This window comes from Vibrio sp. 1557, assembly GCF_033340175.1.
GTDB classification, from domain to species: Bacteria; Pseudomonadota; Gammaproteobacteria; order Enterobacterales; family Vibrionaceae; genus Vibrio; species Vibrio alginolyticus.
In genome coordinates this window covers 229571-344913 of the sequence record NZ_JAWOVZ010000001.1, presented here as the reverse complement: position 1 = coordinate 344913, position 115343 = coordinate 229571, and the positions used below count along the sequence as shown (strand labels likewise).

General features: G+C 44.1%; 108 protein-coding genes, 3 pseudogenes and 2 riboswitches (2 of these 113 running past the window's edge). Of the genes and pseudogenes, 55 read left to right on the top strand and 56 right to left on the bottom strand.

From position 1 onward, the window contains the following. The 4 genes from phaC to R7070_RS01655 form a co-directional block, all read right to left on the bottom strand. Positions 1 to 1146, bottom strand: partial view of a class I poly(R)-hydroxyalkanoic acid synthase gene (phaC, locus tag R7070_RS01670; protein ID WP_205461078.1) — the 5' portion only. Its footprint begins 630 nt before the window's first position; 1146 of the gene's 1776 nt are visible here — the first part of the coding sequence; it begins with the start codon at positions 1144 to 1146; the stop codon falls past the left edge of the window. Between the two features lie 66 nt (positions 1147 to 1212). Further along, positions 1213 to 1560 carry a phasin family protein gene (locus R7070_RS01665; RefSeq protein ID WP_005373550.1) on the bottom strand — a complete coding sequence of 116 codons (348 nt, stop codon included), beginning with the start codon at positions 1558 to 1560 and terminating at the stop codon, positions 1213 to 1215. A gap of 44 nt (positions 1561 to 1604) precedes the next feature. Then, the gene (locus R7070_RS01660; RefSeq protein WP_053349411.1) at positions 1605 to 2813 is read right to left on the bottom strand and encodes an acetyl-CoA C-acetyltransferase; all 1209 of its coding nucleotides are present in this window, start codon (positions 2811 to 2813) and stop codon (positions 1605 to 1607) included. Between the two features lie 12 nt (positions 2814 to 2825). Continuing rightward, the gene (locus tag R7070_RS01655; protein ID WP_005373555.1) at positions 2826 to 3566 is read right to left on the bottom strand and encodes an SDR family oxidoreductase; all 741 of its coding nucleotides are present in this window, start codon (positions 3564 to 3566) and stop codon (positions 2826 to 2828) included. A gap of 739 nt (positions 3567 to 4305) precedes the next feature. Between R7070_RS01655 and R7070_RS01650 the strand changes: the two genes are divergently transcribed. Next, complete coding sequence (locus tag R7070_RS01650) at positions 4306 to 4926, top strand: LysE family translocator (RefSeq protein ID WP_021035942.1); 621 nt, start codon at positions 4306 to 4308, stop codon at positions 4924 to 4926. A 15-nt stretch (positions 4927 to 4941) separates the two neighbouring features. Further along, positions 4942 to 5208 carry a hypothetical protein gene (locus R7070_RS01645; protein WP_005373566.1) on the top strand — a complete coding sequence of 89 codons (267 nt, stop codon included), beginning with the start codon at positions 4942 to 4944 and terminating at the stop codon, positions 5206 to 5208. A gap of 58 nt (positions 5209 to 5266) precedes the next feature. Here the strand turns inward: R7070_RS01645 and secF are convergent, their stop codons facing one another. The 4 genes from secF to R7070_RS01625 all read right to left on the bottom strand — a co-directional run bounded on the left by secF (position 5267) and on the right by R7070_RS01625 (position 9491). After that, positions 5267 to 6169, bottom strand: coding sequence for a protein translocase subunit SecF (gene secF, locus R7070_RS01640; protein WP_005373567.1), 903 nt, complete (start codon positions 6167 to 6169; stop codon positions 5267 to 5269). A 2-nt stretch (positions 6170 to 6171) separates the two neighbouring features. Continuing rightward, positions 6172 to 8010, bottom strand: a complete 1839-nt coding sequence (gene secD / locus R7070_RS01635) for a protein translocase subunit SecD (protein ID WP_005373570.1) — start codon at positions 8008 to 8010, stop codon at positions 6172 to 6174. A gap of 164 nt (positions 8011 to 8174) precedes the next feature. Next, the gene (locus R7070_RS01630; RefSeq protein WP_005373572.1) at positions 8175 to 8654 is read right to left on the bottom strand and encodes a hypothetical protein; all 480 of its coding nucleotides are present in this window, start codon (positions 8652 to 8654) and stop codon (positions 8175 to 8177) included. Between the two features lie 168 nt (positions 8655 to 8822). Beyond that, positions 8823 to 9491 carry an SH3 domain-containing protein gene (locus tag R7070_RS01625; protein WP_318141075.1) on the bottom strand — a complete coding sequence of 223 codons (669 nt, stop codon included), beginning with the start codon at positions 9489 to 9491 and terminating at the stop codon, positions 8823 to 8825. A 103-nt stretch (positions 9492 to 9594) separates the two neighbouring features. Here R7070_RS01625 and R7070_RS01620 point away from each other — a divergent pair, with 103 nt between their 5' ends. After that, the gene (locus R7070_RS01620) at positions 9595 to 10143 is read left to right on the top strand and encodes an ATPase (protein WP_256900110.1); all 549 of its coding nucleotides are present in this window, start codon (positions 9595 to 9597) and stop codon (positions 10141 to 10143) included. Positions 10144 to 10659: 516 nt separating this feature from the next. On the opposite strand, the gene R7070_RS01610 is transcribed toward R7070_RS01620, so the two are convergent. Beyond that, on the bottom strand, positions 10660 to 11283 hold the full coding sequence (locus R7070_RS01610; protein WP_170893131.1) for a class I SAM-dependent methyltransferase: 624 nt from the start codon (positions 11281 to 11283) through the stop codon (positions 10660 to 10662). A 5-nt stretch (positions 11284 to 11288) separates the two neighbouring features. Beyond that, positions 11289 to 11744 carry an Lrp/AsnC family transcriptional regulator gene (locus tag R7070_RS01605; protein ID WP_005373581.1) on the bottom strand — a complete coding sequence of 152 codons (456 nt, stop codon included), beginning with the start codon at positions 11742 to 11744 and terminating at the stop codon, positions 11289 to 11291. A gap of 148 nt (positions 11745 to 11892) precedes the next feature. Between R7070_RS01605 and R7070_RS01600 the strand changes: the two genes are divergently transcribed. Further along, positions 11893 to 12819 carry a DMT family transporter gene (locus R7070_RS01600; RefSeq protein WP_053307237.1) on the top strand — a complete coding sequence of 309 codons (927 nt, stop codon included), beginning with the start codon at positions 11893 to 11895 and terminating at the stop codon, positions 12817 to 12819. A 94-nt stretch (positions 12820 to 12913) separates the two neighbouring features. Beyond that, positions 12914 to 13576 (top strand): flagellar brake protein, encoded by a 663-nt coding sequence (locus R7070_RS01595; protein WP_213891466.1) that lies wholly within the window; start codon positions 12914 to 12916, stop codon positions 13574 to 13576. Positions 13577 to 13578: 2 nt separating this feature from the next. Here the strand turns inward: R7070_RS01595 and R7070_RS01590 are convergent, their stop codons facing one another. The 8 genes from R7070_RS01590 to R7070_RS01555 all read right to left on the bottom strand — a co-directional run bounded on the left by R7070_RS01590 (position 13579) and on the right by R7070_RS01555 (position 21841). Next, complete coding sequence (locus tag R7070_RS01590) at positions 13579 to 14616, bottom strand: DUF2955 domain-containing protein (RefSeq protein WP_017635179.1); 1038 nt, start codon at positions 14614 to 14616, stop codon at positions 13579 to 13581. Positions 14617 to 14628: 12 nt separating this feature from the next. Next, the gene (locus R7070_RS01585) at positions 14629 to 15687 is read right to left on the bottom strand and encodes an HlyD family secretion protein (RefSeq protein ID WP_017635178.1); all 1059 of its coding nucleotides are present in this window, start codon (positions 15685 to 15687) and stop codon (positions 14629 to 14631) included. A 35-nt stretch (positions 15688 to 15722) separates the two neighbouring features. Next, positions 15723 to 16178 carry a transcriptional regulator SlyA gene (gene slyA, locus R7070_RS01580; protein WP_005373589.1) on the bottom strand — a complete coding sequence of 152 codons (456 nt, stop codon included), beginning with the start codon at positions 16176 to 16178 and terminating at the stop codon, positions 15723 to 15725. Between the two features lie 304 nt (positions 16179 to 16482). Beyond that, on the bottom strand, positions 16483 to 19059 hold the full coding sequence (gene luxQ / locus R7070_RS01575; protein WP_054577765.1) for a quorum-sensing autoinducer 2 sensor kinase/phosphatase LuxQ: 2577 nt from the start codon (positions 19057 to 19059) through the stop codon (positions 16483 to 16485). Beyond that, the gene (locus tag R7070_RS01570; protein WP_005385634.1) at positions 19059 to 20156 is read right to left on the bottom strand and encodes an autoinducer 2-binding periplasmic protein LuxP; all 1098 of its coding nucleotides are present in this window, start codon (positions 20154 to 20156) and stop codon (positions 19059 to 19061) included. Before R7070_RS01570 ends, luxQ begins: the two co-directional genes overlap by 1 nt. Before the next feature lie 330 nt (positions 20157 to 20486). Continuing rightward, a complete protein-coding gene (locus tag R7070_RS01565) occupies positions 20487 to 20804 on the bottom strand; it encodes a GIY-YIG nuclease family protein (protein ID WP_053349265.1) in 318 nt (105 codons plus the stop codon). Beyond that, entirely contained in the window at positions 20801 to 21451 is a 651-nt protein-coding gene (locus R7070_RS01560) for a YceH family protein (protein WP_318141074.1), read from the bottom strand. Before R7070_RS01560 ends, R7070_RS01565 begins: the two co-directional genes overlap by 4 nt. A 165-nt stretch (positions 21452 to 21616) precedes the next feature. Beyond that, the gene (locus R7070_RS01555) at positions 21617 to 21841 is read right to left on the bottom strand and encodes a hypothetical protein (protein ID WP_005385630.1); all 225 of its coding nucleotides are present in this window, start codon (positions 21839 to 21841) and stop codon (positions 21617 to 21619) included. A 220-nt stretch (positions 21842 to 22061) separates the two neighbouring features. Between R7070_RS01555 and R7070_RS01550 the strand changes: the two genes are divergently transcribed. Both R7070_RS01550 and R7070_RS01545 read left to right on the top strand, forming a co-directional pair. After that, a complete protein-coding gene (locus R7070_RS01550; RefSeq protein ID WP_005373603.1) occupies positions 22062 to 22376 on the top strand; it encodes a DUF496 family protein in 315 nt (104 codons plus the stop codon). Positions 22377 to 22497: 121 nt separating this feature from the next. After that, positions 22498 to 23841 carry an MATE family efflux transporter gene (locus R7070_RS01545; RefSeq protein ID WP_017635172.1) on the top strand — a complete coding sequence of 448 codons (1344 nt, stop codon included), beginning with the start codon at positions 22498 to 22500 and terminating at the stop codon, positions 23839 to 23841. 68 nt (positions 23842 to 23909) lie between these two features. Here R7070_RS01545 and R7070_RS01540 read toward each other — a convergent pair whose 3' ends face one another. Next, a complete protein-coding gene (locus R7070_RS01540; RefSeq protein WP_167416150.1) occupies positions 23910 to 26546 on the bottom strand; it encodes an ATP-binding protein in 2637 nt (878 codons plus the stop codon). A 614-nt stretch (positions 26547 to 27160) separates the two neighbouring features. Here R7070_RS01540 and R7070_RS01535 point away from each other — a divergent pair. Then, positions 27161 to 28594: a glyceraldehyde-3-phosphate dehydrogenase gene (locus R7070_RS01535; RefSeq protein ID WP_025767937.1), complete on the top strand. Its 1434-nt coding sequence runs from the start codon at positions 27161 to 27163 to the stop codon at positions 28592 to 28594. A gap of 240 nt (positions 28595 to 28834) precedes the next feature. Continuing rightward, on the top strand, positions 28835 to 29056 hold the full coding sequence (locus tag R7070_RS01530; RefSeq protein WP_005373607.1) for a hypothetical protein: 222 nt from the start codon (positions 28835 to 28837) through the stop codon (positions 29054 to 29056). A 125-nt stretch (positions 29057 to 29181) separates the two neighbouring features. On the opposite strand, the gene R7070_RS01525 is transcribed toward R7070_RS01530, so the two are convergent. The 4 genes from R7070_RS01525 to R7070_RS01510 form a co-directional block, all read right to left on the bottom strand. After that, the gene (locus R7070_RS01525) at positions 29182 to 29511 is read right to left on the bottom strand and encodes a hypothetical protein (protein WP_005373609.1); all 330 of its coding nucleotides are present in this window, start codon (positions 29509 to 29511) and stop codon (positions 29182 to 29184) included. A 329-nt stretch (positions 29512 to 29840) separates the two neighbouring features. After that, positions 29841 to 30455, bottom strand: coding sequence for a LysE family translocator (locus tag R7070_RS01520; RefSeq protein ID WP_005373611.1), 615 nt, complete (start codon positions 30453 to 30455; stop codon positions 29841 to 29843). Positions 30456 to 30564: 109 nt separating this feature from the next. Continuing rightward, entirely contained in the window at positions 30565 to 31479 is a 915-nt protein-coding gene (locus R7070_RS01515; RefSeq protein ID WP_017819875.1) for a LysR family transcriptional regulator, read from the bottom strand. Positions 31480 to 31519: 40 nt separating this feature from the next. Beyond that, a complete protein-coding gene (locus tag R7070_RS01510) occupies positions 31520 to 31975 on the bottom strand; it encodes an Lrp/AsnC family transcriptional regulator (RefSeq protein ID WP_005373615.1) in 456 nt (151 codons plus the stop codon). Positions 31976 to 32302: 327 nt separating this feature from the next. Here R7070_RS01510 and yjeH point away from each other — a divergent pair, with 327 nt between their 5' ends. Beyond that, the gene (yjeH, locus tag R7070_RS01505; RefSeq protein WP_005373616.1) at positions 32303 to 33565 is read left to right on the top strand and encodes an L-methionine/branched-chain amino acid transporter; all 1263 of its coding nucleotides are present in this window, start codon (positions 32303 to 32305) and stop codon (positions 33563 to 33565) included. On the opposite strand, the gene R7070_RS01500 is transcribed toward yjeH, so the two are convergent. Next, positions 33566 to 35011, bottom strand: coding sequence for a PLP-dependent aminotransferase family protein (locus R7070_RS01500; protein WP_213915846.1), 1446 nt, complete (start codon positions 35009 to 35011; stop codon positions 33566 to 33568). A gap of 100 nt (positions 35012 to 35111) precedes the next feature. On the opposite strand from R7070_RS01500, the gene R7070_RS01495 reads away from it, so the two are divergent. After that, entirely contained in the window at positions 35112 to 35768 is a 657-nt protein-coding gene (locus tag R7070_RS01495) for a pyridoxamine 5'-phosphate oxidase family protein (protein WP_064369367.1), read from the top strand. On the opposite strand, the gene R7070_RS01490 is transcribed toward R7070_RS01495, so the two are convergent. Continuing rightward, on the bottom strand, positions 35749 to 37071 hold the full coding sequence (locus R7070_RS01490) for an ATP-binding protein (protein ID WP_256900386.1): 1323 nt from the start codon (positions 37069 to 37071) through the stop codon (positions 35749 to 35751). The two genes, R7070_RS01495 and R7070_RS01490, sit on opposite strands and share 20 nt — an antisense overlap. Before the next feature lie 3 nt (positions 37072 to 37074). After that, on the bottom strand, positions 37075 to 37767 hold the full coding sequence (locus tag R7070_RS01485) for a response regulator transcription factor (protein WP_005373624.1): 693 nt from the start codon (positions 37765 to 37767) through the stop codon (positions 37075 to 37077). 366 nt (positions 37768 to 38133) lie between these two features. On the opposite strand from R7070_RS01485, the gene R7070_RS01480 reads away from it, so the two are divergent. Both R7070_RS01480 and R7070_RS01475 read left to right on the top strand, forming a co-directional pair. Continuing rightward, positions 38134 to 39675 carry a hypothetical protein gene (locus R7070_RS01480; protein WP_031777160.1) on the top strand — a complete coding sequence of 514 codons (1542 nt, stop codon included), beginning with the start codon at positions 38134 to 38136 and terminating at the stop codon, positions 39673 to 39675. Positions 39676 to 39687: 12 nt separating this feature from the next. Continuing rightward, the gene (locus R7070_RS01475; protein WP_031778833.1) at positions 39688 to 40377 is read left to right on the top strand and encodes a hypothetical protein; all 690 of its coding nucleotides are present in this window, start codon (positions 39688 to 39690) and stop codon (positions 40375 to 40377) included. 91 nt (positions 40378 to 40468) lie between these two features. Here R7070_RS01475 and R7070_RS01470 read toward each other — a convergent pair whose 3' ends face one another. Beyond that, complete coding sequence (locus R7070_RS01470; RefSeq protein WP_053304538.1) at positions 40469 to 41470, bottom strand: AraC family transcriptional regulator; 1002 nt, start codon at positions 41468 to 41470, stop codon at positions 40469 to 40471. Positions 41471 to 41577: 107 nt separating this feature from the next. Between R7070_RS01470 and R7070_RS01465 the strand changes: the two genes are divergently transcribed. The 14 genes from R7070_RS01465 (at position 41578) to R7070_RS01400 (ending at position 56240) form a co-directional block, all read left to right on the top strand. Beyond that, on the top strand, positions 41578 to 41904 hold the full coding sequence (locus R7070_RS01465; RefSeq protein ID WP_017635162.1) for an MFS transporter: 327 nt from the start codon (positions 41578 to 41580) through the stop codon (positions 41902 to 41904). Continuing rightward, on the top strand, positions 41904 to 43127 hold the full coding sequence (locus R7070_RS01460; RefSeq protein ID WP_064354863.1) for an HlyD family secretion protein: 1224 nt from the start codon (positions 41904 to 41906) through the stop codon (positions 43125 to 43127). Before R7070_RS01465 ends, R7070_RS01460 begins: the two co-directional genes overlap by 1 nt. A 101-nt stretch (positions 43128 to 43228) precedes the next feature. Beyond that, on the top strand, positions 43229 to 44551 hold the full coding sequence (locus tag R7070_RS01455) for an ABC1 kinase family protein (RefSeq protein ID WP_256900385.1): 1323 nt from the start codon (positions 43229 to 43231) through the stop codon (positions 44549 to 44551). A 112-nt stretch (positions 44552 to 44663) separates the two neighbouring features. Further along, complete coding sequence (locus R7070_RS01450; protein ID WP_132937197.1) at positions 44664 to 46010, top strand: magnesium transporter; 1347 nt, start codon at positions 44664 to 44666, stop codon at positions 46008 to 46010. 805 nt (positions 46011 to 46815) lie between these two features. Then, entirely contained in the window at positions 46816 to 48054 is a 1239-nt protein-coding gene (gene codB / locus R7070_RS01445; RefSeq protein WP_256900384.1) for a cytosine permease, read from the top strand. Between the two features lie 9 nt (positions 48055 to 48063). Beyond that, a complete protein-coding gene (locus R7070_RS01440) occupies positions 48064 to 49341 on the top strand; it encodes a cytosine deaminase (protein WP_318141073.1) in 1278 nt (425 codons plus the stop codon). Between the two features lie 248 nt (positions 49342 to 49589). Then, a complete protein-coding gene (locus R7070_RS01435; protein ID WP_017819864.1) occupies positions 49590 to 50228 on the top strand; it encodes an HD domain-containing protein in 639 nt (212 codons plus the stop codon). Next, entirely contained in the window at positions 50229 to 50987 is a 759-nt protein-coding gene (locus R7070_RS01430) for a helix-turn-helix domain-containing protein (RefSeq protein ID WP_256900383.1), read from the top strand. 146 nt (positions 50988 to 51133) lie between these two features. Beyond that, a complete protein-coding gene (locus R7070_RS01425; protein WP_256900382.1) occupies positions 51134 to 52987 on the top strand; it encodes an MFS transporter in 1854 nt (617 codons plus the stop codon). Positions 52988 to 53104: 117 nt separating this feature from the next. Next, a complete protein-coding gene (locus tag R7070_RS01420; protein WP_005373653.1) occupies positions 53105 to 53722 on the top strand; it encodes a hypothetical protein in 618 nt (205 codons plus the stop codon). A 104-nt stretch (positions 53723 to 53826) separates the two neighbouring features. After that, positions 53827 to 53967, top strand: a riboswitch (FMN riboswitch). Between the two features lie 114 nt (positions 53968 to 54081). Beyond that, the gene (gene ribB, locus R7070_RS01415; protein ID WP_005373655.1) at positions 54082 to 54738 is read left to right on the top strand and encodes a 3,4-dihydroxy-2-butanone-4-phosphate synthase; all 657 of its coding nucleotides are present in this window, start codon (positions 54082 to 54084) and stop codon (positions 54736 to 54738) included. Positions 54739 to 54842: 104 nt separating this feature from the next. Then, positions 54843 to 55388 (top strand): glutathione peroxidase, encoded by a 546-nt coding sequence (locus tag R7070_RS01410; protein WP_025767949.1) that lies wholly within the window; start codon positions 54843 to 54845, stop codon positions 55386 to 55388. Between the two features lie 10 nt (positions 55389 to 55398). Beyond that, positions 55399 to 55842, top strand: a complete 444-nt coding sequence (locus R7070_RS01405) for a DUF3429 domain-containing protein (RefSeq protein WP_005396352.1) — start codon at positions 55399 to 55401, stop codon at positions 55840 to 55842. A gap of 152 nt (positions 55843 to 55994) precedes the next feature. Next, positions 55995 to 56240: a hypothetical protein gene (locus tag R7070_RS01400; protein ID WP_256900381.1), complete on the top strand. Its 246-nt coding sequence runs from the start codon at positions 55995 to 55997 to the stop codon at positions 56238 to 56240. Positions 56241 to 56310: 70 nt separating this feature from the next. Here R7070_RS01400 and R7070_RS01395 read toward each other — a convergent pair whose 3' ends face one another. Continuing rightward, positions 56311 to 56910 (bottom strand): thiol:disulfide interchange protein DsbA/DsbL, encoded by a 600-nt coding sequence (locus R7070_RS01395; protein WP_005373667.1) that lies wholly within the window; start codon positions 56908 to 56910, stop codon positions 56311 to 56313. Between the two features lie 83 nt (positions 56911 to 56993). Continuing rightward, positions 56994 to 57374, bottom strand: coding sequence for a hypothetical protein (locus R7070_RS01390; protein ID WP_033906356.1), 381 nt, complete (start codon positions 57372 to 57374; stop codon positions 56994 to 56996). A gap of 278 nt (positions 57375 to 57652) precedes the next feature. Between R7070_RS01390 and R7070_RS01385 the strand changes: the two genes are divergently transcribed. The 10 genes from R7070_RS01385 (at position 57653) to R7070_RS01340 (ending at position 66684) form a co-directional block, all read left to right on the top strand. Continuing rightward, entirely contained in the window at positions 57653 to 57949 is a 297-nt protein-coding gene (locus tag R7070_RS01385; RefSeq protein WP_053349287.1) for an isoamylase early set domain-containing protein, read from the top strand. Between the two features lie 213 nt (positions 57950 to 58162). After that, positions 58163 to 58876 (top strand): response regulator, encoded by a 714-nt coding sequence (locus tag R7070_RS01380; protein WP_005373673.1) that lies wholly within the window; start codon positions 58163 to 58165, stop codon positions 58874 to 58876. Then, on the top strand, positions 58876 to 60174 hold the full coding sequence (locus R7070_RS01375; protein ID WP_042522686.1) for an ATP-binding protein: 1299 nt from the start codon (positions 58876 to 58878) through the stop codon (positions 60172 to 60174). Before R7070_RS01380 ends, R7070_RS01375 begins: the two co-directional genes overlap by 1 nt. 119 nt (positions 60175 to 60293) lie before the next feature. Next, complete coding sequence (locus tag R7070_RS01370) at positions 60294 to 60686, top strand: glycine zipper family protein (RefSeq protein WP_005373677.1); 393 nt, start codon at positions 60294 to 60296, stop codon at positions 60684 to 60686. A 160-nt stretch (positions 60687 to 60846) separates the two neighbouring features. Then, the gene (locus R7070_RS01365; protein WP_005385571.1) at positions 60847 to 61170 is read left to right on the top strand and encodes a diacylglycerol kinase; all 324 of its coding nucleotides are present in this window, start codon (positions 60847 to 60849) and stop codon (positions 61168 to 61170) included. 21 nt (positions 61171 to 61191) lie between these two features. Then, positions 61192 to 62847 carry a phosphoethanolamine transferase gene (locus R7070_RS01360; protein ID WP_256900379.1) on the top strand — a complete coding sequence of 552 codons (1656 nt, stop codon included), beginning with the start codon at positions 61192 to 61194 and terminating at the stop codon, positions 62845 to 62847. 123 nt (positions 62848 to 62970) lie between these two features. After that, a complete protein-coding gene (locus tag R7070_RS01355) occupies positions 62971 to 63903 on the top strand; it encodes a Gfo/Idh/MocA family protein (RefSeq protein WP_104980478.1) in 933 nt (310 codons plus the stop codon). Positions 63904 to 64121: 218 nt separating this feature from the next. Then, entirely contained in the window at positions 64122 to 64553 is a 432-nt protein-coding gene (locus R7070_RS01350; RefSeq protein ID WP_005373685.1) for a YccF domain-containing protein, read from the top strand. Positions 64554 to 65239: 686 nt separating this feature from the next. Next, entirely contained in the window at positions 65240 to 65578 is a 339-nt protein-coding gene (locus tag R7070_RS01345) for a hypothetical protein (protein ID WP_017635147.1), read from the top strand. Positions 65579 to 65835: 257 nt separating this feature from the next. Further along, entirely contained in the window at positions 65836 to 66684 is an 849-nt protein-coding gene (locus R7070_RS01340) for a patatin family protein (RefSeq protein ID WP_025767954.1), read from the top strand. Between the two features lie 142 nt (positions 66685 to 66826). On the opposite strand, the gene R7070_RS01335 is transcribed toward R7070_RS01340, so the two are convergent. Next, a complete protein-coding gene (locus tag R7070_RS01335) occupies positions 66827 to 67675 on the bottom strand; it encodes a pirin family protein (RefSeq protein ID WP_017635146.1) in 849 nt (282 codons plus the stop codon). 401 nt (positions 67676 to 68076) lie between these two features. Here R7070_RS01335 and R7070_RS01330 point away from each other — a divergent pair, with 401 nt between their 5' ends. The 5 genes from R7070_RS01330 (at position 68077) to R7070_RS01310 (ending at position 70970) form a co-directional block, all read left to right on the top strand. Further along, complete coding sequence (locus R7070_RS01330) at positions 68077 to 68286, top strand: cold-shock protein (RefSeq protein ID WP_005373691.1); 210 nt, start codon at positions 68077 to 68079, stop codon at positions 68284 to 68286. Positions 68287 to 68526: 240 nt separating this feature from the next. Then, positions 68527 to 68736 (top strand): hypothetical protein, encoded by a 210-nt coding sequence (locus tag R7070_RS01325; RefSeq protein WP_005373692.1) that lies wholly within the window; start codon positions 68527 to 68529, stop codon positions 68734 to 68736. Between the two features lie 50 nt (positions 68737 to 68786). Then, positions 68787 to 68927 (top strand): PA3496 family putative envelope integrity protein, encoded by a 141-nt coding sequence (locus tag R7070_RS01320; protein ID WP_005373694.1) that lies wholly within the window; start codon positions 68787 to 68789, stop codon positions 68925 to 68927. A 237-nt stretch (positions 68928 to 69164) separates the two neighbouring features. Further along, positions 69165 to 69264: riboswitch (purine riboswitch) on the top strand. 89 nt (positions 69265 to 69353) lie between these two features. After that, a complete protein-coding gene (locus R7070_RS01315) occupies positions 69354 to 70370 on the top strand; it encodes an adenosine deaminase (protein WP_017819853.1) in 1017 nt (338 codons plus the stop codon). Positions 70371 to 70496: 126 nt separating this feature from the next. Further along, complete coding sequence (locus R7070_RS01310) at positions 70497 to 70970, top strand: peroxiredoxin (RefSeq protein ID WP_005373699.1); 474 nt, start codon at positions 70497 to 70499, stop codon at positions 70968 to 70970. 49 nt (positions 70971 to 71019) lie between these two features. Here R7070_RS01310 and R7070_RS01305 read toward each other — a convergent pair whose 3' ends face one another. From R7070_RS01305 to yghU, 3 genes are all read right to left on the bottom strand, one after another. Next, entirely contained in the window at positions 71020 to 71427 is a 408-nt protein-coding gene (locus tag R7070_RS01305) for an SPOR domain-containing protein (protein ID WP_005373701.1), read from the bottom strand. A gap of 211 nt (positions 71428 to 71638) precedes the next feature. Then, positions 71639 to 72808: a D-alanyl-D-alanine carboxypeptidase family protein gene (locus tag R7070_RS01300; protein ID WP_053304564.1), complete on the bottom strand. Its 1170-nt coding sequence runs from the start codon at positions 72806 to 72808 to the stop codon at positions 71639 to 71641. 1183 nt (positions 72809 to 73991) lie between these two features. Continuing rightward, complete coding sequence (gene yghU / locus R7070_RS01295) at positions 73992 to 74849, bottom strand: glutathione-dependent disulfide-bond oxidoreductase (protein ID WP_005373705.1); 858 nt, start codon at positions 74847 to 74849, stop codon at positions 73992 to 73994. A 253-nt stretch (positions 74850 to 75102) separates the two neighbouring features. On the opposite strand from yghU, the pseudogene R7070_RS01290 reads away from it, so the two are divergent. After that, a pseudogene (locus R7070_RS01290) lies at positions 75103 to 75222 on the top strand (dihydrofolate reductase); the annotation flags it as partial. A gap of 64 nt (positions 75223 to 75286) precedes the next feature. Here the strand turns inward: R7070_RS01290 and R7070_RS01285 are convergent. The 3 genes from R7070_RS01285 to R7070_RS01275 form a co-directional block, all read right to left on the bottom strand. After that, positions 75287 to 76741, bottom strand: a complete 1455-nt coding sequence (locus R7070_RS01285) for a sucrose-6-phosphate hydrolase (protein ID WP_065275169.1) — start codon at positions 76739 to 76741, stop codon at positions 75287 to 75289. A 31-nt stretch (positions 76742 to 76772) separates the two neighbouring features. Beyond that, positions 76773 to 77696, bottom strand: coding sequence for an aminoimidazole riboside kinase (locus R7070_RS01280; protein WP_065275168.1), 924 nt, complete (start codon positions 77694 to 77696; stop codon positions 76773 to 76775). Between the two features lie 165 nt (positions 77697 to 77861). Beyond that, positions 77862 to 79301 carry a sucrose-specific PTS transporter subunit IIBC gene (locus R7070_RS01275; RefSeq protein WP_085569165.1) on the bottom strand — a complete coding sequence of 480 codons (1440 nt, stop codon included), beginning with the start codon at positions 79299 to 79301 and terminating at the stop codon, positions 77862 to 77864. Between the two features lie 235 nt (positions 79302 to 79536). On the opposite strand from R7070_RS01275, the gene R7070_RS01270 reads away from it, so the two are divergent. Beyond that, positions 79537 to 80523 carry a LacI family DNA-binding transcriptional regulator gene (locus R7070_RS01270; protein ID WP_017819847.1) on the top strand — a complete coding sequence of 329 codons (987 nt, stop codon included), beginning with the start codon at positions 79537 to 79539 and terminating at the stop codon, positions 80521 to 80523. Positions 80524 to 80586: 63 nt separating this feature from the next. Here R7070_RS01270 and R7070_RS01265 read toward each other — a convergent pair whose 3' ends face one another. The 5 genes and pseudogenes from R7070_RS01265 to R7070_RS01245 form a co-directional block, all read right to left on the bottom strand. Beyond that, a complete protein-coding gene (locus R7070_RS01265; RefSeq protein ID WP_031777226.1) occupies positions 80587 to 81960 on the bottom strand; it encodes a carbohydrate porin in 1374 nt (457 codons plus the stop codon). Between the two features lie 740 nt (positions 81961 to 82700). Then, positions 82701 to 83579 carry an alpha/beta hydrolase gene (locus tag R7070_RS01260; RefSeq protein ID WP_017819845.1) on the bottom strand — a complete coding sequence of 293 codons (879 nt, stop codon included), beginning with the start codon at positions 83577 to 83579 and terminating at the stop codon, positions 82701 to 82703. 32 nt (positions 83580 to 83611) lie between these two features. After that, positions 83612 to 85555 (bottom strand): TonB-dependent receptor domain-containing protein, encoded by a 1944-nt coding sequence (locus R7070_RS01255; RefSeq protein ID WP_033906196.1) that lies wholly within the window; start codon positions 85553 to 85555, stop codon positions 83612 to 83614. 151 nt (positions 85556 to 85706) lie between these two features. Continuing rightward, positions 85707 to 86660 (bottom strand): LysR family transcriptional regulator, encoded by a 954-nt coding sequence (locus R7070_RS01250; protein ID WP_017819843.1) that lies wholly within the window; start codon positions 86658 to 86660, stop codon positions 85707 to 85709. 253 nt (positions 86661 to 86913) lie between these two features. After that, positions 86914 to 87183 (bottom strand): annotated as a pseudogene (locus tag R7070_RS01245) (transposase); the annotation flags it as partial. Between the two features lie 399 nt (positions 87184 to 87582). Here R7070_RS01245 and R7070_RS01240 point away from each other — a divergent pair. Further along, positions 87583 to 89187, top strand: a complete 1605-nt coding sequence (locus R7070_RS01240) for a S8 family peptidase (RefSeq protein ID WP_017819842.1) — start codon at positions 87583 to 87585, stop codon at positions 89185 to 89187. Between the two features lie 260 nt (positions 89188 to 89447). Here the strand turns inward: R7070_RS01240 and fabG are convergent, their stop codons facing one another. The 4 genes from fabG to R7070_RS01220 form a co-directional block, all read right to left on the bottom strand. Next, complete coding sequence (gene fabG, locus R7070_RS01235; RefSeq protein ID WP_017633598.1) at positions 89448 to 90167, bottom strand: 3-oxoacyl-ACP reductase FabG; 720 nt, start codon at positions 90165 to 90167, stop codon at positions 89448 to 89450. Positions 90168 to 90467: 300 nt separating this feature from the next. After that, positions 90468 to 91262: a metal ABC transporter permease gene (locus tag R7070_RS01230; protein WP_017819841.1), complete on the bottom strand. Its 795-nt coding sequence runs from the start codon at positions 91260 to 91262 to the stop codon at positions 90468 to 90470. Between the two features lie 3 nt (positions 91263 to 91265). Beyond that, a complete protein-coding gene (locus R7070_RS01225; RefSeq protein ID WP_017819840.1) occupies positions 91266 to 92192 on the bottom strand; it encodes a metal ABC transporter solute-binding protein, Zn/Mn family in 927 nt (308 codons plus the stop codon). Then, positions 92182 to 93324, bottom strand: coding sequence for a hypothetical protein (locus R7070_RS01220; protein ID WP_017819839.1), 1143 nt, complete (start codon positions 93322 to 93324; stop codon positions 92182 to 92184). Before R7070_RS01220 ends, R7070_RS01225 begins: the two co-directional genes overlap by 11 nt. 208 nt (positions 93325 to 93532) lie before the next feature. Between R7070_RS01220 and R7070_RS01215 the strand changes: the two genes are divergently transcribed. Next, positions 93533 to 94204 (top strand): cupin domain-containing protein, encoded by a 672-nt coding sequence (locus tag R7070_RS01215; RefSeq protein WP_017819838.1) that lies wholly within the window; start codon positions 93533 to 93535, stop codon positions 94202 to 94204. A 73-nt stretch (positions 94205 to 94277) separates the two neighbouring features. Here R7070_RS01215 and R7070_RS01210 read toward each other — a convergent pair whose 3' ends face one another. After that, entirely contained in the window at positions 94278 to 94517 is a 240-nt protein-coding gene (locus R7070_RS01210) for a YdcH family protein (protein WP_005373737.1), read from the bottom strand. 228 nt (positions 94518 to 94745) lie between these two features. On the opposite strand from R7070_RS01210, the gene R7070_RS01205 reads away from it, so the two are divergent. Beyond that, positions 94746 to 95549: an SDR family NAD(P)-dependent oxidoreductase gene (locus tag R7070_RS01205; protein WP_025767963.1), complete on the top strand. Its 804-nt coding sequence runs from the start codon at positions 94746 to 94748 to the stop codon at positions 95547 to 95549. A gap of 77 nt (positions 95550 to 95626) precedes the next feature. On the opposite strand, the gene R7070_RS01200 is transcribed toward R7070_RS01205, so the two are convergent. Beyond that, positions 95627 to 96529 carry a LysR family transcriptional regulator gene (locus tag R7070_RS01200; protein ID WP_017819836.1) on the bottom strand — a complete coding sequence of 301 codons (903 nt, stop codon included), beginning with the start codon at positions 96527 to 96529 and terminating at the stop codon, positions 95627 to 95629. Between the two features lie 80 nt (positions 96530 to 96609). Continuing rightward, a complete protein-coding gene (locus R7070_RS01195; protein ID WP_064369384.1) occupies positions 96610 to 97479 on the bottom strand; it encodes a GyrI-like domain-containing protein in 870 nt (289 codons plus the stop codon). A gap of 124 nt (positions 97480 to 97603) precedes the next feature. On the opposite strand from R7070_RS01195, the gene R7070_RS01190 reads away from it, so the two are divergent. Together R7070_RS01190 and R7070_RS01185 are read left to right on the top strand one after the other, a co-directional pair. Then, on the top strand, positions 97604 to 98752 hold the full coding sequence (locus R7070_RS01190; protein WP_085569169.1) for a PLP-dependent aminotransferase family protein: 1149 nt from the start codon (positions 97604 to 97606) through the stop codon (positions 98750 to 98752). Between the two features lie 410 nt (positions 98753 to 99162). After that, positions 99163 to 100191: a hypothetical protein gene (locus R7070_RS01185; RefSeq protein WP_256900376.1), complete on the top strand. Its 1029-nt coding sequence runs from the start codon at positions 99163 to 99165 to the stop codon at positions 100189 to 100191. Positions 100192 to 100270: 79 nt separating this feature from the next. Here R7070_RS01185 and R7070_RS01180 read toward each other — a convergent pair whose 3' ends face one another. After that, positions 100271 to 100597: a DUF4156 domain-containing protein gene (locus R7070_RS01180; RefSeq protein WP_025767966.1), complete on the bottom strand. Its 327-nt coding sequence runs from the start codon at positions 100595 to 100597 to the stop codon at positions 100271 to 100273. A 226-nt stretch (positions 100598 to 100823) separates the two neighbouring features. On the opposite strand from R7070_RS01180, the gene R7070_RS01175 reads away from it, so the two are divergent. After that, the gene (locus R7070_RS01175) at positions 100824 to 101534 is read left to right on the top strand and encodes a biotin/lipoate A/B protein ligase family protein (protein ID WP_053349299.1); all 711 of its coding nucleotides are present in this window, start codon (positions 100824 to 100826) and stop codon (positions 101532 to 101534) included. 59 nt (positions 101535 to 101593) lie between these two features. Here R7070_RS01175 and R7070_RS01170 read toward each other — a convergent pair. Next, positions 101594 to 101671 (bottom strand): annotated as a pseudogene (locus tag R7070_RS01170) (VOC family protein); the annotation flags it as partial. Positions 101672 to 101819: 148 nt separating this feature from the next. On the opposite strand from R7070_RS01170, the gene R7070_RS01165 reads away from it, so the two are divergent. Then, on the top strand, positions 101820 to 103388 hold the full coding sequence (locus R7070_RS01165) for a DEAD/DEAH box helicase (protein ID WP_053349302.1): 1569 nt from the start codon (positions 101820 to 101822) through the stop codon (positions 103386 to 103388). Between the two features lie 105 nt (positions 103389 to 103493). On the opposite strand, the gene R7070_RS01160 is transcribed toward R7070_RS01165, so the two are convergent. Further along, entirely contained in the window at positions 103494 to 106373 is a 2880-nt protein-coding gene (locus R7070_RS01160) for an amylo-alpha-1,6-glucosidase (protein WP_256900375.1), read from the bottom strand. Between the two features lie 220 nt (positions 106374 to 106593). Here R7070_RS01160 and R7070_RS01155 point away from each other — a divergent pair, with 220 nt between their 5' ends. Further along, positions 106594 to 107505 carry a LysR family transcriptional regulator gene (locus R7070_RS01155; protein ID WP_158173387.1) on the top strand — a complete coding sequence of 304 codons (912 nt, stop codon included), beginning with the start codon at positions 106594 to 106596 and terminating at the stop codon, positions 107503 to 107505. On the opposite strand, the gene R7070_RS01150 is transcribed toward R7070_RS01155, so the two are convergent. Continuing rightward, positions 107458 to 108393, bottom strand: coding sequence for a LysR family transcriptional regulator (locus R7070_RS01150; RefSeq protein ID WP_053304585.1), 936 nt, complete (start codon positions 108391 to 108393; stop codon positions 107458 to 107460). The two genes, R7070_RS01155 and R7070_RS01150, sit on opposite strands and share 48 nt — an antisense overlap. A 199-nt stretch (positions 108394 to 108592) precedes the next feature. Here R7070_RS01150 and grxB point away from each other — a divergent pair, with 199 nt between their 5' ends. Both grxB and R7070_RS01140 read left to right on the top strand, forming a co-directional pair. After that, positions 108593 to 109222, top strand: a complete 630-nt coding sequence (grxB, locus tag R7070_RS01145; protein ID WP_256900373.1) for a glutaredoxin 2 — start codon at positions 108593 to 108595, stop codon at positions 109220 to 109222. Positions 109223 to 109232: 10 nt separating this feature from the next. Beyond that, complete coding sequence (locus R7070_RS01140; protein ID WP_171342634.1) at positions 109233 to 110357, top strand: alkene reductase; 1125 nt, start codon at positions 109233 to 109235, stop codon at positions 110355 to 110357. A gap of 82 nt (positions 110358 to 110439) precedes the next feature. Here the strand turns inward: R7070_RS01140 and R7070_RS01135 are convergent, their stop codons facing one another. Genes R7070_RS01135 through R7070_RS01125 form a run of 3 tightly spaced genes read right to left on the bottom strand, consistent with a single transcriptional unit; the run spans position 110440 to position 112817 of the window. After that, positions 110440 to 111498, bottom strand: a complete 1059-nt coding sequence (locus R7070_RS01135) for a zinc-binding dehydrogenase (protein ID WP_064369391.1) — start codon at positions 111496 to 111498, stop codon at positions 110440 to 110442. 4 nt (positions 111499 to 111502) lie between these two features. Next, positions 111503 to 112015, bottom strand: coding sequence for a 2,4'-dihydroxyacetophenone dioxygenase family protein (locus tag R7070_RS01130; RefSeq protein WP_047102754.1), 513 nt, complete (start codon positions 112013 to 112015; stop codon positions 111503 to 111505). A gap of 40 nt (positions 112016 to 112055) precedes the next feature. Beyond that, positions 112056 to 112817, bottom strand: a complete 762-nt coding sequence (locus R7070_RS01125) for an SDR family NAD(P)-dependent oxidoreductase (RefSeq protein ID WP_104980454.1) — start codon at positions 112815 to 112817, stop codon at positions 112056 to 112058. A 131-nt stretch (positions 112818 to 112948) separates the two neighbouring features. Between R7070_RS01125 and R7070_RS01120 the strand changes: the two genes are divergently transcribed. After that, entirely contained in the window at positions 112949 to 113971 is a 1023-nt protein-coding gene (locus R7070_RS01120) for a helix-turn-helix domain-containing protein (protein WP_256900372.1), read from the top strand. A 20-nt stretch (positions 113972 to 113991) separates the two neighbouring features. Here R7070_RS01120 and R7070_RS01115 read toward each other — a convergent pair whose 3' ends face one another. Further along, on the bottom strand, positions 113992 to 115343 hold the 3' portion of the coding sequence (locus R7070_RS01115) for a PLP-dependent aminotransferase family protein (protein WP_005387040.1). It continues 82 nt past the right edge of the window; 1352 of the gene's 1434 nt are visible here — the last part of the coding sequence; its start codon lies off the right edge, out of view; its stop codon occupies positions 113992 to 113994.

Here is a 115343-nt window from a genome sequence, read left to right as displayed (position 1 = left end):
CATATACCCTTTTGCGTTATTTTGCGCTTCAATTGCACTAACAATGGTGTCATTGATATACGCGCCGACTTCACCTGGTTGAGAGAAGTCGAGCAACGTGGTGAAGAAAGTGGCAGACTTAATGCGCTTCTTCATACGTTTTGCAGCGTAGTAGGCAACCGTGCTTGCTAAAACAGTACCACCGATACAATAACCAGCAGCATTGATTTGCTCTTGTCCTGTTATATCTTCAATTACAGCGACGGCTTTCACTACGCCTTCTGTCACGTAGTCACCAAACTCTATGTGCGCTTGTGCCTTGCCTGGATTGCGCCAAGACATCATAAATACACTATGCCCCTGCTCTAACAACCATCGAACCATTGAGTTCTTTGCTGTTAAATCAAGGATGTAGTATTTATTGATGAAAGGTGGGACGATGAGCAGCGGCGTCGCATTCACTTTCTCTGTTAGAGGTCGATATTGAATCAACTCAAACAATTCGTTTTGAAAAACCACATTGCCCTGTGTCGTCGCAACGTCATCGCCCACGCGGAATGCATTGTTATTCGTCATACGAATTTTTAAAATGTCTGCGCTCGACTCAACGTCTTCTTTCAACTGCTCTAAGCCTGCCAGTAAGTTTTGACCGTTTTGCTCAAGTGTCAGCTTCAAAAGCTCTGGGTTAGTGGCGATGAAGTTGGAAGGAGAAAGGGCGTTAATGGCTTGGCGAGAGAAAAAAATAATACGTTCTTTCGTCTTTTCATCTAAGCCTTCCAAAGACTCGATGGTGTCCAGATAGGTCTTACTAAATAAAAGGTAGGATTGTTTGATGAAGCTATACATGGCTTCATTTTGCCACGCTGCGTTTGAGAAACGCTTATCCCCTTTTTCAGCTTCGACGATTTGTGCTTGGTTCCCTGCCAATGAAACATTCTGCCAAATTTGCAGCTGCTGTTCCCACCACTGTGCTTGCAGCTTTAAAATCGCAGCAGGCTGATTCGCAGCTTGTTCGAACAGTTTGGCAGTATCCTCAAAGTTCACTTCTTGCATGGCCTTGTTTAAAGGAGAGTTCACGACTGCCTTGTTCACTTCGAAATCATGCCACCACTGATGATTGGTTTCCTGAAGCTTCACAAGATAGTCCGAAAAGAAGTGTTGAAACATAGTCTTACTCCTATATTCGGATAAAACAACGCCGCCCAAATCTAGGGGCGGCGAGAATCGGACAAATTACGCTGGAGTAACAGTCTTTAGATTTTCCGAAGTCATTTTCTCAACGTCTTCTTTGAACTCTTTTGCAATCGCTTGAAGCTTGTTGCTGTCATCCATCATTTGTTGAGAAAGTTTAGTAAGTACGCTTAGTTGCTGACTGTTGAAAGCAGTCAATGACGTTACGTCTTTGATTTCTGTCGCTGCTTTCATCTGGTTTAGACCCACTTCACTGTATGTGCGAATGGCGTTCAATTGAAGCTCGGTCAACACTTCTACGTTTTTTGTCACTAGCTTGTTGAACTTCAAGTAAGGTTCTAGATTTTTTTCAGTTTGATCGCTAAATGTTTTGAAGAAATCTGTGTACATGGTTTGTCTCCTAGAGAAAGAATTAAAAATGTCCGTTTAAATAATTACTTAACTGTCTTTACAACCACAGCCGTGCCCATGCCGCCGCCCACACAAAGTGAAGCAACGCCATATTGACCATTTTGCTTATGAAGCTCGTGAACCAGCGTGACTAAGATTCGGTTTCCAGATGCACCAAGCGGGTGTCCTAGCGCGATAGCACCACCGTTAAAGTTCGCTTTATCTTGAATCGCGTTAACTGGAACTTGGTTTGTTTCCGCCAACTGATGAATCACGCCAAGTGCTTGCGCTGCAAATGCTTCGTTTAACTCGTAAACGTCAATGTCATTTACTGTGAGTTCCGCTTTTTCGAGTGCTTTATTGACCGACTCTACAGGGCCTAGGCCCATGATCTTCGGATCAAGACCCGATTGCGCATAGCTTACGATCTCAGCAAGCGGCGTTAATCCATGCGCTTTAACTGCGCTTTCAGACGCCACGATAATCGCACTCGCGCCATCGTTAATGCCTGATGCATTACCCGCAGTCACAGTGCCTTCGCGGTCAAAAGCAGGACGTAGCTTGCTTAAGGCTTCCATTGTCGCGTTCGCTTTTGGGTATTCATCCGTATCAAACATCACGGTTTCACGGCGTTGCTTTACTTCCACTGGCACAATTTCGTCTTGAAATTTGCCAGCTTCGATAGCGGCTACCGCTTTCTGTTGGCTAGACAGTGCGTATTCGTCTTGCTGCTGGCGAGTTAAGCCGATTTGTTTTGCTACGTTTTCTGCCGTCACACCCATGTGATATTGGTTGTAAACATCGGTTAAACCGTCCGCTATGAGCAGATCTTTTAGCTCCAGATTGCCCATTTTGTTGCCATCACGAATGCTGCTTGGTGCAGCAAACGGAATCTGAGACATGACTTCAACACCCGCTGCAACAACGATCTCAGCATCGCCACTACGGATATGGGACACGGCATCCATGACCGTTTTCATGCCACTACCGCAAACCATGTTTACGCCATATGCAGGAACAGATTCAGGAATCCCCGCAAACAGTGCCGCTTGGCGGCCAACACCCATTCCTTGACCTGCACCAACAACGTTGCCAACAATCACTTCGTCAACCTTGTCGCCAGGCAACTTTGCCGCTTCCAACGCGCCCTTAATCGCTACTGCTGCCAGATCGCCAGCAGAAGTATTTTTCAGGCTACCACCAAAAGCACCAATTGGAGTACGCTTCGCCGCTACGATAAATACTTTTTCCATCATCTTCTCTCCTTAGTGCATGTATAAGCCGCCGTTCACCGACAAAGTCTCTCCGGTGATGTAGGCGCCCGCATCGCTGACCAAGAAGCTCACTGATGCTGCAATTTCCTCTGGTGTCGCAAGACGTTTCATTGGAATTTGGTTCGTAATGGATTCCAGCACTTCTGGCTTCATTTGCTCAACCATTGGCGTACCCGTGTAACCCGGAGCGATAACATTAACTGTCACACCCGAGCGAGCACCTTCGTATGCTAAGGCTTTAGAGAAACCGATCATCCCAGCTTTCGCCGCCGAGTAGTTTGCTTGACCAAACTGCCCTTTAAGACCATTGACTGAAGAGATATTGATGACACGACCACCGCCTTTTTCGCACATTGCAGCGAAGAGGGGTTGCGTAACGTTGAATAAACTATTGAGGTTGGTATTGATGACATCATTCCAAGCTTGCGCAGTCATCTTTTTAAACACGCCATCACGTGTGATTCCTGCGTTGTTGACAACAACATCAATGGTTCCCTCCTCCCCAAGCAATTGCGCCAATTTCTCTGCACACTCTGTCGTGTTTGTTACATCCAACTCAAAAAGGCGAACCTGATCTTTGGTAAACCCTTTGCTGTTGAACCACTCCAGCGCACATTCGTAGTTACCTGTGAAATAAGTAGCGATTACACGGTAACCGTCATTGACTAATTGAGAGGAAATAGCAGAACCAATTCCGCCTTTTGATCCAGTGATCAAAGCGACTTTCTTCATTGAAGACTCCATTCTTAACGGCATTTAAAAAGCAAACTTAATACACTGATGAAATAGTTCACCAACTGACGTGTTTATTTATTCTTTTGACAACCAATCCCGTGCTGCCTTTATTTTAAGTTAACCTAGAAATATTACATTTCAAATAAAAAACTCACCCAATTGCATAAGATTGATTTAGATCTCATTACCCGTGAAATGTTATAAAATGGTTAATTTTACATAAGTCATTGTTTTAAATCACACTTCCACAAAAGCCACACCAACAGAAATAGAAACATAATTATTAAATATCATGCACTTACATACAGAATGGTAGACGTTACATTATGTCATGATTTAAGATCTGAATTTTAAGCCTATATGATTACAACAAACTTGAGATTAGAATAATAATTCAATTATCAGTAAAAATAATTATCAAACATATCATTTAATTACTGCATTTAATGATAATTTAGTTATCAATTCGATTATTTTAATACAGTAATGATTAATACCGATAAAATATAATAAATTAAATATATTTAATCTAAAAATGATATAAGAGCTTGTCTCATACTGGTGCAATACGCACTATTATGACGCATAGATTAAAATATAATTTCATTTTAAATTTATATATTCGAAGAACATCAACTAGCTACTAGTGAAAGTAATCGTTCGCTTTGTAGTAGCATCCTTTTCCACTTTGCACTATCTTTGTGGCTTCTCTTTAATCACTAAATCATCAACAGATATGAATCTTGCATTGCTCAGTATGTTCATCCCTACTTTCTTTTTTGTCTCAATCACGCCTGGTATGTGCATGACTCTCGCCCTAACGTTAGGTATGAGTATCGGTTATCGTCGCACGTTATGGATGATGATAGGAGAACTTCTCGGTGTTGCGCTGGTGTCAGTCTCTGCGGTGTTAGGTATCGCTGCGATTATGCTCAATTATCCTTGGATGTTTATCGCGTTAAAGTTCATTGGTGGCGGTTATTTACTCTATCTTGGTGTTGAAATGTGGCGATCGCGAGGGAAACTTGCGATTAATGTCGACAACTTAGAAACACCAAAGAGTGACAATATCGCACTGATCATGCAAGGCTTCGTTACCGCAATCGCAAACCCAAAAGGCTGGGCATTTATGATTTCTCTTTTACCGCCTTTTATAGACCAAAACGCAGCGCTTGCACCGCAACTGATCATACTTGTCTCCATTATTTTACTGTTTGAGTTCATTTGCATGTCTCTGTACGCTACTGGTGGTAAAGGGTTGAAACACGTATTAGGTCAGTCTAAGAATGTACGTCTAATGAACCGTATCGCAGGCACTTTAATGATGGGAGTTGGTGTCTGGTTGCTACTAAGCTAAGGCAAACTGGAAACAATGAAAAATATTCTGAATAAAATCGCTAAAGTCATGGGTGAAGTATTGGACTTTCAAGCCCGAGTTTGGGTTGTGAACGTCTATAGCGGTGAGCATAAAGGCGAGTCTTATGTCGTTAATGAAGATGCTTTCTCTGTACCTCTTCAGTGGATGAAGAAGAAAGGCTACCAAGAGCCAATGTTGAATAAAGTCGAAGCAATGAAGCGCTCACAAGTCTTAGAGTTCGATTTGGGACTTGTGAAACATCGCTTGATGCGCGTGAAATAAGCACAAAAAAGCGCCACTCAAGATGAGTGGCGCAAGCACTTTTACCTTAAAAATAATGCTACGGCGCAGCGTCGATCTCAACTGGAAGATAATGTTTCGGCTCCAGTTTCAACCACTCAGGCAGCACAGTACCAATCGAAATCGAAGACCATGTCCCCGACAGAACGCCAATAAACATGGCGGTTGAGAAACCAGCCAAAGGCGCTCCTCCCATAATCCATAATGCACCAACAGTGATCAATGTCGTACCAGATGTCACCATAGTGCGTGAAAACGTCGCGATAACAGCTTGGTCATTGATGTCTTCTGTTTTCCAACTCTGTTTCGCAATCAACAGCTCACGGATTCGGTCTGCAATGATGATCGAGTCATTCAATGAGTAACCTAAAATCGCCAGCACAGCAGCAAAAACGGTTAAGTTGAACTCCATTTGAGTAATTGCAAAGAAACCAAGCACTAAGATCACATCATGGGCCAAAGCAAACAGTGAACCACTGGCCAAACGCCACTCAAAACGGAAACACAAGTAACCGAGAATACTCAACACACAAATCAACAATGCTAAGCCACCTTGTTCAAACAAGTCTTGGCCAACTTGAGCGCCAACTATACTGTTGCTGACAACATCAACTTGGTGAGAGATTGGCTTCAACACCTCTTCTACACTTGGCAACGTTTGTCCATCTTCCGGCGCAGAGTAACGAATCACCCAACGGCCATCTTCACCAGAGCGTGTCACTGACGCAGATTCACCAAGCTTTGGTTGCAGAACGTCAAGCAGATCATGGTTAGTTAGCTGCTTATCTACCTTTACTTCTGTCACCATACCGCCAGTGAAGTCCAAACCTAGGTTCAACCCTTTAAAGCCTAGAGCGACGATCGCGATCACCGTTAAAATGATGGAAACTAGCGTAGTAAAGTAGCGAATTTTACGAATATTTTGTTTTAGCATTTCGACCATGATTAAACCCTCACATCACGACGGGCATCGCGGCCCCAAATTAAATTGATCATTGCTCGAGAGGCAAATACGCCTGTAAACATACTGGTTAACAAACCTAATCCGAGTGTTAAGGCAAAGCCTTGGATTGGGCCATTACCGATGGCGTACAAAATCACGGCGGTGATCATGGTAGTAATGTTGGCATCAAGGATGGTCGAGAATGCGCTGTCAAAGCCTAGATCAATTGCTTGAGCGAAGCTGCGGCCTTCACGCATTTTGTCCTTAATACGTTCGAAAATAATAACGTTGGTGTCCACTGCCATACCGACGGTTAACACTAAGCCTGCAATGCCAGGAAGCGTTAACACAGCGCCTGGTAACAAAGCAATTAGGCCAAGCAAACAAAGCATGTTGGCACAAAGCGCCACGTTCGCTACCCAACCTAAGCGGCGGTACCAAAGTGCCATAAAGGTCAGTGTTAAACCCATACCTAAAGCCAGTGCTGCAAAACCGTTTTCAATGTTTTCTGCACCCAGAGAAGCACCGATTGTTCGCTCTTCCACAATAGTAACCGGCGCAGTTAGTGAGCCCGCGCGAAGCAATAGCGCTAACTGCTGCGCATCGTCCATGCTACCTGCTCCGGTAATACGGAACTGGCTACCAAGTTGAGATTGAATAGTCGCGACGCTGATAACGCGCTCACTACGCTCGGTTACACCGCGATCGTTTGTTTTGTACTCTCGGTAAACGGTCGCCATTGGCTTGCCGATGTGAGTTGCTGAGAAGTCGCTCATTTTCTTACCACCAGCGTGGTCAAGAGAAATATTTACTTCTGACATACCCATTTTGTCGACACCAGCACGAGCGTTTACGATGTGCTCACCCGTTAGGACTGGTCGTTTTGCCAAAATCACCGTACGACCGTCATTGTCTTGAAGAACAAGATCTTGGCTGCTGTGTGCTTGGCTCGCATCTTTCACTTCATAAAACGCCAAGCTTGCTGTTGCACCAATAACGTTTTTCGCTTGAGCAGGATCTTGTACACCAGGGAGTTCAATTCGAATGCTCTCTTTACCTTGGCGTTGCACTAGTGCTTCTGTGATACCAAGTTCTTCAATACGACCACGCATGATCTTCAGGTTTTGTTGAAGAGTCGACGATTGAAATTCTTGGATATTTTGTTCACTCGGTTCAAGCACAAAGCCACGAGATGAACTTTTTGAAATCCAGCCAGGGTAATTTTGACGCAAGAACTTGTTCACTTCCGACAATGCTTGCTCGCTGTCACTGTTTACCGTAATTCGGTTGCCGCTTTCTGCTCGAACTTGCACACCACGGACACGTTGATCACGTAAATTCGCTTTGATTTCATCAATCAACGCATCACGTTGCTCTTCAAACGCTTTATTCACATCAACATTCAACAAGAACTGAACGCCACCACGAAGGTCAAGACCGAGTTTAATTGGGCTAAAGCCCATCTCATTCAACCATTCTGGCGCAACCGATACGTATGAGAAAGTGATGCTGTCGTCTTTATTTAGCTCTTTGTTTAACAACGCACGAGCTTTACTTTGCGCATCTTCACCATCGAATACAATGGTTGTTTTGCCGTCTTTTTCGATGATTTTGTCGGCTGAAATATGGTTGGTTTTTAGCAGTTGATTCAGATGAACAACCGACATTTCGCTGTTGTTTTGATCCGCAAACGTCAACTGGATAGAAGGCTGTTCACCAAACCAAGTTGGTATAGCACTTAGGGTTAAAATAATGACTGTCGTGATTAATACGACATATTTCCAAGCTGAGTAGTGATTCATCAGCTTTCTGTTCTTTTGCTGCTTTGGTGTTTTTTTCATGTAAACATCATCCCTTCACAATGAAGTGAAGCTTTTAATAACAAGGCTTAACACACGACAGATGCTCCCAGAATAAATTCAGGGTATGAAATGCTCAGAACGCTCACGTCCTGTCGAATACAATCGTCGTGCTAAGAGTGCACAATGGTGCAAATAGATGGTGTTTAGGCAGAAAACTGACTATTGAGTGCGACGTACATGGCATTGGTCTCTTTCCAACCAGAAATGCGATGATCGCTTGTGAAATGATAAAATGTGGACTGGTTGTGACGCCAGTTAATGTCCATCAAGCTGTATGCGTAACCCGCATCAGCGTAAAACGGAGTAGTGAGATCGCCGACAAAATCTACGTGCTCGTCATCAAGCCCTTCCCGTAAGTAAGACGTCCAGCGCTGAGAGTTAAACAAAGCAACGGAATCGAGACTTGCATGGCCTTCAGATACTGGAGATTGAGAGCTTTCTTCTGAAACTTCAGAAAAATCGACGGAAGAGTTTGGCGATACACTTACGGCTACAAAAGGTTGTAGCTTAGAAAAGTGCGGTACGTGAGCCTTGTGGTCGATTTGCGCAGCAGATACATGCACTGGTAGCAATACCATTGCAAATAGCAGCAAAATCAACTTTCTAAGGTAAATCCAAGGCATAGGAACTCACTAAAAACACAAAGAGCCAAGTTAGGTCACTTGACTCGTTGATAGTATTCCTATTGATTATGGTTCACAACTAAAAAGTTATAAATCTCTGATTTCAGGTTTGCATCGTTATTGCATTTATCAAAACGTCTTTAGAGAACGAGTGTAATTGGTGGTGAGTTATCGATAAAAAATATCGCCCTTATCAACATCTAAGTAGATCTTATTCTCTTGCTCCAAACCGCCACAATAGATGAAGTAAACGTTGCGCTTTTTGAACGTCACAGAACGCACCCAACCCCCGAGCTCCTCAAAATCACTCGGATCACAGGTTTCATCGTCTAACAATTGCTGTGTTTTCTTACGGAAAATATCCAAGTGAACTTTTAAATCATCCGACTTCTGTAGGTATTCATCCAATATCTCTAAGCGCTCTTGCTCTTTAATAACTTGCTCTGCATCCGATAACCCTTCAGCATTCAACCATTCGGCTTTTTCTTCTCCACCCTCTTCATAGACAAGATAGCCGGAGATTCGGTACCACCCATCTACTTTTTCTAACACCGATACTTTTTCTCCCTTATAGAGCGTATCGACAACTAAAGCATTAAGGTTAGGCTTGTTGTAAACATTGACACGACGCTCAATAACGTAGTACTCGGTAACTTCCGGGGGAGCGGCTTCTAAATCCAGAATCGGTTTGGATGTTTCTTTTTGCAGTGACGATTGCTCGACTTGTGTAGCCTTTGGTGCTTCAGGTTCATCTTTCTGCATAAAGAAGAAATAGTATCCAGCCCCCGCTCCGCCGAGCAACAGCATGACAATCAATGCGACGAGAATTTTCTTCATGCCCTTTTCCTTTTCATTCTTTATTCTTATCCCACTAGCAGCACGCATGTCGTAGAAATTTGGGTATATACTCAAAAGAGCAGGTCAACTAACGCGAGCAATAATGGTCAACAGACTCAATTGGATACTACTATTTCTTCTGTTCCCGATAACGGGGCACGCCAATATTCAATGTAACCCATCGTCGTGGAATGACAATCTTACCCAATTCAATCGTTTAGAGTCCAATTACAATCAGCATGTTGAGGTATTCAATACACTTTTAACCGAACATAAACAGCGTCAGTTATTGTCCGAAACCTTTTCACTGCATGAGCTCGTGCTACTTTGGCGTGCCAAGTCGAACCAAAATGTGTTCAAAGCGCAATTAAAAGCATCGATTCAATACAAAGAAGAGCTCACAACTAAAGCGAATCAGCTGCTTAAATTGAGCACACAATCCCAATGGTCAGCAAATGGGTGGGAGATACTGGCCCAAAAGTGCCGCGAGTCAAACAAAATAGCCAATCAAATAACCGCGGAATGGTATAACACCAACGCTTTGGAACTTGCTGAAGATTACAAGAGCCTCTCTTCACAATATCAAACTCTGTCACAAGTCTATGATAAAGAAGCTCGAGCACTCCAATACGCTCAAGATGTTTCGAAGTAAAAACAGAGCCAGTTTTGAATAGACGATGTTGGTTTTTCACTCCAATATTGGACGTTATTCGTGCTTTTTATCTTTCCTTAGTCGTGAATAATATCAAATGTAAATAATGGGATTGTTCCCTTTGACAAACTTGACTAAACCATGACCAAGACAATCAATTTATAGAGACATACGTCACATTAATGCTTTACTTATGGACATTTTTTGGTTAGTTTAGCCATTAATAAAAAGTCACATTTGGCTGGAGATGATGCTACAAACATGGTTATCAATCGATTAAGTAACAGGGAATGTCCTAATGCTACCAAAGCCAAGTTTTTGTCAGTAGTTAGGCACGTAAAAGAGTTCGGTTCAATCAGTGATTTGGATCTTTGTAAAATCTTCGGAGAAACAATATGGAGTGATGGGAGGGAATACCATTCAGCCGCTTTCTCATTCAAGGTTGATAGATACACAGGTAACTGTGAAATCTCACAATACAAAAACCAATAAGGCTTAAGAATTTATAAGGCGGAGTCAGGAAACGGACTCCTCTTTTTTGATCATGGCAATCGTAAAGTCGTGCTCGGAGTACCCCTCAATCAATCGTGTATTCGGACACAGCAACCGACAATAGCGAAAGACACCTTCTTTATTGTGCGACGCTAACATTTTCATGCTGGGTAGTTTGGATTCATCCAACAAGTTAAACACACAACCTTTCTCTGTCGCTCGGTACATTTTATCAATCATTTCAATGGTATGATTTGGGTTGGTGGATTGATAGTTCAATGATCCGGAAGCAAAAACAAAGTCGCAACGAGGCAATACCAACGTTGAAAAGTCGCCACATATAAACTTACTTTGCGTACGAAAATCTCGTTTTCTGGCTTCAGAGATAAACTGTTTTTGCTGATCAATGCCAATATAGCTTTGAGGAAGCCCCCCCGTAAGTTCGATAAACGCTAACAAGTCTCCGTAGCCGCACCCAATATCTAAAATACTTGAACCGTCTAACGTTAACCCTCGGCACAACGCCTCAAAACGGCTGATCTGACTATACTTATCTGCCCATCCCAGAGTTCGGGCTCTGTCTTTACCAAACTGTCTATATCGCTTTCGATGATAGTGGGCAATCTTAAGTCTATCGAAAAATTTCATCTTTCTTATGCATAAATCGGTAAACTGCCATTTCCTTTCACTTGTCTAATCGCCAGGTGGGTATGAATATCTTTCACATTTTCTAATCGCTGTAACTTTCTAGTAAATGTTTCATAACCAGCGAGATCTTTACTGACCACCTCTAACAGGTAATCATAGGCCCCTGATACGACATGGCATGAGATCACTTCATCCATCTCAACAACGGCATGTTCAAACTCATCAATCGAAGAAGCTTGGTGGTTATTTAAACTCACTTCAACAAATACAGTCATCGCGATGCCTACAGTGTCTCTGGACACAATAGCTCGATAACCACTTATTACACCTTCCTGCTCCAAACGCTTAATGCGTCTTGCACAAGGTGATGCCGATAGCCCTACTTGGTCAGCAAGTTCTGCCGTTGTCAGAGTGGCATCCTTCTGCATTAGGTTGATAAGTTGCCTGTCAATTTTATCCATTTATTCTTCCGTGCCTTTAATCACCAACAATTAACACTTATACGCAATTTATCACCAACATCAAGCCTAATTACGTCAAACTTTGCCTCCCTTTGGCAAGAGTTTTATTCAACAATTAACACATCATTTACAAATGGACATGTCGATAATGATCTTGGGATACGCAGCTATATTAACGACCTTACTGCTTTGGTCTGGTTTCTTTATTTCTTTAAAAGGGGGCGCAATTTCTGCCTTGCAGCCAGCCGATATCGCGTTAGTTCGCTTTCTAATCCCAAGTATAATTTTATTACCATTTGTGATTAAGCATAAACAGTCGCTGCGCGTAGTGCCTAAACGCTACCTGGTTGGTGTTGTGGTTGGAAGCGGCCTTCCCTATCTTCTGGTCGTCGGAACGGCTATGCATTTCGCTCCCGTGGCGCACGGCAGTGCATTAGTACCTGGCACTTTGCCATTGTTTGTTTCTGCTATCGCGGTACTTTGTTATCAACAGTCGCTGAGTGCTCACCGCTTAATCGGGCTTTCTACGGTGCTGTTAGGGATTTTCGTATTCCTTCTTTCTAATAGCGGCGCAGAGTACAACTGGTCTCAATTACAAGGGCATATCCTGTTTCTAACTGGCAGCATCATGTGGGCTGCTTTCACCATCAGCGCTCGTGTCGCCAATCTTAATGCACACGTCTGTGCAGGATTCGTTGCAATCGCGTCTTTGGCTCTGCTCATCATCGCCGTTGGTTTCGGGTGGGTAGACAGTTATTTGGTGGTAACACCGTTCAGCCAGTGGCCATGGGAGGAGTTATTTGGCCACGCGATGCTACAAGGTGTTGGCGCAGGTTTAATCGCTTCTTTCACTTTCATTTATGCAATTAGGATCATCGGTGCCGAAGCCAGCGCTGCTTTTGGTTCATTAACTCCAGTCGTCGCGACACTTCTTGCCGTTCCAATTTTTGGTGAACAACCAGATTCTCTCACTTGGTTAGCGCTGATGTTGGTCACATGCGGCAGTATTGTGGCAAGCCAAATCTTTATGAAAGGTGGAATGAACCAAACTTATCGCCCACCACTTCACAGATAGCGATGATTTTACAAAAACTTATGCCTTACTATCTTGAATAACAAAATGGCGTTTTGATAGCCTCAGCTTAACTAAAAATTAAAACGCCAATGTGATGCCAGCCACTCATAGTAAAGATGAACTGCATAGGTTTCTCAAACCGGGAATGAAACTTTCTACTAATTTCGAATTTGGGCCTAAGGATCAATATACGTATTCCACCACCTATCTTGGGATGAAAGAAAATGCTTATTTGATTCTTGATATACCAATGCGTTTGCTTGAAGAGCAAGTGATGAGGAAACTCCCCAACGCCGATGTCATCGTGCGTGGTGTATCAGATACGGAGTTAGGCCATGTCATTGCGTTTAAGTCCAGCGTACTGACGACGACCGTTCGACCATCCCCCCTTTTGTTTATCCGCATTCCAGGAACATTTGCAACCAAACCAGTTCGAGAACATGAGCGTTACAAGTTGCAAATGGACTGTAACGTTATTCATGCAGGGAATGTCTACGACGGTAGCCTTATCGATTTCTCTCTAGCAGGTGTTGGTATATCAACCTGGATTGAGCCCGAATTCAACGTGGGTGAGAGTGTTACCATCGAATGCCCGTTAAGCCACTATATCGGAGAAGAAAATCGATGTGTCATTGCCAACATTAAGAAATTGGCGAAGGGATGGGTAGTTGGAATTAAGTTTGCTAGTTCCATTGAGATGACTCACGAACTAAAAACAGAGTTACTGGAGCAATCCTTTCTAACCAGTAACGTCTGAACTTACTGCTCGCTAAAGCGCGTCGCCTCAAAGCTGTTGAGTATTCTGTGAACCGTATAGGTCACAAGCAGCGTCGCAACAATAGCAAACAAAATACTGCTCACGCGATACAGCGCACTGAACATTAAGTCACCATCCGGAGTAAGATATTGGCCGAACAAAATGCCTAATGTGGTTAAGCCGCCAAATCCGGCTCCCGAACCGCTAGACTCTTTCACGTGCATATAGCTGAACATCATAGCCCCAATCCAAAGCAATGGGACGATAAACAATAAGGTATCCGACCAATCGTATAATACAAGTTGTCCGACGATACCAAAGGTCACCCCCATCAAGGTCCCCATTGCTCTTTTTCGCGCATACCCTAAAGCACCGTTCCAATGCATAGGAAACAATAAAAGTAAGGTTGTCGCCTGAGCAGACATAGAGTCACTGAGGTCAAATAGCTGGAATACAAGGAAAGACATTGTAGCGATACTCGCCCCCATAAGGGCTTCATGACGCATGCGATGACTCTGTTTAGGCTGCGACGGTTTCGCTGGTGGCTGACGAGGTTCCGCATCGGGAATCAAAAATGTCACCACATAAGCAACGATAACTGAAATAACATTCGCTTGCAGATTGCTAAAGATTAGGTCATTTAAGTCAGTGGTTGGATAACTCGCAAAGTGCAGCATGATGCTTAAGCTCAGTACGCTGTTCGCTCCAAATAAGAATAAGCTCCCTTTTGACATACAGGCGAATTTATACAGGAACAACCCGAATGCAATGATTGTCATCATGCCTGGGTGCCCACCAAATAACCCACCAAGCACACCAACTTCTAATCCACACACAACCGCTGAAAAAATCAGTTGTCGTGCGGCATGTAGACTCATGACTGGCACCATTCCAAGTAACAGCATCGGGGTTACAGTAAAGAATACGCCATAGTTCCAACCAAATACTTTACATAAAGTGAAACCAATGGTCGCACCAGTTGCAATGCGCAAACACTGACGGAAGTCGTTTTCCGACATGGGGTGGTCCCATAACTTCATATCGCCTCCTCGTTAATAAATATAATGAAGAAGACTCAAGAATTGGATCTGGCACCTCGCTAACCAACCAGATAATGAGTTTTCTGGCAACAACTGCACGGTTGCTCGTGCCCCTGCTGGAAATGCGCGCTGCTGAGGTTCATCGATAGCTAAATGTAAACGTAAGCGCTGCGCGTCTCTCACCCAACGGTTTGAGTCAGTTGGTGTTGCTAAGCGACCGTCCGCATCGAATTGACCTGAGCTGACCCCGGCATCCACACTCGTAATACGAGCTTCAAATACATCACCAGGTAAGCTATCAAAAGCCACTAACGCACGGCTGTTCTGATTAAAGTGTCGTAAACTCTTTTCACGAAAGTCGGCAATGATATCCACGTCATCGGAGACTAAAGCGACAAGAGGTGTACCAGCTGCCGCATAGGCCCCCGTCTCCAGCTGCAAGTTAGCGACAACGCCATCATGTTCCGCCGAGACTTGAGTGTAAGACAGATTAAGTTCCGCTTGTTTTAGCTGGTTTTGCGCCACGCGGATATTCACATTCGTTGCGCCTAAATCACCGCGGTTTACTTCCAACTCTTTTAAACGAGCACGTGCGGCCAGTAAGTTCGCTTTAGCTGCCGTTGCACTGCTCTGTGCGTCATCACGCTGCTGTTGCGAAGTACCATTACGGTGAAACAGAGTATTAAGACGTTTCGCTTCGCGAACTTTTTGTTCCGCCACGATTTTGCTCGCTTCAACGTCTGCTTTTGCCGCCGCAATAGAAGCATCAAGTTGTTCGTTGTTTTGAATCACACGCTCAAGGTTAAGTTGAGCCTTTTCTACGGCGAGCTGATAAGGCTGGGGATCAATCTGAAATAGTAGATCGCCTTGGCTTATTTCTTGGTTGTTGGCAACATAAAGATGTGTAATCTGCCCACTCACACGGGGGGCCACTTTAGTTACCACACGCGTTGCCATTGCCTGAGGAGTCAACGGCATGGCGAGATCTGCAACTAGAAAATAGGCAAAGACAAGGACAAACGCGACGCAAGAATATTTGATCCAACGTGCGAATTTTTGATCTGGAGTCATAGGCGTTTACTTCTCTTTTTATTCGGTTTTCTGACTTATTCGCTAAGTGAATCAAGCGCATTGTGAGCAATCTGATCAAGAATCAATGAAAGCTGCTGAAGTTCCTGGTCGTTGATGTCCGTTAGGAGCTTGCTTCGAACTTGAAGAATCCGAGCCTCCATTTGCTTTAGTAGGGTTTTCCCCTCTTCTGTGAGGCTAACAATACGTGCTCGCTTATCATGTTCACAGCAATGGCGAGTGATCAGAGATTGCTCTTCTAATAATTTTAATGTTCGCATCAACGACGCTAACTCGATCTCAAGCGCTTCAGCCAAATGCTTCTGACTGATGTTGTCACCCATTCGATAAAGCTTCCATAACGCAGTCCAACGCGGATACGTTAGGTTTAAAGGCTCTAACTCGCGATCTGCAACCATTTTCCATAAACGAGCAACACGAGATAATTTTTCAGCCAGAGAAAGGTCTCGCAAACTGTTGATGTCTTGAATCATAAGATCTACTCAATTACTTAGCGTGCTAAGCAATATAAAATAGTTAGCACGCTAAGTAAATATCTTTTTGTGATTGAAATCACGTTGGGTGTGTCAGTGAAGGGGCAGAAATCTAAGTAATACAACACTATGTTTGAATTTGAAATGCTGCGATGTACACAACAAACGTCGAGACCAATAAAGTCTGAAAAGTCTGATTTGTATAAGAGTAAAAGGGGCAGATACAAAAAAGCACAACCCACAGTCATGGTGTTGTGCTTTTCAGATAATGAGTAATTGGGTTATCCCGTAGTGAGCCAATTCCTTATGTTCGCTCAACTAAGAACCGCTGCTTAAAATCCACAAATGCTTCATGGAGCGCATTTTCTTTAATCGGCTTGAGAAGCACGTAATTCGCACCCGATTCCATAAAGGCGTCACTGGTTTCTTTCGCGGTGTCAGCAGTACACGCATAAATTGGCGTGCCTAGTTTTAGCTTTTGTCGGATCTCTTTGGTCGTTTCAATTCCACCAAGATGCGGAAGCTGGTTGTCCATCAGTATCAAATCGTAAGTATGATCTTTTAAGAATTCCATTGCTTCTAACCCATCTTTCGCCCAATCAACCTGCATTTTGTACTTGTTACAAAACGCTTTTAGAATGAATGCGTTAGTATGGTTATCCTCTACCAACAACACTTTGAGACTCTCTGCAAATAGTTCATCTGGCTTAACTCGCAAACTCGAATCAAGAGGGGTGAGTACTCGCTCACGATCTTTCACTGGCATTGTAATGACAAAAGTCGTTCCTAAACCTTTCTGACTGCGGACTTGAACATCACCTTCCAGCATGTCGACGAGGCTCTTCACAATGGTCAGCCCTAAGCCACTGCCACCGTATTCTCGAGTCGTTGTTGCTTCTTCTTGAACAAAAGGTTCGAACATTTGGTCGAGTTTGTCAGACTCGATGCCGATACCTGTATCCGTAATTTCCACGACCAGCACACTATTGTCAGCGCCATAGAACTGCTCAAGTTCAGCATGCAAGCGCACGCTACCCGAGGGCGTAAACTTCACAGAATTACTGACTAGGTTGAATAAAATTTGGTTCAGACGAACTTGGTCAGTAAAGATTTCAACATTGGGATCTATTTTGTTTTCAATGACAAGGTTGACGCCTTTACTTTCACAAATAGGACGATAAATGTTTTCTAACGTTCGAATTGTATCAGTGAAAGAAAACGGGTGCTTTTGGATATTAAACTTACCCTGCTCAATCTTCGAAAAGTCCAAAATATCATTCAAAACAGCAAGTAAGTGCTCACCACTATGTCGAAGTACGTCAATTTGGTTATTCTGCTCTTCTGTTTCCACAGAGTCTTTTAGCAATTGAGCAACCCCTAAAATTCCATTGATTGGCGTTCGGATCTCATGGCTCATTTTAGCCAGAAAGTCGGCACGGGCTTGAGCAGATTTCTCTGCTTCTTTGCGCGCCAAGTTACTCTGTTTTTCCGCCTCAATTAGCGTGGTTATATCCTGACCTTGAACAATAATACCGCTAATATCTCCATCAACTCGAATCGGCGATAAGTTCCAGCGATATACTTTGTCTCCAATTGGCACATTAACGCCTGTCAACGTAGCTCCCTGAGCCGCCATGCGAAGGTGTGGCATCAACTTTTCTTTGAAACCTTTGAACACTGGGTGCATGGTTTCAACATCGTTTTCCATGACTAACTCTTTGCGTGCTGCCGGATTGATTTGGACAAGCACACCCGATTCAGACCACACCATGATAGGAGATAACGCAAAGTTAAACAGGTCGCGGAAAGAGCGCTTTTGTGCTTCAAGCTCTTCAAAAGTGTTTTCTAGTGTCGAACCAATATGATCGAATTCCTCAATATCTGACCCCTCAAAACGCTCAAATCCTTTTTCTTCACGAGCCGAGCGAGTATATGCCATCAGGGATCCTAACTCTTCAACTACTCGATTCTCGATCCATTCTTTAGTCATCAGCGCAATCATGACCATACCGATAACTGAGGCTAGCATTGCTAGCAGGTGTTGGATTTGCAATGTCACCACGCTCTGATTGTCTTGCACAGTAAGCAAGCACAAGTCAGTCTCGGCGGCATTTACCTCAATAGGGGTTTTGATGATCAATAATTGGTCAAGCTTGTGCTGGGACTCTCGTCGTTTGAGTACGTCAAATATTTGATAAGCCTCATCTCCTACTAATGAGCTTGCCAATGGTGTGTTGTTAGCGACCAACACAACATTGTCGACGTTGCCTTCATTTTTTAACCTTTCCATCAACCCAAAGTTATTATCTAAAACAACAACATTGTAAGAGTACCCCATCACTTCACCGGTTTTAGGTTGTAAAACGGGTACACGACGAAGTAAAAGATGGCGAGTTCCCATCGGGGTCTGTGAGGGTAGATAATACCAGTTGTTGCTAAAGGTCACTTGACTGGCAAGTCGGCTAAGTATCAGGTTGTTGATGCCATAGAAATGCGCGTTGCCATCGTCCCAAATAATACCTTGATGATCGGTTAGGAAACGAAACTCCGGTGTATGGGAAGGATCACTCTGGTCAATACTCATGAAAAAGTAATTGAGTGCCTCTTCATCACGTTCTGTATAAAAATCCAATACAACATCACTTTTCGAATTGCTGTTGTGATGAATCTGAATCGCTGCAAAATGGCTATCAAAAATGTTCAGGATCAGGGCAGAGGTCTGCTGCTTGGTTCGGTCGACTTCCTGCCAAATAATCTGCTTCGAGAAGTAATAACTCTGAACAAAGATGCCTAGAATGATCGGAGCAAGTACGAGAATAATTATTTTGGTAATAAGCGTCGACAGTGAGCGACGCTTTCTTATTTTTGATGTAGTTGTCATCAATTATCTGAGTATCTAAATGCACGTTTTCTTAATGCTTCAATTCTTTCTGGAGAGTCCGATTTGGTAACGACTTCAAAATCACCAGAGTAAACAGTGGGAACAGGCTTTCCTTCTAAATCCCACTTAATGGCCTCAGCCATTGCAATACCTGTATCATCGTTCATACGCATAACGGTAACGTCTAACTCCCCTTTAGAAAGCGCCTCTAACTCTGCTGAACCGCCGCCCCAACCATTGATCATGACATCATCACGACCTAACTCTTTAAGAGCGTCAACAGCACCTAATGCTACATCGGTAGAACACGCGTAAATGAAGTCAACGTCCGGATACTTCTCCAAACTGGCTTTTGCAGCTTCATACCCAGATTGCTTTGTTGCTTTGGTGTAGTAAGCAGATTGTAGTTCAAATTGATTATCGCGGTTCACTTGGTTGATAAAAGTGTTGCCTCTGATGTCACTAATGTAGCCCTCTGAGAAGTAGAGAACACTATAGTGGCTATGTTTAGGGAAACGCTTGCCAAACTCAACGGCCAATTCACGACTTCCTTCTGCGTGGTCGAAACCAACATAAAGAAACGGCTGATGATGTTCCCAATCCCTAACAGGTGTGGTGATATTTTGTAAAATTAACTTGGTTTTCTTTGAATCTAAGACATGCTCAACAAACTTACGATGTCTTGTGGTATCTAGAGTAAAGATCAAGTAATCGGAGTTGCTTTTCAGCGCCTCCATTAAAGACAAACTTTGCTGCTTTATATCTGCATTAGGACGAGTAAACACCTGATTTAGTTGATAGTCGATATCAAGCTTATCTAGGCGTTTTTCAAACGCATCGATGTTTCGAATCCAATAATCAGAGATCTGCTGCCCTGGATAAACAACAGAAATTTTCAGTGGACGCTTCTTGTCTTTTGCTACGGGTACAGGGGTTTCTCTTACCACTTCAGCCAACGCACTAGTTAGCTGCTTCTGTTGTGGAAACTGGTCTAAAAACTCTTGATATGCCCAATACCCATTAAGAACTTGGGTGGCCTGCACATTCGGCGCAAAAGCGGCCATTGAAATCAGGGAGAATACTAACGCTTTTTTCATCTACTGCTCTTTTAGCTTTTTTATGAGCCTAATTCAGCTCTATTCATTACCTAGCCGAGTCATCCTATACTCTTGTAATCTACCTTCCTCTTAGTGCCTGTTTCAATAGTAAATTGGTTCTTGGTCTGAGTGGATGCAAATAAAGTACATTGAGTCGCTTCCTTTGTCTCGATGACGTAGAGACATTTCGCGCTTTTCATACTCAGGACCTGTAAACAGAACACCAGCCCATTATGCGTCAGTTTATTCCTACATGGTACTCCAAAAACAAAAAGAAACCGCCAATGTGACATAGGCGGTTTCCGTGTATCTTTGCGTAGCAAGGGCTTATCAGAGTGCCACTATCTCTAACATCATTTGTTGATGTTCGTCGACGACAATATTTGCTTTTGACATAACGAGCAGCTCTTTTTTCGCTTTAGTTAGTTGCTTAATATAGTACTCTGCTCGCATGGCAAGCGTCTTTGACTCAAAATCCGATGACCATTCCAATATCAAAGGGCCTTTTCCCTTCAAAGCTTTCGCTCCTTTTCCGGTTTGGTGCTGATTGAATCTTCGTTCAACATCATTGGTAACACCACAATACAACGCGTTGCGGTTATTTCGTATCAGGTAGACACTCCAACGCTGCGTTGTATTTTCCATCATGAAAGCAGTGACTCAACCTTAGCTTTTAATTCATCCAGCTCTTCTTTCAGCTGAGCGACTTCGAGCTCTAGTTGACTTACTCGATCGGAGCTCGAGCTTGCAGCAGACACATGCGCTGCAAGTTCGGACGCATCAACATCACCACAGAACAAATGCATATAACGCGACTCCCGCTTACCAGCCTCACGTGGTAATTTGACCACTAATGGTCCTTTCTCTTCGCTTGCTAAATGCTCAAGGACCGTTTCCACTTCTTTTACATCATGAAATGTCGCGAGACGATTAGTACGAGTACGAATTTCCCCAGGTGTTTGAGCACCGCGCAAAAGCATACAGCATACAATGCCCTTCTCCTGCTCTGTCAGCTTTAAATCACCAAATTCCGTATTACAGAAACGGTGTAGATACTTGCTGACGCGGCTGTTGAACGCACTTTCGTCACTGACGAGCCTGCGCTCAATAAGAGCATCAACGGCATCGAGAACGTCTGACTCAGAGAGTGACATCACGGGATCACGGTTGCTTTTTTGATTACACGCGTTGGTTAATGCGTTTAGGCTGAGGGGGTAAAGATCTGGGGTAGTGACTTCTTTTTCGATCAAGCAACCAATAACTCGTGCTTCAATTGCCGTTAGCTCAACTTTCATAATGCATTTCCTTATTATTTTTGCATTTGACTTTGTACCTAAATCGCTTCGAAATCATACTCCATAAATTCACACAGCAGTGCAAGAAGCGTTAGCGGTTCAGGTGTTGGTGTCAGGCTAAAGCATAGCGTAAGACCTGACACCCCTTACGAATAGGGTCAGGTATCAATGCTCCGAGAGAATCGGCACTCTCGTCAAATTGCCATCTTGGTCGACCATCATTATTTTTGAACGATTAAGCTCAACTTCGATGATTTCGAGTTGCTCACGGGCGTTGATATACGCCGTTTTTAACTTTTCAGCCACAGAGCGAGTGACTTGCTCATTATCTTGACTATTTACTTGCTCCGCAGTGTTACCAGAGTCCATATCAAGTTCATCATTTTGCATTCAATGGTGTTGATAATATAGTGAAGGCCACGTTATGACAATTAATCGATGGATTCTACGATGTTGGCCAAAACTCGAAGAAAGCAGCACGATTATATGGACACAGCGCAATTGGTTGAGAAATGTTCAACTCTGCATTGCTATTGATCTAAAGACTGTTATGCCACTGGATGTTGTGCTTTAATCGAGGAAGATATTCATAAAATTAGGAAAGAGAACTATGAGTAGCGTATTTGAAATCGTTAACCAAGCTCGTCGTAAAAACAAACTAAAACGTGAGCTTCTTGATAACGAGAAGAAAGTTCGTGATAACCGTAAACGTGTTGATCTTCTAGAAAACCTTCTAGACTACATCAAACCAGAAATGACTCACGATGAAATCGTCGCAATCATCAAAAATATGAAAGCAGACTATGAAGATCGTGTTGATGACCACATCATTAAAAGCGCTGAGATCTCTAAAGCACGTCGTGACATCAGCCGTCGCATTCGTGAGCTGACTGAAGAAGACAAGCAAACTAGCGGCAAAAAATAAACGCGTGAGCTAGATTTTCGAACCCCGAGCAAGAATATCTTCCTCGGGGTTTATTTTTGTCTCTAAACTAACCGCCGTGTACAATCAATCTAACTCTTATTCCTAACGCATTCAGCTTTCTATGTCTTCAACTACGACAAGTACACAACCAACGCTTGCAAAACAATTATTTACGATGACCTGGCCAATGCTTTTTGGCGTTCTGTCTTTAATGAGCTTTCAGCTTGTGGATAGCGCGTTTATCGGTCAGCTCGGCGTTTTACCGTTAGCCGCTCAAGGTTTCACTCTGCCTTTGCAAATGGTCATTATCGGCATTCAAGTCGGTCTAGGGATCGCAACGACAGCGGTCATTTCTAAAGCTCTTGGGGCGAATGAAAGCCAGTATGCCAAACAACTTGGCGGATTAGTATTGATGATCGGCTCAATTGGTGTCGCTATTTTTGGCGGGCTAATTTGGCTTTTGCGCTACCCCATTTTAGCTCTATTAAGCGCTCCAGAATCTGTTATGCCGATAATCGACAGTTACTGGCCTTGGTGGTTATTAAGCTCATGGACTGGTGCGGTTTTGTATTTTTATTACAGTATCTGCCGAGCTAATGGCAATACAATGTTACCTGGCACAATGATGATGATAACCAGCGGCGTGAACCTTGTACTCGATCCGCTATTTATTTTCACGTTTGACTTGGGTATTAACGGAGCGGCAATAGCAACCATCGTCGCTTTTGGGTTTGGTATTTTAGTCGTCGCTCCTCGCGTGAAGAAGAACCACTGGGCAACGACACAATGGCAAGATCTTAACGTAGCCAAAAGTGTTGCATCTATCGGTAACATTATGGGCCCCGCGATGATTAGCCAACTGCTGCCACCGTTGTCTTCCATGCTAGCAACAAAATTATTGGCGAGCTTTGGAACCGCAGCAGTCGCCGCTTGGGCGCTTGGTTCACGCTATGAGTTCTTTGCTATCGTTTCGGTCTTGGCGCTGACAATGTCTATGCCTCCAATGGTTGGACGCTTACTTGGAGCAAAGAACTATGAAGATATCCAAAGGCTCGTCAGTATTGCCGTAAAATTCATTCTAGGTTTCCAACTTTTGATTGCTGCCATTACATTTGCCGTCGCAAACCCACTCGCATTATTGATGACAAGTGATGTGCAAGTGGAGCAAGTCTTGGAAATGCATTTACTGATAGTGCCGATCAGTTTGGGTTCATTAGGGGTTTGTATGCTAATGGTTTCTCTTTGTAATGCATTAGGCAAATCTTACACCGCGCTCACTATTTCAGCGCTGCGCTTGTTTGTCTTTTTCCTACCGTGCTTGTGGGTTGGCGCTCAAATGGATGGAATCCGAGGTTTACTCTTAGGCGCTTGTATCGGCAACCTGTTAGCTGGTGTTTCCGCATACCTAACCTATCGCCAAACCATACGCAAACTCGCAGGCGCTCAAGCCAACGCACAACAATGAATAATCAGAACTAAGCCCCTGAAGTGGGGCTTTATCGTTTTGACGCCTTGTCTAAGTTGAAATGTTAGCTAGGCGAGTTTTAATTCACTAAAGAGCTCAAATAACTGGTTCGATTTATACGGCTTAGGTAAATAAGCATCCATGCCTGCCGCAAAACAGTTGTGGATGTCTTCTTCCAAAACACTCGCAGTGAGTGCGATAATCATCGTTTTTTCACGTCCTGCTTTCTTTTCCCAACGACGAATTTCTTTCGTCGCGGTCAGTCCATCCATCACGGGCATCATGCAGTCCATTAAAATTGCATCGAATTCTTCTCCCTTTGTGATGGCTTCTAACGCTTCTTGGCCGTTGCTTGTTATCAAATAGTCATAACCTGCTTTATCCAGAAAAAAACTCGCTATTTTCTGGTTCATCAAATTATCCTCCGCAATTAAGATCCTCCGATGAGAGCGCGACGCTCGATATTCAGAGCTGACAACATTATTGGTGACATTGTCACTTGATATAGTCTTTTCAACCTTAGCTAAATCATCAATGACATGCTTAAATCGATTGCCAAGGAAAGGTAATGTGAGTACGGCATGTACTTTTTCTGCATTTTCGTAGGGAGTGGATAAATGATGCTGGCAAATAATCACACGGCGAAGATCGTAATTAAATGATAGATTATCCAAGACTTCATCGGTATTAGCGTCGTTACTGTGGCACAGAAATATGACATCAAAGTCATCATTTATCGCTTGCACTTCATTCACATTATTAACGCCAAAGAGATTGATTTTCGCTAAGCGACACTCTTTTAATATTTGGTCGGCGTAGTCGTAATTTGAGCAGATCAAAAGCCCTTTATTAATCACCTCCGAACGCCAGCCAAACACCGGAATTGCTTCAACCTCAATCGAGAATTCAAAGCATGTGCCCACTCCTTTTGTAGATGTTGCTACGAGCTTGCCCCCCATCATCGACACAAGCTGACAACAAATTGCCAAACCCAACCCTGTACCGCCAAATTGCCTCGACACTCCTTCATCTTCCTGAGTAAAGGGTTCAAAAATCGTGGTTAACTTATCTTGATCAATGCCTATTCCGGTATCTTCTACTTTAAACGTCAGCACTCCACGTTCTTTCTCAAGTAACTCTTCATAACTAACATCAACGCATACATGCCCACTTTCGGTAAACTTAACCGCATTCGATACCAGATTCGTAACTACCTGTTTGACACGATGATCATCGACCATCACGCGAATGGGGATATTTTCAGCTAAATTAATACCTAACTTTAGCTGTTTAGATGTTGCTTTGGATTGGAATAAAATCATCGACTGATACACGACTTCTCGGATATCCGCTTCTATTAGTGACAGCTCCAATCGTCCAGACTCGATTTTAGAGAGATCCAATATATCGTTAAGTAAAGTAAGCAGTGTTTGAGATGAGGAGTCAATGTCATCAACAACTTCTTGTTGATGCGAAGACAACTCACTTTGAGAGAGTATTTCTGTCATGCCCATGATCCCGTTAAGGGGCGTGCGTATTTCATGTGACATGTTGGCAAGAAACACAGATTTTGCACGATTAGCCGATACTGCTGACTCTTTTGCATGCAGTATTTCTTCAGTTTGTCTCTGCATTTCTTCAACCACTCGATTCACTTGCTGAGCAAAAATGGTCAGTTCATCACTTCCATCAACTTTGACTTTTGTTTGCTTCTCTTCGGAGTTGATCAACGCGTTTAAAGTATGAATGATCGCATCGAGTTTGCTGTTAACTCGGAACCAAGTACTAAATCCGAGCCAACAAAGCAGGATAACCACTAAGGCGACGCCAAAACTGATCATCGCTATATTGGCCTTTTGTTCATGAACCTGCGTGAGAAGCGACTGCTCAGTTTGTTTGGTGAACCCATCAATGAGCACTTGTAAGCGCTGCACACGAAAATCGAGTTCTTTTAAATACGCGGCGTAGTCACTTTGTGACATGTCTCCTGACATTAATTGTCCGCGAGACGCCAAGTTTCTCTGATATCTCGGCGAAGTAAACAAGCCAAGCAATTTATCCACTTGCTCGTATGACCCACCTAAGTTTAAAAACGCATCCAAATTTTGCTGCTGTCTGTCAATCGCCTGATAAAACATACTTTGACTTAGCCGACTCTTAGGGTCTTGGACTAAACGGTTCGTCAGCCAAGCTTCTTTCTGTGTCCAAAAAGAGAGCTGAGCAAGGTAGGCAATAAAATTTTGCATGCGAATGCCATCGTCACTGCCATACCATTGATGATTTTGCAACAAAGAGCGCGACATATTTTGGAGCTGTTGAAATGCCCAATCACCCAGGTCGTCCATCTCACTCAATCTACCTGACAATACCCCCAGCATGGCTTCTTTCAGTTCATCAGCATACTCAGCAGTATTAGGGTTACTCACAAACTTTTGATGCAAAGAAGAAATAACTTCACCTTGTTCTTCAATATTAATGGCTGCAGAGACTTGAAGATCAGGCTGTCGGCGTACTTTCTCTATGGAGTAAATAAAGTGGGAGGCCTTGGATATCAATTGGAAACCTTGAATATTGCTAACCGTTTGATTGAGACGGCTCACGCGCAACGCATTATCAGAAAACTGCTGAACTGCAAACACCACTATTACCACAGCGGGTAATAGTGCGAGGAGTGCTAAGCGTGTTTTTATTGATAATCTCAACATCCATCAGCCTAATGGTTGATTTCATCCGTTTATTTAATATTAGACTAGTTTCTTGCATTGAAAGGCATATACGACATTGTTACTTTCAAACAACATTCACCTACCTAGATTATGGTTATTGTGAGTGTTTTATCATCGGCTAATGAAGTGGCAATTGTGATTCAAGTCATATTTTTTGATCTTAAAGTTGGATGCAAACAATAAAGTTTCACTCACAACTAAGAGTCGCATCACTTTTCAGGAAATCATCTATTGTATGTTTACCTATTGAGTTGCCTTATCGAGTTAAATCACACAAAAATGCAAAATATCAATTTTTGTCAACAAAAATAATTTGAAAGCAAACGTTATCATCGCAAAAAAAGTAAGTTACTTTCTAAATGTCAATACGTGAAAACCACTGCTTTAGTCACATTAATCCACCACTAACGTCCCCTTAAGTAGTGTTTTACACTGGATTTAATTTTCCTAGCAGAATAAGGACTCCGACCTTAGAATCCGCACACATAACTATTACAACCCGATTACATAACCCACCACACTCTTGCACGCTGCCGAAGAGGCAACAGCAGAGAGTATGGTTAGCCCCAAAACGTGAAAGGTCTAATACAACAATGAGTCCAGAGAAATATCTCCAAGACTGGCAAACTAGCCAAACGATTGCTGAATCTATTTCCCCTCTAATTGGTAAGCTATATCGTCAAAAAGGAATCGAAGTGGTTCTGTTTGGTAAAACGCTTATTAATGCTACTACTATAGACATTCTCAAAACTCATCGCGTTGCAAGACGTTATACCGGTAACCCACTTTCGCTTGAGCACACGATGCCTATTATTCAAGCGCTTTGTGAAATGAGCATTTCTTCATGCCGTGTCGATGTTGGCCAATTGGCAACTATGTACTGGAATGAACATGACGATACAAGCTCTCTAAACGATTTCCTTATCACTGCACTTGATGGCGCTCGCGACGCAGATTCTTCATTGAAAGCGCGTGATGTGGTTCTTTACGGGTTCGGTCGCATTGGTCGACTACTTACTCGCCTTCTCATTGAGAAAAGTGGTCCAGGTTACCCACTAAGACTACGTGCGATTGTGGTTCGTGGCGGTAAAAAAGGCGATTTGGAGAAGCGTGCTAGCTTGTTGCGTCGTGACTCAGTTCACGGTCAGTTCAACGGTAGCATTGTTATCGATGAAGAGCGTAAAGCACTGATCGTTAACGGCAACTACATCCAAATCATCTACGCAAATAACCCAAGCGAAGTGGATTACTCAGCTTTCGGTATCAATAACGCGCTAGTTGTTGATAACACAGGTGTTTGGCGTGATTCTGAAGGCCTGAGCCAACACTTAGCGTGTAAAGGCGCAGAGAAAGTACTGCTAACAGCACCAGGTAAAGGTGACATCAAAAACGTTGTATTCGGTGTAAATGAGTCGGTAATTAAAGAAGATGACACCATCATCTCTGCGGCAAGCTGTACAACAAATGCAATCACGCCAGTCCTTAAGGCTCTGAACGATAAATATGGTGTTCTTTCTGGCCATATTGAAACCGTGCACTCATACACAAACGACCAAAATTTGATCGACAACTTCCACTCTGGTGACCGTCGCGGACGTAGTGCTTCACTAAACATGGTTCTGACTTCAACAGGTGCGGCAAAAGCAGTTGCTAAAGCATTGCCAGAGCTTGCAGGCAAGCTAACAGGCAACGCGATTCGCGTACCGACACCAAACGTATCTATGGCAGTCGCTAATCTAAACTTAGGTGAAGACGTAGACCGTGATTCACTGAACGATTACTTGCGTGAAATGGCGTTGAACTCTGAGCTTTCGGCACAGATTGACTACACCGATTCAACAGAAATTGTATCAACTGACTTAGTTGGTTCTCGTCATGCAGGCGTCGTAGATGGTCAAGCGACTATCGCACAAGACAAGCGTTGTGTACTTTACATCTGGTACGACAACGAATTCGGTTACAGCTGCCAAGTTGTGCACTGTATGGAACAAATGATGGGTGTTCGTTACCAAACATTCCCTCGATAGGTGAACTTTGCTCCACAACGTTAACCACATAGCGTAGCGGACAATATCTCATATTTGTTCTAAATAATAAGCGCCATGCGCATTACTAATATTTTTCCCCGTTTATACGCCTGATCACCCTCAGGCGTTTTTTCGTTTCATTCATTTGACACTCTCCGGACAAAGTGAACGTCAGCATTCATGTTTTGTTCATGTTCACAGCATTAATCTGAGCACATAAATTACAGAGAGGTCATGATTATGAATCGGATTATTGTAACTGCACTAGCACTGATTACCGGCTTTTTTACATTAGTATTTAGCTTGATTATTGCGATTCCGTTGACCATCGCAGCATTAATTACCGGCAAGCGTATTGAAAAGCGCGTCAAGAAAATGCAGAGAGAAATGCACGAAGAATATGAGTTTAATACAGGTAAAGCAGATGCGATTGAAGGTGAATTTGAAGAGGTTCGCCGGTAAGTAAATAAGATTTAGATGAGTTTCTCTCCCCCGACAGCTCCTGAGAAACTTCTTGCTTTCACCCTGTCCTTAAAATGGCAGGGTGCTTTTTTGAAAAGCACAATATTGAATAAGCACCTAGCGGTTTATTGCTTTATCTTTTTGTTGTAGGAGGCTGTGTAACCAGCCTCCCATAAATCACCATCGACACCAGAGTATGGGTTGGATTCTTTCGGAGCGCCGCTTAGGCAAGCATCTTTGCCTTCCTTCTTAATTTCATCGATGTGATTTAAAACAAAGTCAAAGTGTTTAGGATCAGCCTTTTGTAGTAACCCGTACAAAAGGCCAAAGCCAAGCATCGTAAATACAAACAGTTCAAAAAACACCCAAATGCTCTTTGTTGAAAAGAATATCCAAGCAACGCTGCAAACACTGGTCAAAATTACTACTGGAGCTAAATCTACTATTCTTTGCATATTGCTCTCACCTTCTAAACGGTCATGGAGTCTCTACCCCTTTCATAGGGTAAGTAAGAGGAAAGTCCGTTTTTATCCAATAAAGCACTCTCGACTTAATATGCGACACTGTTAGTATTAACGTTAAGTGGCTATCGTTCTCATTATAACAATGCGTTGGAAAGTAGCTTTCACAGCAAATGAGAATATGAACCAAAGTGACACTATTGATAATATTAATTTTAGCAACGTTTAGCGTCAGAATTACGTAAATTGTGTAAGGGTTACTGAGAGTAGACAAAAAAGCAGCCACACGGGCTGCTTTTAGTATTTCTGTCTTGCGAGCTTGTCTATACCGTTACGACCACTCTAAGAGCCAGCAGCATGAGTACTACCCCTGACAAACGATCAATCAACACTGCCTTAGAGCGAATTCTGTCAACGACTTTAGAGCTCGATAGCACTAGGGTAATAAAGGTGTACCAAAGCCCATCCACAACAAACGGCGTGGCAACAATGATCATCTGATTACTCAAATCATTACCAAGCGCGACAAACTGACTGAATAATGCGATAAAAAACAAAGCAATTTTGGGACTTAAAATCGAGATAAAAAAGCCTTCTCGCGCAGACTGGATTACCGTTGTTTCCTCACCTGACTCCAACTTCGCAGCCACACCACCTTTTGAACGCAAAGCATTAAAACCTAAATACGCAAGATATGCCGCACCCACAAGGCTAATCGTCTTGAAAAGCATCGGGCTTTGCTGCAAAACAACAGCGAGACCAATCAAGGTAATAAACGCATATATACCAATGCCAAACGCATGAGCCCAAGCCGTAGCTAATCCATTGATGCGTCCACCAGCCAACGAGTGCTTAGCGACAATAGCTAAGCTGGGACCTGGTGACATAGCCCCTAATAAACACACGGTAAAAAGTGATAACCAAACTGTTAGTGTCATAAGAATCTCCCCTCTTTGACGCTCACTCTATCAACGGAAGAGGTATAATTAGAAATCAAAGTTATTCATACTAATCATGACTTCAAGTCATAGCTAAACGGTGTACGTATTAGCGAATGGAATATTCAGAGATTTGCATTACTGAGCGAATCTCTTCTCGCACCCATTTATGCGCAGGATCCGTGTCGTATTTGGGATGCCACATTAACCAATATTGATGAATAGGTGTTTCGAGTGGTAATGCTTTATGGGTTAAGTCCCAATGCTTAGCGAGGTTAACGGCAATATGTTCAGGAGCCACCATCAGGTGCTCACTTGCAACTAAGCGATTGATCGCAGCAGAGAAGAATGGAACCTTAAAGGTAACGTGGCGGGTGTGCCCTAGCTCTTTCAATGCTAAATCAGTGTAGGAATCTTTGTCTCCGCCGCCAGTCACTTTGATGTGTGAATATGAAATCAAGTCTTCAATACTGATCTGGTCCTGCTTTGCTAACGGATGAGAAGATTTCATCAAACAAACTGATGAATCCTCACCAATTTTAACGCTCGACACACTCTGTGGTTTTTCTGGATACATAGAAGACGCGATATGGATGCCCGTCTCATGAAGTTTATCAAGAAAGTTGGGTTGCCACAGTCGGTACGCCATATCTAGCTGTGGCGCTTGTTCACCCAAGTGAGAGGCAATATCGGGCAATACGTATTGCGCCACGTAGTCACTAGAAGCAATAACAAGCTCACCTTGCCACTGCCGCGGCTCAAAAGGTTGGTCATCGAGTAAATGGTCAAACTCAGCCAGTAATGCATCAAGCTTTGATTTTAACGCTATTGCTCGTGGCGTTGGTATCAGTTGATTACCTTGACGAATAAGCAGTGGGTCACCACACAGATCGCGCAATTGTGCAAGCTGTCGACTGACGGCAGACTGCGTAATGTGCAAACGGTCTGCGGTCCGGCTGACATGACACTCCTCTAAAAGTACATGCAAGGATCTAAGTAGATTCAAATTAATGTTGTTTAACATATTCGCTCAGAAGGATTTTCAACATGGCATCCATTCATGGTCACTTCACAAACAGGTTCCCAGTCGTGTTAAAGAATTCAGCTAAGACGGTATGAGTCATCAGGTTTCGAAGCTCTGGATATCGTTGAATTTGATCTCTGATTTCGTTCAAGCGAGCCATCGTAGGCACTTCGACAAAAACCATCATGTCCGTCTCACCGCTGATCGCATGACACCATTTTACGCCATCAATTTTGTATAACTCGTCCGCGTATGATTCGCAATAATACGTAGAGGTTGATTTATCGAACTTTAAGGCAAAATAGGCGCAAATCGAATCCCCACCCGAAGGCGCAATTTCAGCGTGATACCCTAGAATCACTTTGTCATGCTCTAGCTTACGAATACGGGCCGTTACCGCAGAACGAGAAAGGTTTACTTTATCCGCAATTTCAGTCACCGACAGCCGAGCGTTGTGCCTGAGCAGATCCACAATCTTATGATCAAACTTGTCCATACCGTTACCAAGCTTTCCTTATTTTTCTCATTCTATACCGATTCTAACTGCATAAGAAACCAACATTTTGTTGGAATTATTTAAAACAACCGTCATATTGACGGTTTAGTAAATCATTTTGTTATTAACATTTTGGATATGCTATTTGGCGGGCATGAGATGAGTGCTGTTATCCATTTCAACAGAAAATAGATAACACATTGAAATCAAATTCCCAACTTAAGTACTCAGCACATAAATAGCATCGCTTAAACACATAAAACGAAATAACCAGAAGCCACAAGCTTTTTCGTAATAAGCCTCATAACATTGGATGAATCAATTCGCATGGAAGAGCTCAAAAAAGACATTTCACTCACATCAGGTATCGCACAGTTATCCACCACATTAATGGGAACGGGGCTGTTTATGATCCCGGCTATCGCAGCAGGTATAGCTGGCCATTTTTCACTATGGGCTTGGATTTTATTGTTCATCGCGATTTGTCCTATTGCGCTGACTTTTGCTCAACTGGGTAAACGATACCCCAACGCGGGCGGAACAGCCTTTTTTGTACGCAAAGCCTTTAACGCCAAGCTGGAAAGTAGTGTCGCTTGGCTATTTGTTAGTGTCATTCCGGTAGGGGTTCCGGCCGCGATTGCACTCGCCGCAGGCTTTCTACAACAAATATTGCCAGAGCCTATTAGCAACAATCTGTTTGCACAAGTTCTCACGGTAGTACTTCTTGTGTTCGTCAACTTGATGGGCACAAAATCATCAGGTCATTTACAAACTCTTATTGCTTTGAGTGTCTTCGCACTTGTTGGCGCATTTTTATGGAAAGGCGACGTTAACAACGCCGATCTTGTGATGCCCGCCATCACACAAGAGTCAATTTGGCCTATTACCGCAGCGTTAGGCGTGATGTTCTGGTGTTTTGTTGGCATAGAGGCTTTTGCCCATATGGGGGAAGAGTTCAAAAACCCTCAAAGAGATTTCCCTATTGCCATTGTGGTCGGTTGTTTTGTAGCAGGGGCTACCTATTGGGCATGCTCTGTCGTTATTTTAAAATTTGGCGCGTATGGTAACGCTCAATTTGATAACGCATCCATCCCCTGGCTTAGTGCCCAACTACTAGGCGATGGAGCCAAATGGATAATCAGCTTGATAGGTTTCTCCGCTTGTTTCGCGAGCGTTAACTTATACACACAGAGCCTAGCGCGAATGGTCTGGGCTCAAGCTCGTGAACATCGTCCTTCTAGTCCACTAGCCAAGATTTCACGTCGTGGTGTCCCTTTCTCAGCCACCATATTAGTTGGCGGCATATTATTGATATCTTGTGTGATAGGAACCCTATCACAGCTCGATCTGGAGTTTTTCCTAAAACTCGCAAACAGTGTATTCGTTCTGGTTTACATGTTGGCGATGTTAGCCGCTTTCAAATTGCTTCGAGGATTTGGTAAAACACTTGCGGGACTGTCCCTACTGCTTTGTACCGGTGTTTTTATATGTTTAGGCTGGTCAATGTTTTATGCACTTGGCATTTTTACTCTACTTTTACTGCCTTGGAAACAGTGGCGACATAAGCGACAAACACGTGTAGTTGAATAGTCATCGCTTCCCATTTCGAAATATGTGAGCTAAACGTTGGATACCAGCGTCTATGTTCTCTAACGCGATATTGCCGTAACCAAGCACGGCACCATGCCAGTGACGTGCTTGAAAATCTGGGTATTCATAATAGCTCAAAGGTCGCAAGATGATCCCTTCATGCTCTGCTAGTTTCGTAAAACGCTGCTCATCCATACCGTCTTGCCATTTCAACGTAATATGAAGCCCCGCCGCTTGACTAACGACGCAAACACGGTCGCCAAAATGCTGTTGAATGGATAAATGCATCTGTTCATGCTTAGTTTTGTACAGTCGACGCATTTTTCGAATATGACGTAATAACCCACCTTCAGTAATAAAATCTGCCAATGCTTCTTGTGTATGCGTCGGCGAGTCACCACTTAACGCATCCTTAACCACCAAACATTGCTCTACTAAACGTTCAGGAGCTACAAGGTAGCCAAGCCGCAATCCGTTAAACATCACTTTACTGAAGGAACCCACATACAACACACGCTCATCTCGACCCATTTGAGCCGCTAGCCCCTGTAAGCTGGTATAGGGACGATGAGCAAACTGGAATTCGCTGTCATAATCGTCTTCGATGATCCAACGTGACTGTTCGACTGCCCAGTTGATGATCTTCCCTCTTTGCTCAGTATTGAGTGTGGTGCCCATCGGATATTGATTGCTTGGGGTGATATACAGGGCATCGGCATCGCTTGTGGTCACCGCTTCCACATCAAAACCTAATGTCTCTCTTACGAACAAAGGCTCAAATTGATAGTTTTGGAACTGAATCAACTTCCGCATTTGCGCGTAACCTGGTTGCTCCATCAGAACCTTATCACCTTGTTTGAGCACTACCATCGTCGCAATCGACAACGCTTGCTGCGCCCCAGAGGTAATAATAATGCGCTCTGGAGAACAATTCACTGAACGGCTTGATGCGAGGTAGTCAGCTAAAGCACAGCGCAATGCCCAACTACCCTGAATATCTTGATTCCCCAACAAGCAAGTACGAGACATATGGCGAGTGAGTAACTTTTGCCATTGCGCCATCGGAAATGCGTCCAAATCCGGCACACCCGGTGCAAATGCGCGGTTGATATCAAAGTGAGCTTTCGGTGATGAGTCTCTCTGAACTGAACTAGGTTCAGGCAAGTACTGCTCTGGCAGTTCTACGGCAACATAAAAGCCAGAACCTTTTTGGCTGTTCAAGTACCCTTCCGCCACTAACTGTTCGTAGGCAGAAATCACGGTATTCCTACTTAGATTAAGCTCTTGTGAAAGCTTCCGCGTAGAAGGCAGCTTCCCATTCTTCACCCACAGTCCTTGAACAATTTTCTTGCGAATAGCCAAAAACAACGCTTGCTGACGCGTTCCTTCACTGTCTTTTAAATGTAGGTCACCGATATCAATCAAAGACAAACTGGATCCATCCATTAGTTAAAACTGGCTCTCTTTAAGCTACCAGTTAAACGCTACATTGCAATCAAAGAATGAGGATAAATCGCTCGTAATCGTGAGCAAGCAAGGAGAGAAAATGCTATCCAACACCAATAGAACGGAAATTAAGAAAGGCGCACATAAAGCCGTCTCTGATGTTAGCAAACTGCACGCCATCATAGATGAAAGCCTAATCGCTCATATTGCGATAACCAACGAGTCAGGCCCTGTGGTCATCCCTATGCTGGCATGGCGTGTCGATGATTACGTGTATATCCATGGTGCCAACAACAGTCGACTGTTACGCTCACTCAAACAAGGAGTGCAAACGTGCTTAACCTTTACTTTGTTTGATGGTTGGGTATTGGCTCGAAGTGCGTTTCACCACAGTGCGCATTATCGCAGTGCTGTGGTCTTTGGCCAGTTTGAGGTGGTGGAAGATAACCAAGAGAAAGACAGGTTGCTGAATCACTTTATTGAACAGATCGCTCCGGGGAGAACAGAACAAATCCGTTTGAGTAATGAAAAAGAACTCAAAGCCACCATGCTGCTGCGTATTCCACTCACAGAAGCATCGGTGAAAATCAGCAATTTTGGCGTCAACGACGATGCGGAAGACATGGACATCCCTGTTTGGGCAGGTGTCCTACCCTACCAAACCGTCGTAGGTCCGCTGCAAGCTTGTGACGATTTGTATGAAGGTATCGCAGAGCCAGACTACCGCAGTGCCTACTCTAACCGTTGGCAGGAATAAGCACCGTAAAACGTGCGCCGCCTAAGTGACTCTCGCCGACAGAAAGCTCCCACCCCAGTTGCCGCGCTGCACTGGTAGCGATGGCAAGCCCTAAACCAAAGCCTTTCATGTCGGCGTTGCGGCTTTTGTCTAAGCGCGAAAATGGCATAAATACTTCTTCTCGCATCGCCTCAGGGATGCCCGGACCATCGTCCTCAATATCGATGCTCCAGCAATCCGCTACCGTTCGAATCGTCACCTCAACGCAGGACTCACCATAACGCTTGGCGTTTTGCAGTAAATTATCGAGGACAAGGTTACCCAAAGTAGGATGAAAGTGAATCAATTGGTTCGCGAGTTTATTTTCTGCTCTCAACATGGCGGACTCTAAGCCTAGGTAATTCATGCGGCTTTTACACCAAAGTGGCAGTTCCATGGTTTCAACAGAATCGATCCATGAGTGGTTTTTCACACTCAAGCGAGACAGCATGACAATGTCGGACGTTAAATCCGTCACGACATCAACGTATCGTTCAATATCGTCATGTAACTCTGCCTGCATTTCACCACTCGTGCGTCGAGCTAAATCCGTCGCTAGCTGAATACGACTCAGCGGAGTGCGCACTTCATGAGGAATAGCTTGAGTAAAGATGTGTGTTTGGCGCACTCGTCTCTCAATCTCTTCAGACATGCAGTTGAAGCCTTGGGCGAGCTCTTTCACAGGTTGCGAAAATTGCTTTAGCTCGACTCGCGTATTCAACTCACCAGAACCAAATTGTTGTTGCGCAGCCGTTAGTTGCCGAATTTGGCGGTCAAGACGTCGTACAGGTATGTAAACCATAATGCCTAAACTGAATACAACAACCAAAAGTAGAGTAAGTATAAATACAATCTCAGAATCTTCATTCCAATCAACGTGTGGGCTAAAGAAATCCGTTTTTTCTTTGAAAACTAAACTCTTCGAAGTGTTAGGCAAAGGGAATACCGCAGCATAGGTACTGCCATCAATAAGATAAACAGGTATCCCTTGCATACGGTACAGCAGATTACAATCTCGACAAGGCGGTGATCCGTCCCAGTTTTCAACCAATGTTAAATCAAAGATAAAGAAATCTTGCTTGCCGTTTTCGGTTAACTTCTTGTAGAGAGAATCCGGAGTGCCTCGTTGCTCAATGTATTGATCGACAAAATAAGCACCGTCACTCAAAAAAACACCGACTTCTGTTTTGCGCATGTACTCTTCCCCCATAAAGAGAAACAAAGCAACAGTCAGCGCAAGGCCAGTTACTAACCCCACATATAGACGAGTAAACAGGGAAAACATGCGTCATTTACCTGTCAGCATGTAGCCGTGGTGACGTATGGTTTTAATGGTAGCCGTATGGATATGAGCCTTAGAGAATTTCTTCCTTAGTGAGGATATACGCATATCAATCGAACGATCAGTAATACAGTATTCAATGCCTCGGGCAAGACGGCAACATGATTCACGAGATACTGGCTTATCGACATTCAGCATCAGGAGCTCTAAAATTTCAAACTCAGAACTCGTTAAACCAATATCTTTTTGCAAATAAAATGCTTGGGAGCGACGAAGACAAAGACTAATGCCATATCGGCTCAGCTTTTCTTCTTCAACGATATCAACTTGACGACAATAGCGACGCAACGCTGCTTCAATACGGGCGAGCAAAATATTACCTTTTATCGGTTTGGTAAGGTAATCATCAGCACCGAACTTAAACAAGCTCACCTCGCTCATTTCATCATCGGTCGCAGTCAAAACAATGATAATACCATGATAAAACTTACGCGCCTCTTGGCATATTTCTGCGCCATTTTTTCCTGGTAACATCAAATCTAACAGCACTAGGTCCGGCTTGAGCCCCTTAATCGTTTCTAATGCATTTTGACCGTTATCGATGACAGTTACCGTATATCCTTCGGCTTCGAGGTACATTTTGGTTAATCGAGCAATCTCTGAGTCGTCTTCTACCAGTAAGATTGTATTACCCACCATGAATCATTTACTCCACCAATATGATGGAGGGAGTATATCGCTCGTCCTATACTGCGCAACCTACTTAAATGATAATTTTAATAAAACGCAGGCTTACATACGCTTACAAACCATACATATACGATAATCCTAATCATTCTATACCCCTAAAACCATGCAATAACCTGAGGTTTTATTCATTATCAGAATATAGCTTCACATAGAAAATAAAATTCGGAATAAAAATCCACTATATTTTTAAATATATCGAATAATAGGTCTTACCAAAAAACAATATCAACATATATGACTTAGTTTGCTTATATAGACAGGACTTTATGTTGCTTCTAAGTTTCCTGCTCTAATAAAGTCTACGAGTAACATGAAATGAGATATTCCAAATTAACACCTTTAGCCATATTTTGCGCGATAAGTCTAACTGCTTGTGGCGGCAGTGAATCTAATTCGAAACCATCGACAACGACACCTCCAACACCACCAATGCCAACATTGAGCACTGTCACAATCCCAACTGTCGTTTCTACAGAGTTTCCGGCCAAGTTAAAAGTGGCTGCTGATTCGGGCTTCACCCACTATGTGAAAATCTCCCTTTCCGAAGCAAACAACAACGATACATTTCACATTGTGGCTGTTGATGACGGTGCGAATAATGAAAAAATCTTTCGTGCAGCCAAAATCATCCAACACCTTCTCACAAACCAACCAGACTCTAAGTACGGTGCTGACAAGTCTCGTATCGCTAAGACATTAGCCGAGCGTGATGCCACACTAATGCTGACCGAAAACGACGAACAGAATGATGAGATGTTAACCAAAATCTTTATCAACGAACTGATTCGCCAAGGCAAATTGAACGATGCAGTTACAAGCTCGGGCTTAGCACACTCTTTTGATACTAGTTCTCTAGAAAAGTTTGTTGTAAGCATGATGGTACTTAACGAAGATGATATGGATACACTTGTCACATCTATCGCGTCAACATTAGTAACTAGTAAAGAAACACCAAACTGGCTAAGGAATAGCCAATCTTTAATGTATCGAGAACTGACAGTTGAAGGCGATTGCCATTACATGAGTAATTTTGCCGATTACTGCGCCAATCTTGGTAAAAAAGCCGAACGAGACGCCGCTTTTGAAGAAATTTTACACTTGGTCCAAGCGCAAGGTATTGCACCTAACACGGCGACTGCGGCACTGCAAAATGACATTCAAGCTCATGCGTTAAGCATCTATAACGATATTCAATCGGGCAAACCGACGGTGTGGCGCCCTACTCAGTATGACTGGGACGATTGGAAATCGGACGACTTCGATCCTGAAAGTGTGAAACAAACGGGCCCTTCATATTCTCACGAATATTTTGCTGCCGCTTTTGAAGCTTACATGGGTGTAGCAAAAGCAAACGGACATGGTTTAGATGGCTACCAAGCGTTAACGCGTGAAGAAATGCAAACCCAAGATCCACAAGCCGTTGATTGGATCAGTGGCTTATTCCACGGATACTTGCAATATACCGCGAATATCGACTCTGCGGGCGTCAAGCTCTACACAGAAAAGACAAGTCCAGGCACAGTACCTACCTTCCGTATGGCTCCCAACAAAGACGGTTTGATAGAAGCGTACACCTACAAATCTCAGTGGCTAACAAAAGTGAAGATCATTGGCGGCGACGCGATGAATGTGATCGGTAATGATCAAAACAATACTTTTGAAGGCAACAGCAAAGACAACAGCATTTATGGTGAAGGCGGTATCAACACCTATATCGTGCCACACAAACTGGCGGAATGTACTGTTATCAAAGCAAAGAGCGTTTCTGTTGAGTGCCCGAGTACAGGCACTGACGAGTTGTACGACATTCAGAACATCCAATTCACCGACCAAACCCTAGATGTAACCAAGCTATAAACAATGAAAAACATGAAGAAACTTATTCTATTCGCTCCCTTGCTCCTTGCTGGTTGTGGTGGCCTAGCCGTCATGGATCGTACTGATGCCGTAAAAGCACAACCAGAAATGCTGATCAAAACCGACGGTGATTTTTGGGGATTCGGTGCAGATGGCCATTTTGATTTTGCTGGTAAGTACAAAGGCAAGTATTCACGCAGTGCTTCTAACTCAAGTTGGTTTAACCGTATCTCTTTCAAAGAAGGTTCAATGGGCGCAGAAGTGACTCGTATCGACAGCGGAGAAACTTGGCTTTTGAACTGCACCGGAGGCGGTATGTCGGTTAACTACATGGGCGTCGATTTTGGTGGGAATGATCCTTACACCTGTGACATTACTCAAGATGGTAAAAAAGTCGGTGAGTTTGCGATGGAGCCAAAATCGGCTCTCATCGACATCAGCTTTGAAAAAAAAGAGACAGGCGTAGTGCGTATTGGTAGCACCCACTTTAATGTAGAAACTGTACATACTAGTCCTGACGCCATGATGGCGGTAGACATTCCATTGGGTTATAGCTTTAAGGAGGGCACACAAGAAATTGCCGCAGTGCAGACGAACGGTACCATTGCGGTACAGATGCTCCCTGAACTTAGCGAACAAAAAAAGGATGTAATTGCCATCGGCGCTGTTGCAAGTGCACTAAGTTGGCGCCCTAAAAAATAGCCATTACATAAAACAACAACACACAAAAAAACAAAGCCCTCTACTTTTTTGAGGGCTTTTATTGCTTGTACTCATAGAGATAAGTGGAGCACTACTTCTCTAATCTTCCCGTATACTGCTTGGGCGTTAATCCACGATGTTTCTTAAACATACGATTGAAGCTCGCCACATTGGTGTAACCAAGGCGCGTGGCAATGTCATCAATACTCACGCGCTTACTCAACAAACCAGCTGCAATATTACTCAATACATAGCCAGAAACCGTCGAAAAATTGAGCCCTAATTTATGCAAACGACGTTGAAACTGCTGTTCAGATAAATCAAGCAGAGAAGAAACGCGCTCTAACGTTGGCAATCCATAATGGCTGCTGTAATTCACCACTTCATAAATCACTTTCAACTCATCTTCTGGGTCGGGCATATTAAGCAAATCATCCAAATCGGAAAAACTCATCGCTAGACGGCTGTCTTCTCGATGGCTCACTTGGCGAGAAGCTAGTCGGTCATCTCCCGGGATCCATATCTCTGTTTTTGGCTGACTCCATTCCACCTCGCAGCCGAAATATTCCCGGTATCGCTCAGTATTTTTTCTCGAGCCTGAAACCTTGACACGTAAAGGCTGGTAATCTTTGCCAAGAAATTCGCGTAACACCTTAATCATAAATACCGCACAGCGGATACTATCGTGCACCTTTACTGACGTTTCTATAAACGGGTTGTGGTAAGTCCATTTGATGATTTTACCCGACTGTTCGCCAGCAAAAAACGCCCCTGATTGTAGGTTGCTCACACCATAATTCACTCGCCGAATGGTACTGGCTAAATCATTGCCGGAGAATAACCAGCGTCCCACTGGCCCTAGCTTTTGCAGTTCAATACCTCGGCTGAGACTCAACACCACATCCGGGTCACCACTGGCTTGTTCAACACAACGGTACCATTCCGCAACGGCTTTTAGCGGGATCAGTGTCATTGGGTTGCGAAACACCGATGCTGGGATCCCTAACTCATCCGAGTCCAAATTGTATTTAGATAACGCGAGGTTATGCATGTTTAGAATGCCCATCGCACGAATAAACCGAACCGTTTTCATAACCAATCACATCAAATTTAATCCTATAGTGATTGAATCTGTCACAAAGAAAACCGCAAATCAAATTCAGATCACAATACGCCAACAGTTTGATAGAGGAGTGTTTAATGAGTTTACTGAGTGTCCCATTTGTCGGTACAGGCGCAGATACGGCGTTACATGTTGTCGCTGCTGTCGTTTTAATCGCGAGTGTCGCGGGCGCGTGTTACGGCTTTTGGAAAATCCATGAATTACCTATCAATAAAGCACACAGCAAAGACCATCATCAGATAGGGCTCATCACTGCGCTGACCTGGATAGGGTTTGTCTGGCACTGGGTTTGGGTGCTAGCCGTGATCTTTGCATTCGTTGATATGGAAAAAGCCATCATCAATCTGCGTGATACATGGAAAAGTAAACCGCAAACAGAAACACAGCCAAAAGAGGAAGCATAATGTTAGAAGGTTTAGCGGTATGGGCACTCTTCATCTATCTGTTGCGTTTGGTTGGCATGCCTTGGAACAAAGCAACCAAATCGTTCGCTTATCTTGGCGGCTTGGGTTGGCTAATGTTCGTCTGGGTAGGTTTGATTAACTTCACCCCGATGGATTTATCCGGCGGTTCTGTCGTGCAGTCACCACACATCCAATTGCGTCCAGATTCAACCAATGTAAAAGGTAAAGTTGACCACATTTACATTGAGCCGAATCAGAAAGTTAAAGAAGGTCAGCTAATTTATGAACTTGACCCAACGCAATACAAAATCGCATTAAATCAAGCGAACGTATCCGCTGATTCTGCTCGCGTTGCATTAGCTACAGCAAAAGGCGACATCGAGATTGAAGAAGCTAATCACGAAGCGCTAGTGCAAGATCTAGAAACATCAAAGAGCCAGTTGGAAGCGGCCAAAGTTGACTACAAATTGCAGAAAAAAATGCTAGATCGTTATGTTGAGCAAAACCGAGTGGTGCAAAACACCATCACGGAAAGCGACATCGACAAACAATCGAGTGCGGTTGATATGGCACGTCACAACGTGTTAACCCTTGAGTCTCAAATTAAGAAGAAACAAGTCGATATTTCCCGAGCAAAACTGGCGATTCATAAAGCCGAGTTAGCGGTTGAAACGAAACAAGCTGAATTGCGCCAAGCGGAAGAGCAAATTGCAAAAGCACAATGGGATTTGAACAGCACCAAAGTGCATGCACCAACAGATGGCTTTGTCACCAACTTTATCCTGCGTGAAGGTCAGCGTGTATCGATGATGCCGCGTATCAACATGTACACTAACGAGAAGTACGTGCTGATGCGAGTCAACCACCAGGCGATTCGTAACATCAAACCGGGTCAGCCAGCGGAATTCTCTTCGTCCGTTTATCCAGGTAAGATCTTCTCAGCGACCGTCGAAGGCATTGTTGAAGCAACAGGTGAGTCACAAGGTAATCTACTGGGTTTCGATGATTCTGTTCGCGTGACAACCGGCAAGAACTTACAAAACAAACATCACTTTGTTCGTCTTAAGATTGATGAGCCAGAAGGCTACGACATCCCTGTTGGCTCTGTTGGCCTGGCATGGGTCAGCGGTGAAAAACCGATAGGCTTCATGGCCTTCTTAGATGTGATTCGCGGGATCATCATCCGAATGAAGTCTCAACTGTACTTCTTCTACTCTATCTAAACTCGCAAACCGCCAGTTACGCTGGCGGTTTTCTTTTCATTTGTATCCAAACATATCCTTTTCCCGTATAACAATTAGTTAGTAAATAGCGGAGAAGATTCATGTCGGTAAAGGAAAGAAGCCTACCTACCCATCGCATCTCAAGATTCAGCAAGTTCGCTTCACTTGCTACCCGTGTCGCAGGCAATGTGATTGCAGAAGGCACGAAGCAGATAGCCAAAGGCAACAAACCAAAAGCGAAAGACCTCTTGCTGACGCCACAGAACATCGCGCGTTTAACCGACCAACTTGCTCACCTACGTGGCGCTGCAATGAAGCTTGGACAAATGCTATCAATGGATGCTGGTGATGTTTTAGAACCTGAACTCGCCGATATTCTTTCCCGTCTTCGTTCCAACGCAGACCCAATGCCTGCAAAACAACTCAACGCAGTAATGGAAAGTTCGCTAGGAACGAATTGGAAAGCTGAGTTTCTGTCATTTAACTTCAAACCAATCGCCAGTGCATCAATAGGACAAGTGCACCAAGCTTACAGCGATGCGGGCGATAACCTAGCCGTCAAAGTGCAATATCCGGGCATACGGAAAAGTATCGATAGCGACGTCGATAATGTCGGTACACTGCTCAAGGTCGTTGGGTTGATTCCCGAGTCTGTCGACTACAAAGGATTGCTCGAAGAAGCGAAAAAGCAGCTACATGACGAGGCCGATTACGCACGAGAGGCACAATTTGCCATTCGTTATCATGACGCTTTGAAGGAGCACCCTCATTTTGTGGTGCCCAAGATTCATACTGAAAGTTGCTCAGACTCCGTTCTCGCGATGGAATTCATTGATGGTAGCCCGATTGAGCAAATCGAACATTATGATCAGAGTACGCGAGATTTTGTCATGCACAGCCTACTCGAATTACTGTTTCGAGAGCTGTTCGAATTTAAGATGGTACAAACCGACCCAAATTTCGCCAACTACTTATATATCGAAAACACTCGTCAAATCGGCTTGCTAGATTTCGGGGCCACTCGCGAGTACAGCGAGCGGTTCAGCACTGGTTATCGCCAAGCTTTCGCATCTGTCGTTAACAATGACGAACAAGGCTTGAATGATGCGCTTGAACAAATAGGCTTCTTCAGCCAAACCATCCTTCTAGACCAACGCCAAGCGATTCTCGATCTAGTGAAAATGGCATGTGAACCTATGTTGGTCGATGAGCCCTATGATTTCAAAGCCAGCGACTTAGCACAAAAGCTTCGCGAGGCTGGCACCATTCTAAGCATGGAGCAAGAATACTGGCATACTCCACCAGCAGATGCCCTATTTTTACACAGAAAAATCGGCGGAATGTACTTGCTGGCAGCCCGTATTGGCGCAAAAGTGAACATTCGCCAATTGGTACAGCCATATCTCACCATCAACAGCGAATAGCCTATTGTTTTTCTGTTACTTTCAAGTACCTTGAGCAAGGTTAAGATGCATAGTTGCGCATCTCAATAACATGCCATACTTCCATAAAACGAATTAACTATCGGGGTACTCGGTGAGCAAGTTTCAAGATCTCTCCACTCTAATCCAGCAAATTGGCCAAGCCGAAGAAGCGGATCAAGTCGCAACGCTCAATGAATCTATTGAAGCGGGCCTCGAGCCCGGCGCGGTTGCCCTGATTCTAGAAGCCTTTCCAATCGACGATCGTGTTCGCTTATGGCGAGCTTTACCACTAGAGCTACATATCGACGTGTTAACGGAAATGCGTGCGGACGTACGTTTCTCTATCATCAATGCGTTATCTGAAGTCGAGCTAAAGCTCACTCTCGCTAAACTCGACAACTTGTCGCTCATCGAATGGGCCGATTCGTTGCCAGAGTCGATCATCAACGAAGCGCTCTCGTTGATAGAAAAAGATGAGTTGGAACTTTACGATCAAGCAAACGAGTATGCTGATGAAGAACTCGGCCACTGGGCTGAACGTAAGATCATCACCCTGCCCTTCAACATTACGATTGGGACAGCTAAGCAGTTAATGGAGCGCTATAGCTACGACACGCCTCAACAGGTATATCTGATTAATCGTAATAAACAGTATCGTGGAACGGTCAATTACTTCGATATCTTACGTGGTGAGCCCGATACTCGCTTAAAAACACTCGTTATTGAGGCTGTGACGGTTCTAGACAGTAAAATGATGCTTCCTGAAGCGGTAGAGGCATTAGAACACAGCACACTGCCCGCTCTCCCTGTAACTGATGCAGACCAAACACTGATCGGTGAAGTCGATTGGCAGTTTGCATTGAGTACACAGCGTGAAATCTACGAAGCACGTTTGATGGCCGGTACAGGTATGGATGAAGGCGATGACTTGTTTGCGCCAGTATTAAAAAGCTCGCAAAAGCGCGGTGTTTGGTTAGGCATCAATTTGCTTACTGCGATTTTGGCGTCTGTCACTATCGGACTATTTGAAGATGTAATTGCGCAGGTGGTGGCTTTGGCGGTGCTCATGCCAATTGTTGCATCCATGGGGGGCATTGCTGGCAGCCAAACGCTCACTCTAATGATTCGTGCGATGGCGCTTAATCAGATCACCCCAGGTAACCGCTTCAAGCTTTTGAAAAATGAGTTGGGTATTGGCTCTCTGAACGGCATTGCTTGGGCGTTAATCATCGGCGGGCTCGCCGGATTGTGGTTTCAATCTCCGGTTCTAGGGGGAACCATCGCGCTGGCCATTATCGTCAATATTATTACCGCAGCTTTATTTGGTGTGCTGATTCCCATTATTCTGGATAAGTTTAAATTGGACCCCGCTTTGGCTGGCTCGGTGATTCTAACAACAGTGACAGATGTAGTCGGTTTTTTCGCCTTTTTAGGAACGGCGAGTTTAGTCATGCTTTAAAAGGTTCATTGTTTATTAATCAATCATTAGCATAATAGAGTCAAATTGCATAACGCAGTTGCAAATTGCAAACATACTCAAACTTTAAGCAACGCATGTCACAGAAACTACGTATTTTAGGGCATATTAAAGTTGGCACAGTAACTGCATTATATAAATCGACCCTTCTTAAGCCGAGGGTCACCTAGCCAACTGACGTTGTTAGTGAACTTGATTTTGTTCACATGTATATAAGCCAATCGCACTCTTTGCGGTTGGCTATTTTTTTATGTGGCTATTGCCCTCTTATCCTCTGACCGAGCTCGGTTGTACTTTTCTTACCCACAACAGATTGTTTACTGTTTATAAAATTCAAATATTCGCCCACTAAACCATTAGAAATGCCAGCTTCAACAAAAATAAATCACCTACATAAAATAAAACCAAGAAAACACACCCAAGAAAAGAACAAATAACGTCCAAACCAAAAACCTCATCATGAAATCGTTTTCTTTTCATAGAAATCGACTGAACAATCCAGAGTTATAGATAAATTTAATCCATAAAAACAAATAGCAATTCAAAACATTCATTTCACATAGAAAACCTGTCTATAAATCATAGAAAATACGTAAAATCAAAATTTCCACCTTTAGAATTTAAAAATCAAACCATTGTTATTAAAAGAAAAAATACACATCAAAAACAAAGCAAACGTTTAAATTGCAATTTTATCATTGACTATTAAATTTACATCACGATAATACGCGCCGTTTGCCTGAAAATCAGGTGCTATAATTTAATATTTCAATGTGCGGAGGTAATAATGGCTGGAGACAATAACTACAGTCTTGGACCAGTTCCTAACACGGCCAGAAAAGGCGTGGCGTCACTAACCATGGTGATGTTAGGACTCACTTTTTTCTCCGCAAGTATGTGGACTGGGGGTTCTCTCGGTACTGGGCTCTCCTTTAATGATTTTTTCCTCGCTGTTCTCATCGGTAACCTAATCCTCGGTATTTACACTTCTTTCCTCGGTTACATCGGCGCTTCTACTGGTCTCTCTACTCACCTTCTTGCTCGTTTCTCTTTTGGTTCTAAAGGCTCTTGGCTTCCTTCTGCTCTTCTTGGCGGAACTCAAGTTGGGTGGTTTGGAGTTGGTGTCGCGATGTTTGCGATTCCGGTGCACAAAGCAACGGGCATCGATACCAATACTTTGATCCTCGTCTCCGGTTTGCTCATGACCGCGACCGTTTACTTTGGCATCTCCGCACTGATGGTGTTGTCAGCAATTGCCGTTCCTGCCATTGCGCTACTTGGCGGCTACTCTGTCATCGAGGCAGTAAATAGTGTTGGCGGTATAAGCGAACTACAACAGGTTCAACCAACCGAGCCACTCGATTTTTCAATAGCTCTCGCGATGGTTGTCGGCTCTTTTGTCAGTGCTGGTACATTAACGGCGGATTTCGTACGCTTTGGTAAAAAGCCGCGCAGCGCCGTGATGATCACCATGGTGGCATTTTTCATCGGTAACTCGTTAATGTTTATCTTTGGCGCGGCAGGTGCGTCGGTGACGGGTCAATCAGACATCTCTGAAGTGATGATCGCGCAAGGTCTTCTTATTCCAGCTATCATCGTTCTTGGCTTGAACATCTGGACGACCAACGACAACGCGCTCTACGCATCGGGTCTTGGATTTTCCAACATCACAGGCTTACCAAGTAAATACATCTCAATGGCGAACGGTCTTGTTGGCACACTTTGCGCTCTCTGGCTCTACAATAACTTTGTTGGCTGGCTGACCTTCTTATCTTTGGCAATTCCACCGATTGGCGGTGTGATCATCGCTGACTTCTCCACGAACCGTAAACGCTACGCAAACTTTGAAGCCGCCCAATTCCAAAACGTTAACTGGGCTGGCATTATCGCTGTCGTGATTGGCGTTGGTGCGGGACACTTCCTGCCTGGCGTAGTGCCGATTAACGCTGTACTTGGCGGCGCAATTAGCTTCCTGATTCTTAATCCTATTCTTAACAAAAAAGCACTGGCTACACAGCCAGCGTAAGGAACCATCATGACAACACTACTGATCAAAAACGTAACGCTAAAAGGACAAGAAGGTCTGCAGCAAATTTTGATTGAAGATGGTCAATTCAAGCGCATTGAAAGCAACGATGTGGAGCTTAGTCATAACGGTGACATCATCGATGCTGAAGGCGGTATGGCGGTTGCGCCTTTCTGCGAGCCACACATTCACTTAGATACAACTCAAACCGCAGGCGAGCCTAGCTGGAACATCTCTGGCACATTGTTTGAGGGTATTGAACGTTGGGCTGAGCGCAAAGAAATGCTGTCGATTGAAGACGTGAAAGCGCGCGCAAAACAAACCTTAAAATGGCAGATAGCAAACGGCGTACAACACGTTCGTACCCACGTCGATGTTTCAGACCCTACCCTAATTGCCCTAAAAGCGATGGTAGAAGTGCGTGAAGAGATGAAAGAATGGGTAGATATCCAAATCGTCGCCTTCCCGCAGGAAGGAATTCTCTCTTACCCAAATGGCAAAGAGCTGCTAGAAGATGCCGTCAAATTAGGTGCGGACGTGATTGGCGCGATTCCACACTTTGAATTCACACGCGAATATGGCATTGAATCGCTGCACTACGTATTCGAGTTAGCGCAAAAATACGACCGCCTGATCGACGTGCATTGTGATGAAATCGATGACGAACAATCTCGCTTCGTTGAAACACTGGCAGCATTAGCGCACAAGTTTGATATGGGGAATAAAGTCACGGCCAGTCACACCACAGCGATGGGTTCCTACAACGGTGCATACGCATCTCGCCTGTTCCGTTTATTACGCATGTCCGGTATCAACTTCGTGGCAAATCCATTGGTGAACATTCACTTACAAGGCCGTTTTGATGATTACCCAAAACGTCGCGGCGTAACACGAGTGAAAGAGATGCTGAATGCCAACATCAACGTCTGCTTTGGACACGATGATGTATTTGACCCTTGGTACCCACTAGGCACTGCAAACATGCTGCAAGTACTGCATATGGGTCTGCACGTGTGTCAGGTGATGGGTTACGACCAAATCAACAACTCACTGGATCTGATCAGCAACAATTCAGCACGTACACTGAACATTCAAGACAAGCACGGCATTGAAGAAGGCAAACCAGGTAGTTTACTGATTCTTCCCGCAGAAAATGGTTTTGACGCAGTACGTCGCCAAGTGCCGGTTCGTTACTCTGTTCGTCACGGTAAAGTGATTGCAGAAACACAGCCTGCGACAACTCATATTCATCTTGAACAAGCAGAGCAAGTAACGTTCAAACGCTAAAAAGATCGGCGAAACGAAAAAGGCCTGACGACATCGTCAGGCCTTTTTTCTACTGGTAAACATCACTGCTCGCTCTGTCTATTCTTGTCTCATAAACCACTGAACACATTGAAAGGCCATATAAAACGGCTCAGTACCAAACGTTGCACAAGGTTCTGGTGGCTGAATCTCAATTACACCATCGCACTTGGAAATTATTCTAAGCGTTGGGCATACTTCTGACTTCATTTTAGTTGTAGATATGAACCATGACGTCATTAAGCCAGATAGAACCGCAATTTTTGGAATTTATGCAGCAAGAGATGCAAGTAGATGCAGCTCATGATCTTAAACACGTAAAACGCGTGGTCAAAACAGCGAAACAGCTCTGCAAAGAAGAAAATGCAGACATCGCGATTGTATTACCGGCTGCCTATTTGCATGATTGCTTTACTTACCCGAAAGATCACCCAAATCGCAAAGAGAGCTCAATCATCGCAGCCAAAAAAGCGGTCGCATTTTTAGAGAGTATCGATTATCCGCAGCAATATCATGATGCCATTGCTCATGCGATAGAGGCACACAGCTTTAGCGCAAACATCAGGCCAAATACGTTGGAAGCCAAAATCGTCCAAGATGCCGACCGTCTGGACGCTTTAGGCGCAATTGGCGTGACGCGATGCATTCAAGTCAGCACTCAATTTAACGCGCAACTTTACAACGACAGCGATATATTTGCCGAAGAACGTGAACTTAACGATAAACAATTCACTCTGGATCACTTTCAAACCAAGTTATTCAAAATCGCTGAAACCATGAACACGGAGTCAGCGAGACGCGAAGCGCAAAAACGCAAAACCTTTATGCAAACGTACCTAGAGCAGTTACACGACGAGGTAACAGCGTAAATGTCAGAAAGCTATACGTTAATTAAAGAGCTTAAACGCCAACTAAAGTTAGCTGGGCTGCATTATGCGGATGTTGCACAACACCTTAATTTAAGTGAAGGAAGCGTCAAACGTTTACTCGCTGAAGGTCAGCACATTAGCCTTGAGCGCTTAGAACGAATTTGCCAATTGATTGGTTTAGAAATGGCGGAACTATTTAAGCTCGCGGCTGCGCACAATAAAGGTCTAGAGTCGCTAACGTTAGAGCAAGAAAAGCAGCTGGTTGACGATAAAGCCCTGCTGCTCGTGGCGATCTGTGTTGTAAATGGCTATCAGTTTGAACAAATCGTTCAGCAATATACCTTCAATGAGTTGGAACTGGTGCAAAAGCTTGCTCATTTGGATCGGCTGAACATCATCGACTTGCAGCCAAATAACAAAATTCGTTTGCGTATATCTCCGACATTTAAGTGGCAGATGGGCGGCCCTATTCAACGGTTCTTCCAACAGCAAGTTCAAGACGCCTTTTTCCAAAGCTACTTTTCTGGTGAAGATGAAAAGTTCTCCATGGCAACAGGATTGATGAGTGTACCAACCAACAAGAAGCTACAACAGAAACTGCAAAAGGTCATCGATGAGTTTTATCAGGCTTGCCAAAGTGATAGCTCTCTCGGTATGGACGAAAAACACGGCACCTCTCTGATTATTGCGATGCGTCGCTGGACGTTCCCTTTATTTGAACCATGGGAAAGAAAACTCACCAATAAGTCTCGCAATTAGTAACTCAATAAACAAATGGAAATAAAAGTAACGAATTTCGTTACTTTTGGTGGCATACAACGTCACTAGAAAGAGAAAGCTGGTTTAATCGTTCATTGAGCATAAAGTGCTCCCATCTCATTCGACTTTGTTTAATCGGGGCCCGTATGTTTTTCTCAAAACGCTTTTTTCCTTACTTTGTGACGCAATGCCTTGGCGCACTCAATGACAACATCTACAAAAACGTTCTGTTATTGATGGTGACATACAGCCAAATTGATAACCTACCAATATCCGTCAATCTATTCGTTAATTTGGCGGCAGGCTTATTCATCCTACCTTTCTTTCTATTCTCAGCGCATGCTGGTGCCGTCGCTGACAGCATGGACAAAGCCAAATTAATCCGACGTCTAAAGCTCATCGAACTAGCTATCATGTCTTGCGCAGCAACCGCTATTGCCACCCAAAGTGCCATGCTGATGCTGGTTCTGCTGTTTATGGCAGGCACTCAATCGGCCTATTTTGGTCCCGTGAAATACGCCTTGCTACCACAAGCGCTCAAACCAAATGAGCTTGTTAAAGGAAATGCTTGGGTTGAAATGGGCACGTTTCTTTCGATTCTTATAGGTACGCTTAGCGCAGGCCTGCTGCTAGCCATTCCTAATGGTACCTTGATTGCTTCTTGTACCGTGATTGCCTTGTCTTTGCTTGGGTTCATGAGCAGCGTGAATATTCCAACGATGCCTAGCCAATCGAATGACAAAGCGAAATTTGAACCGATTTCTGGTTTAAAGAACACGTTAAAAGTGGCAAAAAAACAGAGAGGCATCTGGATGTCTATTCTTGCCATCAGTTGGTTCTGGTTCATGGGTGCGACTTACCTGACTCAATTCCCTAACTTCGCACGCGAACATTTGTTCGCAGATAGCACTGTCGTTTCTTTACTGTTGGCATTGTTTTCCATTGGTATCGCTACAGGCTCTTGGTTGTGTGAAAAACTTTCTTTCAACCACGTTGAGCTTGGCATTTTGCCATTCGGTATCCTTGGTCTGACAGTCTTTGGCGTCGACTTGCTATGGGCAGTCCCGAGTTATCTATCACTTCCGGTGCACTTTTATGATGTGCAAAACTTCGTTGCTGAATCAAAACATCTACGCGTCATGATTGACCTGTTCCTTGTTGGTGTAAGCGGCGGTGTCTTTATTGTTCCTCTTTATGCGTTCATCCAATCGCGTTCAAACAAAGGGGAGTGTGCACGTGCCATTGCTGCTAACAACATCATGAATGCGTTGTTTATGGTGGTGTCTGCTTTGGTTTCGATCGTTGTACTCAGCGTACTAGAGCTTTCTATTGTGGAACTGTTTGCCATGATGGCAATAGGTAACTTTTTCGTGGCGATCTATGTCTATCGCCAAGTACCGGAATTTACACAACGCTTTATCAGTTATTTACTCAGCCATTGTATGTATCGTGTGTCCGTAAAGGGGCGCCAACATATTCCTGAACAAGGTGCTGCGTTAATCGTGGCTAACCATGTTAGCTATGTCGATGCATTGATTTTGATGGGAACCTCTACTCGCCCGGTTCGTTTTGTGATGGACAAGTCCATCAGCGAGCTACCTGTTCTTAAATATGTATTCCGTCATGCCGGTGTTATCCCGATCTGTTCTCCACGTAAGTGTGCCGACACTTACCGACGAGCATTTGAACAGATTGAACAAGCACTTAACGACGGTGAGGTTGTCTGTATCTTCCCTGAGGGTCGTTTAACGTCTAACGGTCAATTGGGTGAGTTTCGCCCTGGTGTAGAAAAAATCCTTGAACGTAACCCTGTTCCTGTCATCCCTATGGCGTTAAAAGGGCTTTGGGGTTCTTTTTTCAGCCACAAAGGCGGACATGCTCTCACAAAACGACCGACTCGTTTTTGGTCAAAAGTGGATGTTGTTATCGGTGAAGTGTTAAGTCCTGCGTCTTTAAATCGTCATCAATTGCAACAACAAGTACAGGATTTACTGCGCTGAGTCGCTTGCTACAGCAGTCAAACTTTGCAGCAAAAAGTAAATATGCACCACAAAGCACAAGTAGTTTCTTGTCAATTAGAGTAGGATATCTACGACGTCATAAATCTAGGAGGTATTATGAAAATCATCATCTTACATGGTCTTTATATGCATGGGCTGGTCATGCAGCCTCTTAGCCAAAAGCTGAGAAAACTCGGATACGAAACGCAAGTACTCAGCTATAACACTGTTGCTATCGATGAGTCTTCACTGTTTGATTCTATTGATCATTCGCTTAATCCACTGACCACAAACGTGCTCGTGGGACACAGCTTGGGAGGCTTGATGATTAAGCGCTATCTCGCCAACAGAAAACCGAGCACTAACTTAATCTCTCATGTTGTCGCTATCGGTTCGCCTCTTAAAGGCGCGTCCATTGTAGGTCGAATTCAAGATCTCGGATTGGGTGCAATTTTAGGCAATTCGCCACACCACGGATTAAACAAACATGATGACGCCTGGGATTTCCCTCAAAAACTCGGCAGTATCGCAGGAACGATGCCGATTGGCGCTCGCCCATTGTTGATCCGTAATGACAACACCATGTCGGACGGTACCGTTACCGTAGAAGAGACAAGACTGGACGGTATGCAAGATCATATCGAAGTGAAGCAAACGCATACGAGCCTGATTTACAACACCTTCGTGCCGCAGCAGATTGATCACTTTATTCGCACAGATTATTTCCGTCGATAGCACACTTTTCCATCATACAGATGGAATCGACTTTCCAAGCTATTCAGTTCGCAGTACTATCCTAGCTCCACTTCTTCACAACTTGGATGAAGTGGTACATTTTTAATTGTTCTCAGGGCGGGGCGAAATTCCCCACCGGCGGTATACTTTTTCAAGTGAGCCCGCGAGCGCTCGATTCGTCGAGGTCAGCAGATCTGGTGAGATGCCAGAGCCGACGGTTATAGTCCGGATGAAAGAGAATAAGAATACACCAGCATAGCGAGTCAGATCGCTAAGAATGCTGGTGCACTTCTTTTTTGATCGTATTTTACGGCGATCTCTCATACCGCCCTGATTCTGGTGAAATTTAGGAGTTAACCATGAATCAGTCATCACTACTTGCCGAATTCGGCGACCCAATTACTCGCGTTGAAAACGCACTTATCGCTTTAAAAGAAGGCCGTGGCGTACTGCTTCTTGATGATGAAGATCGCGAAAACGAAGGCGATATCATTTATTCAGTCGAGCACCTCACTAACGAGCAAATGGCATTGATGATCCGCGAATGTAGCGGCATCGTTTGTTTGTGCTTAACAGATGCTCAAGCAGACAAACTGGAACTGCCTCCTATGGTGGTAAACAACAACAGCGCAAACCAAACCGCATTTACGGTTTCTATTGAAGCGAAAGTTGGTGTAACAACGGGTGTTTCAGCAGCAGACCGCGTAACGACCATTAAAACGGCGGCAAACCCGCACGCAAAACCGGAAGATCTTGCTCGCCCGGGTCACGTATTCCCTCTGCGCGCACGTCCAGGTGGTGTAATGACTCGCCGTGGTCACACAGAAGGTACGATTGATCTGATGCAAATGGCAGGGCTTCAGCCCGCTGGCGTACTGTGTGAAGTGACCAATCCAGATGGCACGATGGCAAAGGCACCGGAGATCGTAGCATTCGGTCGCCTGCACAACATGCCGGTACTGACGATTGAAGATATGGTAATGTACCTGAACCAGTTCGAGTTGAAACTGGCATAGTCAGATCTCAGCTCTTGAAAAAGCCGCGCATTTGTGCGGCTTTTTTGATCGATCCTCTTTGCACTTAAGTAGTTATACTTATTGAAAACAAGGGGAACAACACCATGAAAGGATTACTGAACTTCGCCGCTCTCGTTAGCTTTCTCTCCATGAATTCGCTTGCTCTTGCATCTGAGTGCCCTGATATTCTCCAAGGTAAGCAAAGGTTGTTAAACTCAACGGAAGAAGTCGATCTATGCGAAAGCTTTAAGGGAAAGACGCTTCTGGTCGTCAATACAGCAAGCCAGTGCGGCTTCACTCCTCAGTTCGAACAGTTAGAAACCCTCTATCAAACTTACAAAGACCAAAACTTCACCGTTATCGGTTTCCCGAGCAATGACTTTCGACAAGATAGAGGAAGCGAAACAAACACAGCGAAAGTCTGTTATCTCGATTACGGGGTCACCTTTCCAATGATGGCTCGCTCTTCAGTATTAGGTGTAGATGCGAACCCAGTCTTCAACCAAATTACCAACCAAGCAGGCATAAAACCAAAATGGAACTTCTACAAGTTTCTAATTAGCTCTGAAGGTAAAGTTATTGCTACTTTTCCAAGCTCCACATCACCGACAAGTACTACGCTTACCAATATGATAGAGCAACAATTATAAGGTGACGACCATGACAACACGCTCAACCATGCTACAACTCGGTTACTTAGGCCTGGTTCCATTTGTGTTTAGTTTAGGGCTGATTTTCACTGACATCTCACTCTTCAATTTAAGTGGTCAGCAATTTTTCATCGCATATAGCGCCGTTATATTAAGTTTTTTATCCGGCATCCTTTGGGGTAATGGCATTGAGCATTACTACCATCGCCTTAGCCGAAATATATTAATTCTCAGCAACCTTTTTGTCTTACTGGCTTGGGGCGCATTACTGCAGGGCCACAAACATTACGCAGTCGCAACCCTACTCTTAGCAATTGGGTACCTTGCTGTTTGGTATGCAGAAAAGCTCGTGAGGAAAGTCGAACAAGACGCCGAGCCCAAGGGATATCAAGGAATGAGGAGCAAACTGACCTTCGGCGTAATCGTAATGCACGGATTGGCTTTAGTTTCATAACCTGGTCTGTCCAGTACTAAGATCACAAAAAAACGTCTTTTTATAAAACAATGTTCATTTCGTGAATGCACACATATTTTGAACACTGTTTTGTTTCATTTATGAATCAATCCACATATAAGTAATTCAAAGCATTCACAAAGGATATGAATATGTTTTTTCGCAAACTTTTGTTTAGCACTGCGATGATCAATGCAACGACAGGTTGCGTGTCTTACCAGGCACAACAAGCCGCCGCTCAAACAGTAAATAATACAGGCGCTGTGCTTACCAATGTGATTAAAACCACGATTGCTCAGCCATGTAATGTTGCAATCACTGCTGCTAGCTTGTTTTATCCGCATGCCATACTTATGACTAGTGTTCCGGCTCAAGCATGTACAAGCGTTCTTAGATAATACGAAAGTGATAAGCATAAAAAATGGCGACTCTACCGTCGCCATTTTTAAGCTTCAATGCTATTTATAGTTACAGCGTCAATAAGTAATTAACTAATTGATTGTACTCGTCGTAAGTACGAATTTCGTTGGCCAAAACAATGTATTTATTGTTCACAACCACACCCGGAACCCCTCTCAACGTGCTAGCAGAGAATTGCTTATCAAAACCTTTCTGCATTGAGTTTACGGCGAAACTGTTGTAAGCCGCATCAAACTTCTTACCTTCTACGCCATTATCAACGAAGAGTTGTTTCAGCTCAGCTTCGTCTTTTGGCGCTTGTCGCTTTTGATGAATTTGGGCAAACATGGCAGGAATCATTGTATCTTCAACCCCGAGCGACACCATCGTCGCGTAGGACTTGGCCATCGGAATCGCCATATCTCCGCCCATGAACCCCACATGTACCTTTTCAAACTTTGCCTCTTTTGGCAGAGCAGGTTTTAAACGCTCAATAAGCGACTCAAACTTGTAGCAATGTGGGCAATAAAAAGAAAAGAATTCCGTCACAACAGGTTTCGATGCTTTCTTAACATCCAGAACTTTGTAGTGCTTCCCTTCTTCAAATTGCGCTGCATGAGCGGTAAAAGTCAGTAAAAGTGCACTACATAAGGCAAGTAGTTTTTTCATTGTTTATTTCCTTGTGGCATTCAAATGCCAAATCATTTCATTTGGTAAAAAGGGGTAAACCCCAAGTAATTTGAGATGAGGAATTAAACAATCGGAGGACGATAAAGCTTGGTGATCACAGTCACTACTTTTTCGACTAGAGGCCTACCAATCAAGGCAAGGCTATAAGGAAGAAGCAGTAAGTCGTTTTGAGATAAGTTGGCGGGAATTTTGACCATGCAGGAAGAGCTACAACTCGTGTGAGATTGTTGTGCCTTATTGATGGCTGACTCATCGTGATGTGATTCTACGCAGTCGTCGTTGACGCCAAGTTGTTTGTGCAGAGCAGCCTGTTGAACAATAAGATCGCGTACTTCAATTGTTTTCATCGGAGCGGAAGCCTGCGCCACAGGAGCGACACTACTCAAAAGCATAGCAACTAAGCAAACTATCGCAGTCAACAATGTACGGTTAAACTTCAACATAGCTACATCAAGGAAAATGGTGATTTAAGATAATACATGATAACGGTTTGACTTCAAGATACGGACTCTCGGCTCGCTAACAAACTCTGTTCTTTGACTATTTTAGGCTAGTGAATTTTCTCTCTAACGCTCCCTCAGTACACGAAACCAGCACAACGAGCTATTCACCGTTCGGATACTCCCCTCATCAGATACCAGCAACAATTCTATAAAACTTGAAATCATTATGAAACACGAGTAATAGTTAGAACAGTTTTTGTACGAACAAGGAAAGATCAATGCTTAAAAAAAGATTCTTTAAGACAAAAGATGAAGTCGAAGTCACGTTCGAGCTAGATAAAGATCAGTGGGACTCTGTCCAAATTGCTGGAGACTTCAACAACTGGCAGCCAGAACCGATGAAATTAGTGAAGAAAAGTCGTCAGTTTAAATTTAAAACCCGCTTACCTAAAGCGCGGAATGTTCAGTTCCGTTACTTGCTCGATGACGCGAAGTGGGAAAATGACCCACAAGCTGATGCTTACGTTCCAAATGCATTTGGCAGCGACAACAGCGTCGTATGTACCACCGAATAAGCGGTAATTTCGCTTTAAGATTCCATACCTAGGCGCAAACGTTGCGCCTTTTTACATCTCTCGAAATGTGATTGGTGATTAGATTTAAATCATTAATTGGCAATTTTATCCAATTAACTCATCCGATAACCTTATTCTGAGAAAGCTTTATTTGAAATAATTCGTAAATTTGTTTAAGTTCCATTGATATTAAATATTGTATACATCACTTAAATGAACGCACAACAAATCAAACCATCTCTAATCATTGTGGAAGACGATCCCAAATTACAAACTATGTTGGGTGAGTATTTTGTTGAACAAGGTTTTCAGGTCAAATGTATCGACAATGGGACGGACGCACCCAATGCGATTATTGACACACAACCAGACGTGGTGCTGTTAGATTTGATGCTACCCGGGCAAGATGGTCTGAGTGTATGTCGTCAAATCCGAGAATGCTACAAAGGCAAAGTGTTGATGCTAACAGCAAGTGATGATGACTTCGATCATGTCGCCGCATTAGAAATAGGCGCAGATGACTTTGTTACTAAACCCATCAAACCTCGCGTATTGCTAGCTCGTATTCGCATGCTGTTAAGAAGAAAAGAGGCGGCGCCTACCGAGTCCGAAAACGGCCTACAAATTGGTGTTCTGTGTTTAAACCGGTTGCGTAAATCGTGCGTAATGAACCAAGAAGAAATTGCGCTGACAGACGGCGAGTTCGATTTGTTGTGGGTTCTTGCAACGCATGCTGAAAAAACACTATCACGCGAGTGGCTGACCAAAACACTGCGTGGTATTGAATACGATGGAACAGACCGCACCATTGATAATCGCATAGTGACACTGAGAAAGAAGCTAGGCGATGCTTCTTGCTCACCACAAAAAATCATTACCGTTCGCGGCAAAGGCTACCTATTTATGCCTGATGCATGGAATGAATAATGAGACGGATTTATCTGGAAAGCTTTGTTGGCCTTATCATTCTGTTTATGGCTAGCTTGTGGGGATACGAGTTCTTAGTTTATGAGATCAACACAGATTATGACTACCTGTTACAAGAGCATGAGGGTCAAGCTTTTCACGATCTGATCTACCCTATCTATAAAGAACACGGATTAGAATATACTCAACAACAGTTGGAACAATTTGCCACATCAAGCCATCGTTTGTTGGTGCCTCATACGCTTGAAGAGCTTCCAACAGACATCAAAAAGGCGTTTGAAAATGATACCTCCGTTAACGTCGCTTATGATGAAGAAAGGGATATCTGGTTCCGCCTAGATGCGAGCACGCCTATCTTTAAAATGAGCGATAATCCGAATAGCCCTGTGGTTAAAGCTGCCAACTTTGATGACAATATCGTTTGGTTGTTCTTTTTAGCTGGATTTGCTCTGTATTGCATATTGTTGATCTGGTTCTTAAGCCGTCGGATTCGAGAGCTAGAGAGAGTGACCGTTGAGTTTGCCTCAGGTAACTTCAAGGCTCGAGCTAGTACCTCAAGCGCTAAGTCTGTTGGGACGTTAAACAAAAGCTTTAACACGATGGCCGATAAAGTATCTCGCTTGATCACTAGCAATAAAATGCTAACTAACGCCGTTGCACATGAATTGCGTACCCCAATCTTCCGCTTACAATGGCAAGCAGATTTGTTATCGGATTCAACCTTAACTGAACAACAGAAAAAGTATGTTTACAGTATCGTCGAAGACATTGACGAGATGGAAGAAATGGTTGAAGAATTGCTTTACTACGCAAAGATGGAGCGTCCTGACACAGCATTACAAACTCAAGAAGAAGTCGTCCTATTCAACTTAGTCAAAGAGTTACGACAGAGATGGCAAAAAGAGACTACGCTCGCTATCTCGCTTCAAGAAGTAAACTCAGAAAACGTTCTTGCGTTTGCTGACCCAAAATTGTTAAAGCGAGCCTTAGATAACTTGCTGCGCAATGCAATGCGGTACGCAGATAAGCAGATTTTAGTAGAGATAAAACACGATCAGCACCGCTGCTTCATCAATGTTCATGATGATGGCATAGGTATTGAAGAAAAGCATTGGCCTCATCTATTCGAACCATTTTACAGCGCGGATGAATCTCGCAACAAAAAGACGAGCGGGTTTGGGCTCGGTTTGGCGATTGTCAGACAGATAATGGAGCTTCAACGTGGAGAAGTTTCGATTTGCCATAGCCCACTTGGAGGAGCTTGCTTCACACTTAGCCTCAAAAAATCAGACAGTTAACTTAACCTTCCTACCCCGTTTACAGAAGACGACACTTCAATACACTCAAGCGACAGAGCCCAACAATAAAACAGTGTACATTTAATCCATAAGATTCACACACTAAATGGATAGTACTCATGTATAAATCTTTTATCCTGATTATGGCGCTTACTTCTACGCTTACAGCTTGCGCCTACAACCAAAAACCTGTCGTCGACATGACCAATGTTGACCCTAGTACATATGAACAAGACTTTCTTTACTGCCAAGGCTATGCAGAAAATGTCGACAAATCAGAGGCAGCGAAATCTGAAGCCACTAATGGGGCAGTTACAGGCGCATTGATCGGCGCAGCTGCTGGTGCGCTAGAAGACGGATTAGGTGGAGCGGCTGTCGGTGCTGCTGCCGGCGGTGCTGTAGGAGCTGGAGCTGGTGCTTTGAGTGGAACAAATGATTCAACCAAAACCCAATCTCTCGTATTGCGTAAATGTCTCCAGAACAAAGGCTATACCGTCTACGATCTTGATTAAATAAGCACTTTTCTTAAATTATCGCGCGATGGATTCTATTCACAAATGTTTCACGCTGTAACGATTAATCTCGTTACCTCTCTGGGATATGTGTTCCATCCCAATGCTTAAATAGTAAGGTCATATTTTGAAGCCAGGTAAAACAGGTATACGCCGTGTCATGGATGCGACCGGCTATTCATTTCAAGGATTGAAAGCCGCATGGACACACGAAGCCGCTTTTAGACAAGAATTGATTCTCGCCTTGGTACTTTCCGTCTGTGCTTTTTTCCTTCCTGTCACCACATACGAAAGAGTGCTGATGATCAGTAGCCTGTTCTTGGTATTGATCGTCGAACTCATTAATTCCGCCGTAGAAGCGGTTGTCGACCGTGTTAGCGATGACTGGCACGAGCTCAGTGGTAGAGCCAAAGATATTGGCTCAGCAGCAGTATTTGTTGCGTTAACTCTTGCCCTTTTTATTTGGGCTTCGTTCTTGCTCTAATTTTTATTCAAGACACTCATTATGAAGACACATGATTTACAACAGAGAGGTATCTCTTACGTTACCTTTACTTTCCTGTTGGCGCTGTATTTCGCTCTCGTCGTAAATATCCCTATTTATAAAGAACTGATCGGCATCTTTACACACTTAGATAATGTCAAGATTGGATTTATTATCACAATACCAATTTTCTTTCTTGCCGCGCTCAATTTCCTTTTTAATTTATTTAGTTGGCCTTGGATCGGCAAGCCGTTCTTTATAATTTTAATCATTGTTTCAAGTATGGTGAGCTACGCAAGCTATAACTATGGCACACTTTTCGATTCTGGAATGATTGCCAATATTGTTGAAACCGATTCGAGCGAGGCGAGTTCTTACCTGAGTGCTCACTCTGTAATTTGGACGCTGATTATGGGAGTTATCCCAGCGATCATTGTCTTTAAGGTCAAGCTGCAATCTCAACGTCACCAATTACTGTACTTCTCTGTTACCAAATTAGTATCGATGCTGTCGTCGCTAGCTGTCATCGCCGTCATTGCCAGCGTGTACTATCAAGACTACGCATCTGTAGGGCGCAACAATAGCCACCTAAAAAAAATCATCATACCCACCCAGTTCGTTTACAGCGCGACCGGGTATGTGAAGGAGAAATATTTCACCACGCCAGAGCCATATCGAGAAATCGGCACAGATGCAAAGCAGTCAGATAGCGCCGTACAGCAAGCACAGCGCAAACCAACACTACTGGTTTTTGTCGTAGGAGAAACCGCTCGAACGCAGAACTACCAACTCAATGGCTATACACGAGAGACAAACCCTTATACTAGTAAATTGGATGTTATCTCATTTCAAGACGTCGCATCTTGTGGCACCGCGACTGCTGTATCTGTGCCTTGTATGTTTTCACAGCTCACGCGAAACGAGTTTGAACGCACCAAAGCGGATAAACAGGACAATGCTCTCGATATAATGCTGCGCGCTGGGGTTGACCTCATTTGGAAAGAAAATGACGGTGGGGATAAAGAAGTAGCCCACAAGATCAAGAAAATTGAAGTGGATCGAAAGCAAGTAAGCCCTATGTGTAATGGCCAAACTTGTTACGACATGGCGCTATTAGATCATTTTGATCAGGAAGTCGCGGATATGCACGGTAACCGAGTGGTCGCCATGCACCTTATAGGAAGCCACGGTCCGACCTACTTTCAGCGTTACCCAAGAGACAACGCCTTCTTTAAACCAGACTGTCCACGTGCAGATATCGAAAATTGTAGCATCGAACAAATAGTGAACACATATGACAATACAATACGCTACACCGATCTTGTATTGGCAGAAACCATCAAAAAACTTAAAGCGTTAGAGTCTGAGTATAATACTGCGCTAATTTACATATCGGATCACGGTGAGTCACTAGGCGAAAACGGATTGTTCTTACATGGTATGCCTTATGGCCTTGCACCAGATTTCCAAAAACGCGTTCCTTTGATTATGTGGCTGTCTTCGGGCTTTAAACAAGCGAAGCAGATCAATACCGACTGTTTGTATAAACAAGCACAGAATGCAGGCCAATACTCACATGATAACGTGTTCCACTCTTTATTAGGCATTATGGATGTACAAACTCAAGCCTACGATAGCAAGTTAGATATATTCAAAGCCTGCCGAGCCGTTTCCTAAATCATTCAATAAAGCCTGGCTCAAAGTGTGAATCAGGCTTTTTCTAACAAGGTATTTAAACTCATCGCCGCGCCAAGCGTTATACTGACAGTCCGCGATCCATACATCGAGATAAGGACTAGGATGAAAATTGGTATTATTGGTCTAGGGGATATCGCTCAGAAAGCATACCTTCCTGTTATCACTCAGCTTCCAAATATCGAACTTGTATTTTGTACCCGCAACCCAAACACACTTGAGAGCCTGGCTAAGCAGTATCGAATCTCAGAGATCTGCCAGGACTACCAACAACTTCTGCACTTTGGCGTCGATGCCGTCATGATTCATGCGGCAACAAGCGTACACCCTCAAATAGCGGCATTTTTTCTGCAGCATGGAATTCCAACCTTTGTCGACAAACCATTAGCGAACAGTGCTGATGACGTGGAAAAGCTGTACGACATTGCCGCAAAAGAGAGACAGCCACTCTATGTGGGCTTTAACCGTCGTCACATTCCACTTTACAACCAACATATGCCACAAGTGCAGCAAGGCAACATATCTGACTTAAAGTCGCTACGCTGGGAAAAGAACCGTCACCAACTACCGGGGGATGTTCGTACCTTTATATTTGATGATTTTATTCACCCATTAGACAGCGTTAACGTCACAGCCAAAGCCGATCTAAAAGATGCTTATGTAACTCATCAACTTGAAGGTAGTCAGTTGGCGCGTTTAGATATTCAGTGGCAACATGGAGATACTTTGCTCCACGCCTCGATGAATCGCCACTTCGGTATCACTACAGAGCGCGTTCAAGCTTGTTATGCAAACAAGGCAGTTGAGTTCGACTCCTTCGTTGAAGGCAAACTATGGCAAGCTAACCAAGAGCAAAAAATCAATTTGAAAGACTGGACGCCAATGCTGACGAGTAAAGGTTTCCATTCGATGTTGCTCGATTGGTTTGGCGTCGTTGAGTCTGGAAATATTGCTGATGAAGTAGTAACACGCAACATTGCCAGCCATCGATTGGCAGAGCAAATTTGTCAATATCTCGAGAAAGTTGTCTCTAGATAATGCGATTCTTGGCTATATGCTTGATTGAGTATTACGCTCTATACTAAAAAGACTTGCCTTAAGGAAGGCATTCATTCTCTGTTAAGACTACTGCGATTATTCTATCAATCAGGTGAATGAGGGCACAAAAGCACACATCGACAAAACAGACGGTTTAGATTTGTTTTACGGTGCTCTCAGGTATCTGAATCATCACATTCAAGAATAAAGGAAATAGAATGAGAACACTTGGTAACATCATTTGGTTTGTATTTGGTGGCGTATTTATGGGGTTGCTATGGTGGTTTTTTGGTATTTTGGCCTTTATTAGCATCATCGGAATACCTTGGGGGCGTGCGTGTATCGTTATGGGTAATTTTTCCTTTTTCCCATTCGGTAAAGAGGCCATCTCACGCGATGAATTGACCAATGAAATGGACATTGGCACGAGTCCGCTCGGCGTTATTGGTAACGTCCTTTGGTTTGTGTTTGCAGGCCTTTGGTTAGCTATCGGTCACGTACTTTCTGCAGCAGCATGCTTTGTCACCATAATCGGCATTCCGTTTGCGCTCCAACACCTCAAACTAGCGGTTATTTCACTCGCACCAATTGGTAAAACGGTTGTATCGTCTGAAGAAGCTGCAATGGCTCGATATAACATCAATCGTTAGCGATCGGCTAATGCACTTTCTATCCTCTGGGCAGTCATGCTCAGAGGGTAACGCCCGTCAAAAGTAAGCCTATAATCGCTATCGCATATTCAATAATGGCTGATTGTATATTCATACCGTCACCTTTACGTTGAAGTTTATCCTAGCTCAGCACTGCTTTACTTTTATAATTAATACGCCCAATCGAGTTCAAGATGCTAGACTCATAGCGTCGTCACTGACTCAAACTCCAAGAACGACGTAACGAAAAAGCGAGCTATCCTATGCTCGAAATATGGGTTCTTTCCCCCTCGAAGTAGAGTTCAACAACAAAAAGACGAACTATAATCATAGCCAAGATTAATGCTTTTCGACCTAAAATATCTCACATCAATCAAAGAAAGCTTCTAAGATTTTCTCTTTTTGAGTAAATATAGACAGTTACAGTAGCGAAATTCTTCTCGGTAAAACTCCCCACTCAATCTCATGATCAGTTTTTTTAAAAAACAACAAAAATTCGTTGTTATCTAGAGTAATTATTTTATTTGTCGCAGAGCAATTCCATCAATATCATTTGCGACATCGGAGTGCTAGAGCATTGAACTTTTTAGCATTTATCACAGGTATAGAACGTAAAAAACCTTTTATTACTTATTTTTCTTTTTACATATGTTCTAACTCAACGTCTATTCAGACAGGAATATACCGTGGATAAATATCAAGCAGCTTATGCTAAGCGTCTAGAGAAACTAAATGGGGATCCATCTCCTAAAACGATAGCCCGCCTTTCGGCTTGGGATGCGTTTTTTAACAAGGAGTACGAGCTCCAAGACTTGGAATACCAGCTATCGGACGCTGCGCACCAGCACTATGAACAGTCGCATGCGAAGAGCGACATTAGCTTCAAAGAATTCAAACGAGCGTTCTATAATGAATCCATCAAAATTTACAATTTAACTGATGGCGCTTCTATCCAGAAAGTATTCACCCCATTACTTTTGCTTACAACGCTCTGGATAGTGTTTGTATGCCTATTTAACAAGTGATCATCAAACTATTCCAACAACGATCAGTATGGGACTACAGGTATGGCTCTATGTAAGGGGGCTAATTCGCTCAGTCTCCTTCACTAAATTAGCGACTCAATTACCCGCAATTCCATAGGCTAAAAGTGACAAGGGCATCCGTTGATGCCCTTTTTATTCAAAGGAACGCAACCTAGACCTTTGGCCCACTTGGGTATAAAACCATTATGCGTTAAGCTGCACGCTATTATCCGATTGATAAAGAGTGGAGCGAAGTGATGGAAAAAGTAGGCTCTCGAGCATTGATTGTCGAAGGTGGAGCCATGCGAGGCGTATTTTCATGCGGCATACTCGATCATTTTCTTGCTAGCGAGTTCTCTCCATTTGATAGCTTTTGGGGAGTGTCTGCGGGTGCTAGCAACTTGGCTGCCTACTTAGCTAAAATGCCCGGACGTAACTTAAAAATCTACCTCGATTACAGCTTAAGAAAAGAATTTATCTCTCCATCTCAACTTCTACGTGGTGGTGATATGATGAACTTAGACTGGATGTGGAATGTCACCCTCGAAGAACTTGGCATCGATAAATCTGCGCTCAAAGCTGATTCACGACCTTTCTTTTTAGGCGTGACGCGTCAAGACAATGGGCAAGCGGAGTACCACCTTCCTGATATCGACGACTTGGCAGAAACAATGAAAGCCAGCAGCGCACTGCCTGTACTTTACCGAAATGGCGTATCACTGAACGGAATTCAATACGTTGATGGTGGCGTCTCAGACGCACTTCCTGTTGCAGAAGCAATAAAGCGAGGAGCCAAAAAGATTATGGTTTTACGCAGTCAGCCCGCAAGCTATCAAAAGCCAAGAGGAAAATTCAGCGCCCTAACTAGGAGGATGTTGAAAGAAACGCCCGGATTAATTGAACCTATGTTGACACGTGAAGTTCGCTACAATCAGACCTTAGCGCTGATCAACAACCCACCACCTGGTATCGAAATCATTCAAGTGTGTCCTCCTGAAACATTCAAGTTGAAACGGCTGAGTCGATCGCCAGCACCACTGCGTCATGCTTATGAGTTAGGAATTGAAGCAGGAAAGGAAGCCATCATACGCTGGAGTCAGAAGTAGAAAAAAGCCACGTGGATTAAACGTGGCTAACGCAAATTCGATGGCAGTGGATTATCGTATTTGCTTCTGGTCGAGCCCAATATTCAGGCTCAAAACTGTTTTAATTTGCTCGCTAACTGAGAAAGCGAGTAGGCTGTCAAAACTAGTAAGTTTCAAACAACCCAGAGTTGTAGTCTTGGATGGCTTGTTCTATCTCTTCCATGCTATTCATGACAAAAGGGCCATAATGCACCACGGGTTCATTAATTGGCTCACCTATAAAGATCAGTGCACCACTCTCTTTTTCGGCCTGCAATTCAACCCATTCACCTTTCGATAAAATGGCCATTTCGCCTTGATTGATCTCACGACCTTTTAATTGAATACGACCTTTATAGACATAGAGCATCATGTTGTTGTCTTGATCCGTGTTCAAATTCAAAGCTTGACCACCCATCGCTCTCCAATCGGCTACCGTGGCAGCAACACCTGTCTCTGTTAGCGGCCCCTGAATTCGTTCGTTGTTTATAGTCATATGACCCGCAATCAAACGTACAACCCCCGTATTCGGAGTATCAAACTCAGTGATCGTTTCAGGTTGAAAGTCATGATATTGAGCTGGCTGCATCTTATTTTTCGCAGGCTGGTTAATCCAAATTTGGAAACCATGCAGTTCGCCTTCCTTCATAATAGGCATTTCGCTATGGATGACGCCTCTTCCTGCTGCCATCCACTGTGCACCACCGGAACGAAGCTCGCCAACATTATCCATATGATCACGATGCTGGAAATGACCTTTCAACATATAAGTAAGCGTCTCGATACCGCGGTGCGGATGCGGAGGGAAACCGCCGATATAGTCAGCACGGTCTTCTGATTTGAGTTCATCCATCATCAAAAATGGAGAAAAGCTAGCATGATTGAAACCCGCTACTCGGCGAATTTTCACTCCATCACCATCAGCAGTAGGTTGCGCAGGAATAAGCTGACGAATTTCTCTGAATGTACTCATACTAGTTCTCCTAGTTTATCTTTGTGACCGCTTGCAAATCGCATGTTCAATCTATGGCTATCGATAAGGTTCTATTTTAGGTTGATGAGCTAAAATTATGAGCCATACTATTCGTTCTACTTATTCAACTTTTTCGAACAATACAATTTATCGAGTTAATAATGAGCACATTTAATTTATCTAAAATAAATGTAGCTATTTTCTAAACAAGGTGTATAGTGTGCCTTGGCTCTTAGAAGAGAGCTGTTAATGCAACATTTAGTTTAAGTTTCCTCTCAGTAAAATCTTGAATCCCCAATTCAGACACCTGCGTACAACTTCCTCTTGATTGAACATTCAATAGCTTAGAAAAGATCCACAAAACAAATCATAATTTTAATGTTTAATTCAAAGGTATTTTTATGTCTAAAGTAACTGGTTCAGTAAAATGGTTTAACGAAACTAAAGGCTTCGGTTTTCTATCTCAAGACAACGGCGGCCAAGATGTATTCGTACACTTTAACGCTATCGTTTCTGACGGTTTCAAAACACTGACTGAAGGTCAGAAAGTAAGCTTCAATGTAGAGCAAGGTAAAAAAGGTCCTCAAGCGACTGAAGTAACTCCTCTATAAGACTGCTTTTCTTGGTGTAGCATGCCCATGCTGCACCAAACCTCTCTCCTTCAAAAATATTCTTTCATCAATCACTCAGCCTAATTTTAGGCATTGCTTTGTGCTATCTAAAATAAACTGAATAGTACTGCTTAATTTATTATTTATAGGAAAAATCATGTCCTCAAAAAGAACTGGCCGTCAAAGGCATTGGTATCAATTACTTAACAAAGAGAAAATCACTAAAAAACAGGAGAATAAATGTTAGAAATTGAATTTAATTTAGAACAACCTCAAACCTCTTGGAACGCTAAAATACATCAATTAAATGGTGATATTTTACGAAGACACGTATTACCGAAACTTCTTTCTCATAGCTTTATGATCGATTTTGAATATTGTGAGAAAACGCAATCTGGAACTATTCTCTGTGATTCAGGTTCAAAGTTAGGAAGTTTTACTGTTAACTGATTCAGTTTTCATGCATTAATGGATAATGCAACTAATTTGGAAGGTATCCAATGGCTAGAAAAAGTAAGAAGCAGTCAGAAAAAGACAAAAAAGAGTCTGAACAAAACGCGGCGGCGATAAAGCAGAAAACTCGACGCCGCATAGAAGACATTATGGAACAAAGAGAATTTGATAAGTTATTCGATCTATAAATGCTCTCTAGTGCTTTCTCTGCCTTTATCGTTGTGCAAGGTACCGCCACCTACCTGTGCTCAAACGAATCTCCACTCTTTTAGACTACTCTTCTAATTACACGTGCCTCTCACACACGCAAAAACAACTGGCTCCTCTATACTCAAGTGACTTGCAAATAGTCGTTTCGCTCACAGGAAACCCCGTGACTAATGACAGCTAGGTTATTTGCGTATAGCCAAAGCGATATTTTTGCGTATAATCCCTCTCGTTTGCTTCGTATAACCCCAATGATATGGTTTGGGGGTCTCTACCAGTTCCCGCAAAGTGCTGATTACGAAGAGTTGAGATCATCGTGGGTCTTACTCTTTGTGATAGCGTTCGATTTATTTCTATCTATACCTATTCTTAGAGTAACTGCATCCACAATACACATAAGGTGGAATATGAACGCATTTATTCAAGGTCTTCCAAAAGTAGAGCTGCACTTACATATCGAAGGTTCACTTGAGCCGGAACTCTTATTCAAATTAGCAAAACGAAACGGCATCGAGATCCCTTACTCTTCTCCGAGTGAACTACGCAGCGCATATCAGTTCACAGACTTACAATCATTTCTCGACCTCTATTACCAAGGAGCGGGAGTTCTGCGTACGGAGCAAGATTTTTACGATCTCACTTGGGAATACTTACTGCACTGTAAAGAAGACAACGTTATTCATACCGAAATCTTTTTTGACCCTCAAACACACACAGAACGCGGCATAGACTTTGACACTGTTATCAATGGAATCGCTCGTGCGCTAAAAGATGGTCACGAAAAACTTGGCATTACTTCGCAAATTATTGCGTGTTTTCTCCGTCACCTTTCAGAAGAGAGCGCCATAGAGACCCTGCAGGCTATTCTGAAACACCGTGATAAGATCATTGGTGTTGGGCTAGATTCTTCAGAACAAGGTCATCCGCCAGCTAAATTCAAGCGCGTATTTAAACAAGCAGTAGAAGAAGGCTTACTTACCGTTGCTCACGCAGGTGAAGAAGGCCCCGCACAAAATATTAGCGATGCAATTGAAATGCTTTACGTGAGCCGCGTGGATCACGGTGTTCGCTGTGTTGATGATGAAGCATTAGTTGAATCCTTAATCGAAAGCCAAATGCCACTGACAGTGTGTCCGTTATCGAATCTTAAGCTATGTGTATTCGACGATATGAAAGATCACAATATTGTGGATTTGCTACGAAAAGGTGTCGCCGTAACGATTAACTCAGACGATCCTGTGTACTTTGGTGGCTACATGACGGATAACTTTCTGGCCGTCAACAACGCACATCCAATGAGTAAGAGTGAACTTGCCCAATTTACAATGAACGCGATTGATGCCAGCTTTATCGATAACGAGTTAAAGGCGAAATATCGTCACCTTGTTAGCCAATACGTAAACCAGCACGAAGCGTTGCAATAAAGGCATCAGTACCACGCCTTAGGTCAAACGCGTAGGTATTAAAACCCTACAAAGACTCTGTGGTTAACCGCATTTATAAACGCTAGACTGAGAAAACTAAACTAGCACACAAAAAGGAATAGAATCATGATTCAACAAGGCCAAGCTCTACCAGTTGCAACTCTAAGTGAGTTGACGGCCGATGGTATGGTTAACCACGACGTTACAGAACTGTTTGCGAACAAGAAAGTCGTACTCTTTGCTGTACCTGGCGCATTCACCCCTACCTGTTCAGAAGCTCATCTACCAGGCTATGTAGTATTAGCTGATGAGCTAAAGGCAAAAGGTGTTGATTTAATTGCGTGCGTTTCTGTAAACGATGCATTTGTGATGCAAGCGTGGGGCGAAGCTCAAAACGCTTCTGAGATTCTGATGTTGGGTGATGGCGACGCTAGCTTTACTAAAGCATTGGGTCTTGAAATGGATACAGGCGGCTTTGGTGGTATTCGCTCACAACGTTACGCGATGATCATTGAAAACGGCACAGTGACTAAGCTTAACGTTGAAGAGCCAAAAGAGTTTGAAGCAAGCAAAGCAGAAACGATTTTAGCGGCGCTTTAAGCTTACTCCTAAATACAAAAACGGAAGCCATCGCTTCCGTTTTTTTTGGCTAACGCATTCTCACAACACTCGTTTGTTGCTTACGCTGCATTTCCGCAAAAGTCAGCACAAACGGGGATGACTGCTTTACACGGCTTGGTAATGAAGAAAGCGCATTGTAGGCATCCTGTTTCGTTTTAAAATCACCAACAGTTACCGTATACCAACGCGTGCCTCGGCTGTTTTTCCAGTTAACCCAAACCGGATGCTTAGGATCGATATAGCGAATATAATCTTTCACATCTTTTTCTTGCTTTAGCGCGAGTACCTGCATCGTGTAATGGTTTGGGTTTAAATAACCATATGCATCCTGAGAGGTCATGACTCCAACACATTGGCCGCTATCGACCTCCTGCTGGTAAGGCATAGCGCAGCCCATGAGCGATAAAATCAATGTCAAAGATAAAATCTTGTGCACGTGTCACTCCATTCTTGTTCTAGTTTCTTTTCTCTCGCACCCAAAAACACAAAACGCTCTTGGTCAGGTAAAACACACCCTTACAAGAAGGCCTGCGTTTTAACGCAACGAGTATTCCAAAAACGTAAGGCGACCACGTTGGCCGCCTTAGTAAATTGATTTAATAGAACATTAACAAGATAGAGTGATATAGACAGAAGTTCGCTACTGTTTAGAACCAGCTAGCGACCAATTGCTTAAACCAGTCTAAAATTCGCTTGAATAAACTGCCTTCCTCCACTGACTCCAATGCAACTAGCTCGGCTTCATTTACGACCTTACCTTCGACTTTGTAAAGCACTTTACCAACCACTTGTTGCTCAGAAATTGGCGCAACTAAATCACCGTTGTATTCAACTTCCGCTTGCAGATTTTTTACATCTCCTTTTGGCAAAGTGAGATAAACATCGTTAGCTACGCCGACAGTAAGCTCGTCTTTTTCGCCCATCCAAACTCGAGCTTTCGCAAGTTCCGCACCCGCCTCAGTCGGCATTACCGTATCGTAAAAGCGGAAGCCATAACTCAACAGCTGCTTGCTTTCTGATTCACGAACATTCTCGCTCTTCGCTCCCATCACTACGGCAATCAAACGCATATCACCTTGTGTTGCAGAAGTCGCTAGACTATAACCCGCACCGCTTGTATAACCAGTTTTCATGCCATCGACATTCATACTACGATCACGAAGCAAGCCATTACGGTTGTATTGAGTGATGCCATTGTAAGTAAACGAGGTTTCGCTATACAGCGGATAGATATCAGGTAAGTCACGAATAATCGCTTGGCCCAACTTGGCAATATCATAAGGTGTCGAATATAAACCGTCACTGTCTAGGCCGTGAGGGTTGGTGAATGCCGTGTTAGACAATTCAAGCTTGGCGGCCCAACTATTCATCAAACTCACAAACCCTGATTCACTTCCCGCAACATGCTCAGCAATAGCAACACTGGCATCGTTACCAGATTGAACAATCAGACCACGGTATAAGTCAGACAAAGAAACGGAAGTATTGACTTCAATAAACATTTTTGAAGAATCTGGGAAGTTTTTTGCCCAAGCATTTCGGCTGATGACAACCTCATCATTCAACGTAATATTGCCTGTATTAATTTCTTGACCAGCTACATAAGCAGTCATCAACTTCGTTAAACTCGCGGGGTTTAAACGTTTGTGGGCATCACGTTCAACCAGTACTTTCCCCGTATGGAAGTCCATCAAAACATAACCACGAGAACTGAGTTCCGGCGCATTTGGCACAACTGAAGGCGCAGCATAAGCCAACGAGGATACAGCAGCGAACCCTGTAATTAACACTGTGTGTAATATAGTACTTTTTCTCATCATGACATCTTATCTTAGTCGCATTTAAGGCTTACAAACGGTACCCGAATGAATTCAAAGCGCGGGATTACCTAGTTAAAAAACGAGTATATTGAAACGGCGCTCAGTTACAGCCACCTTGTTACGATTGGTTACTTTTACTCAATGTTTGTCGAAAATAATGAGAGGTAGGTAGAGCTTTCGTCTTGAAGAATGAAACAGGAGCGAAAATAATTCCGTAACGCTATGTTTTTTGAGAGGAGAGAAAAAGCGCGCAAGTCAATTCAGGGAGTAAGTTGGTATAGGAAAAGTAGTTGAGCTTTTATCCATATCTAAATAGGAAACAACAAAAACAATCAACAATAAGCCCAGCTAATTACTTACCAAGAAAACATATTAAAAACGCATCATAAAATCGCAATTAATTATCGATAAATTTAAAAACCTCAGATTATAATTTATGTAAATTTCATTTATTATTAAATCGGAGAAAAGTACAGCTTTCCTTTCTTAAAACTAAGAGACGATTTTCTCGATGTTTTTAGGTTTATCTCATCAGAGAACTTGGTATAACAGTGAGGGATAAGGCATCCGGACTTAGCGCGAAAGGATAACCCACTGTTATTTAAGTTCACACGCTGCTTTTTAATGACTAGAGACTTTAAACTGCGGCTACCTTCGGTTTGTGTGGCTATTCTTTGACGTATCCCAACCCAGTACGACTCAAACGACGACATCATACATATCCTCTTTCATGATATAAGTATTAATAATTAAGCATCGCTAAAAGCTAAGCTTGTCATAAATAAAAGTATTAGAAATTAATTTTATTTCATCAAAACAAATCAACCCGCATATTCCACACAAATTTAGTGGTTATGTCAAATATTAGTTATCATTAATTTTATTTATAATGAATATAAAATCAGTTTATAAATTTCTAATAATTTAATTATTAGAAATCAAAATAACCAGCCCATATTTAATATGAAGGTGTGAGTCTTGTTTCGCATCATAATATATAAATATATTAAAGATTCATCTACAAACTAAATGCTCTTCAATAGGTGATATAAATTAGAATTTCGAGACTAAATGAGAATAAAAATAGCGCACCGTATATGGTGCGCTATAGATTTGATTAAGGTCACTGTATAAGCATAGATAAAACTAAACTCATTTGACGTAGCTAGGCCAAGATTGCTTATGGTTTAAGTTTCAATACTTTATCAATATCTTCTGCGCTGTGGCGCTCAGGTAACTGCTCCCATTCTTCACCCCATGAACGGTTCACAATTCGACCACGTTTTACCGCTTCACGCTCATCAATTACTTTTGCCCAACGCACAACGTTTTTGTAGCTTTCTACGTCTAAGAATTCAGCCGCATCGTAAGCACGACCCAACACAAGGTTGCCGTACCATGGCCATGTTGCGATATCAGCGATGCTGTACTCATCGCCACCTAGGAATTCATTGTTCGCAAGACGCTTGTCTAATACATCTAACTGACGTTTTGCTTCCATTGTAAAGCGGTTGATTGGGTACTCGAACTTCTCTGGTGCGTACGCATAGAAGTGACCAAAACCACCGCCTAGATATGGCGCAGAACCTTGCAGCCAGAATAACCAGTTCATTACCTCAGCACGCTTAGCGCCTTCTTTTGGTAAGAAATGATCAAACTTCTCTGCTAGATAAAACAAGATGTTGCCAGATTCAAACACGTTCACTGGCTCAGAACCCGAACGGTCAACCAATGCCGGAATTTTTGAGTTTGGGTTAACAGCCACAAAGCCAGAGCCAAACTGGTCGCCATCGCCAATCTTAATCAGGTATGCATCGTATTCTGCTGCCGTTACGCCAGCCGCCAAAAGCTCTTCAAACATGATCGTCACTTTCTGACCATTTGGGGTACCCATTGAGTAAAGTTGGAATGGGTGCTCACCAACTGGAAGCTCTTGCTCATGACGTGCGCCAGAATCCGGACGGTTGATGCTCGCCCACTGACCGCCGTTTTCATTATCGTTTGTCCAAACTTTTGGTGGAATGTATTCGTTAGCCATTGTTTTCCCTTATTGTGTTTGAATGCATCTTCAAACTGACGGGTCTTACGCGCCAGCAAGCATTATTAACATCACCTCTTCGCCAACTGCGATTAGGCATACTCAAGATATTAGGTCGAATTCGCTAAATAAAAGTCCTGCAATCTCTTTTAGTTAGAACCTTTGGTTATGGGATTTTCTTTCACGCTATAAGTAAAAACGTCGCGATAATGTGAACTAGGTTCGAGATGCCAACGATGAGTAAGCTACACTCGGCGGCGCACCTCTATTTGGGGATTTAGAACAACCGCTAAACTTCAAAGTCACCAAGAGTGAAGTTGTTTTGGATACTTTAGTTCAAACGACCTACGTGCGTGATAGGCAGTTAAGTTAGATAGTTAGAAAGAAAAACGCCCTTCACTAAATCAATGAAGGGCGTTTTAATGTATTCGAAACCGTTACTTAGCTGATTCAAACAAACCAGAAATACCTTTCAAAGGGAAAAGCCTTGCTTGCTCCAACCCTCTCAACGTTACCGTATTCAGGTCATCAATAAAGAAACGACTGGTCATCGTGTGTTTGCCACCATTAATGAAAATCTCGATGACAGAATTGTCGATATATATATCAATCGTCTGCTTAGCGTCCAATCTTGGTGCTTTTCGAATGCTACCAAATTCTTCTGCGTACAAATGAGACATGTGACGACGGTCCAGCATAAACTCGTGCTTTGTCGCACTAAAGACGATGTTGTCACCTTTGAGGTTACTCAGCTCAAGTTCAAAGCCATCGCCCTCAAGGTCTAATTGGATCAAACAACTTGTGCTTTCCAGTGTATGGGACTGTGCAAAGACTACCTCTTCTTTTCTTAAACTCTCCAATTCAGGGAGTGGAGTTTGAACAAGAAAACCATCTTTCAACGTTAGTTCTCTAGGAAGAGACAACATTCCTGCCCACTGGTGTGTGACCGATGGCGTGTCGATTTCTGGCAACCCTATCCATGCAATAAGAATGCGACGCCCGTTCTCATCTAAATAGGTTTGTGGGGCGTAGAAATCAAACCCATAATCTGGCTGTAAAATATCTTGGTGGTTTTCTAAAGTCATCGACTCTAGGTTCAACTGATCACCCACGATATACGCGACAGAATAGATGTTTTTGAAATCATAAGGATTACTACTGCTCACGCCCTGTGGAGAAAACAGCATCACCGATTGACCATTAATCTCAAATAAATCAGGACACTCCCACATGTACCCAAGGTCAGAGAACTTGGTCTTGATAGGACCTTTATGCTGCCACGTTTTCAAATCTTTGCTTTGATAGAGCGCCATAGAACCATGCTCGGTTTTGGTTTGAGCACCCACCACCATCAAATAGTCGTCGCCTTTCTTCCAAACTTTTGGATCACGAAAGTGCTCCGTGTAATGTTCGTTCTCAATGACCACACCATGCTTTTCAATGTTGCCGTTTGAATCCATGGTGGCAAAACACTGTGTTGGGATTCGATTCCAGTTTTGGTCACGCTTGTTGCCAGTAAAAAACAGCAAAGCCTTGTTGTTTTCCACCAAAGCACCACCAGAATAAACACCATGTGAATCGTAGTCTTGGTCGGGATGAAGACCAACACCATGATCAGTAAAATGGATGAAGTCTTTAGTAGAAAGGTGGTACCAATACTTCATTCCATGGACTGGCCCCACAGGAGTCCACTGGTAAAAGATGTGGTGCTCACCATTGAAATAGCACAACCCATTTGGGTCATTTAACAGCCCAAATCTAGGGGCGATATGAAAACTAGGAAAGCCTTTATCTTGCTGACGTGAAAGTGTCATTTCTTCGATATCACACTGAGGGATTTGCTCAAGTCGGCGATATCTTTGCTCTACAGTCCAACGGTTGTTTAAGCTCATAATTTTTCTCAACTGAAATTGGATCTGGAGATCATTGCCCAATAAATTGCAGCAATTCTGTCTGGGTCGGAAGTGCGGTCATTGCGCCTTTTTGCGTCGTCGCTAATGCACCACAGCCATTTGCCCATTGAATCGCAGAGCTAACAACAGGATGATTTTTCCAATCGTCATACCGAGACAGGCATGCCAGTAGCCCTCCGACAAAAGCATCACCCGCACCTGTGGTATCAATCGGACTAACGACTTGACCTGTGATCAGTTCACTCTGACTTTCAAAGACGCGCCAAACACCTTTCGCACCTTGTGTCACCAAGACCAAAGCAATATTCAAAGAGGCTATTTGTTTTAAACCTTGCGCCATCGATGTTGAGTCAGTTAAGAACAAAAGCTCTTCTTCAGAGAACTTAACCACATCGGCCATCGCTACAGCCTTCATCACGACAGCTTGGATTTCTGACTGGTCTTGCCACACTTCATCACGCAAGTTAGGGTCAAAGCTAATGAAACCACCAGCGGCTTTTGCTCTTTTGATCGCCTCAAATGTGCTGCTTCGACTTGGCTCATTTGCCAGTGAAATCGAGCAGACATGCAGCCAATCACCTTGCTTAAAGTTAGGGATGTCTTCAACAGACATAAACTGATCAGCGCTCGGTTTTACCATAAACGTAAAGCTGCGTTCACCTTGATCATCTAAATCCACCACCACTGTTGATGTTCTTTGCTCTGGGTCTTTAACGAGAAACTCCGTGCTCACGCCCTCTTGATCGAGCGTTGATTGCATGAAGCGACCAAATGGGTCATCACCCACACGTCCAAAAAACGCACTCTTACCAGATAGACGAGCAATAGCTACGGCGACATTCGCTGGTGCACCACCGGGACATTTGAGTAAAGAAGTCTCAGATTCCGGTATTAGATCGACAACAGCATCACCAGTTACCCACACTTGATTCATCTTGCTTACCTTGAAATTAAAGCCCTGATAGTCCAACGTGTTGAACACCTTCACTACCAAGTAAAAATTGAAAAAGGCTAGCCAAGCCATTAGTGCTTGGCTAGCACCCCAAACATTTAGGAAAAGAAGTGGATTTTGGGGGACTCCACCCCTAAGGAGTTCAGATTAAGCCGCTGCTTTTCTACCGACTTTAGCGCGGTCACGCATACCAAGAACAATGGTGAGAACAAATGCGGTCAAGAACGCGATCACCATACCCGCGATGTAGTACCCAATCTTCTCTGGCGTAATGGAAATGATGCCTGGAAGACCAGCTGCGCCCAATGCCTGAGCTTTCACATTAAACATTGTGATGAACGCACTTGATAACGCCGCAGCGCAAACTGCCGCAATAAATGGGTAACGTAGTTTTAAGTTAACACCAAACATAGCCGGTTCTGTAATACCCAGCAAACCCGTAACACCAGATGGAATCGCAATACCTTTCATCTTCTTATCTTTGCTCATCACGCCCACCGCCAACGCTGCCGCTCCTTGAGAAACGTTAGACATCGCCGCAATAGGAAAGATAAAGGTGCCGCCCGTCGTCGCAATATCCGCAAGAAGTTGAGTTTCAATCGCAATGAAGCTGTGATGCATACCAGTAATAACAAACGGCGCATAAATAAGACCAAATACCGCACCACCAACAAAGCCAGCAGTGTTGTATAGCCAGTTCAGACCATCACCTAATAGGAAACCGATATCACGCGTGAATGGACCGACGACAGTAAACGTCAGCAAACCCGCTATGAAAATCGCCAGTAATGGCGTTAAAAGGTTGTCTAAAACAGAAGGTATGACTTTACGTAAGCCTAGCTCAACCTTCGCAAGAATGAATGCCGATACCAAAACCGGTAACACTGAACCTTGGTAACCCACTTTTTGGATTTCAAAACCAAGAATATTCCAAACCGGAATGTTGCCAGACACAGATGCGCCGCCGAATCCCCAACCATTCAGCAAGTCAGGGTGAACCATCAACATACCTAGCGCTGCCCCTAAATATGGGTTGCCGCCAAACTTCTTGCTGGCTGAAAATGCCAACAGGATAGGCAGGTAAACAAACGGCGCGTTTGCAAACGTGTTGATCATGTTCGCCAAGTCTGTCAGTCCTGGGTTGGCATCAATCAAAGATTTGCCATCAATGAACAAGCCTTGGGCAGTCAATAGGTTATAGATACCCATCAACAAACCACCAGCGACGATTGCTGGAATGATTGGGACGAAAATATCAGACAGCCCTTTCACCGCGCGCTGAACAATGTTTTGTTTCTCTGCGCCAGCAGACGCAACGTCGTTGGTGGACATTTCACTCATACCCGTCAACTTCGCCATTTCTGCATAAACTTGGTTTACGATGCCTGATCCAAAAATGATTTGGTACTGACCCGCAACTTTGAACCGCCCTTTTACCCCTTCAAGGTTATCAATCGCTTGTTCATCTATTTTTTGCTCATCTGCAACGGCAAGGCGTAAGCGTGTCGCACAATGCGCAAGTGCGGTGATGTTGCTTTTACCACCTAATAGAGTTAACAACTCTTTTGCTACTGCCGGATAATTCATTTCATACCCCATTGGATTATTATCTGAGCTTGCGAAATTTTCGGGAACGTTTGCAAAACAGATTTTTGCTCAATAAAACCAAATGATCAAAGATAAAGCAGAGAGAATGTGAGAATGATCGTCAAATTCTCTCCCTAAGAGCAGTATAGGAGGTTAGAATCGCTACTTATCAAAGAGCTTTTCATCTTCTCTTTGCAAACAATCCCAAAAACGAAAAACAGAATGGATAGGAACAATGGCGAGTCTGCATGATGTCGCCCGTCTGGCTGGCGTATCAAAATCAACAGTGTCACGGGTTATAAACGATGAGTATGGCGTAAAAGAAGCGACAAAACAGAAGGTCCGCCAAGCAGTAGCGGAGTGTGGCTATGTGCCGAACCAAGTCGCTAAAGATCTAAAATCTCAAAAGACCAATCTGGTTGGTGTCATTGTTCCTCGGGTTTCCTCTCATGCCACATCCCAAGGTGTCGATGGATTAACCGATGTCCTTGAAAAAGCCGGGAAACATGTCTTACTTGCTAGCACTCACCAAGCCCACGAAAAAGAACTGGAGTACATTCAGATCTTTAACCAAAAACGGGTTGAAGGGATCATTCTTTACGCCACCCACCTCGATTCCAAACTGGTAAAAGCAATTCAAAACTCAGCCGTTCCAGTTGTGCTCGTCGGTCAAGATGGTTCCATGTTTAATATTCCAAGCATCATTCATGATGACGCACGAGTAGGGTTTGAAGCGGGAAATAGACTGGTTGCAAAAGGTTGCCAAACCATGGGTTTTATTGGTGTGCAAGGTGACGATATCGCGGTAGATAAGCAACGCTCTGAAGGATTTGTTCAAGCGCTACAGCATCATGGTTTTGAGATCGCCTTCCATGCTCGTGGTGACTTTACCATCGATTCTGGCTATTCATTGGCAAAACAACACTTAACAAAGAACCCTAAGCTAGATGGCTTGTTCTGTGCGACAGACCGTATTGCTATCGGTGCGATGAGAGCGATTCAAGAGCTCGGGTTAACACCGGGTAAAGACGTTTTAGTTCTAGGAGTTGGTGATGATGAGCTCGCATCAGTGTGCACCCCAACCTTATCAACATTTAACTATGCATTTGATAAAGCGGGTGAAAATGGTGCGAAACTGCTACTAGATAGAATTGCCAACAGAAGTTTTGAAATGAGTAAGATGGTACTAACATTCAAAACAATTGAGCGTCAGTCCTGTTAATGAAAAAGCGCCAACTGAAATCAGTTGGCGCTTTTCTTATTACTCTTTGTCGGTTAGATCCCTTTAGAACCAAGTTTCCATTTGCAGTGCAAACAGAACTTCACCACCATCACCCATCGTTGCAGCACCCGCATCCTGGCTAATCGAGTAGCCATTCAAGTCTTCGCTCCAATCAACGTAGCTAACTGCAAAACGTAGCTCCGGACGGTCAAAGAAACCTGCAGCGGTAGACATCTTAAGCGTTGGTGCAATTGTCGCTTTGTAAAAACTGCCACTTGCTTTATCAATCGCATTGTCTAGGTCCATGTATTGGTATGAGCCTTCATAAACCATCTCAAAGTTCTGCGTAAACTCTTGCGCTAAGCGGATGTTGAACGATGCCCACGTAAATTCATCATTTTTAGCAAAGCGATCTTGGCTGTGTTCTGCTAGCAACGCAGGTGCTACACGCCAGTTGTCGCCGATGCGTGTTACACCATAGCTAAACAAGCGTACGGCTTTTGCGTCTTCTAACAAATCTCCGTTTGAACCGATGCCTTTAAGTTCCGCACCCAGTCCATCACCCATCAAAATACCGGTTTTAGAGAAGCCTTCACTCATGCCAAAGAAGTTATCGCCATGGTAAGCAAACATCGCATGTAAACCTTTGTCCGCTCCGCCTTCTACGCGATCATTGTTATCAGCAGACGTCATGCCGCTCAGCATCAATTGCCAATTACCGAAGCGGTTGTTCATTGTCGCGATATAGTTTTCAACATCTGTTGACGAGCTATCAATCTCACCAAAATCACGACCATAGATCGAGAAGTTTGCTTTCCACGAATCGCTCATTTGGACGTCATACACACCAGCACCAGTACCAGATAAGAAAACAATATCCGAGTCAAAGAAGTGAATGTCAAAGTTATCACGGTCAAATCGTTTACCAGCCCAAAACGTCGCGTCAGCAAAAGCTCTTGATTCAGAGAACATACTCAACTTGTTTAGCTCAGCATATATCTGACGAACGTTTAATTGACTCTCGCTCGCCGTCCATTCGTTATTGGTTTCCGTACTATCTGCCAACATGATTCGGAACAATGCGCTGGAACCATCATCTGCAAAACGTTTGTGAATAAGGTTTGCTTCCACATAATGATCATCCTCTACCCCTAATCGCCCAACTGGAGCGCCAATAGCACCAGCTGCCGTCATGTAAGGACCAGTACCCACTGCACCATTCAGATCGTCATTAATCAGTAGCCCGGAACGAGCGTAGCCATGAAACTCAAAGCTTGAGGCTTTCTCATTTGCTTCTGTGGATGCTTTTTCTGTCTGCTCAAGTCTCTGTTCTAATTCATTAATTCGCTTTTCAAGAGCGTCAACATCTGTTGCTGCGAATGCAGGTGCAGTAACCATTCCAAGCGCTACTGCCATCGTCAAAGTGTGTAGTTTCATTTCCATAGTCTCACGTAAATTTATACTTAGGCATATTGCAAACGTTCCCAAGGAAAAATCGCAAACTTATGGTGACTTTAAATGTCCATCTAAAGCCTGAATTTCAGAGCGCTCGTACTCAGAGCGTCTCTACTACTTATATCAATGAGGGCGATAATATATAAACTTTTCGGGAACGTTACCTTTAAGAGGCCATTTTGTTACTTCTATCACGTTCAATTGTGTTACTTACAGAAAAATCATTAACCAGCGCACATTTGAATTAATTGTTAGCGCTAGAGGAAGTAGTTTGAAGGTGACAGGCTACAAAGAAGGAGTTTAATGTTCATTTGAGAGAATACTTCCTCGCTTCCCTATGCTACTTGATGGTAACTCATCTCTATTTATTGATGAAAAGTAGCAGCTAAGGTTGAACGTAACTAAGAGCGAAGCGGATCTCGATACCTCATTTCAAACAACTTGAAAGGCTGTTAAGACGAGATAAACGACCTTCATTTTCTGTGAAGAGCGCTTTGTTGTTCTAATTCAAGCTAACGAAACACTTTTTTGGACAGAAGTACGTTAGAATACATACCCTAAAGTAGTCATAGATTTATTCAACCACTGCCTGAAAATGAGCCAGCCGCTCCCATTAATCAGAATGATAAAATGCCCAATAGAGATACATGAAAAAGCCAACTGTAATCACAGTTGGCTCAGTATTTCCCCTTGAACTTTTAAGCCTTATATTGACTAGAGCGTTAGTTCGGAAAGTGTTTATTTAAGAAGTCCAAAACATGAGTAACGTACTTCTCGGTATCAAAGACAGGTGCACTGTGTCCTACACCTTCTTCAATGAAAAGTTGGTTAGTAACTCCATGCTCATCAAGCTTAGCCTTAAGTATCTCACTTTGAGATAGAGGCACTCGCTTATCCAAGGTGCCGTGTAACTGTATATATGGTGGAGTATTTTCATTCACATAACTCGTCGTTGATGCTTTCTTGGCAAGCTTTGGAATATTGTTTGGAATATCTCCTAAGAAACGAGATACAGACGATTTTTTGCTGGTTTTCTTGCCACCTTTATTACTTAACTCAAGTAAATCGGTAGGGCCAAAAAAGCTTACTACGGCTGAGACCTTGTACTTTGGTGGCTCATAGAAATCTACTTGGTTGTATGCCGAGTTAGTCGCACCAATAAAGCCAGCGAGGTGCCCGCCAGCAGAGCGTCCCATTATCACAACATTGTCCGCTTTAATACCGAGCTTTTCAGCATTGTCGTACAAATAGTTCAGTGCATCATTAATGTCTTGTACTGGTTGAGGAAAGATCGCTTCTCCACTTAAACGATAATCAACTGAAGCTAGCGCATAACCTTCATTCAACACAGACTGAAGTAATAATGGGTTCTTTTCTGGGATGGCGTCTTTGCTCCCACGTTTCCATGCACCACCATGTACCCAGACTAATAACGGGTACTGAGTATTTGATTCAACCGAAGGAGTATAAAGATCGAGTTTAATCTCTCTTTCACCTACAGTTTTGAACAAGATATCCTTCTCTACATTGAACTCCCCAGCCAAACAGACAAAGGGCATAAGTAGCAGAGAGGTCATCGCAGACTTAATTTTCGTATTCATTGTTTTGTTATTCGCTTAAAAAAGTAAGTAGATTAGAAAGTCGCTTCAGCAGCTAACCAGTAGCGTCGGCCATCTTCAATGTAGCCAAACTCTTCCTCTGTGATTTGCTCATCGAACAAGTTATAAACCGCTGCCATTAACTTCACATTCTTAGTTACACGCCAGTTCACACCGAGATCCACGTAAGTAATAGAAGGTGCCAACGTTCTTGTGCTATCACTAGTGATGTTGTTTTTCTCTTTGCCTTGATAGTTCATGCGGGCCCATGAAGCAACATCATCACGCACTGCCCAATCACCATTAAGTGAGAAGATATGTTCAGGTGCTTGTACAAGAGGCAAGCCATCATCATCGTCATTAGTGTTCTTTTCACTACGAGTATACGAGTAGGTTGCACTTAGTGTAATTGACTCTGTAATACCCTTAGATACGGAACTTTCTGCACCATAGCTGTTCGCATCATCAATGTTGACGTAAGTGCGGTCGCAACTTCTGCTATCAGTACACGTCGGATCGACAAACTCACTTTCGATCTTGTCTTTGAAGTCGCTGTAAAACAAAGTAATGTTTGCAGAAAGGTCTCGCTCATTAACGTAATACAGTCCCATCTCTGTATTGATGGAGGTTTCTGCTGTTAAGTCTGGATTACCGTAAATAGAACAACGCCCTCTACAGCTCTCTTGAACCCACTCTTCGTCCATTTGTGTCAAACTAGGTGCTCGATAACCCGTAGACACACCACCTTTTAGCGTCCAACTAGGGTCAATAGACCAGACCCCGTAAGCTCTTGGGCTAAATTGCCCGTCAAAGATCTCATTGTCGTCGTAACGTAAACCAAGGGTGAGAGCGAATGTATCCGTGAGATACCACTCGTCCTCAGCAAATACTGCCCATTGCTTGTTTTTAGAGGTCAATGACAGTTTATTATCAGTCAGATCCTTTTGCTCGAAAGATGCGCCCAGTGTTAAGTAGTGAGCATTAAGAGGCAGACCCCATTGCGTATTAATTTGACTATTCTCGACTTCTTTATCTGCACCGATATTTTTTACTGTTTCATTACTGATAAATGAAGAACTTGTACCCCAAGAGTAGTTTCCGTCGTGGCTAAAACCAATAGATTGGCGTTCATATTCTCGTACTGCAACTTGAGACTCTCGCTCCACTGATTTACCTAGAGTGGTCTCTCGCTCTTGGTTATGATTGGTGAACTCCAGAGTAAAAGTGTCATCCGAGGTAGGTGTGAGGTACAAAGAAGCTCGATAGTTGTCGAGTGTCTTACCTGCATAACCACCTTCAATTTCATCTTCTTTTCTTTCCTGATACAGTCCAGTCAAAGAAGTACTCAACAGACCATCAATGACAGGGCCAGCAAGGTAAAGCTGCCCTTGATAGCTATTTCCAGATTTTGAATTTTCTTGAAGCGTCGTTTCTGCACGCAAGCTTCCGTGCCACTCTTGATAATTTTTACGCGTAATAATATTAATCACACCCCCCAAAGCATCAGACCCATAAAGGGTTGACATAGGGCCACGTACAACTTCAATACGTTCAATTGCACTCAACGGGGGAAGCCAGTCTTGTTCAGTAAACGTACTACCATTAGTTTGAGTTTCTCGACCAGACTGCTTCCTGCCATCAACAAGAATGGCCGTATATTGAGCAGGCATACCTCGAATTGAGATATCTTGGCCATCACCACCTCCTGTAACGGTTACCCCAGGTATATCACTTAAAGCATCAGTCAAATCTTTATATGAGCGATTTTCAAGTTGCTCTCGGGTGAGAACACTTATTGTTGCTGGCGCTTCTGTGACATTCTGTTCGTAACCAGAGGCTGTAACCACTACGGTTTCCATTGCTGTTGTATTGATACCAGTCTCAGGTAACTGGTCATTTGCAACAACGACCATAGGTACAGTAATACAAGCAGAAACAACTGATGTAGAAAATAGAGAGTATGTGAAAAGAGGCTTCATATTGAATAGGCTTAAAATGTAATTGCATTTAATAATTATTATCAATTAAACCTGATTATCATAATCACTGACAAGTTAATCACTATCGAGAAAAGAGAATATCACTATCCAATATACGAATAGTTAACCACGAATTACCCGATATAAGCATTTAAGCTAAAGTATCGGTTCCAACATAGAGCTGTTTAAAGATCTCTCGTACCCATTCACACATAGGATCATCGTTAAAGCGTTTGTGCCAATATAGGAAGACTTCTTGAAAGTCCAACTGTAGCTCGGCAGGTACTTCTCGAACGATCAAGCGAGGGTCTTGACAAGCTGCCTCTGCAAAAGGTGTCGGTAGATGAAATATAATCTCAGTCTCCGCAGCGATACTTGGAGCAGAACTAAAGTTATTCAGTTGCACTGGCGCTGATAAACGCTTTTTTTTGTTCGCTAACCCTAGCTCTTGGTATTTATGCTCAAACGACAATCGCTTCTCACCCTGCAAAGAGACTTGTCCAAAGTCAAATTCGGCCAAACGCTCTGGAGTTAGCTCTAAATCGGCCAGTGGATGATAGCGGCTCATAAGCAAACGGAAAGTACGCTTAGCAACAACCATTCGATAGATATTTTGCTCAGAGCTTGGCGGTTGATGAGAGGAAAGTGCGAAATGAACATCTCCAGCCACCAACGCATCAAAATGACGTTTTGGTGCTGAGTCCAAACTGACCTTAAGGTTTGGAGCCTCTTGCCGAATCTTAGCGATAACCTTAGGCATTAAGGTATTAATCTGAGGAAGAAGGCCGTAAACCTTAACGGTGCTTGATACAGTGCTCGGATCAAACGAGTCTCTATGGGCAAGTTTTTCTAAACTGGTAATCACATTATTAATGTCTTGCCTTACTGACTCTGCTTTTGGAGTCAGTTCATAGCCGTATTTCTTGCGCACCAGTAATTCGTCATTAAAGAAAACTCTCATTTTTTGCAGTGCTCGACTTACCGCAGACTGGCTCATATTTAAAGCCATAGCGGTGTTAGATACATGCTTCTCTTCGAGCAAGTGCTTTAAAACAAAGAGCAAATTCAGATCAATTTGAGATAAGTTCACGTCAATACCACCCATCAAGCTTCCAGTAGGTGGTATAGTACATAAATCTCTAGAGTTTGTGGTAAGTGTTTTCGATACTACAAGGCACTATTGAAACACAAGTCTGGTAGCAGGACAGTTTCCGTGCTAACACGAAAAGGGGCAAAAGTGTGTTTCAGTTCTTAAATGGGGAAGTGTTTTCCTCATATTCCTCAACCAATACAGCTAGCCTTTCAAGTTTACAAATTAGTCTTATATTTGCTTTATCGAAAGGCATTGAGGTTACTTACCTTGGCGCGAGATTTTTTAAAGTGCTCAATACCGTGTTGTATGCGACATTCAACACTTGTACTGTTTCCCTAACGCCAGAGCTATTCATTGACATATCAACAATTTTTTCTTTTACATCTGGCTTGCGGGCTTCGTAAACTTAATCAAGTTAAAGCTCTTTCGACACTCGATACATCTGGAGCGAGGAAAGCCAGAATGCCCTTTTCCATGTTCACGAACGGGCTCTGGTTTTATTACAGAAACGACATTGAACTTGGATAGTAACCATGAGTTAAAAAACATCAGAAATCAGGTGGCTATATTAACATCTATCAACCGATTTGAGTTGTGACCAATGAAAGGATAGATAGTTAGGTTTTTATTGCGTAAATTATCGGTAAGATGAGGTCATATAACAGGCAATATGCCAGGTGTGTAGAATTATTCTATTTTAGGGATTTTGCTCTAAGTCTAAATGAATCTTTGCATTTCAATTTCAATAAAGCTTGGTTATTGATCATGTTTCTGAGTATGCGAATTATTATCAGTTATGCATATAATTGCTCATTGTCTAGTTTGACTTGTGTAACGTCACTTCAGCACGTACTACGCTGATTGTCTGTGTTTTCGTGTTGACAGTTTGGTACTAGGTAAAAATCAACAAGACTATGATTTCAAGGAACATTTTATGTTAAAGAAACTACTAAGTTGTTGTATCACCTCCGCGCTCTGTTTTCATTCTTCTCTCGCTTTTTCGCAATCCAATGAGATTGTGGACAGTACAGAGTTACAACAAGCTCCGGACATATTACCAGCCACATTAATGCTCGCACCGGACGAGATCGCCATTGCAGATCGCTACATAGTGGTATTTCAACAACCGCAAATGATGGCGAGCAACTCAACGGAATTCGAGCAATTCACGCAACAATCCGTAGACCGCATGTCTGGTTTGTATTCGGTAAAAGTGGAGTCGGTTTTTGACCACTCGATAAGTGGATTTGTCGCTAACTTGAGTCCTGAGCAACTAAAAGATCTGCGTTCTGATCCTCGTGTGGACTACATTGAGCAAGACAGAATCCTATCGCTTGACCCAATAGTCTCGGCAGACGCAAATCAAACCAACGCCATTTGGGGACTAGACCGAATCGACCAACGAAACTTGCCACTCGATAACAACTACAGTGCCAACTTTGATGGGACTGGGGTAACGGCTTATGTCATCGATACTGGTGTGAATAACGCGCATGTTGAGTTCGGTGGTCGCTCAGTTTCAGGGTATGACTTTGTCGATAACGATGCAGATGCAAGTGACTGTAATGGACACGGCACACACGTAGCTGGCACCATTGGCGGCAGCTTGTATGGTGTTGCGAAAAACGTCAACCTTGTCGGCGTGAGAGTATTGAGCTGTACCGGATCGGGTTCTACTTCTGGTGTTATTGCCGGTGTGGACTGGGTGGCTGCGAACGCTTCCGGACCTTCAGTCGCCAACATGAGTTTAGGCGGCGGTCAATCCGTCGCTCTGGATAGTGCGGTGCAAAGTGCGGTTCAGTCAGGTGTCAGCTTTATGCTAGCAGCAGGTAACTCCAACGCCGATGCGTGTAACTATTCTCCAGCACGCGTTGCTTCCGGAGTAACTGTCGGATCGACCACTAGCACGGATGCACGTTCGAGTTTTTCAAACTGGGGCAGTTGTGTGGATGTATTTGCGCCAGGTTCACAAATCAAATCTGCATGGTATGACGGTGGCTACAAAACCATTAGTGGCACTTCGATGGCGACGCCACATGTGGCGGGTGTAGCAGCATTGTATCTTCAAGAAAACAGTTCACTGTCTCCAAGCCAAGTAGAGGCCTTGATCGTTAGCCGCGCAACTAGCGGAAAAGTGACGGACACAAGAGGCAGCGTGAACAAGCTACTTTATAGCTTAACGGATGAAGATTGTGGCCAAGACTGCGGTGGCCCAGACCCAACACCGGACCCAGAAGGCAAATTAACCTCGGGCGTGCCAATAAGTGGTTTAAGTGGTTCAACTGGTCAAGTAGCGTATTACTATGTTGATGTAGAAGCTGGGCAGCGTTTAACCGTACAAATGTATGGTGGAAGTGGTGATGCGGATTTGTATCTCCGTTTTGGAGCAAAACCAGCACTGAATGCATGGGACTGCCGACCTTTCAAATACGGTAACAATGAAACATGTACGGTCAGTGCGACACAAAGTGGACGTTATCACGTCATGATTCAAGGTTACTCAAACTATAGCGGTGTCAGCATTCAAGCGAGCTACTAGTTATTCTTCTCGTTACTAAAAGAGAGCAAAGCCCGCTTTTCGGTGGGCTTTTCTTTTGGGAATACGGTGCTTTAGGGAATGCAGTGTTTAAGAGGAGACGCCCGACGCTATTCAAACGTATTGGCCTTTTGCTTCAAAAACTCAACTCGAAGCGAAATCGAAGCTTTCTATTAGTAGTACTCACATAAGTCGGGTTCCTCAAACAAAAACGCCCTTCATATAAGTAAAAGGCGTTTTTATTTTGGGTTTTGATTAACGAGCTATAATACCAACCCACCGTCAATCTTGAGCACTTGGCCTGTGATGTAGGCGCTCTTGTCTGAGGTTAGGAAAGAGACGCCATTGGCAATATCTTGAACTGAGCCCATGCGCCCTAATGGGGTTTTGCCTTCCATCATTTGAATGACTTTCTCTGGCAGGTTCTTGGTCATGTCGGTGGCGATAAAGCCTGGCGCGACACAGTTGACGCGTATCTGTGCACCCTTTCTTGAAAGTTCTTTCGCCCAGCCTTTGCTCATTGAGATGACGCCGCCTTTACTTGCGCCGTAGTTGCTCTGGCCGATATTACCATCCGTTCCCACTATAGAAGAAATGCTAACAATACTGCCTGTGCCCTGCTCTAGCATGACAGGAGCAACACGTTGGGTGAGTAAGAACACCGCTTTTAGGTTCACGTCGATCACGCTGTCCCAGTCTTGCTCTAACATGTCTGGCAACAGTGCATCTCGAGTGATGCCCGCGTTGTTAACCAGAGCATCGATTCTTCCGTGCTGCTCTACAACACTTTCTACCACTTCACTGACAGCTTCGGCATCACACAAGTTGACTTGATAACTGCTTAGCTGCGCCGACTGGCTCCATTCCACGGGCGATATGTCTAGCCCGATTACGTGGAATCCATCCTCCAGTAATTGCTCACAAATCGCTTGGCCAATACCACGAGCCGCACCAGTGACTACTGCTACTTTTTCCGGTTTCATCTTGGTCTTCCTTAAATGTTGAGATTACAAATTCGCTTGTATCCCTAGCGTTTTTTGTTTTTATGCCTAGTCGCGTTACAGCTGCGCTTCTCATACGCAGGGTCTTTTATATCTAATAAAAACTATAGAAACAGTCTGGGAGTCGAATGTGAACTAATCAAGGCAACTTGATGACTATGGCAAGATCAACGTAAGAAAGTGTGTTGGAAGGCGCAAAGTTACACGATTGGAGGACTTGGATAGAAAAGTATTGGTCTGATTAATCAAATACTACTTCATCAGACCAATATTACTTGTCTCTTAATCTCTTACAAAAGCTGGTTTTGTTATTTTCACCAGAAAAGGCTGAAGCAAGAGATTAAACAACATGCCAGCAATAAACAGGGTGATCACAATACTCGCACCACTCGGTAAGTCATAGCGAGCCGATGCGGCAATACCCGATAAGATCCCAACAATACCAATGCTGATACTAGCGACAAAGAATCGAGTTCCCTTCAATGCTGCCGCACATAAAGCTGGAATAACCAACAAAGCAAATTCTAAATAAATGCCGGTTAACTTGACCGTAATGGGCATCAGGATTGCAAAGATCAGATAAAAACCACTACCGCGCATAAACGCAGGTTTTAACCAAACCAATAGCAACATCGCAGCGGTAATGAGTGCCAAAGGCCAAACGTCTGCCCAAGTCGCCCATAACAATTGCCCATTAAGAATGCCTTGAATAAAGTCTCCGCCGTGTGGGTCTTTACTCACCAGCAGGATCGCCAGCGATGCAGACACGACAAACAAGCTGCCAATCATGGGCTCTAAATGTTGCTGGTATCGTTTCTCCATTAAGGCAATCAAACCGCAAAGCATCAAAGACATCACCCAAGGGCCAACCATCTCACCAAAGAAAGAACCAGAAAAGAGATCGTATTGGTTCAACCAATAGTGACTTAGTGCAGCCCCCAAGGCCGCAACTTGTGCCACCGCCAAATCAATAAAGATAATTTGGCGTTTTAACACTTGCTGCCCGAGCACCACGTTACCGACCAGAGCAATCAAGCCACACAGCACCGCAGGTAATAGCCATGCATAATCTGCCATGGTTTAGATCTTCACCGGAACAGGTTGCACGAGCACATCCAACAAATCATCGATAACTTGGTCGTACATTTCATCCAAGCTTTCGCCATCAGAAACCGTTAAAGGCAGCTGAATCAGCGGCTTATTGGTTTGTTTCTGTAGCCAGTTTGCAGGACGCTGGTCTTGATGCGACGAGTAGACAATCGCTTCAAAAGAATCCGAGTCCAACTTAGTTAAGGATTGAAGGTGAGAAGTGGTAGGAGAAATGCCCGGCTTTGGTTCGAGGTCAGCGATTTGCTCCATGCCAAGCCAATCATATAGGTAACGGTAGGTTTCGTGATAGCCCACCACTTGTTTACCCTTTAATGGCGCGGCTTTCTCATTCCACTCATTGAGCTTTTTACGCCAGTGAGCGCGGAACTTCATACCATTCACTTGATAGCTTTGCGCGTTATCAGGATCGATGCTCTTCAAACGTTCCGTCAAAGCACGCGAAATCGCAACCATGTCATTCGCCGCAAACTGTACATGTGGGTTTCCGTGCGCATGAATGTCCCCCATGCTGCGGTCGACATGATCATGAGTGTCTAACATGCGCACGAAATCGGTCGCGTAGATCATGCTTTGTGAACCGTTTTTCACCGCACCATTGCTACTGCGAACTTGCAACATAGGCAACCATCCTACTTCTAACTCCGCGCCGGAACACATTGCCATGTCGGCTTGGCGCATCTTTGCAATCAAAGAAGGGCGAGCTTGTACATAATGAGGATCTTGCTTGGCGGTGGTCGCGGAATAGATGGTCGCGTCTGGGGCGTGACTTTCGAGAAGGGCTTTCCATTCTGGCTCACAAACAAAGATGTTCAGAGCCAAAGCAGGTGAAGAGATGATGGCAGCCCCCGCCGCCATCATCGCTAAACTGCATTTATTTAATGTCAGCTTAGAACGCATGTGCACCGTGCGCTCCAAATGTCATCACGTATTGCAGAGTGAATACGTTGTCTGTCTCGCTGTCTTGGTTATCAATGCGAGTGTATTGAGCACGGATAGTACCAAAGTGAGAAGAATCCCATGCGATCATCGCATCCATTTCTTTATCATTCAGTGCAGTGAAGTGCATGTGGTCGCCGTGCGCGTGGCCATCGTAGCTTTCTGCTTCACCGTAACGTAGACCTGCTGACCAGCTTGGGTTGAAGCGATAAACACCCGAAACATAGTAAGCGCTTAAGTTGTCTGGTGACTCTGCATCGTTTTTATATTTGCTATCTACCACACCGTCTAACAGCATGTATTCAGCCGATAGCGTGAAGTTGCTGTATTTGTAATTACCGTCTGGTGCCCATTTCCAAACAAAATCAGCACCGTAAAGGTTCGCACCTGTCACTGCTGCGCCATGATGGTGATCGTGCTCATGCTCTTCTTCATGACCGTGGTCGTGATCTTCGAATTCTTTAACCTTGCCGTTTTCGTTACGCAGGTAACTTAAACCAAACTGCCAACTTGAAGATTCGGAGAAGTCACTACCAAGCTTCAGCGTCGTGGTGTACACGCCAACTTCAGAACCATCTTCGACAGAAGACATTTTGCTACCACTGAGCGCTTCTACACCAAGTTTTACATAAAGGTCGGTTGGCAACACGATGTTTGCACGTACACCATCATCGTAGTAGTGCGAGCCAAGGAAAGTACGATAAGCAATTGGACGCTCAACAAAGCTATCGGTGTGCATGTGTTGGTTGTTCAGGTAACCAAAGTCAGATAGGAATCGGCCAGCGCGCACGTTTACACCATATGGCAATGCCAAAGTTTCGATGAATGCCTCTTCAAGCTCTAATTCTGTCTCATCACCATGACTTTCAAGAACCGCGGTCAATGCGCCGTAAAACTTGTCGTCGATATTTGATGAGAAGTTTAATTCCGTATGGCCTAGACCAAAGCCTTCTTCGCGCTCAGAATTATGACGTTGGCCATCTTGGTAGTAGCCATCAACAACAACACCAATCTGTGGGTTCGATAGTGTGTCGGCAAAAACAGGGGATGCAAAAATGCTACCGATCACGAGAGACACCAATTTCTTATTCACTACTTTTTCCTTTTTGTTATGTTATAACATTTAATTTTTCGATGTTATAATATAACAATTCTCATTACACAAGCAGAAATTTAAATTAGGCTCCGATTTCATGTTCGTACTCAATCCATGAATTGGGCTATCAACAAATGAATCAATTGATGTTTTTTATACGTATACTAATGAGAATTAGTAATTAAATAAGTAACGGAATTTCAATATGTTGAATATGGATTTTTCAAAAAGAATCGTGATAGATACTGCTCAACAGGAGTGGATCGCCAGCCCTTCCAAAGGTGTGTGGCGCAAACCTTTGGAACGAGAAGCCAAAGAATCAGGGCATACCACCAGCGTCGTTAAGTACAAGCCAAATTCGCAGTTTTCGACTCATCCTCACCCTCGAGGAGAAGAAATATTGGTGCTCGAGGGAGTATTCTCTGACGAATACGGTGACTACCCTGCTGGCACTTACCTTCGTAACCCTCCAGGAAGTCAACACGCACCATTTAGCAAAGAAGGCTGTGTGATTTTAGTTAAACTAAATCAGTTCGAATCTGAGGATCTTGAAACAGTTCGCATTAATACAAACCAAGCGAGCTGGCAGAGTGGTGTCGGTGGGTTGCAAGTCATGCCTCTGCATCATTTTGAGCACGAACATGTCGCGTTGGTTAAATGGCCAAAAGGTGAGAAGTTTCAACCACCCCGTCACTTTGGTGGTGAAGAAATTTTCGTATTGTCAGGAGAGTTTAGAGACGAGCTAGGTACCTATCCCGCTCTCTCTTGGATCCGAAGCCCACATATGAGCGAGCATTTTCCTTTTGTAGAGCAAGAAACGATCATTTGGGTAAAAACTGGTCACCTGCCGCTCCAAGCTCCTGCTCAGCACTCCTAATGTTTGCACACTTGGCATCGTCCATTGGAACTAAAATCGGCCCGCAATTTACGAGCCGATGATCATTTCGTCACTAAGAACCCATTATTCGCGAGTGGAGCCAGTCTTTGAGCTCAGCCCGGTTATGTTTTAACACGTTCATTTCGTGATCATCAATCGGGCTTCCTTGAAGTTCTAGTACGCGGATTTCCTTATCTAAAGCATTGTAGTTTTTAACGGTTTCAGCAAATGATGCATCGTTTTCGGTAAGCTGAGTAATGGTATCCAAATGTTCTGGGAATTCATGAGTTAATGAGTGATTTTCACCTAACATAGAGACCTCTTGGCTATTATTTGAGTACAAAATAGTGCCTAATTTTTGAGCACCACATGTATAACCGTAGCATCTAATGAGACGTTAATTCGTCGCACCGTCCACAAAAAGAACAACAAAGTTATTTTCAATTTTTCCTAGAAAGTGTTTTCTTTTTAGTCTCAATAGTCGAATGCAAAAGATGCCACTATGATCGTTCTATATTAACCCTCAACAATGAGAGCGATCATGCGAAAGACAATTCTAGTTACTGGATCTACTGACGGTATTGGTTTAGAAACCGCGAAAATGTTAATTAACCGTGAACAACACGTAATAATCCATGGCCGGAATATAGAGAAAGTTCAACAAGTTGAGCAAAGTTTGAGGGAGATGAAAAGTGGTAAAGTTGAAAGCCTTGTTGCTGATTTATCCTCTCCCAATGCGGTAAAACAGATAGTGATGGAGATAACAGAACGGTTCAATCATTTAGACGTCATCATTAACAATGCTGGTGTGTACGCAACACCAAATCCAAGAACTAAAGAGGGTCTTGATGTACGCTTCGCAGTCAACACCATTGCTCCCTACTTACTCACTAGAGAGCTATTGCCGTTGCTCGGAGATACGGGTCGTGTGGTTAATTTGTCTTCAGCTGCACAAACAACAGTAAACACTAGCGCTTTACTCGGTAACAAACCATTGTCAGATGGCGAAGCATATGCCCAAAGCAAATTGGCATTAACGATGTGGTCACGAGCAATCGGACTAAAGCTTAAGAACACTGGCCCTATGTTGGTATCAGTAAACCCAAAATCATTCCTAGGTAGTAAGATGGTTAAAGATGCTTATGGGGTTGCTGGTGGTGATATCCGCTTAGGAGCAGATATTCTAACTCGCGCTGCGCTATCAGAAGAGTTTGCTCAAGCGCATGGTATGTACTTCGATAATGACATTGAAGCATTCGCGCCCCCACACCCTGATGCATTAGATCAAAGCAAAACACAGCAGATAATTGATACTATTGAATTAATCTTAAGCAAACTCTATTAATAACAATTAAGAATTATCTTGAGGTTCGTTTTTATTCGGACCTTAAAAACAATGTATTCGATAAGTGAAACTTGTTATCACTTTTCCGCAAACTCCCAATAAGGTGGCGTGCCATAGTATTCAGCAAAGTAATCAATAAAGGCACGCACCTTAGGCGCAATTAAACGAGAGCTTGGGTACACAGCCCAAATCCCAGCATCCATCGCTAAAGGGTGATCTTCGAGCACTTCCACTAGCTGACCACTTTGTAATTCTTGATAAACACTCCAAACCGAGTTGATAGAAATACCTAACCCGTTTACCGTCGCGTCTCTCATCGCATCACCATTATCGGTTTTAAAACGACCAGAAGTTCTTACATTGAACATTCCATCTTTTGTATTGAATGACCAATTATTCATTCCAACTAAGTTAATACATTCATGATTCGCCAAGTCTTGGGGCTTGTTAGGTCTCCCAAATTGTTCAATATAATCTGGTGATGCAACGATAATACGACGATCTGGCGCAAGCTTTCTTGCAACCAATGAAGAATCTTTCAACTCAGCGACACGAATGGCGACATCAAAACCTCCCTCAACCAGATCAATAATGGAATCAGAAAATCGGCAGTCCACGGTTAACCCTGGGTAACGCGCCATAAAACCTTTTAATGCGGGCACAATATGCAAGCGACCAAAAGTTGCAGAGGCGGTTATACGTAATACTCCCGTTGGCGCACTCTGCCCTGAGCCAACAGCTCCCCTTGCTGCCTCCACTGTTGCAAGGACCTCCTCCGCGTGAGGTAAAAAAGCCTGCCCCTCTTCAGTTAAGGAAACTTTGCGTGTGGTGCGATGAACTAAACGAACTCCTAAGCTGTCCTCAAGTTTATTGATGTGTGCGCTAGCGACAGCAGGAGAAAGTCCAAGCTCCTGGCCAGCCATGCTGATGTTGTGTGTCGAAGCCAAACGGACAAATAGCTTTACATGATCGATGTTCATTTAATTTTCAATTATTTGTAAAAAATCACCATATAGAGCTTAGCATTTTCTTCCTTATGGATAGTAAATAAGTACTCCGGTTAGAAAAAACTGACGGGAAGATAGAAGTCCAGCTCAAACGCCTCATCATGGCTGAGGAAATGGTTTTTATGATAGTGAACATAAGCGGGAGTAGAACGCTGCTTAAAGCCTGAATTCGGCAACCACTTCTCTAATACCATACTCAGTTGAGGAAGAAGCTCACCATATACTCCCGTTAAGCGAAAAACAGCATGTAAACCACCCGGAATCGTCATTTGATTCACGACACCGCGTACTTTAAGCGGCTTATCAATCGCCATACAAGCCACATAGCGACACTTATCTAGCTCGACCCAAGCTGGGTTGGAGTGATGCAAACCATATTGAACCGAAAAGTCCCGATTCTCAGAGCTTGCCCACGCCTTCAAAATCAGCCACGCATTGCGAATGGAACGGCTATAACCCTCATGCCGCACATAAGCCGCAAAGCGTTGTGGAACCTCCATAATTTTAGGTTCTGGCAACTCGCGTTTAGCAACCCGATGATAACCCGCAGCCACTTCCGGATCTTTTAGATACGGCTTTTCTGCGACTTGTAAATCATGCTTTCGCCACGCACCAGGAGACATAGCGAACGTTGCTTTAAACGCTCGGCTAAAAGAAGATACCGAGCTAAAGCCGCACTTGTTAGCAATGTCTAACACCGATGAGCTGGTATCAAACATCAGTTGATTGGCTGCGTATTCCATTCTTGTGCGACGGATATATTGATGGACAGACTCCCCTACCACATCTTTAAAAATACGATGGAAGTGCTGTTCAGAATAGGCTGCTACATCTGCTAGCTCTTTAGCCGATAAATCTCTGCTAATGTCCTGGTGAATGTAAAACAGCACGTCATTGATTCTGGAAACTTGTTGATGGCTCACGGAGTAAACTTTCACTTAAATAGCATAAATGGACATGTTTAACAGCATAAATGGACACACCAAGCTTGGCAATTTACCTATACTATTTCTGACATAAAAAAGACAATTACGAGAAGCACAGCACATGGAAATCGCACAGTCATTACAACAAACTAAGTCATCCTACATCCGAGAGATCCTCGCAGCAGCGAGCGATAAGAACGTCATTTCTCTTGCAGGTGGCTTGCCGGACGAAAAAACCTTCCCGATCGACTTAATGAAACCGACGCTCGAAAACCTCGCGAATATGCCAGAGGTGTTTCAATATGGCGCAACAGCAGGCTACGCACCGCTACTTAATTTTTTGACCGATTATTACCAGCTGCCAGAATCTCATTTGGCTATGATCACAACGGGCTCTCAGCAAGGGCTAGATTTGATTGCGCGTGCGTACGTAAATCCGGGCGATAAAGTGGTGATGGAAGCACCGAGCTACCTTGGTGCTATGCAAGTATTCGGTCTAGTGCAAGCCAGCATCGTGACCGTTTCACAAACCGAGTGTGGCCCAAACCTTGAAGAACTCGAACAATGCTTTGCCACGCAGCAACCGAAAATGTTCTATGCTGTGCCCGATTTTCACAACCCAACGGGCGTATGCTGGGCGCTAGAGACTCGCCAAAAAGTTGCCGAACTTTGTATCCAATACGACGTTGCATTCATTGAAGACGCACCATACCGCGAGCTGCGTTTTTCTGGTGAAGCACTGCCGCTAGTTTCGGATTTCTGCCCGCAGCACTCCATCGTATTGCGCTCTTTCTCCAAAATAGCTTCACCAGGCTTGCGTATTGGTGTAGTTACGGGCAAGAGTAGCTACCTTGAGCCACTCATCAAAATTAAACAAGGTGCCGATCTGCACTCTAGTATTCCTATGCAAGCTTTGCTGCATGGTCTACTGCAACATGACAACTTCGAAACGCACATTTCAACCATCTGTGCGCTTTACAAATCACGTTACGATGTCATGTTTGCTGAACTGCAAAAACAGCTGCCAGAAAGTTGCGTACTCAAACCCGTCGATGGTGGTATGTTCGTTTGGGTCGAAATTCCAGAATGCGACACCTTCGAACTGGCGAAAAACCTTCTCGCAAACTGGGTTGCTGTAGTGCCGAGCCCGGTCTTTTATCCAGAAGGTTCAAAGGTAAAAGCCGCTCTGCGTCTTAACTTTACCAATGCTACACCAGAAGAACTGACGACAGCTGTCTCTCGACTCGCGGATGTCCTCAACACGTTGTAATTGAACACGAGTGTAAGAACCTGCCTTTGAGATTCAAAAAAGTCTCAAAGGCAGCATCAAAAAAGTTCCCCAAAAAAATTTATATTTTTCCTTCAAATCAACTCTCTACAGTAAGTGCCTGTTTTCTCTTGAACCTCTCACTCATATAAAAATGAGAACTCAATCACGTATTTGATGGTTGGAAAAGTTACGTCTATCTTTCAGTCAAAGACATCAACTTCGCAGCGTTAATGCTCTCAATTTCAGACACTTTATCAATCGTGGCTTAGCGGTTGATAAACGACTAAAAAAGCATCTGTGGGCATACCCACTACGAAGGGTTGACCAGAACCATTCTGAATGTCGCGAGCCAATCTTTTGATTGGCAATTACGTCAGTGAATCGCACCAAATGACAGAGGGGTTATCAGGATGAATACTCGAACCACGACAGGACTCGTCACCATCGGCTGGTCCGTTACACTTTCACTTTTTACCGCATTCGCCGTGTATGCCAATACGTCGCCAAACTGTAGTGACGTATTAGCGGGCAACACAACCGCCGCATCGCAAAAAATGATGGTTTTATTGGGCGAAGACATCACCAAATCCAACCGTATAACTACGGTGATTCCAGCCGAAAACAATCCATTTGTGACCGAAGAACTGGTTTCGGTTTCTAACGACGTATCGCCAAACGGTCGTCTTTCACAAAAGAGTTTGGAAGAGATTCGGAAAGTCCGCTCAAATCTAGAGAAAGCAGCACAGGAAGTAAGCCGATTACAGGGCACTTTTGAAGTGGCTTTCATCAGTTTGATTGATGGTTACTGCCAATTTTCTAATCATAAACGTACTCAACATGCCAAAATCGACTTTGACCATTTGGAAGGCCTCACTTTGTATTCAATCCCCGCTTTAATAGCAATGGTCGATCAGTCGTACTCCATGGCAAAGAATCGAATCGCTAATGAGCAGAAACAGTTAAGCGACATTGAAAAAGAGAAACAGCGGCAGAAACAACAAGCAGCCGCGGCAGCAGCCGCTCGTTACCAAGACGGTAACGTACTCGTAAGAGTCGAGAACTTTGATGGCGCTAATGTGACATTTTCCGTTACTAACATTGGTTCACAAGGATCATTACAACCAAATTTCAACACGTTTAATGCATATCGCACAGAAAGTGGAGAATTAATCTACAAGTCAGAATCTTTACTACACCTGGCGGATACTGCAGGTAACACACTTGAAACAATGGGTATCGCTGAGCTCTCATCACAAGGTGGAAGTGACATATCGATCTCTCCTGGAGAAACCCGAAAATTCGTTACTAGCATTGCTTCAGAAGTCGCGCCACATACGCAGTTGAGCTTAGAGTTTCCAGCCAAAGTGCTTAATACCGAGCGAGACTTTACATTGTCGTTTTCTGATACATCAGCGGTGGCGACAGCAAACGTTAATTAACGTAAAGTAGTCAGTATTTGTAGAACGCATCAAAGACAGGCGAGCAGCGCCTGTCTTACAATTATGATCAAGCCAATAGCTACTGTTTGCACTTGTAAGCATTTGCAAACATCGTCACTGACGTAGAAAAGCTCAACGGTTGATACAAGTACAAGGTATCTGCGCCTAAATCCGCCGCCTTGATGCGCATTTGGTTTAGCGTCCCCCAAACCATGTCTTTATCGGCGTGAAGCCAGTAGTCGTAAAAGTGTCCTTCTGAGCCGATCACGGTACCCATTAGTTCACAGTTTTCAATCGCATTCACATTGTCCCAAAGCACCTGTACTTGCTCAGATTCTTGAGTTGGGAACGTCACACATCCCGTTAATGATGCCGCTAACGCGAGAGTCATCACTCGCTTTTTCATACTTATTATCGCCAAAATTTTTCATAGATGGCAGATTTTATGAATGGCTGATGTGATGACTAGCAAAAACTTTTTATCGCGTGTTCAAGTAGAATTAATGGACAACGGAAAAGATCCAAAAGGTGATCATGCAGCTAGCGAGCAAAAACCTAATAATCACAGACCTAGCAATAAAGCTGTATCTGAGATACAACAGTAATGATTAAATAGCCGCGAGGGATAGAGTTTGGTTGCTAAAAATAAGCTAATTCGCTACACAGCTACGGAAGTCGCTGATGCATTTGACAAAGAAGATGAGCTCATTAAACAAGTTCAGTCCAACCAACTCTCGCAAGTGCTATTGCTTTGGCAAGTAAAAAGTCCAACGCTCGTGCTTCCCGCGGGTAAGAAATGGCCAGTGTCTAATGAGTTAGAACATGCGTTAAATACGTCTGGCTGGAAGCTCTTTTCTCGTAAAACCGGTGGTGCCCCAGTCCCTCAGGTGCCAGGTATTATCAATCTATCCCACATTTACCACTGGCCAGAAGGCGAGCCTTACAACATCAAAAAAGCGTATCTCGATTTATGTGCGATATTAACGGTTTTCTTTAAACAGCTCGGCGTGAAAGTGGATGTTCATGCTACGCCTTATTCCTACTGCGATGGCGAGTACAACCTCAACATTGGCGGGCAAAAAGTCGTGGGAACCGCGCAGCGCGTTTTACTGAAAAAAGGCGGTGGGCAAGTGGTGTTATCACAAGCATGCATTCTGATTGATGCCGACGTCGAGAAGATTGTCGAACCAGTACGAATGTGTAATCAGCTCTGCGGTCACAGCGATGATATTCGTGGTGATGTCCACACACCGCTCTTCCATCATATATCCGACCGCCCATCGGTAGATTCGCTCTTTCAGCAATTGACGAGTGCGTTTTTAACGCATGCAAAAGCGGAGTAATGAAAGGAGCAATCCTCCCCCACACTCCGAACATCATTCGATAAACTAAAACTGCATACCGTGATAGCGATGTAAGAATGGGCATCGCCAACGTAAAACCATTCAATCGATCGACCAAACCAGTTATCAGTTTTGCCTGCCAAAAAGAAATGAGATCCAGTTCAAATATTTATCCATGACGGAATTAGTTGAAGCCTGCGCGTAAAAGCCTCAGAATGTCGCACTTTTCGCACCGATTTGTTTTCGGCGCGTTGTTATCTAACTCTACAATTGAGAATCATACATATGGGTTTTACCTCGTTAGGTCTATCTGCTCCAATCCTTAAAGCTATTCAAGAGAAAGGCTACGACACCCCTTCGCCAATTCAGGCAAAAGCAATTCCTGCTATTTTGGAAGGGAAAGACGTAATGGCAGCAGCGCAGACTGGTACAGGTAAAACTGCAGGCTTTACGCTACCGATTCTTGAGCGTTTATCGAACGGCCCTCGCGTTCGTGCTAACCAAGTTCGTGCACTTATCCTGACGCCAACACGTGAGCTTGCAGCTCAGGTGCAAGAAAACGTATTTATGTACGGCCGTCATCTTCCACTAAGCAGTGCGGTTGTTTTTGGTGGTGTGAAGATCAACCCGCAAATGCAGCGTCTTCGCAAAGGTGCGGATGTGTTGGTCGCGACACCAGGCCGCCTGATGGATTTGTACAACCAAAATGCAGTGAAGTTCGACCAACTGGAAGTGCTAGTACTGGACGAAGCAGACCGCATGCTAGATATGGGCTTTATCCGTGACATTCGTAAGATCCTAGCTCTGCTACCTAAACAGCGTCAGAACCTACTTTTCTCTGCAACTTTCTCGGATGAAATCCGCGACCTTGCGAAAGGCTTGGTGAACAACCCGGTTGAGATTTCCGTTAACCCGGCAAACTCGACGGCGAGAACGGTTGAGCAAAGCATCTACCCAGCAGACGTGAAGAAGAAAGCACCGATGTTGGTTAAATTGATCAAAGACGGCGATTGGAAGCAAGTGCTGGTGTTTACGAAAACGAAACACGGCGCAAACCGTCTGGCGAAGTTCCTGATCGAACAAAATCTACCGGCTGCTGCCATCCACGGCAACAAGAGCCAAGGCGCGCGTACCAAAGCACTGGCGGATTTTAAATCGGGTGAAATTCGTGTGTTGGTCGCGACGGACATTGCTGCGCGCGGTATCGATATTCCGCAATTACCGCAAGTGGTGAACTTTGAGCTACCGAAAGTGGCAGAAGACTACGTTCACCGTATTGGTCGTACTGGCCGCGCGGGCGAAGTAGGTAAAGCGATTTCACTGGTGTGTGCGCTAGAAGCATCTGAATTGTTTGCGATTGAACGTTTGATTCAAGAAGTACTACCACGTAAAAAGTTGGAAGGTTTTGCGCCAACCAATGTGGTGCCAGAATCTAAACTGGATACGCGCCCAATCAAACCGAAAAAACCTAAGAAGCCGAAAAAACCAAAAGCGCCAAATGCTGCAAGTGAAAATGCCCCAGCAGCCGAAAAGAAAGCAGGCAATGGTGCAAACAAACCCAAACGTCGCTTCAACGGTGGTAGCAACGGCAACAAAAACAGCACCAACCAAGGCGGTGCAGGCAAGCCTAAAGGCAACCGTGAAGGCCAAAGTCGTGCAAACAGTAAACCAGATGACCGCAAACCTAACGGCAACAAGCCAAATGGTAATAAACCGAATGGAAATAAACCAAACGGTAATAAGAGTGGCAACGCTGGTAAACCGTCTGGTAACCGCAAGCCAAACAATGCTAAGCCTGCAGGAAACAAACCGTCAGGTCAGCGCCGTAAGCCTCGTCCGCAAGCTGCAAACTAACCTGTAAACGGCCACCGATAGCAAATACAACAAAGCCGCTGATAATCTCAGCGGCTTTTTTTCTTAAAACACAGTTTTTTTAGAATACAGCTTTGTTAAAACAGTCTACATTAAAGGTGTGATTCGAATATCTGCGATTTGCGCTTCGTTCTTTTCACCCTCAATACCACCAGCGTAAATGTAGGTTTCATTCGATTTGAGGTAACTCATATTGAAGTGGTCCTTCAGCGCGATCTGATAGGTTTTTCCCTGCTCCAACGTCACCTCAATTGGCGTTGAGTAACGCATACCTTGGTTTTCACCAATATGGCCCATCTGCAAGTAACCTTGACCAACCACTTTACCTGCATCATCCAATACCTCTAACAATTTCACGGTGTTCGTGATGCCAGTATTAAGTTGCCCTAGGTTATTGTTGTACCAAGCATCAAACTGGTAAGTGCCCGTTACAGGGGCTGTAAACGACTCTGAACCTTTTACAACGCCACTCTCTTTGCTCACCGTAACCACTGAGATATTGTCTTTGAGTGGCTGATATTCGCCATCAAGTTTGATGCGGATCTCTTCACCGACACAAACTGGTTGGCTTGGGTTAGAACGGAAGCCTTTATCGTTAATGCTTTCAGCCAAATAACAAGCAAAACCTGTTGGCGTATCGGAATAAGATTGAGCAATCACGTTCTTTTGAATCAGCTCGCCATTGCGATACAAGTTCACGTTGTACTTGCTCGTCACGTCAATCGAAACCGAATTATCAACGCTTTTTACCACCAATGTTGGCTCTTGCGGAGAATATACGCGGCTATCTTCACTCACATACGGTTTCACCCCAGAAACTAAAGTAATGCTACTATCTACATTCACAAGCGCGCCCAGTGTCACGTGGAAATGCCCCTCTTCGTCCATCGTGACATTTTCAACTGGGTAGTAACCTGTTTCATCTTTGCTTACTTCAGGCAAGTCAATCGTTACCGAGTAGTTCTTTCCTTTGAAGGCAAAGTTTTCCAACGTGATTTGTTCAGACTGAGCCAACAAATTATTGCGCACCCAACTTGTGATAAATGGCTTCACTTCCAACTTACCTGTTTCGGTATGGATGCCGAATAGGGTCTCTACCACCATGTTCAAGTAGCCACCCACAGACCAAAGCTGACGCTGAGAGTTAATCACTGGGCCATCCAAGCTCGGATCTTCGCCATGATCACTATGGATGATGAATGACTTACCAGAAAGCCACTCTAAGTTTTCCATGTTGGATAAATTAGTTGCCGTACCACGAACCAACGATTGAATGGCATTGTTCACTGCTGCCACGTTTTGTGTTTGATGCGCGGCGCGCAAGCTGTACGCGGTAACAAATGGCCAAATTGCGCGGTTATGGTACACAGGCACGTCCGGTTGCTGAGGGAAGTAAACCGGCACGCCAAACTCACTGTGTGGGTAATTGGCCATGATTTGTTTCGCCTGCGCATCACTTGCCACACCACTGATGATCGCAAGTGCTTCGCCCAACATGTCATATTTGTCGACCGCGATGTCTTTGCCATTATCAAACAAATAACTTACGTACATACCGCGTTCGGCATTCCAAAACTGCTCGTTGATAGCGGTTTTTAGTTGTGCAGCCCAATCGGTGTATTTGACCGCGTTGGTTGAATCGTACTTCTCTGCCAACTTAGCCGCGAGCTGAATCGCGCGGTAGTGAACCACGTTTGTCGATAACGCTTTGCTGCTACCAATTGTATTGACATCGTTTGGCGTCCACGTTGAATACGTTTGCTCACGCCAATCGAGGAATGATTGCTCACCAGTGTATAAACCGGATTTCGCATCAAAAGCCGCCAGGCGATCGGCTTCAAGTGTATTGCTGATCGCTTTGTAAGCGCGCTCAGAAAATTGGTTGTACTCTTCCCCATCTAATGCCGAAAGTAAGCGTTCAGCACCAAGCGCCCAAGTCGTGCGGTCGGTACTGATTGGCCAACTGCCGCCAGTGCCCGTGTCTTGCACAATCTGCTCGCCATCGTATTGCTGATCGGTCGTGTCGCGGAAAGCAGACAATTTGAAATTCAAACCATTTTGCACCCGAGTTGGATTCATCAATGCAAGCGAAAGGTCTGCTGCGTACGCCAAATCACGCGTCCATACGTAATGCCACTTCGCGCCCGTCTCAAAAACTTCCGCTTTGATTGGGTTGTTGTAGTTGTAATTGCCGTCTTTGATTTCAGAAACGGCAAGCTGGTCTAGCTCTTTCATCGTCAATGCAAACAACGCGTCAAACGCGACATCACCCGACACCACTCGCGGCCCTGTTTGCTCATTAATCACTAAGCCTTGGTCGAGCGCATCACGCAATTCTGTCGTCGTTGAAATACCAAATTCACGCAGTTCAGCTTTAGGATCTTTCACCGAAAAAATCACGGTATCACTCGAGTCATCGTAATTGGCGAACAGTTTCACTTCTTTGCTCTGATGCCCTTCATGCACCATTGCAGGGTCGAGAATCGCATCAGAGTAGTATTTTTCCGCTTCTTCTTGCGTTGCTTTCGTCACAGTCATTGTCGCGCGACTTTCATCGGCAAAGCTCACAGAAAACTTGTAATACCCTTTGTCTTCAAACGTGATCTCAGAGTTGCAATCATCGTTCATACACGCTTCATTCGTGTCCGGTTTTGGCTGGTACTCTTGAGCTTTATCCAACGCCGCGGGCTCCTCAAAATAGGTGTATTGGATCTGCCAACCCGGATCAGCAATCTTGAACTGATTGCTACCTCGAGCGACGCGCAGTACGGTTTCGTACTCGTTATTACCCAAATAGTTTAGCTTGGCATACTCTGCCGTGCCCCAATCCCCATTTAAACCACGTAAATATAAGTCGGCTGAAATAATTGGTTTGTCGACCGGCACAGGCGCATCAGAGGAATCTGACCCACATCCAGCAAGACCAATACAAGACGCGACAGCAAGCGCAATAAAACTCGGTTTCATGTTCATCCCTTAGATTGTTGTTTTGGCGACAGTCTAAAGAACACCTTTTTGAGGGGAAAATAGGAAGTCAGGAGCGAGCTATAGATAACATCTATACGTCAAACCCCAACAGTGATGTAGATCTATGAAATGCGCATAATTTCAATCAAATGAGATTACAGATTTGTGATTTATAAATGAAATTGTGCAAAATACCCCTCGTTCTTAGAGGGGAAAGAAAATGGACAAATCTCTGCAGCAATTTTTACTGGTTGCACGCTGCCAAAGCATCAGCGCTGCGGCAAGAATGGCAGGGTTAAGCCAGCCAACGGTAACAAGCAATTTAAAGAAGCTGGAAGAGAATCTCGGCGTGACGCTGTTTGAACGTCATCCTAATGGCATGGTGTTGACCGAATACGGACGCATCCTCTATCGCCATAGCAACGCGATGCAGCATGAATACAACCAAATGATGCAAAGCATTGATGAACGGAAACAGTACCAAGTCGGAAAAATTAAAATGGGCACTGGCGATGCGTGGTGGCCGCTGTTCGTCAAACAAGCACTCAATCAACATCTGACCAAGCAGCCATCGGCATCTACGCACGTCGAATTTGGCAACCACTTAGGCTTGATGGATTCATTAATCAACGAACAGATTGAATTCTTCATCGGCCACGAGATTGTCGGCTTGTCGTCTAAATGTGATGTTACGTTTATTCCGCTATTTCAAACGGTTGATGCCTATTTTGTTTCCCCAAACCACCCACTTCTAGGGAAAACCGTCACCGAAGATATGCTGCACGAATACCCAGCTCTTTCGGTCACTTATGATGCTAAGAAATTCGCTCACGTCATCGATAACCCAATCCCGAAGCAAAATGAACGCGAAAGGCAGCAACTGGATGACAGACCGACTTACGAAGTGGATTCTCTGCTCGCCAGTATTGATGTACTGAAAGAAAGCGTCGCGGTGATGTCTTATACCGGGCACCTCAAACCGTATTTGGAATCCTTTGGCTTACGATGCTTAACCATGGAAAACGAACCAAACCCTGGCACCGTCGGGATTTATCGCCACCGCCGAGAAACCTCTGAATCGCATCTAGATCTGATTGCTGGCATCACTCAGCGCGCTAAATTGCTCAACTAGAAAGTCCAAAAACAGGCGAACTCTTTTCGGTTGATATTGGCGGCTTTGATAAATGACATGTAGATCCGCTTCAGCGCCTTGCGAAAAGGCGCTGAAGTTTTTCATATACCCATCCAAAACCGTTACTAAACGTTGTTTTTTGAGGTCTTGCTGAATATCTAAAATCGATTTCAACGCAATCCCCGCACCGTCCAACGCCCATTGTCGAATCACTTCACCATCATCAGAAAATCGCTTTGGCGTGACCGTGATCGATTGGTGAGACTCTTCATCTTTAAAGTGCCACGTTTTTAATTCTTCATTGCTGCGCACCATGGCTAAGCAGCGATGGTCCGCGAGATCTTGTGGACAGTTTGGGACACCTTGCTTCGACAAATAGTCAGGTGATGCGCACAGCACGCGTTGACTCGACGCCAGCCTGCGCGAAATGAGATTGCTGTCCGCTAACTCGCCATAACGAATCACCAAATCGAGCCCCGATTCAGCCAAGTTCGATAAATTGTCATTAAGATAAAGATAAGGCGTCACATCCGGATATTGCTCAGAAAAAGCCGACACCATCGGCGAAATAATTTGTTTGCCAATATCTCGTGGAGCTGAAATTTTCAACGTTCCGCGCACTTGCGAAATACCCGTTTGCAGCAAGTTTTCCGTCTCTTTCACGCTATCAATGATGTTAAGACAAGCTTGATGGTACATTGCCCCTGCGTCCGTGAGTGATACGTGGCGTGTGCTTCGGTTGAGCAGCTTTACGCCATAGCGTTCTTCTATCGCTTGCAGCCTTGCCGTTACCGTCGCCGGAGACAAACCTAACTCCCTTCCCGCCGCCGCCAGACCTTGATGTTTAACGATGCTGACAAACAACGTCATATCCGAAAACTTATCCATCTTCGTGCTCTTATTATTTGGAAAAACTGAATAATCAATTTAGATATTACCCAATTATCAAATTAAGTCGAATCCATATACTGACCCTATCGACATTGTTTAGACCCAGAACGTTATGTGACAGGGAAAAGTTAAACGCCGTAACGCTGTACAACGCACAACAACACGCCCTGCCCAGCCAAGAGATAGGAAACAAAAAATGAAACTGTACATTTATGAACATTGCCCCTTTAGCGCCCGCGTCCGTTTTGTTGCAGGCATGCTGAATATTAAGCTGGATGTCATCAAAATTGCTTATAACGACGAGAGCACCACCACAAACCTCATCGGCGCAAAACAAGTTCCTCTTTTGATCAAAGACGATGGTGAAGCCATGGCGGAAAGCTTAGACATCATCAACTACTTCCTTGAATTGGCATCTTCCAGCGAAAACAGCCAACCCTCCAAACCGGTTTTAGACTGGCAAAAACAAGCGTTTTTACCGCTACAAAAAGTCGGGTATCCGCGTTGGTCAAACATGACGTTACCGGAATTTGCAACAGAAACCGCTAAACAAGCATGGCGTGCAAAAAAAGAAACCGAAGCGTTAAATTTTGAAGCTTTGATTAACGATACACCTGCGATTGCGAAAGAAGTCGCCGCTTTGATAGAACAAACCAAACCCTTGCTCAACCTAAGTTCAGAAAAGCAAACGTCACTGGTTGATCAAGCCATTATGTTTTCCATTCTACGCGGCTTTTTCAGTGCGCCCGAAGTGCAATGGGATCCAGCCGTACTTCACTGGATGGCAATCGCTCGTAAAGCGACCAACGTGCCTGTACTTATCTAAGGAGCGCAACATGCAACAAAGAACAAATAAGCTGTTTGAGCCAGCTCAACTGAAATCGTTGTCACTACAAAACCGTATTGTCATGGCACCAATGACTCGCGCACGCACCACTCAGCCGGGCAACATCCCGAATGAGATGATGGCAACGTATTATCAACAGCGCGCTTCTGCCGGGCTGATCATTTCCGAAGCCACGCAAATTTCGGACGATTCTCAAGGCTATTCGTTCACCCCTGGCGTTTACACCGATGCGCAAGTGGCGGGCTGGCAAGGTGTGACCCAAGCGGTCAAATCACAAGGCGCAGCGATGTTTTGTCAGCTATGGCATGTGGGCAGAGTGTCTCACCCAACATTCCAAAATGGTGAACAGCCTATCGCGCCATCTGCGCTCGCTCCGGTAGAGACGCAAGTTTGGATTGCAGATGAACAAGGCAACGGCAATATGGTCGATTGTGTTGAGCCTCGCGCCATGACACAAGCAGATATCAACCGAGTTGTCGGTGATTTCGCGAACGCAGCCAAACGCGCCATTGAATCGGGTTTTGATGGTGTAGAAATCCACGGCGGGAATGGGTATCTGATCGATCAGTTCTTAAGAACCAACTCAAACCATCGAACAGACAACTACGGCGGTTCACGAGAAAATCGTATCCGTTTTCTTATCGAAGTAGTGGAGGCAGTTATCGCCGCTGTTGGTGCGCATCGAGTTGGAGTGAGATTGGCACCATTCATTACCTTTAAAGATATGGACTGCCCAGATATCGTGCCAACGATCTTAGAGGCATCAAAACAGCTACAGGAGCGCGACATTGCCTACTTGCACTTGTCCGAGGCCGATTGGGCCGATGCACCAACGATTCCAGAGACGTTCCGAATCGAACTTAGAAAGCGCTTTCGCAACGCTATCATTGTCGCAGGTCGCTACAATCCTCAACGAGCAAACGAAGTGTTAGAGAAAGGCTACGCGGATCTTGTCGCATTCGGACGGCCATTCGTAGCAAACCCAGACTTAGTCTCTCGCTTGCAACATCACCATCCGTTGGCAGAACTCGATGGCTCAACGTTGTTTGGCGGAAACGAACGAGGCTACACCGATTACCCTGCTCTGCAACAGGAATGCGCAGAACAGGCCTAACAAAAAAGCCCCAACCTAGCTGCTACGGTTGGGGCTGTCACCAAACTAAAATTGGTTTTAGCTAGCTTAATCTGGCTAAGAGTTAAATCACTTCTAACGCGCCGCTGCGCCAAGGTTCGATAACGACTTTGATGTGATCATTTGGCGTCATTAACTTTGTAAATGCGTCTTCGACACCATCGATTCCCACTTTGGCGGTGAGCATTTTCTGCCAAGGCAACTTATGTTCGGCAATCGCTTGTAGGCATTGCTCAAACTCGTGCGGTTGGTAGTAGTAAGAGAATCTCAAATCGAGCTCTTTTACCGTCGCGTACGCGTAGTTAATGATTGCGGGTGTCGTATGGATACCCGAGATGACGATTCGCGCTCGGGCAGGAGCGCGGCGCAGAAAATCGTCAATCAAGGTATGCTTGCCAACACACTCATAAATGACCAGGCGTGAATTCATCGCGTACTGCTCACCAACGGCGATCTCGTCTTCCTTGGTCGGGTTGATCAATCGATTTGCGCCAAACTCGCTGGCAAGTTGCAGCTTTTCTTCCTGAAGATCGACCGCAAGAATATTGCTGACGCCACGTTGTTTCAGTGCAGCAATCACCGCTAGCCCTATAGGGCCGCAACCGACAACCAGCGCTGTTTCTTCCGTTTCGATTTCACTGCGGTTGACCGCGTGCAAACCGACCGCTAGTGGTTCGGTTAATGCCGCCGCCTCAGACGGCATTCCGTCTGGCACAGGTAGCAATAACGCTTCATCAAGCAGGAAATACTCAGAGTAAGCGCCATAAGTACCCGGAGTAACACCAACGCCCGCGCCATTTTGGCTGAGCAACATCGGCACTGAGGTGACTCGGCTACCAACGGACAACGTTTGCTGCGTATCGGCACCGTATTCGATAATTTCCGCACAGAACTCATGCCCCAACATCACTTGAGCGTGCTCACCGGCTTCATCAGGCATCAACCCGAGCTGGTGGAATACATCAAATACCTCATCCGCGTGTCGAGTAATGTGAAGGTCGGAGCCACAAATGCCACAAGCTAGACTACGAACCAACACTTGTCCCGCTGCAGGTTTGGGGATTTCGACTTGCTTCAGGCGGACACTACCATCCTGCATTATGATACTGTTCATCTGTTGCATGGGGTTACTCCGCTAGCTCATCGCTTAGGCCAGCAATCGCACCCGGTTTGATGTAGCGCGCAGTGAAGCCTTGTGCTTTCGCTGTTGCAATAACAACTTGCTCAATCCAACCTGCATCCATGATGTTGATGAAGTTACCCTCGTCGTCAAAGTTAATGTTCGCACCTTGGATCACCATAAAGCCATCTGCACCACCCGACTCTTCTGGACAGTGAAAGGTATGAATCGAACCACCTGGCTCATACAAATAACTACCAGCGGTTTGGACTTGGTTTGGGTATTCAATGTAGTGCCAAGCGCCACTCAGTGTATAGAAATGCACCACACCAGTGTGGAAGTGCTTAGGTAAAGTCACGCCCGGTTTGAACTTGGCGCGTATCACCCAAGTTCCGTTTTCTGGATCAAGAAACAACGGGTAAACATCCACACCCGGTAGAGCGTCTTTGATGAGCGACTCCTCATTGGTATTAAGAGTTAATAAGAAATCTTGGTGCTGAATAACTTCTGGTAATGACATAACTTACATCCTCGCTATTGCTGTAATGTGGCGTACTCACCTATCCCATAAGTGGGTACTTAAAATTCTCGAAACCGTCAGATGCGCTGATGGTACAACCGTTGATACAGTTGGCTTTCTCGCTGACCAGAAACGCCACCACATCAGCAATCTCTTCTGGTTGTGTGAAGTTTTGACGCATCTGTTCTTTGCGGATGTGGTCCCACAGGCCAATCTCTTCGTATTGCCTTAACATCGGAGTATCAACGCGTCCCGGAGCGACAGCGCAAACACGAATACCCAATGGTGCGAGTTCTAATGCGGCGCATTTGGTCATCATATCGACTGCGGCTTTACTGACGTTGTAGGTAAAGGTCATCTCAGACGCCATTCGTGCGTAAACAGAAGAAGTATTGAGGATCACGCCCGGCGTGCCTTGCGCTTGGAATTGTCGCCCAGCGGCGAGAATTCCGTAGTAGACACCATTTTGGTTGACCTTTGAGATCGGCTCAAAATCAGCAATTGGGTCGTGGTCAAGCAGAGGTTTCGGTGCACCGATGCCCGCGTTGTTGACCATGATGTCAAGTGAGCCAAATAGTTCGACCGCGTACTTCACCATGGCTTCGACTTGTTGGTAATCGGTGACGTCCGCAACAAAGGTTTCCAACTGCTTAGGGCCAAAACTTGCGTACATTTGCAGTGATTGCTCTGAAATATCGACAGCAAGCACTTTGGCTCCTTGCTCTCTTAGCTTTGCAATAATAGCTTGCCCAATTCCACCCGCAGCGCCAGTCACGATGGCCGTTTTATTGATAAGTTCCATACACCTTCTCATTCATGCGTTTTTGTTATCAAAATGTAACTTAGATCAACTCACTGACACTCACTTGACCTTTTGCGAAGTAAATTTGATACATTGCGATTTACAACCTGTTAACATTTAAAAATCGAGACATGTATATCGTACGAAGTGGCGCTGCCGATAAATTTGATAGCTTGGTTTCCGAACTGGGGCAGAATCCGGTTGAGATTATGGCTGCCGCCGGGCTGTCTGCGGCGCAGTTTCGCAATCCCGATACGTATCTCGCCTACCCTAGGCTGGCTGAATTGCTGGAGGAAGCGGCTGCTCGTTGTCAGCAACCGTTGCTTGGTGCGTTACTCGCTGAGCGTCAAAACCTACAAAGCTTGGGGGACTTACCAATGCTGGTTTCTCGCGCGGAAACGGTTGGTGATGCCTTGGCGCGGGTGAATGATTTTCTCTATCTACATTCGTCAGGGGTAACTCTCAACATGACGCCACAAGATGATTGGGTACGGTTGTCGCTCAATATTGATGTGCACAGCGAACGAGGTATCGCGCAGTTGATGCAGCTCAGTGTGTCGCATCTGGCGATGTTTGTTGCGAGCTTACTTGATATTGAAGCAAGTCACTTCGCGCTACATTTGACTCAACACGCAACATTGGAAGTAGAAAAAAGCAAGTTTGCCCAGCAGAACAAACTGCGTTTCGGTGATAAGTTTGACGGTATCCTACTTAAAGCGACTCTGCTTAACGCTAAGAACCACCAAGATGAAGACGCACTAGAGCGCCATTTTCAACAGCACCTCAAAGAGCTGCAAACCCGTTACCCCAACAATCTCAGTGACCAAGCAGCAAACATGATTGGCCGTCTGCTCTCAACCGGAGAATGCAGCGTTGAGCGCGTTGCAAGAGCATTGGACCTGCATCCGAGAATGCTGCAAAACAAGCTGAAACAACAGGGCACAAATTATCGGCAGCTTTTACAACAAGTGCGTCAGGATTTCGCCGAACAGCGATTGCATGAGAATATCCAGAGTATTACCGATATCGCGTTGCAACTGGGCTATGCAGAAACTGCGGTCTTCAGCCGCCACTTTCGCCGTTGGACGGGGAAATCGCCGAGACAATGGCGACAAGAAAAAACTCAGTTACAAACGTTTAAGCCCATCAGATAAAAGCATAAATAACCTATCGCTCAGACCAAAAAGTGTGAGGTGGGAGGGTTGGTATCGAGAATTTCAGCAATCACAGATAACCCGTGTTTGATGTAGCCTCGGTTTGTTTCTGCTCCCAAGCTGATTCGCACGTAAGGCATTGGCTGATTTGTATCGAGAACAAACGGTTTATATCCCGTGATCTGCACCCCTGAACGCTTTGCCGAAGCAACCAGGTCATCGCTATTCCACTGCTCGGGTAGTCTCAACCAAATGTGCTGTCCATTCGGGTGCGAGCTATAAACATGCCCTTCTAAAGCGGCTTTTGCTATTCGCTGTCGCTTAGCAAACTCATTGACTTGAAAGCGAATAAGTCGATTTAACGTACCGTTCTCGATCCACAAATGAGCGACTTCAAATGGTAATGGAGTCGCAGACCAACTCGTTGCCGCTAAACGACCAATCGCGTGCTGCAAAAAATGACGTGGGACCGTCAGATAGCCAGTGCGCATGCCTGGCGCTACAACTTTGGTTAAACTGGTGACATAGAAAGCTTGTTCGGGTAACAATGTGGCAAGGGGTGGGACACGGTTAGGTTCTAGTGCTCCATACACGTCATCTTCAATGACATAGATGTCGTATTGCTGCGCAATATTCGCTATCGCCTCTCGGCGTTCAACATCCATATGCGCACTAGTCGGGTTAGCCATGCTCGGTGTGCAACACAATACCTTGATTGGTTTGTGTTTACATGCCCATTCAAATGCATCCGGCGTTATACCAAACTCATCCATTTCAAGTGGTTGCAACTTAAATCCAAGCATTCTCGAGCGAGAGATCAAGCCATGATCAACCAAGTGACCACAAGCAACTACATCACCGTGTTCAACAACTGTGCTTAAAGCCAACGTTAAACCATGGCATGCACCATTTGTGAGTAATATTTGATCGGCACCCACATCCAGCCCTTGGCTACTTAGAAATCGTGCTCCTGACTCAATATGATGAGGCTGACCTGTTACCGGCTTTGCTTTACTGATCAAACCACGATTGTTTGTTTGCCCAGCAATCTCCATTAACGCCTGATTAAAAAGCGTAATGTGGCGATCGGTCACCACTGGATGTGCAATCGACATATCAATTTCATCCGGCGTTTCTTTCATCTCTTGTGTCAGCATGAACTCCGTGTCCGTACTTTCATCCACAAAACCTGATTTGACAAAAGTACCATTCCCAACCCAAGACTCGATCGCCCCTTTTTTCTCTGCATAACCATATGCATGGCTCACCGTTTGTACGCTGACGCCAATTTGCTCTGCAAACTCACGATGTGTGGGTAATCGAGTCCCCGGTTTTAGATAACCACTGCGGACACATTCGACAAGATAGTTAC

Excerpts from the sequence above, each read along its gene's own strand:
- R7070_RS01655 (WP_005373555.1), bottom strand. The coding sequence starts at position 3,566 with ATGAAGAAAGTCGCTTTGATCACTGGATCAAAAGGCGGAATTGGTTCT.
- R7070_RS01165 (WP_053349302.1), top strand. The coding sequence starts at position 101,820 with ATGGGTTTTACCTCGTTAGGTCTATCTGCTCCAATCCTTAAAGCTATT.
- R7070_RS01280 (WP_065275168.1), bottom strand. The coding sequence starts at position 77,696 with ATGAATCAAGTGTGGGTAACTGGTGATGCTGTTGTCGATCTAATACCG.
- R7070_RS01185 (WP_256900376.1), top strand. The coding sequence starts at position 99,163 with ATGAATACTCGAACCACGACAGGACTCGTCACCATCGGCTGGTCCGTT.
- R7070_RS01250 (WP_017819843.1), bottom strand. The coding sequence starts at position 86,660 with ATGGGTGGTATTGACGTGAACTTATCTCAAATTGATCTGAATTTGCTC.
- grxB (WP_256900373.1), top strand. The coding sequence starts at position 108,593 with ATGAAACTGTACATTTATGAACATTGCCCCTTTAGCGCCCGCGTCCGT.
- R7070_RS01160 (WP_256900375.1), bottom strand. The coding sequence starts at position 106,373 with ATGAAACCGAGTTTTATTGCGCTTGCTGTCGCGTCTTGTATTGGTCTT.
- R7070_RS01320 (WP_005373694.1), top strand. The coding sequence starts at position 68,787 with ATGGCTAGAAAAAGTAAGAAGCAGTCAGAAAAAGACAAAAAAGAGTCT.
- R7070_RS01525 (WP_005373609.1), bottom strand. The coding sequence starts at position 29,511 with ATGCAAAGAATAGTAGATTTAGCTCCAGTAGTAATTTTGACCAGTGTT.
- R7070_RS01535 (WP_025767937.1), top strand. The coding sequence starts at position 27,161 with ATGAGTCCAGAGAAATATCTCCAAGACTGGCAAACTAGCCAAACGATT.
- R7070_RS01330 (WP_005373691.1), top strand. The coding sequence starts at position 68,077 with ATGTCTAAAGTAACTGGTTCAGTAAAATGGTTTAACGAAACTAAAGGC.
- R7070_RS01650 (WP_021035942.1), top strand. The coding sequence starts at position 4,306 with ATGAATCTTGCATTGCTCAGTATGTTCATCCCTACTTTCTTTTTTGTC.
- R7070_RS01520 (WP_005373611.1), bottom strand. The coding sequence starts at position 30,455 with ATGACACTAACAGTTTGGTTATCACTTTTTACCGTGTGTTTATTAGGG.
- R7070_RS01270 (WP_017819847.1), top strand. The coding sequence starts at position 79,537 with ATGGCGAGTCTGCATGATGTCGCCCGTCTGGCTGGCGTATCAAAATCA.
- R7070_RS01565 (WP_053349265.1), bottom strand. The coding sequence starts at position 20,804 with ATGATGGAAAATACAACGCAGCGTTGGAGTGTCTACCTGATACGAAAT.
- fabG (WP_017633598.1), bottom strand. The coding sequence starts at position 90,167 with ATGAAACCGGAAAAAGTAGCAGTAGTCACTGGTGCGGCTCGTGGTATT.
- R7070_RS01210 (WP_005373737.1), bottom strand. The coding sequence starts at position 94,517 with ATGTTAGGTGAAAATCACTCATTAACTCATGAATTCCCAGAACATTTG.
- R7070_RS01530 (WP_005373607.1), top strand. The coding sequence starts at position 28,835 with ATGAATCGGATTATTGTAACTGCACTAGCACTGATTACCGGCTTTTTT.
- R7070_RS01515 (WP_017819875.1), bottom strand. The coding sequence starts at position 31,479 with ATGTTAAACAACATTAATTTGAATCTACTTAGATCCTTGCATGTACTT.
- codB (WP_256900384.1), top strand. The coding sequence starts at position 46,816 with ATGGCTGGAGACAATAACTACAGTCTTGGACCAGTTCCTAACACGGCC.
- R7070_RS01605 (WP_005373581.1), bottom strand. The coding sequence starts at position 11,744 with ATGGATAAAATTGACAGGCAACTTATCAACCTAATGCAGAAGGATGCC.
- R7070_RS01140 (WP_171342634.1), top strand. The coding sequence starts at position 109,233 with ATGCAACAAAGAACAAATAAGCTGTTTGAGCCAGCTCAACTGAAATCG.
- R7070_RS01420 (WP_005373653.1), top strand. The coding sequence starts at position 53,105 with ATGAAAATCATCATCTTACATGGTCTTTATATGCATGGGCTGGTCATG.
- R7070_RS01405 (WP_005396352.1), top strand. The coding sequence starts at position 55,399 with ATGACAACACGCTCAACCATGCTACAACTCGGTTACTTAGGCCTGGTT.
- R7070_RS01265 (WP_031777226.1), bottom strand. The coding sequence starts at position 81,960 with ATGAAACTACACACTTTGACGATGGCAGTAGCGCTTGGAATGGTTACT.
- R7070_RS01310 (WP_005373699.1), top strand. The coding sequence starts at position 70,497 with ATGATTCAACAAGGCCAAGCTCTACCAGTTGCAACTCTAAGTGAGTTG.
- R7070_RS01550 (WP_005373603.1), top strand. The coding sequence starts at position 22,062 with ATGAGTAGCGTATTTGAAATCGTTAACCAAGCTCGTCGTAAAAACAAA.
- R7070_RS01425 (WP_256900382.1), top strand. The coding sequence starts at position 51,134 with ATGTTTTTCTCAAAACGCTTTTTTCCTTACTTTGTGACGCAATGCCTT.
- R7070_RS01325 (WP_005373692.1), top strand. The coding sequence starts at position 68,527 with ATGTTAGAAATTGAATTTAATTTAGAACAACCTCAAACCTCTTGGAAC.
- R7070_RS01645 (WP_005373566.1), top strand. The coding sequence starts at position 4,942 with ATGAAAAATATTCTGAATAAAATCGCTAAAGTCATGGGTGAAGTATTG.
- yghU (WP_005373705.1), bottom strand. The coding sequence starts at position 74,849 with ATGGCTAACGAATACATTCCACCAAAAGTTTGGACAAACGATAATGAA.
- R7070_RS01180 (WP_025767966.1), bottom strand. The coding sequence starts at position 100,597 with ATGAAAAAGCGAGTGATGACTCTCGCGTTAGCGGCATCATTAACGGGA.
- R7070_RS01455 (WP_256900385.1), top strand. The coding sequence starts at position 43,229 with ATGTCGGTAAAGGAAAGAAGCCTACCTACCCATCGCATCTCAAGATTC.
- yjeH (WP_005373616.1), top strand. The coding sequence starts at position 32,303 with ATGGAAGAGCTCAAAAAAGACATTTCACTCACATCAGGTATCGCACAG.
- R7070_RS01390 (WP_033906356.1), bottom strand. The coding sequence starts at position 57,374 with ATGTTGAAGTTTAACCGTACATTGTTGACTGCGATAGTTTGCTTAGTT.
- R7070_RS01430 (WP_256900383.1), top strand. The coding sequence starts at position 50,229 with ATGTCAGAAAGCTATACGTTAATTAAAGAGCTTAAACGCCAACTAAAG.
- R7070_RS01200 (WP_017819836.1), bottom strand. The coding sequence starts at position 96,529 with ATGAACATCGATCATGTAAAGCTATTTGTCCGTTTGGCTTCGACACAC.
- R7070_RS01315 (WP_017819853.1), top strand. The coding sequence starts at position 69,354 with ATGAACGCATTTATTCAAGGTCTTCCAAAAGTAGAGCTGCACTTACAT.
- R7070_RS01485 (WP_005373624.1), bottom strand. The coding sequence starts at position 37,767 with ATGGTGGGTAATACAATCTTACTGGTAGAAGACGACTCAGAGATTGCT.
- R7070_RS01375 (WP_042522686.1), top strand. The coding sequence starts at position 58,876 with ATGAGACGGATTTATCTGGAAAGCTTTGTTGGCCTTATCATTCTGTTT.
- R7070_RS01385 (WP_053349287.1), top strand. The coding sequence starts at position 57,653 with ATGCTTAAAAAAAGATTCTTTAAGACAAAAGATGAAGTCGAAGTCACG.
- luxQ (WP_054577765.1), bottom strand. The coding sequence starts at position 19,059 with ATGACAACTACATCAAAAATAAGAAAGCGTCGCTCACTGTCGACGCTT.
- R7070_RS01340 (WP_025767954.1), top strand. The coding sequence starts at position 65,836 with ATGGAAAAAGTAGGCTCTCGAGCATTGATTGTCGAAGGTGGAGCCATG.
- R7070_RS01300 (WP_053304564.1), bottom strand. The coding sequence starts at position 72,808 with ATGAGAAAAAGTACTATATTACACACAGTGTTAATTACAGGGTTCGCT.
- R7070_RS01260 (WP_017819845.1), bottom strand. The coding sequence starts at position 83,579 with ATGAATACGAAAATTAAGTCTGCGATGACCTCTCTGCTACTTATGCCC.
- R7070_RS01230 (WP_017819841.1), bottom strand. The coding sequence starts at position 91,262 with ATGGCAGATTATGCATGGCTATTACCTGCGGTGCTGTGTGGCTTGATT.
- R7070_RS01370 (WP_005373677.1), top strand. The coding sequence starts at position 60,294 with ATGTATAAATCTTTTATCCTGATTATGGCGCTTACTTCTACGCTTACA.
- R7070_RS01570 (WP_005385634.1), bottom strand. The coding sequence starts at position 20,156 with ATGAAAAAAGCGTTAGTATTCTCCCTGATTTCAATGGCCGCTTTTGCG.
- R7070_RS01120 (WP_256900372.1), top strand. The coding sequence starts at position 112,949 with ATGTATATCGTACGAAGTGGCGCTGCCGATAAATTTGATAGCTTGGTT.
- R7070_RS01475 (WP_031778833.1), top strand. The coding sequence starts at position 39,688 with ATGAAGAAACTTATTCTATTCGCTCCCTTGCTCCTTGCTGGTTGTGGT.
- R7070_RS01560 (WP_318141074.1), bottom strand. The coding sequence starts at position 21,451 with ATGAAAGTTGAGCTAACGGCAATTGAAGCACGAGTTATTGGTTGCTTG.
- R7070_RS01240 (WP_017819842.1), top strand. The coding sequence starts at position 87,583 with ATGTTAAAGAAACTACTAAGTTGTTGTATCACCTCCGCGCTCTGTTTT.
- R7070_RS01555 (WP_005385630.1), bottom strand. The coding sequence starts at position 21,841 with ATGCAAAATGATGAACTTGATATGGACTCTGGTAACACTGCGGAGCAA.
- R7070_RS01135 (WP_064369391.1), bottom strand. The coding sequence starts at position 111,498 with ATGCAACAGATGAACAGTATCATAATGCAGGATGGTAGTGTCCGCCTG.
- R7070_RS01490 (WP_256900386.1), bottom strand. The coding sequence starts at position 37,071 with ATGTTTTCCCTGTTTACTCGTCTATATGTGGGGTTAGTAACTGGCCTT.
- R7070_RS01440 (WP_318141073.1), top strand. The coding sequence starts at position 48,064 with ATGACAACACTACTGATCAAAAACGTAACGCTAAAAGGACAAGAAGGT.
- R7070_RS01350 (WP_005373685.1), top strand. The coding sequence starts at position 64,122 with ATGAGAACACTTGGTAACATCATTTGGTTTGTATTTGGTGGCGTATTT.
- R7070_RS01495 (WP_064369367.1), top strand. The coding sequence starts at position 35,112 with ATGCTATCCAACACCAATAGAACGGAAATTAAGAAAGGCGCACATAAA.
- R7070_RS01335 (WP_017635146.1), bottom strand. The coding sequence starts at position 67,675 with ATGAGTACATTCAGAGAAATTCGTCAGCTTATTCCTGCGCAACCTACT.
- R7070_RS01255 (WP_033906196.1), bottom strand. The coding sequence starts at position 85,555 with ATGAAGCCTCTTTTCACATACTCTCTATTTTCTACATCAGTTGTTTCT.
- R7070_RS01435 (WP_017819864.1), top strand. The coding sequence starts at position 49,590 with ATGACGTCATTAAGCCAGATAGAACCGCAATTTTTGGAATTTATGCAG.
- R7070_RS01540 (WP_167416150.1), bottom strand. The coding sequence starts at position 26,546 with ATGTTGAGATTATCAATAAAAACACGCTTAGCACTCCTCGCACTATTA.
- R7070_RS01600 (WP_053307237.1), top strand. The coding sequence starts at position 11,893 with ATGATCTTGGGATACGCAGCTATATTAACGACCTTACTGCTTTGGTCT.
- R7070_RS01365 (WP_005385571.1), top strand. The coding sequence starts at position 60,847 with ATGGATGCGACCGGCTATTCATTTCAAGGATTGAAAGCCGCATGGACA.
- R7070_RS01360 (WP_256900379.1), top strand. The coding sequence starts at position 61,192 with ATGAAGACACATGATTTACAACAGAGAGGTATCTCTTACGTTACCTTT.
- R7070_RS01470 (WP_053304538.1), bottom strand. The coding sequence starts at position 41,470 with ATGAAAACGGTTCGGTTTATTCGTGCGATGGGCATTCTAAACATGCAT.
- R7070_RS01465 (WP_017635162.1), top strand. The coding sequence starts at position 41,578 with ATGAGTTTACTGAGTGTCCCATTTGTCGGTACAGGCGCAGATACGGCG.
- R7070_RS01215 (WP_017819838.1), top strand. The coding sequence starts at position 93,533 with ATGTTGAATATGGATTTTTCAAAAAGAATCGTGATAGATACTGCTCAA.
- R7070_RS01150 (WP_053304585.1), bottom strand. The coding sequence starts at position 108,393 with ATGGATAAGTTTTCGGATATGACGTTGTTTGTCAGCATCGTTAAACAT.
- slyA (WP_005373589.1), bottom strand. The coding sequence starts at position 16,178 with ATGATTCAAGACATCAACAGTTTGCGAGACCTTTCTCTGGCTGAAAAA.
- R7070_RS01510 (WP_005373615.1), bottom strand. The coding sequence starts at position 31,975 with ATGGACAAGTTTGATCATAAGATTGTGGATCTGCTCAGGCACAACGCT.
- R7070_RS01380 (WP_005373673.1), top strand. The coding sequence starts at position 58,163 with ATGAACGCACAACAAATCAAACCATCTCTAATCATTGTGGAAGACGAT.
- R7070_RS01630 (WP_005373572.1), bottom strand. The coding sequence starts at position 8,654 with ATGCCTTGGATTTACCTTAGAAAGTTGATTTTGCTGCTATTTGCAATG.
- R7070_RS01410 (WP_025767949.1), top strand. The coding sequence starts at position 54,843 with ATGAAAGGATTACTGAACTTCGCCGCTCTCGTTAGCTTTCTCTCCATG.
- R7070_RS01585 (WP_017635178.1), bottom strand. The coding sequence starts at position 15,687 with ATGACTCCAGATCAAAAATTCGCACGTTGGATCAAATATTCTTGCGTC.
- R7070_RS01130 (WP_047102754.1), bottom strand. The coding sequence starts at position 112,015 with ATGTCATTACCAGAAGTTATTCAGCACCAAGATTTCTTATTAACTCTT.
- R7070_RS01665 (WP_005373550.1), bottom strand. The coding sequence starts at position 1,560 with ATGTACACAGATTTCTTCAAAACATTTAGCGATCAAACTGAAAAAAAT.
- R7070_RS01190 (WP_085569169.1), top strand. The coding sequence starts at position 97,604 with ATGGAAATCGCACAGTCATTACAACAAACTAAGTCATCCTACATCCGA.
- R7070_RS01125 (WP_104980454.1), bottom strand. The coding sequence starts at position 112,817 with ATGGAACTTATCAATAAAACGGCCATCGTGACTGGCGCTGCGGGTGGA.
- R7070_RS01590 (WP_017635179.1), bottom strand. The coding sequence starts at position 14,616 with ATGAAGTTATGGGACCACCCCATGTCGGAAAACGACTTCCGTCAGTGT.
- ribB (WP_005373655.1), top strand. The coding sequence starts at position 54,082 with ATGAATCAGTCATCACTACTTGCCGAATTCGGCGACCCAATTACTCGC.
- R7070_RS01625 (WP_318141075.1), bottom strand. The coding sequence starts at position 9,491 with ATGAAGAAAATTCTCGTCGCATTGATTGTCATGCTGTTGCTCGGCGGA.
- R7070_RS01610 (WP_170893131.1), bottom strand. The coding sequence starts at position 11,283 with ATGAAATTTTTCGATAGACTTAAGATTGCCCACTATCATCGAAAGCGA.
- R7070_RS01355 (WP_104980478.1), top strand. The coding sequence starts at position 62,971 with ATGAAAATTGGTATTATTGGTCTAGGGGATATCGCTCAGAAAGCATAC.
- R7070_RS01660 (WP_053349411.1), bottom strand. The coding sequence starts at position 2,813 with ATGGAAAAAGTATTTATCGTAGCGGCGAAGCGTACTCCAATTGGTGCT.
- R7070_RS01620 (WP_256900110.1), top strand. The coding sequence starts at position 9,595 with ATGGTCAACAGACTCAATTGGATACTACTATTTCTTCTGTTCCCGATA.
- R7070_RS01155 (WP_158173387.1), top strand. The coding sequence starts at position 106,594 with ATGGACAAATCTCTGCAGCAATTTTTACTGGTTGCACGCTGCCAAAGC.
- R7070_RS01205 (WP_025767963.1), top strand. The coding sequence starts at position 94,746 with ATGCGAAAGACAATTCTAGTTACTGGATCTACTGACGGTATTGGTTTA.
- secD (WP_005373570.1), bottom strand. The coding sequence starts at position 8,010 with ATGAAAAAAACACCAAAGCAGCAAAAGAACAGAAAGCTGATGAATCAC.
- R7070_RS01275 (WP_085569165.1), bottom strand. The coding sequence starts at position 79,301 with ATGAATTATCCGGCAGTAGCAAAAGAGTTGTTAACTCTATTAGGTGGT.
- R7070_RS01500 (WP_213915846.1), bottom strand. The coding sequence starts at position 35,011 with ATGGATGGATCCAGTTTGTCTTTGATTGATATCGGTGACCTACATTTA.
- secF (WP_005373567.1), bottom strand. The coding sequence starts at position 6,169 with ATGGTCGAAATGCTAAAACAAAATATTCGTAAAATTCGCTACTTTACT.
- R7070_RS01460 (WP_064354863.1), top strand. The coding sequence starts at position 41,904 with ATGTTAGAAGGTTTAGCGGTATGGGCACTCTTCATCTATCTGTTGCGT.
- R7070_RS01225 (WP_017819840.1), bottom strand. The coding sequence starts at position 92,192 with ATGCGTTCTAAGCTGACATTAAATAAATGCAGTTTAGCGATGATGGCG.
- R7070_RS01545 (WP_017635172.1), top strand. The coding sequence starts at position 22,498 with ATGTCTTCAACTACGACAAGTACACAACCAACGCTTGCAAAACAATTA.
- R7070_RS01285 (WP_065275169.1), bottom strand. The coding sequence starts at position 76,741 with ATGAGCTTAAACAACCGTTGGACTGTAGAGCAAAGATATCGCCGACTT.
- R7070_RS01595 (WP_213891466.1), top strand. The coding sequence starts at position 12,914 with ATGCCAGCCACTCATAGTAAAGATGAACTGCATAGGTTTCTCAAACCG.
- R7070_RS01480 (WP_031777160.1), top strand. The coding sequence starts at position 38,134 with ATGAGATATTCCAAATTAACACCTTTAGCCATATTTTGCGCGATAAGT.
- R7070_RS01400 (WP_256900381.1), top strand. The coding sequence starts at position 55,995 with ATGTTTTTTCGCAAACTTTTGTTTAGCACTGCGATGATCAATGCAACG.
- R7070_RS01395 (WP_005373667.1), bottom strand. The coding sequence starts at position 56,910 with ATGAAAAAACTACTTGCCTTATGTAGTGCACTTTTACTGACTTTTACC.